We start from the raw sequence: 105,939 nt of genomic DNA on the forward strand, positions 1-105,939 counted from the left end.
AATAAATACAATTGAGTAGTAAAGGGTAATTAATCCGCTAAGGGGTAAAACAAGATAGATATAGCCCAAGGGAATTTGCAAAGCCGCTGAGTTGACCTGAAATTGAAAACGAGTAATTACCAACCAACTTCCGCCGATAATCATCACACTTAAAGCAAACAAAGCAATACAAACATTAATAAAACGAACTAAACGTTTTTGATTTGCTGGTGATGATTTTTGCAGGAGTAAATCGATTGCTAAATGCTCTTTCTGACCCGCTACATAAGCAGCTCCCAATAAGCCAACCCAGATAAGTAAAAATCCGGCCAATTCGTCGGTGAAAGAACTTGGAGCAGCCAATGCGTAACGGCTTAATACTTGCCACAGCACATCGAGTACAAGAATGCACATGAGGCTAATAAGTATCTTCTCGAGTATTCGATCTAATTGATTTTTGAATGTCATAAGTTCTACAGGATTAGTCTTCTGTTGCTTGAATACGCTGGATTAATTGGTACAGTTCAGGTTGCTTCTGATATGCGTCAAGTAAACCTTGTACGCGCTCGGCAAATTTATCTTTTTTCGGGTATGTAATAATAACACCATTTTCTTTTAACTTTCTTAAAGATTCCTTTTCCGCAGCAGCCCATAATTTACGTTCCTCAATCACCGATTTTTTGGCTGCAGCTTGTAACCATTTTTGTTGTTGATTGCTTAATTTATTCCAAACAACAGTGCTAATAATTAAAACATCGGGAACTCTAGTGTGTTCATTTAAGGAGTAATATTTACAAACTTCGTAATGATGCGAGGTATAAAGGCTAGGTGGATTATTTTCTGCACCATCTACCACACCACTTTGAAGAGCTGTATACAATTCTCCCCAAGAAATAGGTGTTGGAGAGCCTCCCAAGGCTTTTACCATATTCATAGCGGTTTGACTCTTCATGACACGCATTTTTAATCCCTTTAGGTCTTCAGGCTTTTCAATGCTTTTATTTAAAGTATAAAAGCTTCTTGCACCAGCATCGTAAAAACACAAACCTTTCAAATTGAATTTCTCAGTAGAGGCCAATAATTCCTCTCCAATAGGACCATCCAAAACATTAAAAGCGTGATGTTTAGAACGGAAAATGTAAGGTAATCCAAGTACTTGATAATTATTGGTAAAGCCTTCCATTACAGCCGCCGAAACTTTTGTAATTGCCAGACTTCCCAATTGTATCAATTCTACACATTGCTGTTCGGATCCCAATTGACCACTTGGATAAATTTCAAGGCTCATTTGCCCATCGGATATTTTTTCCAATTCTTTTGCCATATACAACATGGCTTTATGAACTGGATGTGTTGGATCTAAACCGTGTGCTAACTTTAAAGTTTTATGCTGACTTACTTCCTGACAACTAAAAAGTAGAAAGAAAGAGATGATACCTAAAAGTAGCTTGGAAAATACTTGTGTTTTTTTCATACTAGAATTTTGTAAAATATCCTCCTTATGATCTTAATTTTTCAATAATTTTAAAAGCCTTAATACAAGACTTCTCAATCGCTGGATAGTTAAAAGTTCCATCCTCGTTTTTCACCATTAATTGAGATCCCATTCCAACACAATGTACTCCTGCATCAAACCAAGATTTCAGATTCTCTTCATCTGGTTTCACACCACCTGTAGGCATAATAGAACACCATGGGAAAGGGCCTTTTACTGCTTTTACGAACTCAGGACCTCCAACTTGCGCACCAGGGAAAATTTTCACCACTTCTGCACCTAATTCTTCAGCGTAAGAAATTTCTGTTAGAGAACCGCAACCAGGCGACCAAGCCACTTTTCTACGATTACAAACTTTTGCCATTTCAGCATTTAAGATTGGAGAAACCACAAAATTTGCTCCCAGTTGAAGATATAATGAGGTTGTTCCTGCATCGATAACCGATCCAACACCTAACATCATTTCAGGACATTCCTTTGCAGACCATTTTAACAATTCTCCAAAAACTTCGTGAGCAAAATCTCCACGATTTACAAATTCGAATAAGCGTGCACCACCAGAGTAACATGCTTTTAATACATTTTTACAAACTTCAATATCCGAATGAAAAAATACAGGAATCATCCCTGTTTCTTTCATTTTTAATGCTACTTCAATTCTTGAAAATCTAGCCATTTTTATTTTAATTATGAAGTATGAGTTATGAATTAGGAGTTGCCTTATTCTATCAATATAGCTTTGGGTTTCTACCTAATTCAGAATTCTTAATTCAATATTTATAATTATATATTATCGTGCAACACGACCTGATGCGTCACCATTCATTAATTTCTCAACTTCTTCAACCGTAACTTGATTGTAGTCTCCATAAACAGTATGCTTTAAACATGATGCAGCTACTGCGAAGTTCAAGGCGTTTTGGTCATTGTCAGGGTAAGTAAGTAATCCATAAATTAGTCCACCCATAAAAGAGTCTCCACCACCAACACGATCAACAATATGTGTTATTTGGTAAGTATGGTTCGCTTTAAACAAAGTTTTCCCATCGTAAAGGACTCCAGACCATGAATTGTGATTAGCATTTATTGATCCACGCAAAGTAGTAATCACTTTTTTACAACGTGAAAATTGCTTCATGATTTGCTGTGATACAGACAAATAAGCATCAGCTTCTACATGTCCATCCGTCACATTTACGCCTTCTGGATGAATGCCTAAAACCATTGCAGCATCTTCCTCATTTCCTAAAATCACATCGGTACCCGCAACTAATTCGGGCATTACTTCGCCTGCAGTTTTACCATATTTCCAAAGATTTTTACGATAATTTAGGTCACACGAAACTGTAATTCCTCTTTCGTTTGCTGCTTTTATAGCTTCAAGACAAGCATCTGCTGCTCCTTGCGATATTGCAGGAGTAATACCCGTCCAATGAAACCAATTAGCACCTTCAAAAACTTGATCCCAGTCGATCATTCCCGATTCTATTTCTGCAATCGCAGAATGAGCTCGATCGTAAACGACTTTACTACCACGACTAACAGCTCCAACCTCAAGAAAATAAATCCCCAATCGGTCGCCACCATAAATTACATCAGCAGTACTAACACCATATTTTTTCAAATCCATTTCACATGCACGTGCAATATCATTTTTTGGCAATCGAGTTACAAAACTTGATTCAATTCCGTAATTTGCTAGCGATACTGCTACATTTGCTTCTCCTCCACCATAAGTTGCTGTAAACTCTGATGCTTGCGAGAATCGCTTATATCCAGGAGTTGCTAAACGTAACATGATTTCTCCAAAAGTAATTACCTTATTGCTCATCACTTATCAATATTTATTTTATTTGAAAAAATTATTTTATTGTAACTGTAACAGGAGAACTCAATTCCTCAGCCTGAACTTTCATCATGTTCTCAAAATTTTCTTGATCTGCCCATTTTTTATTTTCGAGTTCCCATGCTGCAAAAAAGTAATGTCGTGCACTAGTTTTATTACTAATTTTTTGACTTACAAAATGGGTTTGTCCAACTGGTTGATTGTAACGACTACCCGATATAATTTCTTCACTTAAAACAGGAGCATCACCCGTTCTTACTTTACTATTAGCAGGCAACAAAATTCCCATTCCTAAATAATCATCGTTCAAAGATTGAACACCATGAGTTGCAACAGCCTGAAAATCTTTATTTGCTAAAAATGAAAAGGCTTTCTTATCTTTCAGATGACTCGTTACAATTCCAATAGCCAATTCCGAATCCTGATCCAATCCCATAATAGTAACATCACTTTGAAACCAATATTTTCCTGGCCAAATTGTAATTCTTTCCTTTGCAGATAGATCTTTTCCATCTACTTTCCAACCACTGTATTTAAGATCGAAAACAGAACGAACCGGACCTTTTGAAACCAACTGATATTCGAATTGCTTTGTGTTACCTAAACGATATAAAGAATCGTTATGAAATAGAGCCAAACCACCTGACCCCAAAGAAGGACCTACGTGTAAAACATCCATACCCCAAGAGCTTAACTCATGGTATGATCCACTTTCGTGAGTTCCAATTTTATCCATAAGCATTTCAGGGATTAATTTTCCGAATAAATCTTTTGCATTTCTACAGTCAAAATAGTCACGAAAACCCATTACATCATTTTCCCAAGCTACACTTTCCGATTGGTAAGCCATAGGAATTCCAACAAATCCTTCTGGTGAAAATGCATGATCAGTCGCTTTAAAACCAGTTTCCTTATTCCCTAGTCCCAAATGAACATTCGTGCGTGTTTCAAATTTTGGTGCCTTATCAGCATCAACAAAATTCACATTTAATTTCTTAACTTCTTTTGCAGTAAAATCGCAAACTAAAGCCAACTCATCCCACTGTCCGTCTTGATCTAAATCATCAACTTGAGATGGAATTGCAACTCCTTGAGCGTCTAACACAACAAGTACTTTACCTGCAGGAATCTCTCCAACTAATTGCTTTACTTCTGCTCTAGTTAAAACAACTGGTGCATCTTTTCGAGCTAGCGCCAATTCGTTCTTTAACTCAAGAGTGGTTGATGAACTACATGCACTTAAAACGGTAGCCATTACAGCAACAACAAAACTATATTTTATCATACAAAGTATTTTAGATTCTGGAACACAGATTTATTTGACGTAACAAAAGGAATAAAAAGAACAAGCATTCACTCCCCAGCATTATTAATGCCTATCGCTCTTTTTATTCCTTATTCCTTCACTAACTATTCTTCATTAGAAGGTTTACCAATGGTAGCTAAAATACCACCATCAACATAAACCACTTGTCCATTTACAAAATTAGACGCTTTTGATGCCAAAAACACAGTTGTACCAGCTAAATCCTCAGGATCTCCCCAACGACCAGCAGGCGTAAGGTTGACAATAAATTCATTAAATGGATGACCATCAACACGAATAGGTTCAGTTTGCGCTGTTGCAAAATACCCTGGACCAATACCATTTGTTTGAATATTATATTTACCCCATTCGGTAGCCATATTTTTAGTCAACATTTTCAAACCACCTTTTGCTGCTGCATAAGCACTCACACTATTACGTCCAAGCTCACTCATCATAGAGCAAATATTAATGATTTTACCTTCTCGACGTTCAATCATTCTACGTCCAACATATTTGGCCATAATAAAAGGTCCAACCAAATCAACATCAATTACCTGACGATAATCGCTTACCTCCATATCTTGCATAGCAACACGCTTAATAATTCCGGCATTATTAACCAAAATATTAATAGCTCCCACTTCTTCTTCAATTTTGGCTACACCAGCAATTACTTGATCCTCATTAGTTACATCAAAAATATAACCTTTAGCATCAATTCCCTTACTAGCATATTCGGCAATTGCTCTATCCATGTTTTTCTTAGAGCTTCCGTTAACTACCAACTGTGCTCCAGCTTCAGCCAAAGCTGTAGCCATAGCCATTCCTAATCCGTGAGTAGCTCCGGTTACCAAAGCAACCTTACCATCTAATTTAAACAAATCTAATATCATGATTTTAAATATATTATATTCAAATACAACAATTCAATTTTATTAACGCATCTCATCTGGCTGACAAACATCCATGTCGCCATAATTCAAGTTTTCACCAGCCATACCCCAAATAAAAGTATAGTTACTTGTTCCTGCAGCTGAATGAATAGACCACGTTGGAGAAAAAACAGCTTCTTCGTTGTTCATCCAAATGTGACGAGTCTCTTTAGGATCGCCCATAAAATGACAAATAGCTTGTCCTTTAGGTACTTCAAAATAGAAGTAAGCTTCCATTCTTCTACTGTGTGTATGAGCTGGCATTGTATTCCAAACAGATCCTGGATGCAATTCGGTCATTCCCATTTGCAACTGATTTGTTTTAATTGTATCAGATACAATCAATTTATTCAATGTTCTGCGGTTTGAGTTTTCAGCTTCACCTAATTCAACCACAATTGCATCTTTACTACCTACTTTTACATTTGGAAATACTTCGTGCGCAGGAGCAGAGTTTAAATAAAAATGAGCAGGAGCTTTTGCATCAACACTTGAAAAAATAATTTCTTTATTTCCTTTTCCAACGTAAAGTGCTTCTTTATAGTCTATTTCATAAACTACACCATCAACACTTACAATTCCTTTACCACCAACATTTACAATACCTAATTCTCTTCTCTCCAAAAAATAATCAGCTTTTAATGGATCAATAGGTTCCAATACTAAAGCTTCTTTTGTTGGAACTACACCACCCACAATTAATCTATCATACTGAGAATAGCTTAAGTTGATCATTCCTTCTTCCATTAAGTTCTGAACCAAGAATTCATCTCTTAATCTAGTTGTATCGTAACTTTTCGCATCTGCTGGATGTGTTGCATATCTTTCGTCGTATTTTACGGCCATGATTTTTATTTTTAGATTATTATTAATTTAATTAGAATATACCAAACTTATCTTTTAGCACTATACAAAGTAATAAAATGCAATCGACTTGTGCAATCGATTGTCCGTATTTTATTTTTTATTTGAAAGAAAAATATCAAATATAAATACAATAAGCACAAAAGAAACAGCAAATTAGGGCTTTGTAAAACAAATATAGCTCAACAGAAACTCACTTTTAATGTGCAATCGATTATCCTTATTTTAATTTTTCATATACTTTTATTAAAATAATATGCATCTTTGCATCATATTAAATACCGTACAATAGTTATATGAAGAAAGAAAGTAACATTACAATTCATGATATTGCAAAAGCATTAAATGTTTCTGGATCTACCGTATCTAGAGCCTTAAATGACAATTCAAGAATTAGTGACAGAACTAAAAAAGCGGTTCGTAATATGGCCAAGAAGTTAGGCTATCAACCAAATGCCTTAGCCTCAAACTTGCGCACTAGTTGCACAAATACTATTGGTGTCATTATTCCAAGAATCAGCCGATACTTCTTCTCTTCAGCAATTACAGGTATTGAAGAACTTGCCAGAAAAAAAGGCTACAATGTAATCATCTGTCAGTCGAACGATCAGGAAGCAAGAGAGGCTGATTGCGTTCAAACACTATTTGCCAGTCGTGTAGATGGTGTTATTTCATCGATAGCAATTAATACTAAGAACTACGACCATTATAAAACATTCACCAACAGAAACATTCCCTTGGTATTTTTCGATCGGGTTTGTGAAGAATTAGAAACCAGCCAAGTTGTAGTTGATGATTTTAAAGGTGGATTTTTAGCTGCTGAGCACTTAATTTCAAAAGGATGCAAAAGAATTGCACATATTAGTGGACCACAACACTTAAACATTTACATTAATCGTTTACAAGGCTATCTGAAAGCACTCCGCAAACACGACATCAATATCGAAGAAGACCTTATCATTGAAAGTCCGTTAACCAGAGAGGACGGAATGGCGTGTGCAAAAAAACTATTAGAATCGGCCAATCCTCCCGACGCAATATTTGCAGCAAATGATACTTCTGCTCTTAGTATTATTATTTATGCCAAAGAAAATGGCATTCGAATTCCAGAAGATTTAGCAATTGTTGGTTTCAGTAACGAACCTTTCTCTGAATACCTAAACCCTTCGCTCACAACAATTGAACAATCGGGCTTTGATGTTGGTACAAAAGCAACCGAACTTCTGCTTGATATTATCACAAATAAAACCGGAAATCATCAGGAAACAATTGTTCTACCTGTTAAACTTATTGAGAGAGAATCTTCTAACAAAAAATAGGCTTATAGAAATAACTTGAGTGAACTCTCAAGTGAACACTATTTTCTATCACCCTCAGATCACCTTTAAATAGTGCTATTTTAAACATAAGTTCGAATCCCTCTCTCTCCGCTAATAAAGGGAGTTTCATTCATTTGAAACTCTCTTTTTTTATGCATAAATTTTAAAATAGTGATAAAGGGATAAGAACCGGAGCATATTGAAAAATCAACAGATCCAACTTTTGTGACTAATCTCTAGTCGCCATGATGCAAGAAAACCGATCTGAAAATAATATAACATTAAATAAAAACTCCAAAAACTGTAAGAAAACGAGCTAAGGAAACCCTATTTATTTCTTATTTAAGCCAGTATAAGGCATAAAAAAACCACCTTAAAAAGGTGGTTTTTATTATGTATCGTATAACTGAATTAGTCAACTAATCTTACGTTGATTGCATTCATACCTTTACGTCCTTTTTCCATATCGTACTCAACTTTGTCATCTTCACGAATTTCGTCAATAAGACCTGTAGAGTGTACAAAAATGTCTTCACTTGAATCAGATGGCTGAATAAAACCGAAACCTTTAGTTTCATTAAAAAATTTAACTTTTCCTTGCATTGTAATGTTTTTTAAAATAATAAATATTTGTGGAAAGCTTTCCTTCAGTATAATTTCAAGTAAAGATTCAGTTAAATTTTGTTCTCAAGAGAACGTTTACTAACGAATATTAATGAGGTTATCTTCTTGTTAATGCTTTACAACGCGACAAAAGTATGATAATAATTTAAGAATACCAAACAAATACTACTTTTAGATTAAATTATATTCGTTTTAAAAGTCGATTCTCAGCATTGGACTGGATATATTTGTCTTTCGAAATTATTTATATGACTATTTCGATAAAAAACACCAATTTTCCTTATTCCTTCCTGCAAGAGTATTTATGGGGCCATTTTTATCTATTCTATTTTCCTTAACTCTGAAAGCCGAGTACAATAAACAAGCTCACCACAAATTTTCAATCAATTCATGAAGTCTCGTATAAATCTAGTTTATCTTCAGAGAAAATAGCATCTATCTTAGAAGCAAAAAAAAACGATAAAACACCGCTTTCACCGATAAAGGGAAAGTTACATTCATTTTAAATGTTCTTTTTAGTGCGTACCGCTAGAATATAATCCAATTACTACACCAACTCTACTTCACTCACACCATTGCTCTTTTTCAGCACTTTTATTTGTGCCGGAATACGTTCTTTTAGATTCTCAACATGAGAGATAATCCCAATCATCTTGCCCTGAGCTTGCAGCGTCTCTAAACTTGAAATCACCGTTTCTAAAGTTTGGCTATCCAAAGTACCAAACCCCTCATCAATAAAAAGGGAATCGATGCTAACATTTTTACTAGCCAAATCAGATAAACCAAGAGCTAAAGCCAAACTAATCAAGAATTTTTCACCTCCACTTGAGGTATCCACATATCGAGCTTCGTCGGTCTGATAATGATCAATCAGCTTAAAGAAAAGCTCCTCACCCGACTTGTAAGTCGCATCTAAACGAAGAGAATAACGCTTGTTTAACTTGAACAAATGCACATTCGCCAACTGAATCAGATTATGAAGTGTTAAACGTTGCACATAGGTATTAAATGCATGTTTCGAGCCTCCCAACAAAGTCATTAAATCGGTCCATTTCTTAAGAACTTTCTCCTGATTTGAAATCTCAAGTGTCACCGCTTTATTTCGCTCTTTAATCTGTTTATCCAATTCAAACTTCTGCCTGATTTCACCAGTTCGTTCCGTCAATTTATTTTTCTCAGCCTCAATTTTCTTTTGATTTTCATTTGCATCTTCGGCAGAGACATCTGATTTCTTCTCTCTATCTAGCTTGACAAAATTCTCTTTTAATCGATTCTCTAAAGTTTTTAATTCCAGGTTTTTATCGTCTATTCCCTTTACGATCTTCACAAAACTAGCTCTATCCTCCAAACTCAAGAGTGCTTTCTCTATGTCTGCTCTAGATTCAAAATCACTGCTTTTAATAGATTGTTCCAAATTCGAAATTTGCTCAGTCAAACTGGTTTCTGATTTGGCTTGTTCTTTCTGCAAATTCTCAGTCTCTTTTGTTTTGCTAACCTGTTCGGTAAGTAATGTCTGCAAGAATAGCGAGACCTGATCGAAACCTTTTTTACACGTTTCCTTAGCTTTTTGTAACTGTTCTCTCTTTGCTATGATACTAATTTCCAAAGGGAGAATGGCCTTTCTTTCGGCTATCACAGCTTGTAGTTTTGCTTCCGTATCTTTTAATTCCGTCTCAAGTATGTCTTGATATTTTTGTTTTTCGATAGCTTGTTCCCGAATATTTTTAATATCATTAGTCAATTGATCAATTAAATGTCTTAATTCAAGCTGTTGCTTCGTTTTACTCTGATAACTAGTAATTTCCAACTCAATTTCCTTCACAAAAACTACACTTTCATCTACACTTGGCAAATCTAATTTATATTGTGCCAAATCCTCTCTCAACTGAGTCTCTAACTTCTTCGTTTCCTCATTAAGACTCTTTATATCCGCATTTTTCTGCTTCAATTCCAGACTTATATTTTCCAATTTCTCATTTAGAGTAGCCTGCTTGGTTTTCAGGTTATTTACAGCCTCTTTTTGTTTTTTGCAAGCCTCATCCTGCTGATTCTTTAATTTTTGCAGATTTTGGCCTTCAGCAATCTGTTTGGCAAACTCCTCGCCTGCTTTATTAAGCTCAAGCCATTTTTTACTAATCTTGTCAAGCTCATCAAGCTTACAATCTAAGCTTAATAATGAAAAACTCTTAAGCGCCTTTTTCATCTGATCGGCAAATGCCTTTAGTTGATTGATATTTGCCTCCATTTTAGTACTAACGGCAACCAACTTAAGTTCTATGGCTTTCTCTTCTTTCAAGAGAAGATCAAGATTCTTTTTACGCTTCTCGAGCTGAATTTTAGATTCAGATAAATTAACATTTTCGTATTTTGTCACATAAGGATGCTCGGTAGATCCACACAAGTGGCAAGGACTTCCCTTTTCCAATTTTTTTCGCTCATCTTCGAAACTAAGTATTTTAGTTTCCAATTCCAGAATTCGTTCTGCATCTTTCAAGGCAGATTCAGCCCCCGATTTTTTAAGCTGCAATTCTTCATTTTGCTTCAACAGAATCTGCTTTCCCTTATCATATAGACTCTGTTCTTTACTTAAAAGCTTCTCATTCTCTCCAATCTCCTTTGCCTCTTTCGAAAGTATTCCTCCTTCTTTCCATATATCCTTTTGTTTTTCAATCTGCTCTTTTTTTATCAAAAGCTGATCTAAAGAATTTGTGCGAAGAAGTTGATTTGTTCTTTCAAATGCCACATTCAGTTCTTTTAGTTTAATTTGATCGCGCTCATACAATGCATTTGTTTCTTTCAGTAAGTTTTGGCTTTCCTTCTGAATCTTTTTCTTCTGATTAATGACTTTAGTCTCAATATCCATCTGTTCGCAATTCCTTTTTCGAATCAACAAATGCGAACGCCAATCAATAATTTGCTTCTCCAATAACAAGCAATCTTTGTGCTTCAGCAAAAAAGTATCAATAGCAGCCAGTTCTTTGTTTTTTGCTTCCTTACTTTTATTTTTCAGCTCAAACACTTCTTTCAATTTACCTATCTGTACTTCACTCTCATCAAGCGCTTTCTGTGTTGCCAATTTCTTTTCCTTGCCATTTTTACTATCAGCATCATATTTTCCTACCTGATCCAATTTCGGCAACCAAGACGTAAAATTACTTTCACTTTGCTGAAGAGCCAATTTAGCCTTCTCTTCTTGTTTTTTAGCATCAGTAATTTTCAAAACTAGATTTTTCAAAGCTTCCTGTAGCAACTCAATCCTCGTTTTAGTCGTTACCTGCTCTTTTTCTAAGCGTTTTATACTTTCTAGCAATTCCTTATGAGGCTCAGCTTTTTCATGCAAGTTTAAAGCTTCAATCGTCAACTTACTTTTCTGTTTTTCGGCCTCTAAAAGTATAATTTGTCGCTCTAAATTTTCTTGTTCTTTTGTAAGCTCAGCTTTCTTTTTAAACCATGCCAAAATAAGCTCTACATCCTTCAATTCAACACCTAACTTTTCGATGTCTTTTTTTAGCAAATTTTGTTCTGCTTTTAAATTTTCTCGCAACTCATCGCTAAGCAAATCTTCTGCATTTATCTTAGCTCTAATCTCATCTAACTTTTTCTTTTCCTCACCAATCTTAACTCCAATGGTTTCCCCAATCTTTTTATAAATATTCTCACCAGTAATCTGCTCAAGCAACTTGCCTTTTTCTGCTGAGCTTGCCGATAAAAAAGCAGCAAATTCACCTTGAGCTAACATCGCCGATCGCAAAAACTGATTGTAATTCAACTGAATCACGCGCTCCACTTCCGTTTTCACCTCGGTTTTCTTCTCTGCAATAATCTTCCCTGTCGATAAATCCTTCAAACGAACTTCCTCCTTCGGATTTGTTAATAACTTGCCTCCTTTGGTCGTCAGTCTCATGCTCCAATGTGCTTCGTAACACTTCTCCTGACTTTCGAAACTCACCCTAGCCATAGCTTCGGTGGCTCCATAACTTACTACATCGAGCAAATTGGCTTTAGCCGTAGTGCCATTAAATCGGGGAACACTCTGATACAAAGCAATGGTAATAGCATCTAATATGGTTGTTTTACCAGCGCCCGTAGAGCCCGTAATTGCATACAAACCAACATCCTTAAACAAATCACTCTCAAAATCAATAACAATAGGCGTTTTCGATTTCAAGGAATTGATATTCTGTAATTCTATTTTTAAAATTCTCATGGGATAATTAGTCTAATTCTCTCTGGCTATTTGCAAAGCTTCGTTAAAGGCATCAAAAATTTCAACATTTTCATCGATATCAAAATTCTGTTCCTTGCATTTCATTTTAAAAACCTCGAGAGGCTGCAATTCTTTAATTTGTTTAGAACTTTCTAATAAAGCCTCCAAACCCTGTATATTTCGTTCATTTTTCAGACTTATTTTCAGAACTTCCAAGTTCAGATCTTCGGCAGCCTTATTAATTTCTTGATTCTCAATTTTAGCATTCATCTGATTATCAATCACCACTTCAACCCAAGGTTTTAGAGAATACGTCTCCTTGTCGATTTGCTGCAAATGTGTAATACACTCATCAACAGATCCTTTTACCCGAAGTACTTCTCGAAACTTAGGCACAATAACATTTTCTATCTTGAGTGGTTTTCCCCCATCGGTCTCAATCAGAATCACATTTTTCTCGTACCCAATTTCGCTAAAGCTTAAGATTGTGGGTGAACCCGAGTAGCGAATATGATTGGTTCCACCAGCCTTCTGCGGACGATGCAAATGGCCCAATGCGATATAATCGAAGATCTTAGGAAAATCTTCAGCACCAATATCTCCCAAATTCCCCACATAAATACTTTGCTCACTCTCCGATGTAGAACCTCCAATGGCAAACAAATGTCCCATACCAATAACAGGCACATTTTCCGTTTTTATGCTCTCGCAATAGGCACCTACTTCGGTATAATGATTCACCAAAGCCATTTTATATCGATCTCCAATATCATCGAAAGATTCCCCAGCAACGGCTCGCCTAATATCCTGATCTCTCATGTAAGGAACTGCAGCTACGATCACTTGCTCGTCACCTACCGAAAGTTGAAAAACCTCATCTTCCACATTCTCGGTCACCTTACCCACTACCTGAACTTGCAGCGCAGACAACAACTCCTTAGGCGCATTTATGGTTCCAGGTGCATCGTGATTGCCACCCGTAATTACCACATGCTTACAGGAACTATGAATCAATTTAATCAGAAAATCGTAATACATTTTCTGACTTTGAGTAGAGGGAACACCCGTATCGAAGATATCGCCAGAGACCAATAAAATAGAAATTTCTTCTCTTTTAATGTAAGTCTCTAACCAGTCTAAAAACTGAGATTGCTCTTCGTATTGCGATTGTTCGTGAAGACGATGGCCCAAATGCCAATCAGATGTATGGAGTATTTTCATTCTTAATTTTCTTTAATCGAATTCTAGGCAACAAATTACAAATATAAGATAACTGGAGGTATTCATCCATAATCCTACTCGTTTAAAAACACGAAAGTATCCGATATTAATTTTGAAACTTCACTTCCTTATTTTATATGTAAAAATGACAAATTGATCATACCCACGTTATACGATTCTTTGACATTCCACTTAAATTTTTGTTTATGATTTTCATTACCATTTTTGGTTTACGCAGTCGAGTATTCCATCTAAATTTCAATCAAATTCATTGATATTTTGAATAGAAAAAGCCCTGACAGGTTTATTTACGTCTTGTAAAAATCCTGTCAGGGCTAGATATATAATTTAAATGCTTACATCTCTAAAAAAAATAGAATTACTAAAAACAACAACTGTTGTATTTTATGCTAAGACTTTCTTCGATGTAACACGTTTCTTCTTTTTCACAGTTAATTCCTTTTCTGCCTGAATCCAATCGGAATCAGCATCAGCATGAATTCCTTTCTCTATTCTGTTTAGGTAGATTTGGTTAGCTTTTTTTCTAATATCATCTTCCGACACTTTTTTAGTGGTATTAGTTTTGCTCTTTGATTTTACTCTTTTAGTTGCCATTTTTTTAAAAATTAAAATTAATTGATACTAAAAATAGAAAGTAATGATTGTCTCAGTTTTCAACAAGAGTATTATGTGTACTTAAGTGACTAAAGGGATAACCCCATTTCTGTTAATTATTAGTACTAAGTTAAAACATTTTTAAAAACTATATAACACTTTATATCATTTATTATCTTAAACAACTTATTTATTAGGCTCATCTTTTCTTACAATTCCCCGGAGTAATCTTCCCAAAATATCAGCACCTGTAATCACATGCTTCACGTCACTCCAAAGTAAAATCACATCATCATCAATTACATCATCCTCGATATGCTTAGGCGTAAAATTTAAGAGATGAATAATATCACCTAAAGGTAAACTACTATCCGTAATAATAATTGGTTTATGAATAAAATCTACAGGATTTGGCTGTTTATCATCAAACATCGCAGCTCTTAAAAAGCCATCAGCATCCATAATATAAGAGGGATTTAAATGTTCATCAATAAATACGACCCATTTTTCTTTCGATTCGTTAATCTGGCGTAAGAACAAATCATGGTGATGTTGGGTGAATTTTGGAAATACAGGCAAACCCTTATCATGTTTTATTGGTATAATACTACTAGGATTTAACAATTCACCCTCTTTACTAACAATAATATCATCTAATGAGAGAAAATTTATCGCACCTAAACCTTCGGTTTTATCTATTTCACTTTCAGAACCTTCTATATGTTTTTTCAAGAATAGTTTGACTTTTTTTTCTTTAAAATACTCTAAGGTTTCTTTGCCTAACCATGCATCTAATAATAGTGCACTGGGTTTAGCCACTGGGAAAAGAATAATTTGATAAGCCCTTAAAACAGGTGCCAATAAAGATGCCATTTTTAGCGAATTCCGAGAGAAATAAGCTTGTGGTATTATTTCCCCAAATAGGGTAATAATCACAGTTGAAAACATAAATGAAGCCACACCTGCCAATACAGAATCTGAAAGAAGGGTAAGTAAAACATTAATACCCACATTACCCCATAGAATAGTCGTAAGTAAGAAATTAGAATCCTTACGCATTTTTAATACCTTCTGTGCACTTTTTGATATAGAACCTTCGGATTCAATTTCTAAGCGTAAACGTGAAAAACTAAAAAACGCCAAATTTAAACCAGAAAACATAGCAGATTGTGTAACACAAAACAATATGCCTAACCAAATAAATAATTCATTCATATTCTCGCAATGCTTAAAATATTGCTAAAATTTGCGTTGGTGACTCAACTGTCTTAAGTCGTATTAATTAGTTTTTTCAATCATAAACAAAACTGGCACTTCAGAAATTTCAAGCATCTCTTTACTTATACTTTTATGAAAAATTGAACTGATCAAGTTTAAATCCTCATTCACAACAGAAATTAAACTGATATGATTACTTGTGATATAAGATTGAATGGTTGCTGTTATTCCTTTTGCAGAAACGGTTTTGTAAGAATGTTTTTTATTGTGAGTCACAATTTCGTTTATATACTTATAGGTCTTATTATCAGTAGAAATTAAATTATTCTTATTGGTATTTATATGAACAAAATGAATACCTGCATTAAAGACTCTTGCATAACTAAGCATTTTATTAAGATAAAATTCATTATGGTTACGCTCTTTCAAATCTGTAGAAAACGCCATATTGTGAATTGACTTAAATTTATAACCAAGCGGTAAAACTAAGGCAGAGCTAAAATTATTATGGAAAATATCACTATCCATAATTTCAAGATGTTTTTTATTATACCTTTTATCTTTTGATAAAGGAAATACGACTAAATCAATATCCTCTTTTATAATAATCTTTTTTATTTCTTCAATTTCATTTCCATAAATGAAACGACGATCTAATTTGACTTTAATTTCATCTTTTATTTTGGCATGTTTGGATAGATAATATGCATTGAATTTGGCAACTTCATTATAAGCCATAATCCATTTATTCTTAATCATTTTATTGTAAATATCCTGAGTAATATTATTGTCTACATCTAAACTAAAAACATTAAGAAGTATGAGCTCAACATTTAACTTTCGTGCAAACTCAGCTGCAATAATAAATGCTTCTAAATAAATTTCATTATTCAACTGAAAAGGGAAAAGTATTTTTTTCATTTGTCTAAAGTTATTTTATATGTATAATCTGCAGCTCAAAAACGTCAATCATTTTCCGGTCTAACTATCCGAATGTAAATTGAAAAAATACGAATCATCATTAAGTCTATATCATCAAACAACAGCTTATACCGGATTGATTTCCACATCAGACATCATGCTTTTATTGACTCTATTCTTAATGTCTTCAGCAAAATGAGGTTGTAGCGTATATATGATGACCTCAAAAATATATTGATCGTTTACATGTTTAATAGCTTCAACTATTATGGGTTGTGATAATGCGACCCATGGTGAATTTATTATTTCAGCCTTAAGTTTGGGTATAATATAATTTGTTGGCACATGACTTGGGAAAACAAATCTTAGATTAACCTTATTCAGGTTCGGATTATTACTTTGTTTGCTAATTATGGTAGAGTTTATTTTATGGTAAGGTATGCTTTTTATGTTACCATGCCTATCCATTAAATTCAAACTAAAATTACCGAGTTTATCAATTTTCCCTTTTAGCTCATTAATTTCAATAAAACTATTCACTCTTATCTGATTTTGACTTTTAAGATAAACGCCTGACAAAAAATCTCTAAGAAGATAAAATGAAGGTATAATAGCCAATATAAAACAGATACCCACCGATATTAATCCAAAGGTATTTTGAGTTAAATAATAATGCTTAACCAACCATATGAGCATAAACAACCATAGTGTAAGCTCTATTAATTGAAGTATATAGGAATTGTGATGCTTAAAAATAGAAGTATTCTTTAACGATTTATTAGCGAGACCGAGTATTCTAAATACGACAATAATAGCCAATACGAGAACTAAAAATTTTGTAGACATATGCTTATGTTTTAGATAATTCCTTTATTTATACAAGTTTCAACCATAAAAGGCTCTATGTTTCGTCCAAGACAATAGGTATCATTATTTGTTTTAACAATAAGACCAAAATTGAACAATTTTAATAGTAATAAATCAACCACAGAATTATCAAAACCTGTTATGCGCATAAGCTTTTCATTATCAATATTTTTGTGTTGAATAAACAAGGCAATAACAGTTAATATCTCAGCATCCAACTGCATAAGCAAATCGGTGTTTGGTCTTGATGGTTTTTTGATGGTAATTACACCATGTTCCGATTCAATAATATTTGCTTTCCAGGTTGTTAAGGCCATTCCAGGTACCCCTTTAGTAAAACTAAAATAAGCATTAAAGAGTAAGGATAAATTAAGCGGAGAAATATCCTCCTCTTCTTTACCTTGGTAATTTATTTTAAGTCCACTTGATTTATGACGATTAATAATTAATTTTTGTAGTTGTCCCGTGTTAAAGTTTCCACATTCAACAACCGAAAGCAGGTGCTCTTGCAATGGTAATACTTCTTTCATAACTTGGTAAGCGTATGTATTGCAATTTAAAACAAAGAATACCTTATTACTGAATTTTTCAATAATCTCAATAATCTGTTTTAGCACTTTAGATCCTTCATGATTCCGTTCCCACCACAGCTCAATATCGTTCATTATAACCATACTATTGTGAGGTATACTATTAAAAATAGCATTAAAATTGGACATATTAACCACTTGTTGCTGCATTTTAGTTAACAGCACCTTTGGATCTACAGATCCTTTTATAGGCGGATCAATCCAAAAAACATTACTTTTCTTAACTAAGTTGCTTGCGGCATATCGAGACAAAGCTGTTTTACCTGATCCATGTACGCCGTGTATTAATACAGCACCATTAATTCCACTGGTATGACGTTGCATGGCTTGTTTAATTTTAGCATACTCAGCATCTCTACCCACCCAAAATTCATCAGATATTTTTGAACTTCCGCTTAATAAACTGCGGTAAAATACGGGTACACGCTGATAAACTTTTGGATTTGGAGTGAGTTGATCTATAATATCAAGAATATCATTTGCATCAGGACTACCTGGTTTATTATTTGTTAAATATTTTTTTGAAAGAATAATTCCACTACTTGTATGATTTAGTAATTGGATAATTACATTATTAATTTTATTTTTTAGTAGATGATATTTAACGCTTATCGTTTTACTTATTTTTTTATTATTATTCTCACGTTTTAAAGTGCTTATTTTCTTTTCAGATTCTAAAATAGCATGATAAAATAAGTTAGAAAAGGTCTCTAACATTAAGTCTCTGGCTTTTTTATCTAATACTAATAATGCTTCCTCTACTTTTTCTTTTTCTTTAACGACCTTAAATTTTAAGCTTTGATAAAACGCTTCCTGTTGATTTTGCTCTTCATTTAAAATATCGCTCTGTTGATCTCTATTGCTCAGTCTAAATTGTAACAAGCTACTGGACTCTCTACATTCTATTGTAGCCTGACTGACAATATCTCTAAGATTTAATACTTCTCTATAAAAAGGTTCATAAAACAAAGTATCAAAAGAATGAGATCCTATTTTACGAAGATTAATATCTATACTTGTTAATTCACTAAAAGGAACAGCTTTAGAGTTTTTGTAAATAGTTGTTGGTAGCTGCATACTTTCAGGTAATTCCTCAATAATTTTGGACAACTTAGTATATGATTCATTAAAGAAGCTTTGTATTTCTAAATTGTCAGGGAAAATCTGAGATTTCACTTCTACAGTATCTGTATTTGCAACAAGATCTATATTCTCAGCCAGTTTTAATATTGGATTAATTACCAATTCGTTAATATGTGCTGACATACGTTCATTACCAGCAAGAAGAAGGTTAATTCCAATTTTTTGCTGAGAAATAATCAGGATATCAAGGTATAAAGACGTATTAATTAAATTAACCGCTGTTTCCCAATTATCGGCATACGAAGCCAGATAATCGTTCTGAATAATATGATGTGATTTAAATTTTGTATTGGCGTTCTTAATAGATTTTGGATTGAACAAATCCTCTGCCAACACGATTAAAACTTGACGAACAGAACGTGTTATTGTATTACTGCATTGATCCTTGAATTCGATTAATTCATCTTCAAGCTTTTTTAATTCGAATAAGTTTTCTGATAGATCAAAAGCAAGAATCTCTTGCACGGTATCTTTTTGTAATAAGAGCTTTTCGTATTGATCATTAATCCCAAAAATAAATTTTCTAAGTGTTGTAAATAATTGAATTGATAGATCATCTAATCCCATTAACTGTTCCGATATTTTTGGAACAAGCTCCGTATTAAGATAATATTCAATAGCTTTTTTATAATTTAATTTAGAGCTAATTTCTTTTCCCTTATTTGGTTCCACAAAGGTTACCATCAACTGTTCAGGTGTTTCGTAAATTAAATTGCCTTTTTTTGCTATTAATTCACTAATACCTGCAGTTATAGCCTTTTGAGCTGCTAGTAAGGTTTGAGGATTTTTTACCTCTATAATTTTATTAATACTTCTAAGAAATGATTGATGATTACGTCTAATGGTTTTTTCATATTCATGCTTATCTAATTCCGTTAATTCACTTTCTAACTTGGATTGATTAACTATAGCAAAATCACGAATGCTTTTCAATATGGACAACTCACTATCAACGGTTTGCAGTAGTGTCTCTGTTAATACCGCATCGGTTACGGAAGTCAATTTCGTTTCCAAACTGACAATATTAGCTTTAACAAGCGTATTATCTATTTCGGGTATCGATGGTAGGTTTATATTCTTTACAATAGCTGGCTCTGTTGTTTTTGTATCTGCCAAAGGACTAATTAAATCAATAACGTCAAACTCATCCGAAGGACTTAAAAATAATAAACTTGCAGATAATTCTGTGAGCTCATTTACAGTGTTAATATATTCGGAACTATAGGCCTCACTTTTTTGCGACAAACCTAAAAGCACCAAATCGGCATCGTTCGATTCTGTATTGATAATTGATTCTTTTGTACGTGTACCAAAATCATTACCAATAATTTTAATTTCAGCGGCTATACGTCGATCAACAAGTAATTCTTTAATATCTCGTTGTAAAGTATCACCTACAAATGTATTATTGTTAATAATTAAAATACGAATTTTTGCATCTCTCCACTTGGGATCTATCAACAAAAATTTAATGATCTGAAGACCTAAATTCAGAATTCTTCCTTTCCCATTCCACCAAATATCAATATTTTGTTTTTTACCAAATCCTACTTCCTTATTGTAATTTAAAAAGATGGCATTTAACCCCTTAGATTTAAAATCTTTAAGTACATGAGTTAGGAATTCAGCATTCTTTAGGTCCTTGCTCCATCCCATTAATATTGTATTGGGTTCAAAACCAGTAAACCCGTAAGCATTGGTCACCGTTTTCATACCATCCTCTATGGTCTTACAAGAATACTGACGCGTAAAATAATCAGAAGTCAATTTCCTTTGATCAACAGACAGTTCTCTCACCGGTTTACTATCCTGCCCCACCAATAATTTAAAATCTGTTAAAGCACCTAACTTTCCTGTAAGTGAAAGCCCCATTTCAATAAGGTGCGGACGTGCATTTTCACCTCCACTAAATAAGATGATATTTGGTTGCCAGTTACGAGTATTAACTTTTTGAACACTCAGTTTAAGAAGTGCTTTTTTCGCCATATTGGTCCAAAAACTACTCCAAGCATCACCGGTTTCTAAAATCAATTCCTTCCGTTGCAAATAGAAATAAAGTAAACCCAATACAATTGTTGCACCTGCTAATGCCATAAAATCAAGAAGAATCATGACAATAAAAGCCGACAAAGCACCCAATATGCTCACAAATCTTGGAATTTTAAAGGCAGGACGAAAATCGGAACTCGACCAACTTTCTATGGCCGAAGCCAAATTTAAAAAGGCATAAGTGGTAATAAAAAACATGGATACAATACGTGCAATAACATCTAACTCGCCAATAAGTATCCCAACCTCTGCAATTACAAATGCTACTAATAATGCATTTCTAGGTTCATTGGTAGCACCGGTGCCTTTAGCAAAAACTCTATGCGCAATTTTATCCATTGCAATGGCTTGAAGAATACGTGGAGCACCTAAAATACTTCCTAAAGCTGATGACAATGTAGCTCCCCAAATACCAGCAATAACTAATTGAGGAACAAGGGAAATTTTAAAGAGAATATCAGGATCGTTAGCTAATGCATCCGAATTAACGGTAAAAGCATAAAAGAAAGCTAGCGCTATATAAACAACAAAGCCGACTCCTACAGCCATAACGGCTCCCAAAGGCAATGACTTACGCGGATTTTCCAAATCTCCAGACATGGAAACACCAGCTTCGAAACCAGTTACGGCCGGAAAAAAGATACCAAACAACAACATAAAAGGAGCTGATGTAGCTAAAGGTTTTAGATTTACTGTAGTAGGCGCAAAATCATGATTACCCAAAACAATTGAAAAAAGTGATAAAACAATGGTACCCATTATAAAATACTGCGATTTTATAGCCAAGGAGGTGCTTATAAATGTAATTGTTGTGACAGCAACAAGTACAATTGTACCCGCTATTCGGATATTAGCAATATTATTGGCAATGCCCCAGTATTGCAAAAAACTTTCGGAGAAACCAATAAGGTAAAGGCTAACACTAAAAGATAATCCCACAAATAAGGCTAAACCTAAGGTTCCACCAATAGGCAGCCCCAAGCTTCGTGAAATCATAAAATAAGTACCTCCGTTTTGCACAGGTTTATCAGTAGACAAAGAGGCTACACTAAGACTGGTTGTAATAGAAATGATGTGTGCAATAAAAATGATACCAATGGTATTTATTAATCCTGCTTGCCCAATAATTGCAGGAAAACGTAAATACATGATCACACCAAGAATAGTCAGTATCGAAGGTGTAAATACGCCTCCAAAGGTTCCGAATTTTTTTGCTTTAGCCATTCTGTTACTTATTATCTATTTTAAATTTTGTTTATTACCTTATATCTAATTAAATCCAGAATATATTATTCCTTTATGTTTCTTGATACGAGTACATTTTCATTATAATTTTTGATTTCAACAATATCAGCTGGTAAATAAATATTGTTTTGGTTAAGTTCTTCAATTAACTTAATAATTACTCGTGATTTTATTTTTAGATGAAACGCCTTAGATTTTGATTTGAATGTGTCTATCCAATAAAGGACTCTCACATTAACCGTACTTACGCCTAGATCATCTACAACAATAACTGGCTTTTTATCGCCTTGTAATACTTCGGGAATATTCAGTAATACCGAGTTAATTATTTCGATTGTATTTGTTAAATCCGATGAATAATCGAGTCCAATAACTATTTCGTAACGTAAAAAACCATCAATAGTATAATTAAACAAAGGCATCTTAATCATTTGCGAATTAGGGATATAAACATCCTTACCATCCAATGTTTTAATAACACTATCTCTCATATTTAATTCACTCACATAACCAACAGTTCCGCTTGATTCAATTAAATCGCCAATTTTAAATGGGCTTTTAAAAGCCATAAGAATTCCTGATAAAAAGTTTTCTCCAATATCTTTAAAAGCAAAACCGATAACAAATGTTGTAATACCAGCACCTGCCATTATGTGTTTTGCAATACCTCCTAAACCAATTACATTCAAAAAAAGCACAAACCCAGTGGTTGTAATAATAAATGCCACAATTTTACCAAGGAAAACAGCCAAAAGCGGATTTTTTGTTTTTGGCTTAACTCTTTTTGTGATAACACTTTTAATTAGCCATGATAACACGACAAACAAAAATAATATGAGCAAACCTAATCCTATTTGGGGTAATAATTCAATCGTTTTATCCATAATACCCTTTAGTTCCAACATCTTTCAATTGTTTTAGTTTAGCTTTTTAATTAATTGTCAAGTGAATGTGTTTTCAATTTTAAATTTCCCCCAATTTTTATCTTACTCGAGCTTTTGAGTACATTACAAGTAAATCTTTTGTGGCAACAACAAAAAAGCTTAAACGTTAAAAAATCTCCAATGCTCCACGCTATTTTATTTATAACTACCCAAACTATTTATTCCTATACAGGAGAATAATTAACTTGGAACTTATCTTTTTCATTAATATGATTTAGATCTATCTCTATTTATTAATTTTTCAATCGGTCTTTAAGCATTTCTGCTTGTACTTTAATTCCATCAACAATTTGCTCCCATTTACAGGCAAGTCTGTTTGCCAAACTTTTCTCTTTTTTGTTTATAAAATCGCTCAATATTTGTGACATTTCAGGCGTTCGTAGATACCCAAATGACTTATGCGGATTTTTATTTTTGTTATTTTCATAGTCATTCACAACCATAAAGTCGATAGGAGAAACACCAATCGAATTTGAATTAAAATCATCATTCAATTTATAATTTAGAGCAACCTTATCTTGAATATCAGAAAGATTAAACCAATTATTAACGACTCCAGGTGGTGTGGCCATATAATTATGTCCATTATTATTTTTGTATTCGGATGCTATTTTACTTATGACTACGGGTAAACCTAAAGGAGAACCAATAGTCACTAGATTATTAATCTTTATTTCAGGAAGTAAAAAGCTTAGTACGTCAAATGTAATAATTGAACCCATTGAATGTGCAATTATTGTTATCTCATAATCTTTATATTTCTGAATAACTTCAATAATTCGTTTTTGAATTAGGTATTTCGCCTTACAAGCTACATCATTCTCACTCTCACACATCTCTGTGTAATATATCTCTAAGTCTTTAAAATAATTGCGAAGAATAAAATCAGTAATAAAACCATAGTTTAAAGTTTTATCCTCGTTCAAAAATATTTTATTTACTTGATTGGATATAAAATCAATCACATCTTGTTGAAAAGAAGTATCTTCTACAACAGGATTCTTGGGAGATTTAGTATATGGCTCATCAAGATAATAGGGATTCTTGGTATCCTTTTCCCATTTATTGAGTGGTTTTTCATAAAGTATATCAGCCCAATAAACGAGTTCAAACTCAGGTAACTCATTCTTAATGCCATTTTTACTAAAACCCTCTTTTATGGCATCTTTCCACCATTTTTCAAGAAGATATTTAGGCGGCTTATTTCCAAGACCATGAACAGCTATGATTACCTTTTTCATTACTTATTCCCTACTAATTGTTTTGTTATCCATTCGGCTCGGTCTGTTGTTATCGCATCAACCCCATAACTCAATATTCTTTCTGCTTCAACTAAATCATTTACTGTCCATACATAAACACACAATTCCTCCTCCTTGAAGGCTTTTACAAATGATTGGTCAAGTATTTTACCAGCCCAAACATCCACACCATCGAGCCCACTATCTTTAATCTTTTTAATTATTTCCTGAGGCTTAATACGTAGTAACCATTGTGGTAAATAATAATCCAAATCAAGTAAGCATAAAACTTTGTATTGAGGTGCTAACTTTTTTATTAATGACAACACATCAAAGTTGAACGAAATAATCTCAATTTGATTATCTCTAAGCTTTACTCTTTTAAGTAACTTTAATAAAGAATTTACAATCTCTTTACCGCATTTTATTTCAATAATCAATTTAGCATCTAAAGGAACAGTTTCAATAACTTCATCTAAAGTTGGAATTCGTTCTCCTTTATACGCCTCCGATTTTTTTAATCCAACATCAACACCTTTTAGTTCGTGCAACTTCCTCTTTTTAACAAAAAGCTTTCGATCACCAACTCTACCTGTGTGTTTATCATGAATAACTACAATTTTATTGTCTGCAGTTAGATGAATATCTATTTCAATTGCCTTAGCACCTTTTTCCCAAGCAAGCTTAATGGCAGAGAGTGTATTCTCTGGTGCAATAAAGGATTCTCCTCTGTGAGCTACGATTTTGTCTCTTATGCTATTCATTAATTTTAATATTTATAACATATTAAAAATACTAAAAATTCGCATTCAAAAACGCTATAACATAAGATTATTAAAAAATATATTTCGTGTAAATTATGAAAAGTAAATACGGAAAAAACATGAGAAAAAGTAAATATTGGCAAAGGCTTCTACCTCATTAAAAAAGGGATGAATATGCCTTTTTATCCAGTATTAAACTTTGCACATCTTGGCTCTAGTATTAAATAAACAGATTTATAAGATCTTACGATGACTATCAGCCTTTGTTGATACAATTCAAACAGACAGATCACATCAAACGCAAAAAAAATATCGAAGATTATGCTTCACCTAATAAATAACCATCTTCTCAAATTAAAGACTCAACCATCGTCTTCGCGAGTTGCCTCATCTATCTTTAATACTACTTATTTCCCGAGATACGTAAAAACTCAATTCGTGGATTGGATTTTGGATTAATAGCTGAAGGTCCTGCGACTAACATAGCGATTGCCCCCTTAATTCCTTTGTCATGCAGCCATGTTCGAGCAAATTCACTCCAAATTTCAGGCTCTTGGCTAAGCAGAACAGGATGCACACCGTACGAAAAGGTAAGACCTTGACAAACGTTGGCATTTCTGCTTATTGCCACAATCCAAACTTCAGGAGCAAATCGCGAAATCATTCTAGCCGTTTTGCCGGTTCGAGTAGGTGTAAACAAACTTGCACAAGGCACTGTTTGCAATGCATTCTCTACCATACTCGAAAGAGCTGCGGCTCCGGTATTGGGATTTTCCGGATCAAAAATGACATTCAAATCAACGGGTTTGTGCAGAGGTCGATTTTTTTCGGTGTAGATAGCAATGTCCGCCAACATTTTAACAGATTCTTCTGGATATTTGCCCATTGCTGATTCTCCCGAGAGCATTATACAATCTGTCCCATCCAAAATAGCATTTGCAACATCGGTTGATTCAGCACGAGTTGGTAAGCGACTAATCGTCATAGATTCCAACATTTGAGTAGCAGTAATAACTGGTTTACCTGCCATTCTGCACTTATTAATCAACTGTTTTTGTATGATAGCCATTTTCTGAATGGGTACCTCCACGCCCAAATCGCCCCTAGCCACCATTATACCATCTGAGACCTTAAGTATGTCGTCAAAATTAACTAAAGCATCAGAACGTTCTATTTTTGCTATAATAAAAGGTTGTTTGCCGAGAGCTTGGGCTGCTTTTCGTACATTTTTAATATCAGCAGGTGTTTCTACGAATGATTGACTTATCGCATCCACCCCATTTTGTAAAGCAAATTTAAGACAGGCATAGTCATGATCAGTAAACGCACTTAGTCCCAAATTGATTCCTGGCAAATTAAGACCTTTTCTGGAATATAATTCACCACCAACGGACACTTTGCAGTGCACATCGATATCAGTAATACGTTCTACAATAAGTTGTACTAATCCATCGTTTAAGAAGAGCCTATCTCCTGTCTTAACGACTTGAGGTAAACGTTCGAAACTCACCGAAACACGTTGTTGATTACCAATGATATCTTCATTGGTTAATGTAAAACTATCACCAGAAATTAATTGAATAGGTTCCTGTGCAATCTCACCCAAACGCATCTTTGGACCTGGCAAATCTGCCATAATAGCCACTCGACGACCAGTTGCTTTTTGAGCTGATCGAATACGTACTATTCTATCAGCATGATCTGAAAAATCACCATGAGAAAAGTTCAGTCGGGCAACATTCATACCGGCTCGCATTAAACGCTCAAGCATTTCGGGAGAGTCGGAAGCTGGACCTATTGTTGCAACTATTTTTGTTTTATGATTGGGCAAGAATGTACTTGGCATTTTTTTCTTTTTAAATTTTATGGTGATGGATAATTCCAACTTACCATTTACGTTTATTATTCAAATTTCATTTGTTATACAATTGATGTAAGGGCTGCATTCCACATCATCCTTTTTACATCCATCGCTTTTTTCTATGGACAACTAGGCTGTAACCACAGCTATTTTGCTAACCATAGCGACGAATACACCCTTGCATGCAAAAAGAGCACATAAAAGGTAGACATTACAAACGACATAGCCCAAAATCTTTAGCCACAAAACAAGTACATCTTGTAAAAAAACAGTTAGAAAATCATTTCAGTAAAAAATTATCATCTTATACTTGCTTTTCCACACAAAATTATCATTAACCTCACCCACAACTATATTTCACTTAATATCCAATTTACAAACAATCAAAATCACTAATTATTAAAACACTATTGCATCCTTATATATTTATCTATCAAAACACTTATCTTTAGCCTTTACACTTGAATATTAAACGAACTTTAGTATCTTGAATTCTATAGTTATTTATATTATTCAAATATAAGCTGCAGTTGTAATTAGTATCACATTTTCTTCTTGGTTTTATTATATTTTCAATAAACCCAACTAGAGTAAAACCATTTATTATGTGTACATATTTAGAAATTGCTTCAATTGGTTAAGTAAAGAACAATTATGAGAATAAAATACGATTGGCGAATATGGATGGTATGTATAATAGGCTTAGCAACAACACTAGCTGCTGCATATTTTGTGAAAACAGATTTTGATAAAATTTCTGAAACTGAATTTAAATTTGAATGCAAAGAGATTTCGAACAAAATAGAACTCCGATTGCACGCTAATGCAAGATTACTACAAAGTGGTGTTGCTTTATGGGCTGCTTCCGATACTATAAATCAGAACGATTGGCAGGCTTTTGTTGAAAAATCGAAAATAAAAGAAGACTTACCAGGGATTTTAGGTACTGGTGTTTCCCTTATTATTCCAGAAAAAAATCTGGATAAACATTGTATCGAGCTTAGAAGTAAAGGCTTTCCTAATTATAAAGTTTGGCCAAATCAGAAAAGAGATATCTACACCTCCATCGTTATGTTGGAACCGTTGAACGATCTTAATTTGCGTGCTTTAGGTTACGATATGATGACAAATTCTGTACGCAGAGAGGCTATGGAACGTGCCCGCGACTTAGATGTGCCAGCTCTTTCTGGCAAAGTGCTTCTTGTGCAAGAATCAGACACAGGTGTACAGGCAGGAAACCTAATATACGTACCAATATACCACAAAAATCGTCCCACTAGAAACATTGAAGAACGCCGCTCGGCCATTTTAGGTTGGGTGTTCAGTCCCTATAGAATGGACGATTTAATTCAAGGCATACTAGACGATTGGGATTTTAAAAAAAGTGACCGCGCACTACATTTGAATATTTATGATGGATTAGAATGCTCTCCTCAAAACATTTTATTTGAATCTCATAGTAATAATCAAAAATATAATACAAACATTCGATTTGCCTCACAAACTATAGTTGATTTTAACGGGCATAATTGGACCTTGGACTTTAAACAAAAAAATGGTAATATTTTTACTGACTATCTCGGAATGTGGGTCGTTCTTTTCGGAGGAATTATCATCATTGTTCTTTTACTTTTACTATCAGTCTCATTGATAGACACAAAGAATAAAGCTCAGAAAATAGCCGAAAAAGTAACCGCTGAATTAAAAGAAAGTGAGAGACAATTGGAAAAATCCCAAAGAATATCAAATCTAGGTCGATATTCATTTGATATTATTTCGGGGAACTGGACTAGTTCAAAAACTCTAGATGAAATCTTAGGAATTCAGACAAACGACAAGCACCCTATTGAATTGTGGATCAAATTATTACACACAGACAACAGAGAACAAATTAAGAAGTATTTGAATCAAACAATAACAAAACATTTATTTTTTGACAAAGAATATAAAATTGTTAGAGATAACGATAAACAAGTACGTTGGGTACATGGATTAGGACAGCTTGAGTTCGATAAGCAGAAAAAACCATTTAGAATCATTGGGACAATAAGAGATATTACAGAAAGAAAACTTGCCGAAATAGAAATTCAAAATATAACGAACCGTTTGCAACTAGCAACAAATGCTGCCAATATTGGCGTTTGGGATAGAGATTTAAATGATAATAAAATAATTTGGGATAAGACGATGTATGAACTGTTTGGCTTTTCTAAAGAACAATCTAAAGACCCTGCATCAGCTTGGAATGAAGCTCTTCATCCCGATGATATTTTGCGAGTGAATGAAGAAATCCAAATGGCTTTACGAGGTGAAAAAGAGTATAATACCGAATTTAGAGTCATTTGGCCCGATCAATCCATCCATCAGGTTAGAGGACGAGGCTTAGTAAGCTATGACGAAAGTGGGAAGCCTATTCGTATTCTTGGCATTGATATGGATATTACCGAGCAAAAGAAGGCCAACAAGATGATAAAACGCCAGCAAGAAGATTTAGAAGTCAAAGTTGCTGAACGAACAAAAGAATTAATCATATCGGAGAAAAAATTAAAGATAAGTATCAAAGATATTTCGGACTATAAGTTTGCATTGGATGAGTCAAGTATCGTTGCCATTACCGATAATAAGGGAATTATTAATTATGTGAATGACTATTTTTGCAAGATTTCAAAATTTGACAAAAGTGAACTAATTGGGAATAGCCACAAAATAATTAATTCTGGTTATCATTCTGATGAATTTTTCATCCATTTATGGCGTACCATTTCACAAGGTAAAGTTTGGAGAGGCGAAATTAAAAACGAAGCTAAAGATGGTAGTATTTATTGGGTAGACTCAACCATTGTTCCCTTTTTAGATGAAAAAGGAAAACCTTATCAATATATTGCCATTCGCTTTGATATTACAAGTAAAAAAATTGCAGAAGAATCTATAATTAGTGCTAAAGATGCAGCCAATTCAGCCAATAAGGCAAAAAGCGAATTCTTGGCTAATATGAGCCACGAAATTCGTACACCCATGAATGCTGTTATTGGTTTTTCTGAACTTTTAGCCCAATCGATTAAAGATGGAAAACAACTTTCTCAAGTTGAATCAATTCGTAATAGTGGCAAAACACTTCTTAAGATCATCAACGATATTCTTGATCTTTCAAAAATAGAAGCTGGTAAAATTGAGATTATTCCTGAAGTAATTAACCTCAAAGAATTAATATCCGAAGTTAAAGATATGTTCATTCTAAAGGCAAAAGAGAAAGATCTCTATTTTGCAGTAGAATACAAAAGCATAGTGCCCAAAATGCTCCTTATAGATGAAGTGAGAGTGCGACAAATTCTATTTAACATAATAGGCAATGCACTTAAATTTACCGAGCAGGGGCATGTCATTGTTACTGTTGATGGACATAGAGATCCTCAAAATCATGAAAAACTAAACCTCACATTTCATGTGGAAGATACTGGAATGGGTATCTCTCACGATGAGCAAGACTTAATTTTTGAACCATTCAATCAACAAAAAGGTCAAAGCAGTAAATATGGTGGAACAGGATTAGGCTTGTCAATTACAAAAAAACTGATTGAAAAAATGGGCGGAACAATCACCCTTGACAGTGAAATTGGGAAGGGAAGTCAATTTTCGGTACGTATCCCTAACATTACGATTGCTACCGATGAGATTAAAACTTTAAAAGACACATTCGATCATTCAGAAATTGTTTTTGAAAATGCAAAGATCATGATAGTGGATGACAACGAAGAGAATCGAAAACTAATTAGAGATTTATTAGAATGCTCACAAATTCAATTTTCAGAGGCATGTAATGGTAAAACAGCAGTCGCTTTAGCCAAAGAAATTATACCAGATATTATATTAATGGATTTACGCATGCCTGTAATGGATGGCTATGAAGCCACACAACTTCTTAGACAAAACGAAAGCACCAAGTCGATACCAGTTCTTGCAATTTCAGCTTCAACACGAAAAATTATGTATGGTGATCGATCCAATGGCATTTTTAATGAATATTTAATAAAACCAATAAACGCATCTGTTTTATTTGAAAAAATAAAGAAGTATCTTCCCTTCAAAATTCGAAAAAAATTAACCAATGAGGAAACTCCCAAGGAACAAATGGTATTAACAGAGAATCAAATAAATGATCTCCCAGATTTAATCCATATTCTTGAAACAAAGTTTATACCAAAACATCAGAAAATAAGTCAATCTCAAATGATTGATCACATAGAAGAATTTGGAATGGAACTTAAAGCGCTAGCAGAAGAAAATGACATTGAATATTTGCTAAATTATGCAAATGAAATCTGTCAATTTGCTGACAATTTTGAAATTGAAAAATTAACTCAATCTTTGAAACGCTTTCCTCAGATAACAGAACAATTTAAAAACTACAACTAACATGTTTACGAACGATAAAAACACAAAAATTAAAATATTAGCTGTTGATGATAATCCCAAAAACATTCAAGTTATTGGAAGCTTTCTTCGTGATGCCGGTTATTCTGTCGGATTTGCTTATGATGGACAGCAAGCTCTAAACATTTTAAATGAAACACCAGATTTTGATTTAATTCTATTGGATATCAATATGCCGGTAATGAATGGTCTTGACACATGCAAAGCCATACGAGCAAGCGAAACACTCAAAGAAATTCCAGTAATATTTTTAACCGCCTTAAATGATACCAACGATATTCTTACTGGATTTGATGTAGGAGGTCAAGATTATGTATGTAAGCCCTTTAATTCTAAAGAAATATTATCTCGTATTAACACACATGTTGAATTAAAACGTAGTAAAGATCAACTTAAAAAAGTCAATCAATGGCTTGAAGATAAAGTAGAAGAACGAACTCACGAGCTTCGCAAATCGAATTTAGAATTGGAAAAAGCATACCAAGAATTACAAGTATTAGATAAATCAAAATCTGATTTTCTTACGTTAATCACGCATCAAATCAATACACCATTGAACGGTATTCTTGGCTTTATTGGTATTTTGAAAGATGAACTTAAAGATTCACATCTAAATGAAATGTGTTCATATCTCGAAATTTCAGCAAAGAGACTTGAGTCTTTTGCAAAAGTTGGTTTAAAAATAACAGAGTTACGTACAAAGAAACTCACTGTTGAAAAAAGAGAGGTACATCTCGACAATTTAATTGAGATGTCTAAAATTAGTCTTGCTGAAAAGATTAAGGAGAAAAACATCAGTATTCAGATAGAAGGTGATATGCTTGAGAGTACTTGTGATGGAGATGAAGGCTTACTTAAATTTTGCGTTGAAAGTATCCTCGAAAATGCGATTAAATTTTCTCCCAAAGAAGGAACTATTTTTGTGACAATTAATTCTGAAGAAGATAGAAGACACTTCTCTTTTATTGATCAAGGAAATGGATTTAATACAAAAGCACTCGATTCTTTATTTAAACTATTTGTGCCAGGAAGCGATTACTCTGATGAAAATATCGGTTTAGATTTGGCTTTGGTTAAACTTATTATGGATGCTCATAAAGGAGTCGTTACGGTCACAAATCATGAGAAAAATGGAGCTGTTGTTACCTTAACTTTCCCAATCCAAAATTAGATATAAATCATGGTTTCGATGACCAAGTTTCATAACAAATGGCATTATTCCCAACCTTTGTTAATACATGGATACTATATACAAAAGCAATACAGCTATTTCAAAATATAAATTCTGAAATAGCTGCATTATCCCTTACCTTTTATAACTACAAAATCTTTAAACATATACCAATTCGACGGTAAATAATCGCTTAATTAAGGTTGGATAGACTTATTATTTTTCTTTTAGTAAGTCTCTAATTTCAGAGAGCAACTCTATATTCTTTGGTGTAGAAATAGTAATATCCTTTTCGTCGAGAGCTTTTCTTCTCAATTTATTGAACATCTTAATTACCAAAAAAAGTGTGATTGCGATAATAGAAAAATCAAATAACACCTGTATAAAGTTACCATAGTTTATAGCTACTAACTCTTGAGTTACAACTCCAGTATTATCTACTATTTGCTCTTGAAGAACTAATTTTAAATTTTGAAAATTCACCTCACCAATTATTATACTAAAAAAAGGTAGAATAATATCATTTACTAAAGAAGATACTATTTTATTAAATGCAACCCCAATAATAATTCCGATTGCCATATCAAACATATTCCCATTAATGGCAAACTCTTTAAATTCCTTAATTATTTTCATGATACATCGTTAAACTAATTTTCTATTACCTAATCGTAATTTATTCTATAAGCCATTTCATTATGGCTATGTTTTTCTTTGAGTAAGGCGCATATTTAAGCTTACTTTCAAACCAAAATGGTTTATCTAATATGCTTTTATAATGAGAAAAGGTATCAAAACCGGCCTTCCCGTGATAACTTCCCATACCACTTAAACCAACTCCTCCAAATGGAAGCTTACTATTAGATAGATGCATTAAACTCTCATTAACAGCACCGCTTCCAAAAGAAAGTTCTCTTAGTAACTTGTTAATTTGCTTTCTGCTTTTAGCATATATGTAGCAAGACAAAGGCTTATCCCTTTCCTTTACCTTTTTTATGACCTCATCAAGATTAGTAAAAGAAATAACGGGAAGAATTGGTCCGAATATTTCATCTTTCATGACTTCGTCTTCAAACGTAATATTTTTCAATATTGTCGGGCTAATAAATCTATTCTCTCTATTTAAATAGCCTCCAACATATACTTTATCTTTATCAATCAGTTTACTAAGACGGTCAAAATTATTAGTATTTATTATTCTTAAATAGTTCTCATCAATATCCTCTTTATTATTATGATATTTTTCAATTTCATTTTTTAATGCTAAAAGGAATATTTCTTCAATTGATTTGTCTACTAAAATATAATCAGGGGCGACACAAGTTTGCCCTGCATTTAAAAATTTTGCCCAAACAATTCGTTTAGCAGTCATCTTAATATCCGTATCGGCAAGCACAAAAGTTGGACTTTTACCTCCAAGCTCAAGTGTAACGGGGATTAAGTTTTTTGCAGCTGCTTGATAAACAATCCTACCAATTGGAATACTTCCAGTAAAAAATATTTTATCAAATTTTTGTTCTATCAGCTCCGTAGTTTCTTTAACGCCACCTTCAACAACACAAAAATAATTGCTCTGAAAATTATCATTAATAATTTTAGCCATCACTTCTGATGTTTTGTCCGGAAGTTCACTTGGCTTTATAATCACTGTATTTCCTGCCGCAAGCGACGATATAGCAGGAATTAATGAAAGCTGATATGGGTAATTCCACGCTCCAATAACTAACGTAACCCCTAAAGGCTCTGGAATAATGTAACTTTTTGATGGGAAATTAACTAAACCAGATGATACCTTTTTCCGTTTACTCCATTTCTTTGTGTGTTTTATAAAACTATTAATTTCGTGATATATCAAAGACAATTCAGTTATATAAGTTTCAAATTCAGATTTACCAAAGTCTTCATAGATTGCTCTATAAAGCAAACTTTCATTTTCTTTCAGAATAGCCTTTACCTTTTTTAATTGTTCTATTCTAAAATGTACATTTTTAGTTGTATTTGAATTGAAAAAGTTTTGTTGTTGTGTAAGTATATCCCTTATTTCCATTTTGAATATTTTATTCTCTATTCTTTTTATTACATGACACTTAACTAAATGTATTTGCCACCATACAATAACTACCACGTCTCCCTCACCTTAAGTAATTCGTGACTATTTACTCCTATAGAATAATAAAAAGAGCAACCGTTTTGCTAAACTAAAAAGCAGTATTAGAGGCTTCTATATATTCTTTTAACAATAAAAAATATCATTAAACTTTTAGCCTACTAAATTTACTAAATAAAATAATAAACAAAACATAAAAAGATGGCAAAAAGCAGGATTACATCAGAATTAAAAAAAATATTTTGAATTAATTTGAATGTAAACTAAGGAGAATATTAAGTTTCAAAACAAAAATAGAGATATTAATACAGCGAGTTTATTACGACCCAAATTTGGTAGAAAATATTTTCGATACAAGCTTTATGGTAAATCAGAAAAAGAGAGGAAAAAACTATTTACTTCACTCTGACAGATTCATACAACTAAAAAAAACGTTAACGAAACGCTTACAAGAACCTTATAAGGAAGTAACTTAACATGGATTCTTTTCTACCTCCACGTCCATTTAATAATAAAATCAAAACCAGAGTTTGTACTTTGATTAGTGGCCTGTAAAAAGAGAGAGCGATAGAATTGGTACTCCATTGATATTTTTTCAGGTTCAACTATTTTATCTTTTTTATCAAGAGCAAAAGTGCGTTCGTAATTTAGATATAGGTTATTGGTAATATATTTCCCTATGGAAACACTGCTTTGCGATCCACTCCCATTTCCTGTAATTTCAATCGCATCCAAGCCTAAAGATGATTGAAGAACATCTTTCATCACATTTGATATTTGACCTATAGCTAAATCTTTAGCAATATCTACATTACTACTACTTGCCGAAGCTGTTTCTTGGGTATCCAACTGACTGGAAGTTTTATTGAATAATAAACATGAAATAGCATCTTTCTCTTCTATTACCGTGTCATCAAGATAAAATTCGACTTTGGGTTGAGAAACCCGACCAGAAACATTTAAATTTAGCTTTCGTAGAAGATTTTCAGAATCGCGAAATTTATATGCTATTTTAAAATCAACCACCGGATCAATTTTCTGCCCACCAGTTAAACTTATTGTTCCTTCTTCAACTTCAAGCCTACGACCATAAATCTTATAATAGCCTCGTTTTATATTAAGATCACCAAAAAAATCAATTTGTTCTCCCTCTTTTATGGCTCTTACTTTCCCTGCCAATTCAAAATTCATGTTTTTACCTTTTATCCATGAATTACGCGGAATCTCTATTTCGAATTCTCCTTTTAAATTCTTATAAATATCAGGCGTATTTTTAACATTGGAATCCTTTCTAATAATATGATTTAACTTAAATTCTTCGGCATCTTTTTGAGCTTTAACAAGTAATGGCTGATCAAAATCGTTAGAGATACCCTTATATTCTTTTAAAAATACGTCGGTGTTTAAAGTCGAGCTCAAAATAGAAAGTTTCCCTTTTAAAACAGGATGTTCGGCATACCCTTTTACCGATAAATTGGCATTAACTACTGCCTTAAGCATATCAGAATTAAATGCTCTAAAATTTTCTCCACTTAAGTTTAAATCAATCTTAGTCAAGTCTCCTTTTAAAAGAGAATCAAACTCCACGTAACCATTCATTTTTAAGTTGCCTTTACCCGAGAAAAGATGAAGACTATCGAGATAGAAATGGTTATTATTCAATTGGCTTCGTATTTCTATTTTATTGTAATCAATGCCTAGTTTTTTATAACTCACAGCACCTTTGGAAAGCTTAAATTTCCCATCTATTTTCGGATTGTTAAGGGTATTAGCAATATCCATTTTTAAACTCAACAAACCTTTGGTTGCTATCCCTTTTAAAGGAATAAAAGGCGTAAATTGAGAAAGTTCCAATTGATTGATATTTACATTTCCCTGTAGCAACTTGCTTGTCTTATTTATTGAAATACTGTCGGTGAAAGAAAAATGAACAGGAACTTTTAGTTCTGCAAAAATTAAGGGCGATGTATTTTTATTTAAGGATCCCACTAATTTAAGATACTCATCATCATAATTTATGGTACTTTGAAAACGACTATACCTAAGTTGGTCTATTCCCGGTTTATCGATATTAAGACTACCGCTAAGGACTGGCTTCTCTGCGGTACCTGTAATATCAAGAAGGGCATTTATATTTCCCGTAAATCGATAGGGCAAAAAACTTAAGCCTGGAATTTCGATCAGTTTTAAATTCTTCAGTTCAAGCTGCAAGTCTTCGTTGCCACGAAAAGCAAAAATGCCATTGGCTCTCATTGCACTTTCCCTTGAAGTCATTTCTAATTGGTTAATTACAATGGAATCTTTTCCAAATTGGATAAAACTATTATCGCTACCACCAATCCAATTATTATTAAAAATGTTAAGATTTATTTCAGGAAAATAAAGACTTGGGGTATTACCAAAGTGCCATTCGGATAAGATATTGCCATATAAACTATCGGAACCTTTAAATTTAAAGGAATTAGTTGCTTTTAATTTGTTCAAATCACTTTTAAAGTGGATTGTTTTCACATTTAACTTTTGGTATCGGGAATCATTTAACTGTAAATCTACCCAACCAGAATTACCCTTATTTGAAATTAACATATTCGAGTTAACTTTAAGTTGTTCCACTTGAATGGAATCAAACTTTAACTTTTCAATATTAAGATTGGATGAAAAATTGAGCGAATCAAGAGAGCCCGTAATGTCAGTCGTCAATTGACCTGCAAATTGCAAGTCTTTTTGATTTAAAACAGAGCTAAGCTTTTGTATATCTTTGGAAGTAACACTAAAATCAAGCTTATTTGACTTAATCCAGTTGCCTTGCCCCTCGCCCTGCACTAAAACAAAAGGCGTTTTAATGTTGAATCCCGTCAAAAGGTAATCGCCCTTATTTAAACTGAGTTTGGAAGAGAAATCATCCAAAGGCATTCCAAAAATAGTTGAAGAATCAGATTGCAATTCTATATCTGCGGTAAGAGATTTGAGATCAATCGCTGTACCTTTTGCTCTGATAGTGAGATTAATATCAGAAGACAAATTATCATTTCTTATAAGTCTTGCAAGATTAATGTTATTGAGAGTTCCTGAAACGCTATAATTTGGTTTTGTGAAGATTTTTTCAACATTAATTTTTGTTTTCAGATTTCCCATAATGGAATTTGTCATCAATTCACCATGAAAACTTTCTCCACTTTTTTCTATTTCTGCTTCAAGATTCTCTAGGTAATAATCACCCCAATTGGCAAAACCAATTTTCATATTAGTATTAAAACTAAGGTCTTTTAAACCAATCGGCAAAGTAGTAGCAGTTTGTTGTAGTGAATCATTCTCGGTAAAGTTTGTGTTGACTGAAAAGCGGGAATCGATAGTAACAAGCGCATTACGAAGACCTGATGAAACAGTTTTAAAATCAACAATATTAGTATTCGATTTGAACACCAGTTGATTAAATGGACCTGAAATTTCCCCTTTAGTTTCTCCTTCAAAATGGATAGGAGACAAACCGAGTGCGTCAACCGTTTTCTCAATGTTTTTAGATTGTATATTAAATGACAACTGGTTATTGCCCGAAAACATTCCTTCTCCATTAAGTTTGGCACTTAGATAGGGAGCCTCAATATGAAAATCCTCTATTTTGTATTTGTCTTTATTAATTTCAATCTTAGCATTAAGATTCGAAAGTGGCTGATCAAACAGAACTGATTTTTCGGATTTTAATATAACATTCGCTTGCATTTCACCAGGCTCAACCCCTTGTCCGTATGTTTGTAAATTAAGGTTGATATTCGATTGTAATTTTTTGTTTCCAGTTAATTTTGCCAAATTGAAATGCTTCAATTCTAATAGAGCCTTGTATTCTGGGGTTGTTAATATTTTTTCAATATGAAATCTAGAATCAAGCTTACCAAAGATAGTCTGGGCTTTCACAGTCCCAGCAAGCGTCTCTTTTTCTTTTTCGAAATCCAATAGAAAATTATCCATCTCATAATTGGCATATTTCAAATCAGAAAATTGTGCGTGGACATCCAACAAACTACTTTTCAGGTCTATCCCCTCACCCTTTAAGTCTATACGACCTTTAATGTTGGATTTTAGTTCTGGATTATGAGTCCAATACGCACCATTCAAACTGTCGACTTCCATAATAAACTCATAAGTTGGCCTGCTATTTAAATTAGCAAGCTGACCAAAAATTGTAATACGTTGCTTGTTTTGTGTCAGTTTAAAACTAATGTTGCTACTCTTTGCCTTGTTACTTACCTGTAGTTCAATTTCTGGCTTACCATGAAGCATTGGAAACCAATTGTTCAACTCATCAAAATCGAGAGGTAAAGCCTTTAATGTTAACTGTGAATTACCCAGTTGGTTTAATGGGATAGATCCTGTTGAATGAATATTGGTATTTTTCATTTGAAGATCAAAAGATTTCCAGCTAAAAACAGAATCAACAAGGTTTGCTTGGAACTTTAAATGATTGACTTCAAGAGATGGCTCTTGAGCTACGAGTTCAAATTGATCCAAATTAAACTTCATCCTATTCGGGGTCATTTCAAAAGCAAGAGAGGTATTCAATTTTAGAGAATGAGGAATCAATCTGCTTGAATCTATAGACTCTATAGTGGCTACAAAATCGCTCAATTGAACCTTTTCGAAATCAATTATCCAAGAAAAAGAGCTCGGCAAGGTATCCTTCTTTGAGGTATCCTCTAGGGGAACCAATTTTTGCAGATTCCATAAACTATCACTTCCCTGTTTTAAATTAATAGAAAGCCCTTTAATGTGAATTAAATCTGCATGGATTTCTTTTCCCATTACTGCCCAGAGATTATATTTAATTTCTAGTTTATCTAGACCAAGCAACTCCTTCTCGTTTTGATGTAAACTTAAGTTGTTTATCGTAAAATGAGAAAGAAGATTACCCTCAATATTTGCAATTTTGAGTTCACCATTAAGCTCTTGATTGGCTGTTTGGCTAACTTTATCAGCTATCAAATGGTTAAATCTTCCGCTAGAAATAGCAAGCAAAATAACTATGAAGAGAACTAAGATTCCCCCCAACACAAAGCCTACTATTTTAAGCGTTTTCTTCATATCTTAATTTCTGTCATTAAAATGCATGCCCAATTGTAATAAAAAATTGAGCACTAAATTTATCTTTGAATACAGGAGTGGCCACATCGAGACGAATAGGTCCAACTGGCGTTTTTACCCGTAAACCCAAACCTGCATCATAGTGTAGGTCTCCCAATTCTAAATTCCAAGAATCAGACCAAACATTTCCAAAATCCATAAATGAAACTCCTGTGAATATCCCGAACAGAGGAAATCTCAATTCCAAACTACTTTCGAGCATACTGTTTCCACCCAATTTGTTACCTTCTTCATCTACAGGTGAAATCTGATGACGTCCCCAGCCTCGTAGAGATGACGCCCCACCCATAAGGAACCTATCTTCTATTGGTGTCTGTAAATCGCCATGAGTTGGCTCCATAATGCCACTTTTTAACTTACTCGCAAAAACAACTTTCTTACTCAAGGAATGGTAGTATGATACTTCAGCCATTAATTTATAGTAGTGCAATTCGCTATTGAAACCAAGCCCCATATAGGTTGCCATTCCACTAAATTTGAAGCCTTTGGTGGGCGAAAACAGATTATTTATGTCCGATTTCTTGTAACCAATAGTAATCCCTGATTTCGTATTATTCAAATCATCAATGTCAATATCGTCTGCAGTAAGCTCTTCATTGGTCAAGTCTACCTTATCTTTTCCATAAGTGTAAGAAAAATAGGCCGATGTTTTCTTTGTAAATACTTTTTGTAAGGTTAAAGATGTCCCCCATCTGTCCACCTCATAACTATCCTCCTCTTCTCTTGAAAAAAAAGGATTGAGAATGAAATCCATGTTTTTAGTCCATATATTTGGTTGAATAAATTTAACTTCAAGATCCAAAGGGTTAAAATGAGAATGGCTCCCTTTTACGATTAGGGTTCGACCACCACCTAGAAAATTAAGTCGTTTCAACAACATCGAAACTCGAATTTTATCTTCTGTTCCATATCCGACACCCGTTTTTAGAGACCAACGTGGCAATTCTTTCACATGAATAAAAATTGGAATTTTGTCATTTTTCACACTGTCCTCTATCGCTCTAATGGTTACATATTTGAATAATGATAATTCGAATAACTCCTTTTGAGTTTTTTCCAGCTTAGCTTGAGAAAAAGTTTCATTTTCCTTTATCTTAATATACTTGTTTATGTAGGAAGTAGATATTAAAGAATCGCCACGAAGATTTATTTCACCGATATAACTTTTATTACCTGGTTTAATATCAAACTCAACATCTGCTGTTTGTTTGCTTTCATTTAATGTGATGTTAGAATTCACCCGAATAAAAGGATATCCCTTACGACTAAAATAATTATAGATAATTTTCTCAGCCGCGATAACATCTTCATCACGGAAACGCTTAGCCGATTTTATTGGTATATTTTTTTTAATAGAATCCAAACTCTGTTGACTATTTGTATCAATTGGCAACTTGTATTGAATTTTGCTGATAAGAACGACTGGTCCCTCCTTTATATTTAGCTTAATATCAAGTTTTTTCTTTCTACTATCGGGTATTAATTGGTAAGAAATAACGGGACTTAAAAACCCATTTTTTTGATAGTAATTTTTTAATTTGATAATATCGTCTTCGAAACTATAGCTTGAGAAATGTGTCCTTTTCTCCCAGAACTTAAGCTTTTGGGTAAGCGTGATAGGTGTGGTACTCATCTGTTTTAGAAGCGATTCTTTTGACAAGGAATCATTACCAGTAAAGCTAATATTATGAATAAATAGATCATCTTGAGCAGATAAATCTAGACAATTCGTTAGAGACAGAAAGCCAATTATTAGGAGAATTCGGATACGCATGCTTTTCTGGTGAAATAGTTATCTAATAAAGATATATAAATTAAAAGTTATTAGATGTATGAATTAGATCGAGTTATCTGTATGCTTATAATTTTTATAATAACGAACACTTATAATGGATAATAAAAATTATTTGTCTTACTCATTCTTTAACATTAATCTGATTAATCAATTTTACTCTATATTTTAGCCCCATTTTTCATGTCCTTTTTATATACAATTGTCATGTATGGAAATGGGATTTCAATACCTTCTCTATCAAACCTTTCCTTCACCGATTTTAAAAGATCACATTTAAGAAAAAACCCATTATCATTTCCTGATGTCCAAGCATATGCTTTTAAGTCAACAGAAAAATCTGATAATGCAATAACGCGGACAATAACACAGGGAATATTGTTTTCAATATCTTCTTCCGTTCGGTTATCAATTAACAAGGGATGCTTTTCTACTTCATCACGTATGATATCAATAGCCTTGTCAATATCAGAATCGTAGCTGATTGAAAATTCTATATGTTTTCTAATTTTCTCATCTTGAATATTACAATTGATGATCGTTTCTTCGCTAATAATACTATTCGGAATTATGATTCTTCTATTCTGATAATCCTGAATTAAAGTATGTCTCAAGGTTATCTCTTCAACAACACCTATCTGTCCATCTTTAAATTCAATAATATCAGATATTTTAAATGGCTTAAAAATTAAAATGAAAATACCACTTATTATATTTGAAAATGCTTTTTGTGACGCAAAACCAATCACAATAGTAATTATACCTGCTCCAGCAAAAAGTGCCGTTCCAAGAGATTTTAGATAAGGGATTTTGTAAAAAATAAAAATGATAGCTGCGGTATAAATAATAAACCCTACCGAATTCTTAAGAAATGAAAAATTGGTAGGATCAGTTCTCAACTTCAAAGAATACTTACTTATAAATACACTTAGAATCTTTCTTAAAATTATTGTTAACACAATCGCAAACACAACTGTAATTCCAACTAATAAAGTGTAATTAAATGTTTCTTTATCCATGATTACTTTATGTATTAAAATTTTATAAAACACAATAAATGAACTTCAAATAAATAGAGGCGTTTTCACAACAAACACCTCTACTCTATCTGAAAAATTATATATTTATTTTATCCCATACTTACATGAAAAATAGCATCACCTTTATACACTATTGGAGCTGTATTTAAACCATAAATACAGCAATCAAATGGTGCAAATATTTTTCTTTCAAATTCACCATATGGATCCGAAACTCTACCAATAACTTCTTTGTGTTTTACATTAGCACCATTTTTTACCAAAGGCTCGAAAATACCAGAATGAGGTGACCTTAACCATTTGTTTTTTCTTAACATGATGTACTCAGTATCATTGTTAATATCACCATCCTGCATCCCCAAATGTTTCATTATATTTAAGGCTCCATTAACTCCAGACGAAATAACTTTATTATCGAGATGTAGCGATTTGCCACCTTCAAACAACAAGCTCGTTTTTCCCATTTTATTAAAAGTATCTCTAATCGATTTTGAAATACTATTTGAATCAACAATAAATTTAGTTCCAAATATTTTGGCTAGTTCTAATGTTCTTGCATTATTAAAATCACACCTAACATTCGGAAAATTCTCTCGACTTGAGCCTCCCGTATGAAAGTCAATGACATAGTCAACCAAAGGTGCAATTTCGTGGGTAAATTTATATGCAAACTGGCTTGCCAACGAACCTGAGGCTGAACCAGGAAAGACTCTATTTAGATCTCTACCATCGGGAAATTCCCTTTCCTGATTTAAATAACCAAATACATTGAATACAGGTATGCATATAATGGTGCCAATCTTAGGCTTGTTTAATTTCTTTCTTATAACATCCCTTACAATAGCAACACCATTGGTTTCATCGCCATGTACTCCACCAATCAATAAGAGTACCGGACCCTCTTTTTTGGCACGTTCAATAATTACAGGCACACTTAAATTGTTCCTCGTATGTAACTTCGCCACATCCATTTCGATAACAGCTTTTTTGCCTTTCTTTATTTCTTGGCCTAAAATGATAAATGGCTTATCAGACATTTCGTTCTATGTATTTAACAATTTCTTTAGCAATATCCTTCTTCGTTGCCGCTTCGATACCTTCAAGACCTGGAGAAGAGTTAACCTCTAAAACCAAGGGACCATTTTCCGACTGTAACATATCAACACCAGCAACACCTAAGCCCATGGCTCTGGCTGCTTTAATAGCAGTAAGTTCTTCTTCATCGGATAATTCAATAATATTAGCACTTCCTCCTCTATGCAAATTAGAGCGAAATTCACCCTCTTTACCTTGTCTTTTCATGGCTCCTACAATAACACCATCTACAACAAATGCTCTAATATCAGACCCTCCAGCTTCCTTAATAAACTGCTGCGCAATAACCCTAGCTTTAAGTCCATTAAAAGCTTCTATAACCGAATTTGCTGCATTATGTGTTTCTGCCAACACAACACCTAAACCTTGCGTTCCCTCTAGTAATTTTAAAACTAATGGTGCTCCACCAACCGATTCTATAACGTGATCAACATCTTTTGCATAATTGGTGAAAATAGTCTTTGGCAAACCAACACCAGCTCGTGCCAATATTTGTAAACTTCTTAGTTTATCTCTCGAGTTAACTAATGCTTGCGATTTAACTGCCGAGAATATATCCATCATTTCAAATTGTCGTACTACAGCAGTTCCATAAAATGTAACCGAGGCTCCAATCCTTGGAATTATTGCATCAATGTCATCTAAATAGATTCCATTATAATATATTCTTGGCGATTTTTTTTCTAGTTCTATCACACATTTTAAATGGTCAACAACTAACATTTCATGTCCTTTTGCTTCCCCAGCTTCTACTAATCGTTTTGTAGAATATAGATTTGGATTCCTAGATAAAATTACAATTTTCATATTTATTTTTTATTTTTTATTTTTTTCTATTTTGAAAGAGAGATTTTTTAATGAAGTATCTACTATAAATCTTTTATTTAAGAACCTTCTGCCCAATAGTACCGGATATTTCATATCACTTCTTTCACTCAATGATAATTTAATTGAATATTCTGTTTCGAAAATTAAAATCGTTGTTTTAAAGATGTATCGTTGTTCAACAGCTCCAAAAGAACTCTTAACTAACTTTGTCTTATAGTTTTTTACTTTAAATACCTTATTATTATATTTAGGATGAGAAGAGTCTAAAAGTCTGAATTCGAGATGTTTCATTCCATCCAAGTCAACTTCTTTAATCTCGTGACTATGAATTGACGACGTATAAGCTCCAGTATCCACCTTAATATCAATATCATGTAAATCTAATTCTGGAAAATCTACTTTATCTATTCTTCCAATTATCTTCATATAATGTCTTTTTAATAGAATATCTCATTCTAAAATTCAATTTTAAATAAACCAGAATTCTATGATACACCACATGAAACTCTAATATCAAAGATAAACGTAATCTTATATCGTAAGCCATTTTATCACATTATTATTTCTTGTAATGTGTAATTTTTTGTCGTCATAAATCATCGTCAAAATTGTTCCTTTACAAAGTTAAATAGGTAACTTAATAAGAAACAATAGAGTCCAATTCACACAACATTAATCACCTAAAAATAACAACTTTAATAATTTTAAAATATAACAACACAAGCTTATCTTGTCCCCATTAGTTATTGATTTTAAAAATCAGCAACTAATTCTTTTTGATTCATATTTGCATCTCTATTTTCCAATATACTCTAAATTAGAGTCTCACAAGAATTAATAATCTATAAATTTCTGTAAAAACCAGTCTATATCTTTGCAATAACATGACGCGATTAAGTCGACATACAAAAATAACTAATATGTATCTGGCATATTTTTTTCCAAATATGACATTTGAAATTCAAATTACGAATATTTTCATCACTTGATTTGCACTAAAAATTCGTATTCTAATGATATATATTCCGTCTAACAATAATTTTATTATAATTAAGCTGAAAATCTCATAAATTACACCTTTATGGAAATTAACATAAGTAGATTATTTTTTGTGTTTTAAATATTAACAAATAAAAATAAAATATTGAATTCAATACATTGAGTATTAGAATCATTTCACAATTTATAAAATACAAAAAGTACAATAACTACTTAACAACACGCATACCACAATCGACATACCCCTCTTAGCATCAGAGGCTAAGAGTGATTTTTTTTATTATTTTTTTATTTCAACTAGTTATAATAACTAAAAAATTGTTTTTATTTACAAAAACAAAAACATGTAAAAACAACATTTATATTTATGATTACTTAAATGAAAAATTCTTATTTTGATTTGATCGAACAAAGCTACTACTTCCCACAGGAAGGCTTTGATCTAAGGGATGACTATTTAACCTTTCAAGGTATCTCTTTAAAATATCTAATTGAAAAATACGGTACTCCATTCCGTTTCTTTTACTTACCCAAAATTGGAGATCAGATAAAGAAAGCTCGTAACCTTTTTAATAGAGCGATAAAGAAAAATAACTATAATGGTAAATATCATTATTGTTACTGTACTAAATGCAACCATTTTGCACATGTTATAGGTGAAGCATTAAAGCATAAAGTCAATTTGGAAACATCATCATCATTTGATATCGATTTAGTATTAAATCTATACCGTGATGGGAAAATAGATTTGAATCGTGAGATCGTTCATAATGGTTACAAGACCGATGAATATCTTAGGAAAATCATAAAAATGCAAAAAATTGGGTTTAAAAATTCGATTATCATATTAGATGGTATTAATGAATTAGAAAGACTTGATGAAATTGCCAAAGAAGGTCCTATAAAAATTGGTATCCGAATGGCAATTAACGAAGAACCACAATCGGCATATTATACCTCAAGGTTAGGTATTAATGTTACTCAAATAATTGAATTATATAAAACAAAGATTAAAGACAATCCTAAATTTGAACTAAAAATGTTCCACTTTTTTGTGGATTCAGGCATTAAGGATAGCCTATACTATTGGGGAGAATTTCAAAAAGCACTAAAAGTATATACAGAACTGAAACGAGAATGTGACACCCTAGATTCATTCAATTTAGGTGGTGGTTTTCCTATCCGAAATAACTTAGGATTCGAATACCAATATGAATACATGATCAATGAAATTGTTTCGAACATTAAGAATGCATGCGTTGCTGAAAATATTCCTGAGCCAAATATCTACACAGAGTTTGGTAAATACACTGTAGGTGAAAGCGGAGCTATTATTTTTAAAGTGTTGGAACAAAAACAACAAAACGACACAGAGTCTTGGTATATTATAGATAATAGTTTAATGAACACCATACCTGATGCTTGGTCTATTCATGAAAAATTTATTCTTCTACCAATTAATAAGTGGAAAAATGAATATAAGCGTGTTAATATTGGTGGCATTAGTTGTGATCATTCCGACTATTATAATTCTGAAGATTTAAATCAAGAAGTCCTATTACCTAATTACACAAAAGAGGAAAAAGACCCCTTATATATTGGCTTTTTTCATACAGGAGCCTATCAAGATTCAATTAGTGGTTATGGAGGAATCAAGCATTGCTTAATTCCATCTCCTAAGCATGTTATAATTGACCGAGACGAAAAGGGTAATTTTTTCGACTATGTATATAGAGATGAGCAATCTGCAAATGAAATGTTTAAACTATTAGGCTACAAGAAAAAATGAGAAATTTTGCAGGAATAGATGACAAATATTGTTCCTTAGAAGGTGCAATGACTCTATTACAATCAATCCCATACGATGGAACAAGTACATGGGGCAAAGGAGCGAATTATGCTTTTCCAGCATTTTTAGAAGCGTTGGAGAACATGGAGCTTTACGACATTGAGACCGATTCGGAAGTCTATAAAACGGGTATTCACATTTTACCCGATATTACGGAATCATCTTCACCAGAAGCAATGGTAGACGCGGTCTATGCATCCGCAAAAAAGATAATATTATCAGAAAAATTTCCAACTTTTTTTGGCGGAGAACATTCTGTTAGTATTGGTGTGATTAGAGCTTTTGCCGAAAAGTACAATAAACTTACTGTACTTCAATTAGATGCTCACGCAGATTTACGTGCGAAATATAACGGGACACCTTTCAATCATGCTTGTGCACTACATGAAGCTAGTAAAACAACAAATCTAATTCAGGTAGGAATACGAAGTATGGATAGTTGTGAAATACCTTTTCTAAATAGAGAAAAGTGCTTTTTTGCCCAAGATATTCATGATAAAACTAATTGGATAGATCAATCAATTAAATTGATGACAGATGATGTTTACATCACAATAGATTTGGATGTTTTCGATCCATCTATTATGCCATCGACAGGGACACCAGAACCTGGAGGTTTAAATTGGTATACCGTAATTACATATTTGAGAAAAGTATTCCACACTAAGAATGTTGTGGGTTTTGATATTGTGGAATTGGCACCACAAAAAGGACAAAAAGCCTCGGATTTTTTAACTGCCAAATTGTTTTACAAGCTTTTAAGCTACAAATTTGAAAATCATGAAAAATAAAGGATCTGTTTCACAATTCATCGTAGAGCATTATCGTCACTTTAACTCGGCAACTTTAGTAGATGCCGCTCAAGCTTACGAAAAGCACCTTAACGATGGGAAAAAAATGATGATTACCCTTGCTGGAGCTATGAGTACAGCTGAAATTGGAAGATCATTAGCTGAAATGATTCGTAAGGACAAGGTGCAAATTATCACATGTACCGGTGCAAATCTTGAAGAAGATATTATGAATTTGGTTGCTCATTCTCATTACGAACGAGTTCCTAATTACCGCGATTTAACACCTAAAGAAGAATGGGGACTATTGGAACGTGGATTGAATCGTGTTACCGACACCTGTATTCCTGAAGAAGAAGCGTTTCGACGTTTACAGGAACATATTTTTAAAATTTGGAAAACTGCTGAAGAAAATGGAGAACGTTATTTTCCACACGAATTCATGTATAAACTTCTTAAATCAGGCGTTTTAGAGCAATACTATGAAATAGATCCTAAGAACAGTTGGATGCTTGAAGCAGCTAATAAAAACTTACCTATCGTAGTACCTGGTTGGGAAGATTCTACCATGGGAAATATATTTGCGTCTTATTGCATAAAAGGTGAGTTGAAAGCCTCAACAATGAAATCGGGAATCGAATATATGGCTTGGTTGGCTGATTGGTATACTAATAATGCAGAAGACAAAGGCATTGGATTCTTTCAGGTTGGAGGAGGAATAGCAGGTGACTTCCCAATATGTGTTGTACCAATGCTATATCAAGATCTAGAAAGAAACAACACCCCATTTTGGAGTTACTTTTGTCAAGTTTCTGATTCAACAACCAGTTATGGTTCATATTCTGGTGCTGTACCCAACGAAAAAATTACGTGGGGAAAATTAGGAATTGACACACCTAAATTCATTATAGAATCAGATGCAACAATCGTTGTACCATTAATATTTGCCTATTTATTGGGCTGGTAATTACCATAAAAAAAACTTAAATTGTAATAATTAGTAATCATGACTCAAAATTCAAAACCAAAAGTAATCCAAAGTTACGAAAAGCTATCTCAAGAGACCAGAGAGCAATTAAAATTATATTACCCTGACGGTTATGTTGATTATTTGATAGAATTTCCAAATTCAAAAGGAGAAATAGTTAGTGCTCTTCCATTCGAAACGGATGAAAAAGTTTATATGGTTAGAATGTCTATTCGAAAAGCGCAAGCGTTAATCGATGATGATTCAGATTATGATGAAGATGGTATGCTTTTACAAAGCAAAAGAGAGAAATATGAAGATAAATATTCAGATGCGGATTATTTATTCTCTGATTTTGACTAAATAACAAGAATATCAACCTATAATTACACAGGCTTATTTAATAAATAAGCCTGTTTTTATTTTCAAATATTTGTGACCAATCCTTAATATAAACGTCTAATGTGAAAATACAAATTCACATATGATGAACAAAGATAATTTTCAGGATAAAACACTTTATGATTCTTTCATATATTGGAAAACTCAACCTAGCGAAAAAGTAAAATTTGCTTTTGGAGAATTATTCCCCAAAGCCTTAAATATTAAATGGAGAGTTTTAAATACGGGCCTTTGTAAAGTGATATTTTCTTTAAATAATGAAAAACTATTCGCAATATTCACATCTGACGGAGAATTCGTCAGAATTTATTCAGAATAGAAATAATCAGTTTAGTCTATTAATTTATTTCGATAAGCATATCGAACTAAACCAGCCGTATTTTTGACATCCAGTTTCTCCATTAAATTTCTCCTATGAGTATCAATTGTTCTTGTACTAACAAAAAGTTTATTGGCAATTTCGGCATTAGAAAACTCTTGAGTTATTAATTGAAGCACTTCAATTTCTCTTTTCGTAAGAGGAATATCTGTACTTGGTTTAGATTTCTGAAGCGCATTTAACATTAAACACTTAGAGACTTCTTGACTTAAATATGTTTCTCCGTTTGCAATGCATTTTATTGCATTCAGCATTTCCTCTTTCCCCGAATTTTTTAAGATATATCCCATAGCTCCTGCTTCTAGCATTTTTATGACATATTCTTGGTCGCCATGCATCGAAATAGCTAACACATTAACGGCACTATATTGAGTCCTAATTTTCTTCGTTAACTCGATTCCATTGGTTGCTCCCATATCAATATCCATAAGCACAACATTGGGTGATTGCTCTTTTACAAGCTTCATTATATCGAGTTCATTATCCGAATCGCCACAAACATTAATTAGTTTTTCTTTGTTGAGTAATGCTTTTAAACCATCACGAAACATGGCATGATCATCTGCAATAATAATTTTAATTTTCTCGCTCATCAGTTCCTATTTATCAAGAGGTATTTCAATAGTAGCAGAAACGCCATTCGTACTAGAAGTATCTAGTATAAAATTTCCGCCCAAGGCATTTGTCCTTGACTCTATATTAATCAAACCTACTCCAGGGTTCTCTTTCATCACATTTTGTTTATTAAAACCTTTCCCATTATCTTCCACCATAAGTATGATACTATGAGAATGTTCAATAATTTGTACTTGAATTTCTTTGGCCTCAGAATGCTTCACCGCATTATGAATCAATTCTTGACATATTCTATAAATACCTAATTCAATTAATTCAGCATATCTACAAACCGTAGCTGAATGAAAGAAAATAATTTTAATTTTTTCTGTACGGTTAACTCTATTAACTAAACCTTCAATTGCTGGTATTATCCCAAAATCAAGAAGAACCTTAGGCATTAATTGATGTGAAATACTTCTTATATCACTTGTTACTAGATCTATTAATTCAAAAACTTCCACCATTTTTGAGTTAGCTTTAGATGATAAATCACATGATATTTCGGTATTTATAGCTTCTAGCATCAACCTCACGATAGATAGATTTGGACCTATTCCGTCATGTATATCCTTAGCAATTCGTCTTCTTTCTAACTCTTGGGCTTCTAACATAGAATTTAGGGCAACCATCTCCATTTCCTTATCCCTTGTGATATCTTCAATTGTAATGATATAACCTTCATCAATTTGTCTCCCTCTAATATTCAAATATTTATCATCAAAAAGAAAGGCATCCAAATTTAGAGCATAATTATCCCGTTTTAAAGCGTGTCTTATTTTGAGTTCAAGAATTGGAATATGTTTTAAACAGTCACATATAGGTTGACCAATCAATAATTGCTCTCGGTTATTCAATTTCAATAAGCATATAGCTTGTTCATTTGCAATTAAAATATCGTTAGCATTCTCAATCGCAAGAATTCCATATGGAGCACTTTGCACCAGAGAATTAAGCATTTTATCAATCTTATCTACACTCTTCATTACACATTAATTATCAGCTATATATATTATCCTTAAACGAATTATATTTGCCCAAAAAGTCTATTCAATTATAGACAATAAATTTTAATGTTTAAACAGATGTGACTTTTTTATTTTAATACGTCAAAAGAATAATTACTATACTCGAATTTAACAAATAAGATCATGTCAAAAACATTTAGGAGTATCAACCAAGAAAAGGAATCTAAATCGTCAAAAACTAAAAGATCCACGAAACTTTCATGCAAAAAAAAATTACTAAAGGACTATAACAAAGGCCTTATAGAGTGAAAATTCTTCCATGATTTATTTTAAGTAAGTAAAATTACCTATATAAATTTAAGTAAAATTCGCAACTTAAAATCGGTATTTTACTCGAATATTAATAGACCTGAATCATATAGTTTTATCTAATAAAAATAAAACCGATATGACAAGGTCATCAATAGTATACGAAACAAACAATAAAAAAGCTTTAAGTTCAAATAAGTGTGATTCAATTGATTTTGGTGTTTTGTATGAAAGGCACTTTGATAAAGTTTATTATAAGTGCCTTTCTTTTTCAAAAAATCACGACGAAGCTTATGATTTAGCTCAAGAGATATTTTTGAAAGTATTTGACAAAATACACACCTTCGAAGGTCGATCACAAATTACAACTTGGCTTTATAAGTTAACACATAATTATTGTATTGAATATTACAGAAAAAAACAAAGAATGAAGTTCGAAGCGCTAGACTATAAATCAATGCAAATACCTGTTTCTGATTACATTCCTAATAATTACGATCATATTTCAATAGATCTAATTATGGAGAATTTAACCGATTCGGACAGAATATTGCTAAGAATGAAATATTTAAAAGGGATTAGTATTAAGGAATTACAAAATACCTTCAATTTAAGTTCTAGTGCTGTAAAAATGCGTTTAAAAAGAGCAAAACAAAAAGTTGAAAAAAACCTGAAACTAATACCAAACGTATCATAAATAAAATATTTGTTTTGCGAACTCTAATAGCCGGCACAATTAGCTAACGCAAAACTAGGGTTGTCAACATTCTACATTGCAATGTTGACACCCTTCATATCAACCTCTATTAAAAAACCTTACGATATGAAAAAAATAAATTTGTTAAGTAATAACATTAAAAATATAGATGTTAAAAGTTTTGATTCGTCTCATATTTTAAATAGTATGAAACCAATGTCTTCTTCTGAAAGTCAATTAGTAGAGGCTACAGAACTATATTCTAAAATGTTAAACGACAATGATTGCAACATTATATTAAGCATATCAGATAATTCATGTACCAAAGGGTGTTTAAGGCTATTTGCAAATATGATAGAGCTAAAAATGGTGGATGCAATCATTGTAAATGGAAATAACTTAATGTATTATGATTTTTTGGAAGCACTGGGATTCAATCTATTTAAAGGCTTAGAAAAAAATACCAACAGCAAATTGGATGAATTTTACATTTGCACAAGCAATGGAACTTTTATAGACGACAATGATTTACAATACATTGATTTAACAATAAAAGAAATTGCGGACCAGTTACAAGCTCGAACCTACTCATCCAAAGAGTTTCTTTATGAGTTAGGTCGATACCTTCAAGTGTATTCAACCAATAAAAGATCTGTACTCCAATTAGCATTCGAGAACGAGATTCCTATATATAGTCCTTCTTTAGCATGTAGTAAACTTGCAGGCGGATTATTAGATCATCAATGGGAAAGACCCGATCATCATATGTTAATTGATCCGATATTAGACTTAAGTGAGCTGATAGCACTAAAATCGAAATCGAAAAATACTGGGTTAATTCTTCTTGGAAATGATACGATAAGTGATGTAGCATTTGATATTGTAAGTTACACAAAGGTGATTGGTAGACAAACACGCCGCCATAAATATGCAATTCAAATTGTAAAATCTAACGCAGAAGGTGAGTTAAGCGAAACGATTATGAGAAACACTATTAATCGAGATACAATTAAAAATGTTAACATGGAACCAAACTTGGCATTACCTCTAATAATTAGTCAATTACAGTATTCTAAACAGCTGAAGGAAAGATTGTATCATCATATTAATTAAAAATGAATTACAGAGCTAGTAGATAACACGCTACTAGCTCCTAATAAAATTACATCTATAAAAAAATGGAAGGACCACTTATCGAGCTTCGACATCTACAGTATGAGGATTATTATTCCTTAAAAAATGTTTCGATAAAAGCCTACTCAGGAATTGGTGGCCAATTTTGGAGTAAAGATAACCTTAAGAATTTATTGCAATTATTTCCCGAAGGACAAATTTGTATCACTTCAAATGGGAAAGTAGTTGCTTGTGCATTATCTATAATCGTAGATTATAATAAAATTGGAGAAAATCACACATATAAACAGGTAACAGGAGATTATACCTTTTCGACACACACAAAAACAGGTGATGTTTTATATGGTATAGAAGTGTTGGTTCATCCAGAGCACAGGAATAAACGCCTTGGAAGAAGATTATATGATGCACGTAAGGAATTATGTGAAAATCTAAATTTAAAATCAATAATTGCTGGAGGACGAATTCCAAATTATGAGAATTATTCAGATAAATTAAGTCCACGAGAATACCTAGAGAATGTTCGTAAACGAGAAATAACTGATCAAGTATTAAGCTTCCAATTAGCCAATGATTTTCATGTAAAAAAAATACTAAAAGGATACTTACCTGGTGATACGGAATCGAAAGAGTTTGCGACTCTGCTCGAATGGCACAATATTTACTATCAAGATAATCTGAGGTTAATAAATTCTGAAAAGAAAAATGTTAGACTTGGCATTATTCAATGGCAAATGCGAACCTTTCAAAATTTCGAAACATTAGTTGAACAGATTGAATATTTTGTCGATTCATTGAGCCGATATAAAGTAGATTTTATTCTATTCCCTGAATTATTCCATGCCCCATTATTAGCTAATTTTGATGAGATGGATGAATCTAAGGCAATTAGAATGTTAGCACGGTATACCGAATCTTTAAGAGAAATTTTCAGTGATTTTTCGATAAAATATAACACAAATATTATTGCTGGTTGTTTGCCTTGTTGGGAACACGATAAACTCTATAGCATTTCGTATTTATGCCGTAGAGATGGCACATTTGATTCTCAATACAAAATACACACAACGCCATCAGAATCGAAATTTTGGGGAATGAACGGAGGTCATGATATAAAGATATTCGACACCGATTGTGGAAAAATAGGTATACTCCCAAGTTATGATATTGAGTTCCCAGAGATAGCAAGAATTCAAGCAGAAGGAAATGTTCAGATTCTTTTTGTTCCTTTCGTTTCTGATAGTAAGAATAGCTATTATAGAATAAGAAGATGTGCCCAATCTAGAGCAATTGAAAATGAATGCTATGTTGCTATAGCAGGTTGTGTTGGTAATTTACCAAAAGTGACCAATATGGATATTCAGTATGCACAATCGGCCATATTTACACCCTCTGATTTTGCTTTTCCAACGGATGCTATTTTAGCCCAAGCAACACCAAATACAGAGATGACACTGATTGCGGACCTTGATTTAGACCTTCTAAAACAATTACATGAATTTGGGAACCACAAAAATCTAAAAAATAGAAGAAATGATTTATACGAAATACATTTAAAAAAGAATAAAGAATAAAAGTGACTTATCCACTTTATTGCGTCAAACTACTATAACTTAAAATTTATACGATGAAAACAATATTAATGCTATTAATTGGATTTATTCCAAGCTTACTTTTAGGTCAACAATTTGATGTACCTATTGAAGTTGTTAAAACTTTTGAAATAAAATTTCAAGATGCTGAAGATGTTGAGTGGAATATTAAAGATGGTAATTTTGAAGCGTCATTTTACATTGATGATGACTATACTGTAAGTCTATTTAATAAAAATGGCGCTTGGCTTGAAACAGCTATTTCTATTAATCAAAGCGACATTTCACAAGCTTTTATTGATAAAGTTTATGATACCTATAAGGGATCAGAAATTAATAACATTTTTAATGTTAAAACAGCAACGAAGAATCAATTCTACAGAATTGAACTAGAAGATGATAATGCAAGTTACACCATTAATATATCTACAAAAGGTGTGATAACTGAAATTAGTAAGATCCAAATTAATAATGATGAGGAGTCTTACGAAGAATAAATAAACAAGCCTTCCATGTTTATTTAGTTATGTTACAATTGTTAGCCGCCTATATAGGCGGCTTTTTTTGTAACTTGAATTCAGGTTAAAATCAATAAGTTGAATTCAGATTAATAAAAAATAATACAAACTACATTTATCATGAAGGAAGTGTAAGTTTATCTTAAACACCTACTTATACGGTTCAAAACACAATTACCAAACCTTTATAAAAAGAATTAAGGCAACAAGTTTATCTCAGGAATTCTAGTTTAACTCTTCATTCATTTTCTGAATAACTCTGTACTCGACGTAAAAACATAATTTAATTATGAATTAATATTATAGCTTTTTTTACTTATTTTAAGTGCTAATTTCCCATACAAAACTAACTTTGGCTTTCTAAAACTAAATTTCACTTGTATTACAAGTCCTAAAAGAACTAATAATGACTGATCAAGCAATAATTTCCTTTGAAAACGTAAGAGTACAACATCTAGATCAGATACTTCTTGACAACATTACATTTAAGGTAAATCCCGGCGAACAATGGGCTGTAATTGGAGCCAGTGGTTCAGGGAAAAGTGCTTTATTGAAAGCTATTACAGGAAAACTTCACATATCGAAAGGCATATTTACACATTCTTTATTAAGCGAAAAAGCAAAAAAAGAAAATTCAAGCCAAGTTCTTTTCAATTGGAAAAATTTAATTAGTTCGGTTTCAGCTAAGCACAATTTCACCAACCTATCTAATACGACCAATTTTTACTACCAACAACGTTTTAATTCTTCCGATTCGGAGGATACACAAACTGTTGAGGAATACCTCAATCTGGTAAAGCCGTTGACTGCTCATGTACCTTGGACTCTAGAAAGAGTCATCGATCGACTTAACCTTAAAACCCTAAGGAATAAACACTTGATTAAATTATCCAATGGAGAAACTAAAAGATTACTAATCGCAAAAGCATTACTAAAAAATCCGACCTTACTCCTATTGGATAATCCACTAACTGGACTCGATATCGACTCAAGAAGTGATATCAACAAACTAATTACAGAAATTTCTGATTCTGGCATTAGTATAATTATGGCTACTTCGCCTTTTGAAATTCCAGAAGCCATTACTCATATAATCAACTTAGATCAAGGAAAGATTTCGAAGATTCTTACTCAAAGCGAATTCAACCCAGAAGACCTTCATTTTTCGAACCAGACTAATATTGATACAAAAGAACTTCAAGACCTATTGGCAATAAGCAAGCAGGAAAATTTCAAAAACATCGTAAAAATGAAAGATGTCGTCATTAAATATGGCGATAATACCATTATAGATCATGTAAACTGGACGATTAAACAAGGGGAACGTTGGGCTTTACTCGGACACAATGGAGCTGGAAAATCAACATTGCTAAGCTTAATTAATGGAGATAATCCTCAAGCCTACGCAAACAATATCTCCCTTTTTGATGTAAAAAGAGGCAGCGGAGAAAGCATCTGGGAAATTAAGAAGAAAATAGGCTTTGTATCTCCCGAATTTTTTCAATATTTTCCCAATACAAATTCCTGCTTACAAGTTATAGAATCAGGTTTTTACGATACATTGGGTTTATTCAGAAAATCAAATCCTGATAAAGTTAAAATTGCAAAACGATGGATGCAACTTCTCGAAATTGAAGATTCTGCCAATAAACGATTCAAAAATTCATCTGCAAGTACACAACGTTTGTGTCTCCTTGCCCGAGCTTTGGTTAAAAATCCTCCTTTACTGATATTTGATGAACCTACTCAAGGATTAGATAGCCATCAACAGCAGAACTTCAAACATATAATTGAAAAAATTTGCGAGCATAGTCAGGTCAGTCTTATCTACGTGAGTCATTACAATCACGAAATACCAAAAAGCGTTAAGAATATTTTAAAATTAGAGAAAGGAAAACAGATCCAAAATGTTGAAGTTTGATCTTAACTGAATGATATTAATCCAATCAAAATCTGACTTCAGAAATAAACTCCTTGAGATAATAATTCAATAAAGAGGTTAATAGAACCTCTTTATATCAAAAATAATCAGCGAATCGCGTTTTGAAACTCATATAAATACTCTTCGCAGACTATGTCGCAATCACTTCATATATCAATACCTTATTTATTGTTATTTCAAGAGCAAAGAACAATTAGTATTTACTCCACAAGTTTCAACTTGATTCTTAATAAACATATTGATATCAATAACAATTTTGTAGCTTTGGAAAAATTTAGAACACAAAAAACACATTAGCACCAACACTATGATATTATTAGATAAGCCTTATGTATCTCAATTTTTAAAGGATACTATAACAAAACATAAGTTTCTAGCTATAGATACTAGTGACGTCATAAAAGATGGTGAAATTTCGTTGGCTAATCCTGAGGAAATCATACAACAATTTAAAGACGAACCCAACAGTAGAATCTATACCAATTCGGAAAACTCGATTAATTGGATAACAAAGAATCTTGCATTTACAAAGCTTCCTGAGTATATCAATTTGTTTAAAGATAAGGTTGAATTTCGAAAATTAATTAAAAGTATTTATCCCGATTTCTTTTTCAAGGAAGTATCATTTAAAGACATCGATCAGCTTGATTTGAAAGATTTACCTATGCCATTTATTATTAAACCTGCCGTTGGTTTCTTAAGTTTAGGTGTACATAAAGTCGTTAATGCACAGGAATGGTCTAAAGTAAAGGAAGAAATTATTAAGGAATTCACTGATGCAAAAGCCGTATTTCCTATTGAAGTTGTAAATACCTCATCTTTCATTATTGAAGAGGTAATTGAAGGTGATGAATTTGCTTTCGATACCTATTTCGATGATAATGGCAAGGCTGTTATACTTGGAATTACAAAACATCTATTTTCTTCTGATAAAGATGTTAGCGATCGTGTCTATTACACTTCAAAAGAACTTATTCAAACCTACTTAGCTCAGTTCACCCAATTTGTTGAAGCTTTGGGAAAACAAGCTAATATCAGAAATTTTCCTGCTCATATAGAAGTACGAGTAGATGACAAAGGTAAATTGATTCCTATTGAAGTAAATCCTATGCGATTTGGTGGTTGGTGTACAACGGCCGATCTTAACAATAAGGCTACGGGATTGAATCCTTACTATAACTTTTTGAAAAATATCAAACCTGATTGGAATAAGGTATTAGATAAAATGGATGATGAAATATACAGTTTAATTATCCTTGATAACTCAACTGGAATTCCATCTAATAAGATCACAAATTTTGATTACGATAAACTTCTTAAGGAATTTTCGAATCCTTTAGAATTGCGTAAAACGGATTATAAAATCTACGATATATTTGGCATGCTATTCACCAAATGTAGTCAGTCTAATTTTAAAGAAATTGAAGATATCTTAGTTTCTAATCTTCGCAAATATGTGACTGCTTAAGGAAACGAATTGATTCTAATTATATTTTAAAGACCTAACTAAGAGTTAGGTCTTTTTTGTTGTAGAATTGATCATTTAGTAGTTACAATTCTATTTTTCATGCCTTTCTGTCGCTTGAATTACTTTGATATTTTTTTAAAATCACTCTTTAAAAAACTGTCACTTTGCTTTCCTCGTACCATATGGTAATCGAAATAATAAAACTTTGCATCGCTAGCACCAATAAGTATCTTAAAGCATCTGGCTTTGTTTTTGGTATTTTCAGGGCCTACTTTATGCAAAAAAATCACATTATTATCTTTATTTTTAATGGCGTTCTCTATTTCTTCAGCTTCAACCAATTTTACTTTACCCGGATATATTTTTCTTATTTTGGCTAAAGAGTTAACGTCGTTTGCCAGCTCTTTTTTTAGTACATAAATAGTTTTGTCTTTGGTTCTGGCATTGTTCTTATTGTAATATCTAAGAACATTTTCTGTAATAATCTGCGGATTTTTAGTCGCCAATACAATATGGTTTTGAATAAATTGAACCAAAGCTGTGAGTTTATATATGTAATTTTCTTCGTCAGCCCTAACATACGATAAAGGAATGGAACAAAGATCGGGCATATCTCCAATTTCTTTGGCCTGTCCGCCTAAAACCACACTTAAAAAATTATACCTGGCTTTGGTTTTGTCTTTATTAAAAGTAACAATACTAGTTAGCAAAAATGAATAGCTAGAATTGAATCGTTTCTTTTCGAATTCAGCATTTGAAATAAATTCATATTCTGTTAAAGTCCAGTTTTGTTTAACGGCTTCTTTTATCTTGTCATTAAAATCAGAAAACAGCTGATCTTCCAATACCACAAGGGTTTTTGTTTTATAGAATTTAGTATAATCAGAGGAAGTTGGCAAATGTTCCTGAGAATAGAGAGTCAGACCTGAAATACATATTAGTATCGTTACAATTATCTTATTCATCGTTTTTATTTTTTCTAACAGTACGAGTCGATTTTTGAATCGATTAAAAATTTATTTAATCAATTTAATTATGTCCAACAAGATATAGAATATTTTGTAGTTTCTAATAGTACTGATCTGTTTTATGCAATTGATTTCCACATGCCGCAAGTCTGCGACTTATGGTTTCTATATTAATTAAATAATATGCCTACTGTGTAATAACACCCCCGCTGCCGCACGATTCCATCGTGTGGTTACTACATCACTACAATCACATTTTCTAAAATGCCTTTATCACCTCTATAATCCCTTGCACTGCTATATACATAGTCTGCAGGATAAGAAACCAAACCTTCCTCAACTGGATTATTATGAATGTAATTTATTTTTTCATCGAACACTTTATTACTCCACAACTCGATTGGTTTATTGTCGTGCCTCCAAAATTGATACTTCTTTACATTAGAAGACTTTGCTCCCGCTTTTAAGAATTGCTCTAACAACCACTCTTTTCTGCTTTCTCTATGATTGTCTTTTATTGCCTTCACTATTGCCTTACTAGTAAATCTTTTAAAATCACCTAAAAGCAACTCTGGCTTTTGTCCATCTACACTTCTAAAAATTAAATGAACATGATTAGTCATAATACACCAAGCAAAAACATCCATCCCCTTTTGCTTTTGACAATATCGCAAACTATCAATTATGATGTCTTTGTATTCACTTCTGGTAAATACATCTAACCATTCTACTACAGCAAAGCTTACAAAGTAGACTCCCTCTGGATTATGACATTTATAGTTACGACTCATAGTAGCCTACAATTATCTTTTAACTAATGAAACTTCTTATTTTTAATATTTACCACACGATAAAATCGTGCGGTAGCGATGCTAATTATGCTATCCTAGCTTATTGATTTAAATACTAAACCACACGAAAGATTCGTGCGGTAGCGGGAAGATGACCTGTATGACTTAGAACGCGATACAATCGCGCACTAGCGGGGTAATAAAACAGTTTCGAAATAACAGAAATACTTCTTTGTATCAATCTAATTAATCAAAACATTCCTAATCTCAGAAAATTCATTTTCATTCAAACAAATATCCTTCCAATCAACTATATAAGTGGGAATCTCGATCCCATTATCTTTATAATATTTATCAAGTGCTACAACAAGTTTAGCCACAGCAACTCTATTATCATATTTTTTACTAACATCCTCATCTGAATCATATTCATCAATATTAGTCTCTAACATAAGGTGGACTAAGCCTATCCTTATATTATTTAATATCTCACTAGAAAGATATTCAAAATACTCTTTACTCACGATTGACAGTAGATCAATATATTTAGACAATCCTATTTCTGTTCTACATCTCAATTGTTCACTAGCTACTAAAACAAATTTCTGAACACTATCAGTATTTAGCTTTAACAATTCTATAACACCTCGAATAGAATATATAACTTCATCATCTGTTTTAGAAAAAAGGTTTTCATAGATATTTGAATATATCATATCTTGTTTCTCAGGAAGTAAATTGTAGCAAGAAGCAAGTGCCTCATCATATAATATTCCATGCTTCTCAAATTCACCAATTATTCGTATCAATTCTTTCTTTTGAGAATCTCCTATCATATGATAATGCGGACCAAAAATATTTGAAAACAAAAATACAAGATTTATGAATCTATCTTTAAATTCTTTCGGAGTAGAACCAAATATTGAATGAGATTCCTTAATCAATAAATATTTTTTATCTAAATCCCACCATTCTACTGATTTATCAATTACCTTATTAAGATCTTCACTACTCCAGGTATAATCTACACTATCTCTAGATGTTCCTATTATCTCTTTGATTACCTGGAATTGAAAACCAGAACCTCCAGTCATAGAAATACCTCCATTCGTTTTATTTGCCTGAATTGGGAAATCAGTATTTAGAATATATTTCCTTAATAATTCTTTTGGGTTTATGTCTTCTGGATGTGGAAGCGTTATAAATGAGAAGTATCGATAATTTGTATTTTTAGGGAAACTATTATTATCAGTTATTCTCCATAAAGCATCTCCAAGTTTTTTTGTTTGCTTATCGTCTAGCAAATTGCATCCCCATAGTTGAGTCAAGCACATTATACTTACTTGTCTCTCTCTGCTATCCTTTTCTGCTAATATTAATAACTCATCAACTACTTCACAATCAACTTGAACGATTTCGTATTTGGCAACATTTTTTTCATTAATATTTAAAAACTGAAATGGATGTTGATAATCATCATCAATGTTAGCATTTAGTTCAGCTAATATTGGAAATTCTAATAATTGAGGAATAATAGAATACTGTTCCTCCATGGAAAAGGATTGAATTAGTCGTCTTGTTAAATTACCAATACCTTTATACTTTTCTTTTATTTCCGAATTAAATACTTCTTTTAGAAACTGAATTAATTTGATTTTAACCTCATAACTACACTTAACACATAACATTGAGATTATTTCAGGTAAAATAGTTGATAATGAAATTGCAAAGTTGATGTTTCTGTATGTATCACCATTGTTTATTTCCTCTACAGATTTATTGAGTACAGTGAGATATTCTAATATTCTTTCATCAATACTATCTCTATTCATTAAAGTAACAGTTTTTTTACTATATACATAATCTACATGCTTATCATCTCCCATTCTTATAAAACTTGCAAAAGCCCAATATGGAGAATAATTTGCAACATGATAAATTGCTTTTTCTGCAGCATCTTTCCCCATTGTTATATGAGGTAATTTATATGGTATTCCTACTTCTTCAACATATCTTAAATATGAATACGCATGAATAAGTGTTGTATTCTCTCCACTATGATGTGTCGTAGATGTTGAATCAAACTTATATTTTTTTTCTGTAGATTTGATATTTGAGTCTTTTCCTAATCTAAGTTCAAATAATTTCAACTCATTCCATACATCGCACCCATATTTAATTAATTGATCCCATCTATCAGTATATATATTCTTATTCTTATCTATACTTTGAAAATCTCTATTAATTACAAAAACAGATTCCCTAACAAAATGCAATAGTTGCATGATATATGCTTCTTGAGAAACGTCAGAATAATCAGATACTGTAGGCGATAAATTTAATCTACCTCTCACTGTCTTAAGAGAACGTTCAAGAATTTTTTCAGCAACAATAAGGTCACCAATTTCGGCTAACAAACCAGCCCTTTTTGCTTCTAAATATGGAGAAGATTCGTTTTCTTCCCATAATTCTAGTTCATCTCTAACTTGTTTTATATCTAAAGCAAATAAACTCTTAAGACACCTTTCATAATGATATCTAGCATAAAAACCGGGATCTAAATCATATTCTAATTTTTCTAATCTATCTTTAATAAGTAACCATTCCTTATGGAATCCTTCCTCTCTATAGAAACGCAACATGGATAATTGAATTTCGAGCCATTGAAAACCAATAATATCCCAATCTAGATTATCATTTGATATAGGTGTAATTGAATTTTCGATTTTTAAATTTTGAGGGTAGGGATTATATTTATTTACGATTAATGCATAATATTCGATTAAACTATTCTCAATAGGCCTTAGATATTTTTCTATTCTCCAATTGTATTCATAAAGGAAATTGATATCGAGAGGAGATTCTACCTTTGATAATTGAGTTAAATAATTAGAAGCACTATCTGTTGCTTGTTTTAAAAATCTTCTATTACTTTCTGGAACGATTATCCAATTAGGATATTTTTCTCTTGTCGGAATCCATTTGTCTAAAATGGATTTTATCTGTGGTGCTACTTCTTTATTTTTATCAAATCTATAATATTCAGATCTTTTAGCCCATTCTCTATTTTCATCACTAACTACTTTAGTCTTCATGAAATCCAAGAATAAATTAATTGCTTTTTTATGATCTCCATCAACATTTTTACATTTAGATAAATCCAAAGGAATAATATTCCGTTTTTCTAATAAAGTACGTTGAGCAACTGTTAAATTTAAAATACCAATCAAGTATATTTTAGGTGAATTTTCTTCTCCTAAATTATCTCTTATCCAACCTATCCACTTTAAGAAATTAGGATCTTCACCTGAAAAACCAATCATACAAAGCGTATTTTCTAATAATGATTGTTGAACTGTATTAACAAAAGGGGCACAATCAATAGGGTATCTTCTATAATCTTCTTCAGTTATTATAAATGGTCGTTCAGATGGGAAACTTCCATGTAGTTTTATTATTCTAGGCTGTGTTGAATGTATTAAATCTTCTTTATTAAGAACAATATCAAATCTTTGCTCAAATACATTTTCTGCAGCTCTCTCAAGCAAGGTGTCATAATTCGTAGTAAAGATATCTCTCCAAGGTAATGTTAATAGCTTCTCATGTAAATCAGATGATTGATATTCTTTATCAGGAATCTCATCTTTTAACAAATCATCTAAAATATTTCTCCCAAATACAGCTTTAACTTCATCGGCTAGTTTTAAAGGATTCAAATATCGATCTTTCTCTTTTGGAAAATCACCATTTAGCTTTTTATAGAAAGCATCTCCTAACTGATTCCAATTGGGAAATTCCTTTCCACTAGAACAAACTTTTTTAGCATTCTTACTAAAACCAGCACCAACCATTATAGTTGCATGTTTAGATTGTAATTTTTTAGCTATTTCTAAAAAATATGGTAATATTTCAGCAGGTATTTGATCTTTCATTTTCAATAGTTCATTACATTTTAAAATTTGCAGGATGGCAAATGATTTTAAGTGAATTGTTTATCAGATTGAATAAAGTTTTATTGTTGATATTCCACCATATAGGAAAAATAACAACAATACAGTTTTTCTTAAGTTCACTAAAATTACGGATAAATTGGACTAAACAATATATGAATCCCATATAAAGTTATTAACCATTTTTAAAATAGAACGACTTTTTATAATTATGAATTAAAATGTGACAGATAGAACTTAATGTTAACAGCTAATCATTTTGAATAAATCATCGCTTCGAAGTCAATCAGATAAAGTTGGTTAATCAAAAATATCTCAATAAAAAATGGGATAAAGCAATGTCCACACATACTGCAAGTCTGCGACTTGTGGTTTCCGTATTAATGAAATCATATGCCTACCGTGTAATAATACAGTTTCAAAATAATATGAATAAAGAGATTAAAAAGCAATCAAAAATTAAAGGTTTGAACAATTATATCCTTGTTTCCACAAGTCACAGACTTGCAAAATTAGGTGCGTATTTTGAATTAAATTATAAAGCTTTTTTAACTGTTAAATTGAAAAATTCAAACTAGCTTTGCATCCAAAATTTGTCTGATAGCAAGGACTGATATGTCTTTTTAAATGAAAAAAAATCTTACTTCTCACCTAACAAATGTCATTTCAGTAACATTAGGGATGCGTTTGTTTTCAATGAACATCATTATTCCTTTTTTAAGTGTTTATGCTTTGAATTTAAAAGGTGGTTCTCCTTGGCTTACTGGTTATGCATTGGGGATTTTTGGATTAACACAGGCCGTTCTTCAAATTCCTTTTGGCATATTGAGTGACCGTATCGGTTATAAAAAAATGCTTATCGCTGGATTACTAATGCTTATTGCAGGATTGCTAGCAGCAGCCTATTCTCAATCTATTTATTGGCTCATCTTTTCACGTGCTTTGCAAGGTAGTGGCGCTATTGTAACCGTGGGCTATTCTTGGATCTCAGCAGTTGCAGAAAATGAGGAAAGAGATAAAGCTTTGACTAAGCTTGGAGCTATGCTTGCTGGATTTAATATGCTCTCTTTTGTGGTGGGTCCTATGGTTCACATTTTCCTGAAGGTAAATCAAATGTTTATTTTTTCAGCGGTTTTGATTGCGATTTGCCTGGTTTGGATACTGTTCGATACAAAGCAAGCCACGCCTGATCAGCGACAAAAACATCAAATTGTACAAAAAGAGAAATCGGTTTACAATAAACGAACACTCACTAGTGGACTCATGCTTACAGTCAATAACCTATTGGTGATGTCTTTCTTTTTTATGTTACCACTCTTGTTGAGGGGTATTTTGAGCACGAACCAAATGTGGGTAGTTTTAACACCAGCTATTATTATTGCTTTATTACTTTTGAGAATTGTTTCGAAAAAAGCTTCCAAAGGCAAAGGAAAACAATGGCTTTATGTACTTTATGCTTTACAGGGTATCGGTTTTGTATTTTTGTATTTTCATAATTTAGGTACTATTATCGTGGCTACAATCTTGCTTGTGTCGGGCTCATTCTCCATCACCACTATTGTTCCTATTATACTTAATAGACATCTGAGCAACCTTCATCGAGGAAAAGGAAATGGTGTAATGGTGAGTCTTCAGTATTTTGGTTCTTTCCTTGGAGCGGCTTTAACTGGCACTTTGTGGCATATTGCACCCAATGCTACTTTCCTTTTTGCAGGACTTATAACACTGGGTGGCATATTTTTAGTTAGTATGATGGACAAAGAAGATTAATGAGAATCTGATTTTACTTCTCTACCAAACATTGTCCTGTTTATAAGTTAGTATGTGTAAAGTCTCACAAGGTTATTGATGCTTTTTATCTTCACTCTTGTCAAAATAGAGTTTGATTACTCAGAAAAAAGGGAATAATAAAAAACGTCCAAAGAATACCTGTTTACTTGATTGAGAAACACGCACCATTCCATTTTTCATTTATAGAGAAAAAGGAGCTTGAACTCAAACCCCTGCAACAAATAATGCTTGAAAAATCGGAAGAGCTTAAGACCTAAATAAGTCAATCAAACTAAATTGCTGCAAACTTCTGCTTCATATTTCTATCGTACATGATAATACTTCCCGCAACGGCGACATTAACACTTAAAGGTGTATCAAATTTCACTAAGTGATGAGATTTTTCAATGGCATTTTTAGTTAAACCATTATCTTCAGCCCCCAAAAGATAGACACATCGTCTAGGATGTTTAAACTCTTCAAGAGCAACCGCCTTATCATCCAGCTCAACACCTACCAAAACTGCCCCCTTAGGTAAATGCTGATAGAAATCATCAAAGTTGGTGTAGTGAAAATACGGCATGGCTCCCACTGCCTTGTGTGTATCACAAGCTTGCTTGGCATAACGTTTCCCAACTGTAAATATAAAACTAGCTCCCATATTTTGAGCAGAACGCCATAGTACACCAAGGTTCTCTGGTGTTTTCCCATTCTGTATGCCAATGCCAAAAAAACCTTGTTCTAGCGTATCTATCATTGTTTCACTTTTTTCATTTTCGTGGCGCAAATATAAGGATAATCGGTATTCACACAAATAATAAAGGCTACCATAAATCGGCAGCCTTTATTATTTAGAGTTAGTCACTAGTCAGATTATGTTGTTTTTGGATCGACTTATTTTTCATCATCCTTAGATCTCAATTTTTCTGAGTTATCCGATATTTTTCTATCGATTAACTTGTGATATGGATCAATAGCAACACTATATGGTTTTTCTTCCCACATGCTGCAAATCTGCGACTTGTGGTTTCCATATTAATGAAATAATATGCCTACCGTGTAATAATACAGTTTCAAAATAACATGAATTCAGGGATTAAAAGCAATCCCTTATTTTCACAAGTCACAGACTTGAGGTAGATAAAGGACTACTTAAGAGTATTCTTCTATCTCAATTATATCATAAAGACCTAGTTTATAGCTAGTTTTTTTTTATAATTAGAAATCTCTCAATGAAAAAATGGGATAAAGCAATGCTCTATCCCATTTATGAATTTATTTCATACTAAATTTATTCAGGCCTGTCGTACTTACAACATCCAGGTAATTTATTATAAACCTCATCTTTTGCCTTGTGCATCTCAGTATCATAGCCAACTTTAGCTATTGCTATATGTACTTTATCCATGTTAGTTTTCGATTCACTAAAGGTCACTTCTATCATTTTTGTTTCTTTATTCCAATCTGCTGATTTAACACCGTCCACTGATAGTGCCGCTTTTTCGATTGTTTTTTCACACATACCACAATTACCAAACACTTTAAATTTTTCTGTTTTGCTTTGAGCCAATAAATTCATTGTTCCTAGCAGAAACATAACGACTACACTTAGAATTTTTGTTTTCATCTTTTAAAATTTAAATTTTGTCCCGATAATATTCGAGATCAGTTTAACATATACAAACCAACTATCAATTATAATAATACACAGATTGAACGGTCTAATTACCCCATATTTATCTGTGAGAACAGGATGCATTACCCATATAAAGCATTCACACCTTCCTTTTTTTAAAACTTATTTAATCGTTTCTTTCACTTCTCCACAACCCAACATGGCTTCTCCAAAATAAGGATTTTGGATGTCCTTAGAGTTACTAAACCAAAAGGCACCTTTATCATTATTTGCCATTGGACAAAACTGGTAATATGTTGTCACTTTATCCAGTCCAAATGATTTGATACTCTTATATAATACCAGATTAAAGGATACAAACGCAGCACGCTGTTTCTCAATATCAGCCAGCTTAAACATAGTCTTAAGATCGGATTCCAACATTTTTGAATCTTTCATCCACTCCATATGAGCTTCACCTTTCAGAAGTTCCATATCAATTGTTCCTAAATCCTTCAACAAGTTATCAGATACACGCTTCACTTGTTTAGAATCGGATTTTACAAAAGCCTCGGTTAATACCAAATAAGACTTATAGAAAGCAGTCAATTGTTTTTTGAATTTTTTATCCACATCAAAACTTTCCTTCTTATGCTGGGATTGGTCTGTCGCCATATCTCCATGATTATGACCTGTAGGAGCTTCTCCACCATCAGGATTCATCATACTTTGCAAGCCAATAAGTTGAGCTGCAGCATCGATTTTAAACACCCCGTTTGTAGCGATCTCCTCACCTTCTTTCAAACCTTCAGCAATTACATAAGACGAACCAGCCTCTGGTCCTAAGACCACCTGACGATATAAAAATGAAGGGGATTCACGATTTGGAACTTTCACGTAAACTACCGATCGTTTACCAGTCCATAAAACGGCTGATTTTGGTACCATTATCACGCTACTATTTTCAGCAATTTCTGATTTCAAAACAGCTTGTGCGAACATTTCAGGTTTCAATATTCCAGTTTTATTTGAAACTTCTATTCGTACTTTTGCAACACGGGTTTTACCATTAATAAAAGGATCGATATAAGTCACCTTTGCAGAATACTTCTTACCAGGATCAGCTTTAAGGCTAAAATTAACCTGATCACCTAATTTAATCCATGGCAAGTCACTTTCGTAAGCATCAAACATCACCCAAACCTTTGACAGATCAACTAATTTAAACAAAGGCATACCTTCTTTCACATAATCACCAATGGCGACATGTCGCATACTTACTGTACCTGAAATGGGCGATAATATATCAAAGTAAGCTTGTGGTTCACCTTTTGCTTCAATAGCTGAAATTTGCTCATTAGATAAGTCCCAAAGCTTTAATTTACCTTTTGCAGCTAGATATAAACCCGGACGACTTTCTTTAAAAGATATCGCTTCAAGTAACTCACGTTGAGCACTAAGTAGTTTTGGTGAATAAATACTTGCTAACTTCTCGCCTTTTCTCACTTTTTGCCCTGTAAAATTGACAAAGAGCTTTTCTATACGACCGCCAAAGCGAGCTGTTAATTCTGAAATCCTACGCTCATCAACCTGTACTTTTCCTTGCAAATTAATGGTTTTAATAGGCTTTCCTTTTGTCACAATCAGAGTTTGAATCTCAGCTAACTTAGCGGCAGATTCCGACATTACAATTTCATTGGGATCCACATCATCGCCACCCGATTTCATGCTTTTTAATGGAATTAAATCCATCGCACATATGGGGCACTGTCCGGGTTTATCCTGCTTTATTTGTGGGTGCATCGAACAAGTCCATGTCTGAAGTGTTGATGAGTTGTCCCGATAGCTATCGGGATGTTGATGTGTTGATGTGCTGATTGGTTGATTTGTCGATTTGCCAATGACAAAACCTACAATACTTCCAATCACAAGGATGATTGCAATCAACTTGATATTCTGTTTCAGACTATTTATTAATTCTTTCATAATTTTAATATTATGGTTTCTTCTTTGCAGAAGAAATTATTCTATTCAATAACTTTTCAATTGAAAGCAGTTTGTCTTCTAATAAAGTTGATGGATTTAAATAACTATCACTTTGTTTCATTAAATCCATCCAATATTCAGTTTCCAAAGCTTCTTTATGTGCAATCTTTAATTTGTGAACAAAATCAGCTTTGCTTTCTGCGCTTTATGCTTCTCTTACATTTGCACCTATTGAAATTCCTACTTTCAATAATTTTTGGCTATAACATATTTACGTTTAGTTTCTAACTCTTCACTTATTTCAATAATAAGCAATGCAAATTCAAAACTAATTTCTACTATTTCATTTCTAGGAGTCATGATGGTCAAATATTTATTTAGAGATAATCAAATCATTAAGTTATTAAATAATTCACTCATCCTCATATCATCACATCACCACATCAACTCACTACCACCCTTCAACTTCGCTCTGGGGTCATAATTATTTACCCATGAGGTATGAGACAAATGAAATAGCAGCTTGCTTATCTGCTTTAGCTTTTTCTAATTCTAAATTATATTTCAAGAGTTTGCGTTCCATTCTTAATATTTCCTCGAAATTCTTATTACCAGTCGCATAATTCGTTTCCAGTAAGTGTAAGGCTTTTCTGGCCAATTCCAGTTGTGAGTGAAAGAGATGAATTCGTCTTTCACCATCACGGTAATCTTTCCAACCCTTTTCAAAAAGAGTCTCAAGAATATTGCTCTTATTAAGTTGTTCTAGTTCTTTGGCTGTTTCCAAATAAACCACCTCTTTTATCATAGCCTTATACTTATTCCGATAAAGCGGGATTGTTAATCCTATTTTTGGAAAAACAAAAACATCCGTTCCTGCCAAATTCATATCGCCCTTTCCTGTTACGATATAATCGAAGCCAATATTAATGTTAGGCTTGCCCGCCTTTTTTGCCACTTCTTTTCTAAAACTTAAAGCTTGTTGTTGAAAGCTCAAATTTAAAAGTTGGTGATTATTGCTCTGAATAGAATCAAGTATAGCCTCTTTGCTTAGAGCCAAATCAGTATGCCACAATTCTTTTGGAAGCCATATTTCTTCTTTATTTTCTGTGTTCAATAAATTATTAAACATCACCTCTAAGACAAACTGTTTATCCCTTAGTAAAGCCAACTGATTTTCCAGATCTCCCATTTCAATCTCAATGCGATAGCCATCGAGTGCTGATACCAGTCCTGCCTCTAATTTAATCTCCGACATCTTTCTAAAGGACTGAAGTATATCAATATTGTCAAGACTAATAGTAATAGCTTTTTTATTAAAATAGAGGTTGTAATAAGTCGTTCGTATCTCATGAAAGAGCTTGGCTTTAGCCTCTTCAAAGGCCTCATATTTGGCTTTGGCAGCTTGAATTGCACTATTTTCTTTCGCCTTTAAAGTTCCAAACCATGGAAACATTTGAGAGGCTGAGAATTTAAATTCCTGAGGTCCCATTCTTGTTTCAACAGGTTTTATAAAATAGGCAAATGCTACTTGTGGATCTGGCAAAGCCTTTACCTGAGGCGCACGTTCCAATGCTGCTAAATAATCATTGAACTTAGCTTTAAGTCCAGAATTATTTGCTGCAGCCTCTTCTAAATAATTCCTAAGCTCGCTTTGTCCAAATCCTGAGATAGGAATCGCGATTAATAGAAACAGATAGAAAAAAATCGATATATATATTTTTTGTATGTTCATCTTCATATTATTTACGTGTCATAAATATTAAATAATTTAAAACCACCTCCCCATCGTATCTCGGGGACTCCTCCTTATATTCCGATAGCCATCGGGAAGGAGGAGAAATATTTATTATTATACTAGATCAATGGCATCTTGCTTCTTTATTTTTCTCTCTTGCCACATGCTATAAAGTACAGGAACCATCAACATGGTTAAAATCTCAATAGTCATACCGCCAAATAAGGGAATTGCCATCGGAATCATGATATCTGAACCTTTTCCTGTAGATGTTAAAACAGGTAGCAGAGCAATAATGGTCGTTGCAGTCGTCATAATTGCTGGACGAACTCTTTTAGAACCCGCCTCAATAATCAGCTCTCTAACTTCCTTTACCGATTTAGCTGGATTTTTATCCTGCAATTGCTTGATATAAGTACTAATCAAGACTCCATCATCAGTTGCCACTCCAAAAAGCGCAATGAAACCGACCCAAACGGCGACACTCAAGTTAATGGTCTGCACTTGGAACAAATCCCTAAAGTTCATACCTGCCAATGAAAAATCTAAGAACCAAGTTTGACCGTAAAGCCAAAGCATGATAAATCCTCCAGATAGGGCGACAAGAATACCCGAAAAAATTAGCGATGTTGAGACCACCGATCGAAATTGGAAATATAGAATCAAGAAAATAATGATTAACGAGATAGGTACCACAATTATTAAACGTTTGGTTGCCCTAATCTGATTCTCGTAATTACCCGTAAAGACATATGAAACACCAGCTGGCAAAACAAACTCACCTGCATCAAGTTTTTTATTCAGATAGGCTTGAGCATTTTCTACGACATCAATCTCTGCAAATCCTTCTTTTTTATCGAAGATTACATAGCCCACTAAAAAGGTATTCTCAGATTTAATCATCTGCGGACCTCGCGTATAATGAAGGGTGACCAAATCTCCCAATGGTATTTGGACACCTGTAGGTGTTGGAATCAAGATTCTCTTTAAAGCCTCTGGGTTATCACGATATTCTCGTGCATATCTCAATCTCACAGGAAAACGTTCACGACCTTCAACCGTTGAAGTCAGCTTCATACCGCCAATGGCAGAACTAATAACAGCCTGCATATTTTTTATGGATAAACCATAGCGTGCAATCGCATCACGGTTAATTTCCATTTCCAGATAAGGTTTTCCAACCACTCTATCTGCAAAAACAGACATGCCATTTACACCTTCTACTTGCTTAAGCTGTTTCTCCAATTCAAAACCTACCTTTTCAATACTTTCCAAATCAGGTCCGAAAACCTTAATCCCCATGGGTGCACGCATACCTGTCTGCAACATCACCAATCGAGTTTCAATAGGCTGTAATTTTGGAGCCGAAGTCAAGCCTGGAATAGTCGCTTTTTTGATGATTTCATCCCAAATATCACTGGATGATTTAATCTCATCGCGCCACTGACGGAAGTATTCACCATTTTTATCAATAATTAAATTTTCCATAGCAACTGAACGGAATCCATCCTCTTTAGGATTATAAACCGATCCATCTTTTAGAATAAATGCCTCATCACGATTAACTTTGAAACGCATTTTATGTCCATCCTCATCAAGAATATATTCTGACTTATAATTAATCACATTCTCGTACATGGATGTTGGTGCTGGATCTAGTGCCGAATTTACACGTCCCCACTTACCAACAGCAGACTCTATTTCTGGAATTGCATTGACTTTTTTATCAAGAATACGAATTACTTCAAGGTTCTCTGCTATACCCGAATGTGGCATGGTTGTGGGCATCAGTAAGAAAGAACCTTCATCTAACGAAGGCATAAACTCTTTTCCAATACCAGGTAAACTCTCGTCTAAATTCTCGTATATAGCTGTTTCTTTTACAAAATTGGGAGCAAAACCAAACATCTTATCAAAACCTTGCCAGCTAGTTAAACCGAATAGAATAATGAAAATTGGCAGACTTAAAAACTTCCATTTGTTATTTAAACACCAGGTCAAAATTCGTGAGTAGAAGTAGACAAAGCTTGACATCAGTCCTAAGATGATTGCAACAATAAGAATAACGAACACAAAATTTGTGAACATGCTGTATTGTGCACCCATCGGCATCCATGCCTTTGTCAGGAAGAATACAATCACGACAATTGTAATGGCAATATTGATGATATTTATCCAGAACTTTTTAGTTGCTGACCATCTATCGGATAAAAAATTATTCAAGCCATAAGCCGTAATAACAATCGCTATATAATAGCCTGTAAAAATTGAAATAAGGAGCCCCGAAGCAATAAGTATGATACTCCATGCTTTCTTAAACTTATTTTTATCAAATCGGATAGAAAAAATTAAGTGAGCCAGTGTCGGAATAATAATTAAACCAATCAGCAAAGCTGCTAGCATGGTAAATGTCTTGGTAAAGGCAAGAGGTCTGAAGAGTTTTCCTTCGGCAGCCTCCATGGCAAATACAGGTAAAAAACTGACAATGGTAGTTGTAAGTGCTGTAATTACAGCTCCCGCGACTTCTACGGTTCCTTCATACACCACATTCAGCAATTGTTTACCTTTGGCTCCAACATTCTTTGCCATGTCGATATGCCTTATGATATTCTCAGTGAAGACAATTCCCACATCAACCATTACTCCAATAGCAATTGCAATACCTGAAAGTGCTACAATATTGGCATCGACACCAAACTGACGCATGGTAATGAAAGTGATTAAGACCCCAAGCGGTAATAAAGATGAGATCAAAAATGAAGCTCGAAGATTCATAACTAGAACGATCACAACAAGAATACTAATTAAAAGTTCCAAAGAAATGGCTTCTTCGAGTGTTCCTAATGTTTCTTTTATTAAACCAGCTCGATCGTAGAAAGGTACAATTGTCACTTTCGAAACCGTACCATCAGCTAATGTTTTAGATGGTAAACCAGGAGTAATCTCAGCAATTTTTGCTTTTAAATTATCAATCGTTTGTAAAGGATTGGCTCCATAACGAGCAACAACGACACCACCAACGGCTTCAGCTCCACCTTTATCGAGTCCGCCACGACGAGTTGCCGGACCAAAGTTTACTTTAGCCACATCTGTCAATCGAATTGGAACATTATCGTGAACAGCAACAACAGATTTTTCAAGATCCTCCAGGTTCTTAATATAGCCCAAAGCTCTTACTAAATATTCCACCCGATTAAATTCGATGGTACGCGCACCAACATCGAGATTACTATTTTTTACAGCAGCCATAATTTGTGCCACATTTACACCATGAGCTCGCATAGCATGTGGATCGATATCAATTTGATATTCCTTTACAAAACCACCAATTGATGCCACTTCGGCAACTCCTTTGGCTGAAGTTAAGGCATAACGAACCTGAAAATCTTGAAGGCTTCTTAATTCGTGCGGATCCCATCCTCCAGCCGGATTTCCATCCTTATCACGCCCTTCAAGCGTGTACCAGTATATCTGCCCCAAAGCAGTAGCATCGGGACCTAAAGCTGGTGAAACATCAGATGGTAAAGTTCCAGATTGAAGCGAATTGAGTTTTTCCAGTATTCGAGTACGACTCCAATAGAACTCAATATCCTCATCAAAAATGATATAGATACTCGATAAGCCAAAAATGGAATTACTTCGAATGGTTTTCACTCCTGGTATCCCAAGTAATGAGGTTGTTAAAGGATAAGATATTTGATCTTCAATATCTTGAGGTGAACGGCCAGGCCATTCGGTATAAACGATTTGTTGATTCTCCCCAATATCGGGAATAGCATCAACAGGTACAGGATCATTTGGCAAAATACCTGTCTCCCATCCAAAAGGTGATGTTACAATACCCCATGAAATGAAAATAGTAAGTACCAAAAATGTGATCAGTTTATTCTCAAGGAAAAAACGGATGAATTTATTCAGCATAGTTATTTTTTTATGATTTTTTAAACACAACAATTCGTGCAAAACATGAGGTTTAACTCAAAATTTTACATCAATTTATCAGGTTTAAATCATAAACGATAAACTTGCAAATCGGAAAGGACAGATTGTATTTTTAGTGGTGGTGGCTTATGGTAAGCAACCAGTTCAACTAGATCAGTATAGATTGAACCTTGAAAGAGTTGAATAAGAGCTGGTAATAAAATAAAGTCATTCGTAAAATCAATATTAAAAGTACTTATTGTATAATCATCATCAGTATCAACTTTAATAATTTTATTTTTACAATTAGGACACGAATCGCCACAACAATTATCAGATTGAGATATAAAATCAATCGATTTTAGTTCGTCACCACAATAATGTGCAGATACAGTCAGCCCCATTGTTGTAATCATGACAACAATAGCTAATAGAATATGACTGATTTTTCTGAACATTTTATTTTTTCATAAAAATACACTAAGAAAATTTCACGTTTAGTTAAATATTTGTTAAAAAGAAATGAACGAATAAAATCACCATTAGAATATTACATAAAACCTTATTCTCAATAAATATTTAACTCTCAACAGCAACACCTTAACATGAAATATCATCAGTTTTTATTAATTTAGAGAATAAGATAATCCGACCATAATTTAAATTTTAAACTTATTTAGAATTTTAAAAAAGATCTATATTTCAATATATTCTCTCTAAACTCTATAGTTGTGAAAGCTAATTTTTATGCCCGTATTGTCGATAAATACTAAATGCCAAAGGCGATATTATATTACTCGTGGAAAATTCAGAAGGAAAAATAGATTTGAATATGGAAATACTAATTTTGAAATAGAAAAATTAATATTTGAATTCAACAAAGTAAATTATCTAATTAAAAATATAAAATGAAAGGCTACCATAAATCGGCAGCCTTTATTACTTAGAATTAGTCACTAGTCAGATTATGTTGTTTTCGGATCGACTTCTTTTTCATCATCCTTAGATCTCAATTTTTCTGAGTTATCCGATATTTTTCTATCGATTAACTTGTGATATGGATCAATAGCAACACTATATGGTTTTTCATCTACAATAAAAGAGAATGTGTTCTCCTTGGCAGTAATATGAACCTTCTTAAATAAAATCTCCTGCTCTACTTTATTTTCATCTTCAACAAAAATAGCCAGGTCAATCCAATCATTCATATCAACGTACTCTTTATCTTCTTTTTTACTATCGGTATTAAAAGAGATGCTAACAGCTCCATCATCAGTCTTTAAATCAGTCGTATTGTCTTTAGCAGTATTGATAACTCTATACTTCTCTGCTTCAACAACAAAATCGACTTTAAACTTACCATCTTCGGTTTTAGAAACATAAGCACTATCTATCTTATTATCAAACAGGGTAATTGTTTCTAGCATATCAGTAATGACATAATCAAGAGAATCTGGCATATAACGATGCATTAAATCAACAAATTCAAGCGAAGTTGTGTAGGGAGGCTCTTGGTAAGCTACCTTAGAGATATATTCACTAAGCGCTTTATTAAGATTATCCTCTCCCATATAATCAGATATGGCATACATGGCAACCGCACCCTTATTGTAATGAATATATTGCTGATTCTCGTTATACATTAGAGGTTGCTCTTTCACACTTTCACCTCCTCTTCCGCGAAGGTAATTATTAAGCTCTTCTTTCATGTACTTACGAATCTTAGCCTTTGAATATTTCGTTTCCATCACTTTTATAGATGAATATTCAGCCAAACTCTCCGACATTAAAGTAGCACCTTGAACATTTGCTCCAATAACCTGATGAGCCCACCACTGATGTGCCATTTCGTGAGCAGTTACTTGATAGGCATAACTTGCTGCACCTTTTTCCGATTTATCCTCCTTAGCAATAAATCCAATGGCTTCTGAGAAAGGAATGGTATTCGGAAAGGACTGTGCAAAAGTTCCTCTAGTACGTGGAAATTCAATAATCCGTATCTGTTTGTGAGGATAAGGACTATAATTTTCACCATAATATTTAAGTGAAGCTTTTAAGGCATCATCCATATCGGCAAGGTTATACTCATGACCTTTATTGTAATAAATCTCGATATTAACTCCCTTGTATTTATCGCGATATACTTCATACTTTCCAGATACCCAGGCGTAAAAATTAAGAATTGGTTTATCCATTTTATAATGGAAATAAACACGATCACCTTCTACCCATTTTTTCTGCAAGTAACCTGGCGCAATTGCAATTTGATCAGCAGATGTACTAACTGTCGTTTCAAAATTAACCCAATCGGCACATTCCGAAATATAAGTATTACCCAAGGCTGATGTATCCGTTGGCGGAGCCATACGCTCGCGTTTAGGCAAATTATATTTCTTACGAACCGTATTATCTGTTAATTCTCCAGCACGTGAATAACCTAGAGTTGGGAAACCACCATTATTTAAAAATGTTCCGTTAGCTAAAACTGGTGAATTTTTTCTTAAAAAATGATTCTTTTGATTACTCAATGTAAAATGCAACTGCATGGAATCACCAGGCATCAACGGCTTTTCTAACTTGTAAATATTATACTGATATACAGTATCTTTACTCACCAAATCGGCTGTTCTCGAAAACTCAACTTTAGTATTTCTATAAGTATAGTTAATGTGAATTGAGTCTATTGCCTCATTTGTTTTATTCTTGATTATATATCTACCATTAACCTTTAGGTCATTTGTTTTAGGAAACAAATCCACATCCACCTTAACATCGATAATACGTGGTTGAGCAATATTGTAGTACTTAGCATATTTGGTCTCCCACTCTACCTGCCCAAGCTCTTGTTCTTTTGCTGATTTATGCTCATATTTAACATTATCTACCCAATATATATAAGATCCAATTGCAACAAAGCCAAGAGTAAAAATAGTAAGTGAAGTGTATAATGTTCGAGTTAGATTCTCTTTGGCTCTATGAAAACGAATCTTAACCGTTTCGCGAACACCACGACGCCATATCGCCAATCCGAGGGTTAATAAAATTGAAGCAAAAAGTAACCAATAAAATCGGTAAAATAAATAGGCAAGAATTCCACTGCCATAACCATTCAAATCGGAATAAGAGGTACTAGGTCCTACATTAAAGTTAAATATCCGTTGCTCAATTCCCAATTTACTAATAAAAGGACTCGCAATCATAAATATGAACAGAATAAAAAATCCGACATAAAAATTTGATAATAGCGATTGAACAAACATAGATAAAGCTGCCCATACAATATACATAGGCAGCAAGAACACAAACAACTGCAAGATATAATGTAAAGGTTCTATTACATAGTAGCCATCAATAATTTGAAGGCATATACAAGTGAACATGACAACACCTAACAATAGTATTTGGACCTGAACTAAGGCAATCAGTTTAGAAAAGTATTGAACCCAATTAGGTGTACAAGTTACATCGACCAATTCGAACATTTTCGCACGTCGCTCACGCTGAACAAGCATTCCCGAATACAAAAAGGTAATTAGTAAAAGGAACAATTGAAACATTGAACCTGGAACCATCAACATTTTCCACGTGGTAGGATAAGTAGCTGTTCCCATAATATTCATTACTGTTGTTTTTGCAAACACCATAAACAGAATACCAAAAGCGACTAATATGATAAAAGGAACTGACTTTATAATGTACTTAAAATTCATCACTGAAATCTTCCACATCAATTTCAAATTCCAGCCATAGGAATTGTCAATTGTTACTTTAGGAAGATTTATATCCCTAAGGTTATTAAAGTTGTCTTTGGTAACAACAGCACTTTTTTTAGAGAACCAACGAAAAGACAAAGCATGTTGCGAAAATTGGAACTTGAAATAAGTAGCTGCAAACACAAGAGCCGAAACTGCAATCCAGATTAATCGGTTTATTAAAACCAATCCTCCCATGGGCAACAAATTGGTGTTTCGCTCTGCTACATTCCAATACTCTGTAGCATTTTTTAAAGCTGTAGCTCCAAAAGGATCAAGTAATGCAGCTAGCGTTTTACTATCTAGGTCCTTCATAAAACTTTGTGCCATAGCTTGCACAAAAAATAAAATAATCATGGTAATAAAACCAGCTCCAAGGTTTCGTGTAAATGTAATTACACCAAAAACTATAGCACCAAAAAGAAGAATGTTAGGTAAAATAACCAAACCATAAATCTGTAAAAAGGCAAGCGGACGAAATGGCCCGAGCAATTCTTGATTAACACCTGGCAAAAAAGGAGCAATGACAAAACCTAAACCAAACACCATAAATATGGCCATTGTAACAACAATAGAACTTAGAAATTTGGCCAAAATGTATTCCGATTTTTTAAAAGGATACGAATACAAAATAGAATGCATTTCGGAGCTAAAATCGCGATTAATAGAACCGCCAACAATAGATGGAAGCAAAAAATACCCCAAGGTCAAAATTCCAAAACTACCAAACAAGGCAATTGGTGAATTTGCCAAACGTACCGATGCCATAGTAGCCGTGTTACTATCGAATACACCAATACTACCAGCCATTATCAATGTTGAAATGATTAGAAGAACACCTGCATAAATATAAGTTGCAGGATTTTTAAGCCAATATTTTAATTCGAATTTAAAAAGTGTATAAAATTTACTCATGATTAGTTTACGTTTTTAAGTGTAACAAAGTAAACGTCTTCCAAATCAGCCTCTTTCGGGATGAACATCTCATCTGGCTGAGTTTCTGAGTAAACATTGATATTCATACTATTATCATCGTTAAATTTACTGGAAAGAATTTCGAATTTATCTTTCTGTTCATTAAGCGCAGATCGTTCGATTCGCTTTGTCCACATCTTTCCCTTGATTTGCCCAACAGCCTCTCTAGGTGTTTGATGAGTCATAATTGCACCACCATTCATAATAGCCATATCTGTGCAAAGATCCTTAACATCATCAACAATATGAGTAGAAAAAATAACAATATGATCCGTTCCAATTTCTCTTAAAACATTAAGAAAACGACTACGTTCAGCTGGATCTAACCCTGCAGTAGGTTCATCAACAATAATAAGTTTAGGGTTATTAAGCAAAAGTTGAGCAATACCAAAACGTTGTTTCATTCCGCCCGAATAACCATCTACATGTTTCTTACGAGCATCGGTAAGATTAGTTTGTGCCAATACAGCTTCAACAATTTCTTTACGCTCCTGCTTGTTCGAAATTCCCTTAAGTGCAGCAAAATGATCCAATAAATCTTCTGCCGACATTTTTGGATAAACACCAAAAGTTTGAGGTAAATACCCAAGTCCGTTACGAAGCATCATTTTATCTTCCATAATATTAACACCATCGAATACAATACTGCCAGAATCGCCTTCTTGTAGAGTCGCTATGGTACGCATAAGTGTTGATTTTCCTGCGCCATTGGGCCCTAAAAGACCAAACATCCCCGTCCCTATTTTTATATTTACATTATTTAAAGCCTTAACACCATTGCTATAGGTTTTTGTAAGATTCTCGATGATTAATTCCATTAGTCTGTCTTTTTAAAATTTAGATAATAAATGTATATAATTTCATCTAATATTAATACTGTCAAGTTTGTCAACTTGAATTATTTCGATAAAAGCCTTATTATCACATACGAAAACATCTAATTACACTTTAAAATTTAAAAGTCTTTTGCATGACTTATTTAGAAATTAATGATTACTGTTTAGTAAATCATTTGTAATAGCCGTTGATTATAATGGGTAACTATTATATACCACTTCTTGGTTAAATTTGAATAAGCACACCTTAACAAGTGTAGTAGTAATCGTGTTAGTCATCATCCATAAAGAAGTGAAATAATTTGAATTAACCCATTTCATAGATTATTTACGACTCGATATTAACCACCCGCTTCGCAGGTGGTTAATCAAATTCAGCCCATTCGGGGCTATAAAAAAAGTTGCCTAAAAAAACATGTTACCCTCCTAAATCAACTTAAAACCTATATTTTATTATACTTATAAATTGCCTTCATTTTTTATTTTAACTCACAAATGAAAACAAGCTATCTCAACATAGCACATATTAAGGATATAATTAAGATATTTGCAAAAAACACATAAAATTGAAATCCAAAACACATGAAAAAATATAGATTCAAACACCAGAACGAAGAAGATATCAAAGCTTATATAAAGGCTAATAAACTAGATGCTCAAAAAACAGATTCTGGTTTATACTACTCTATTTTTAAGGAAGGTGAAGGCAAACGTCCAAGTGCTGATTCAAACATTACGATTGACTACTTTGGCTATTTTACTGATGATGAAGCCTTTGACCAAAATCAAAACTTTGAGATTAATTTGTCGGAGGTTATTGCTGGATGGACTGAAGGAATTCAACTTTTTAAAGAAGGTGGAGAAGGTATTTTACTTATTCCTGCTCATTTAGGTTATGGAATTGAAGACAATGGCTCAATACCAGGTGGATCGGTTCTTATATTCGACGTTCAACTTAAAAAAGTTAACTAGATCAAATTTGATTTATTTTTCCAAAAAAAATATCATACAAAAATAGCCCTACTTCATAATTGAAGTAGGGCTATTTTATTACGCTCAAATAATACAAATATTTTTATCGAGCTTAGTATTATTTACTTTCTAAATTAAATTCTAATGCCTTGCAATAACCCTTATTTGAATAACAGTTTTCAAACTTGCTATTCTCTACAAATTGATTTAAAATAGCTACCACCTCTTTCGGTTTTATACCATCAAGACTATCCTTAAGAGTTCTAATCTTAGCAAATGAGCTTCTATCGCTCTCTGCGTATTTAATGAAATTACCATAAGTACTAGGTTCATCATAATTCATTGGTCCGCGAGTGTTATTCATTTTCTTGTAAGGCCAAAATGTCCAATGAATTTCAGTTTTATCCAATAATTCTCTAAAGTTTTTAACCCACTTATCATCGTTTTCGCCACTTTCTCCCATCAATATTGGTACATTATATTTATCTCTAAAGTCAATATACTGCTGTATTTCCTTTTGTTCAGGAGGCATCCAATACTTGTGGAATGTGTAGACTAATTGATCATCAAACGGTTCTGTGAACACCGAAAAATCAGTTTCCCAAACAGCTCCGCCTAAAAACACAATATGCTTATCATCCACCTCTCTTATTGCGCTTGTAATTTTTTTATACAAAGGTTCCAAATTAGGTTTCAGATTATCATCATCAAAATAATGAGGAATGGCTTCGTTCAATAAATTATACCCGATTACTGTCGTATTATCAGCATACCTTTTTGCAATATCTTGCCAAATATCACAGGTCTTTTGCTTCATTCCTTCATCTACCATTAACCAAGGATAAGCATCACTATTATCTATATTATCACCAGATTGTCCACCTGGAGCAGCGTGCATATCAAGCAATACATATATATTGTATTTCTCACACCAACTAATCGCATTATCCAAATACTTGTATCCATGCATGTCTCTTCCCAGATAATCATCATGAGTCAATAAACGATAATCGAATGGTAAACGTATAATATTGACGCCTGCTTCTGATAACCATTTTATATCAGCCTCAGTGATATAATTATCTAAAAAAGAATCCCAAAAAGCTGTAGTAGCACTATTACCAATCAATTCACGAATGGCTTGATCAATTTTACGTGGCGAGTTGCAATCTTGCATTTTAAACATATATCCCTCTGGAAGCAACCAATTACCCAAATTCACACCTTTCAAATGCAATTTTTCACCTTGCGGTGAGTAAATAGCTTTACCATCCACATAAGCGTATTTTTTTTCTGACTGCTGACAAGATGTAGCCATCAGTATCAAAATGAGATATATCAAAGTTTTCAAATTCATAATTATTTATTTCTGAGTAAATTCATTATTAATCTTTAACAGTAAAACTAACTTTTTGAACATTCTGTGAATCAGTACCCACAAAAATATGGAATGTGCCAGATTCCAAAAGGAATTCACCATCGGGTGAATAATAACCCAAATCCTTTTTACTCAATTCAAACTTAACTGTTTGTTGTTCACCTACTGCAAGTTTTACTTTTTTATAAGCTTTTAGCTCTTTAACAGGACGAACATATTTTGCAGCTGGATCTTGAATATAAACTTGAATAACTTCTTCACCCTCTAAATTTCCTGCATTGGAAACGTTCACACTCAATTCAATACTTTCTGCTTTTCCAATAGATGTTTTATTCAAAATTGGAGTAGAATATTTGAATTTAGTATAGCTTAAACCATAGCCAAATGGATACAAAGGCGTATTAGGAGAGTCGGTATAATGCGACCAGAAAACGTTCCCCGAAGACAAAGATCGACCTGTACTCATATGATTGTAATAGATAGGACATTGCCCAACATTTCGAGGGAACGACATCGTTAATTTACCCGATGGATTGTAATCTCCAAAAAGAACATCAGCTATGGCATTACCAGCTTCTGATCCTGCAAACCATGTTTCCAAAATGGCAGGAGCTTTTTCCGCTAGCTCAGGAATAGCAACCGGTCTGCCATTCATTAAAACAACTACGATATTTTTATTCACCTTATAAACGGCATTAAAAAGAGCCATTTGGTCTCCCTTTAAACGAATGTCGGTTTGACTTCGACCTTCTCCTGTTTGAAAACAATCTTCACCAATTGCTAAAACAACAACTTCTGATTGTTTGGCAGCCTTTATTGCTTTAGAAAATCCAGATTGGTTATTTTTACCATAGGTCAATTCCACTCTAAAATTACGTTCACCAATGGTTAAATCGCAACCTTTAGCATAATTAATCTTCGTTTTAGGTAGCGCATTTGTGATACCTTCTAAAAGAGATACTGCCGAATTTGTAATAGCTTGGGCTCTCCAACTTCCTAAAGGAATATCCTTACTGTCGGCCAATGGTCCAATCACAGCTAGTGATTTTACATTTTTAGAAATAGGAAGTAATTGATTTTCATTTTTAAGCAAAACCATCGATCGCTTCGCGACTTCTCTTGCTGCAGCTCGATTTTCTTTATTGTAAACCAGTTCTTTCTCTCGTTCTATATTGGAATATCGATAAGGGTCATCAAAAAGTCCGAGTTTGTATTTAATTTTTAGAATTCTACGTACAGCATCATCAATAAGTGATTCAGCCACTTTTCCTTCATTCACCAATTCTTCCAAATATGGCAAATAAGCATCGTTTTCCATATCCATATCAGATCCAGCATTAATACAGAGTTCTCCAGCCTGTTTTAGATCTTTTGCACCACCATGGTAAGCAACTTCTTCGATGCTTCCCCAATCGGATACAACGAATCCATCAAAACCCCAATCACCTTTTAGCAAATCTCTTTGCAAATAGGCATTTGTCGAAGCAGGAGATCCATTAATCAGATTAAAGGAATTCATAAACGTAGCAACACCTGATTCAGCAACAGCTTTGAAAGGTGGAAGAACAATATTGTGCAATGTATATGTTCCAATGTCGACAGTATTATAATCTCTACCCGATTCGGAAAATGCATAAGCGGCAAAATGCTTAGCACATGCGGCTACCGTATAATCTTTAGAGAGATCAGCGCCCTGAAAACCACGAACGCGAGCCACGGAAAAGATACTAGCCAAATAAGGATCTTCTCCACAGCCTTCCATAACGCGTCCCCATCGGGCATCTCTACCAACATCCATCATTGGAGCAAATACCCAATGCAATCCCGATGCTGATGCTTCTTTTGCTGCCACTTGTGCCGATAGTTTTAACATGTCAGTATCCCACGAAGAAGCTTCTGCCAATGGAATAGGAAACATCGTTTTGTATCCATGAATCACATCGTAAGCAAATAACATTGGAATACCCAATCTACTATTTTCAACAGCCAACTTTTGTGCTTCATAAGTTGCTTTAGCTCCTTTTACATTAAGCATAGATCCTACTCTTCCATTCTTAATCTCCTCTTGTAAGTTTTGAGTATTTTCTTTATCGGGCGCAGGTCCTGTCATTTCCCATTGACTGGTACGTTGATTCATCTGCCCAATTTTTTCTTGCAAAGTCATTTTTGCCATTAGATCATTGACAAACTGATCTTCTTTACTTCCCGAATCGTTTTGCTTTGCACAAGATGATAGTAACAGCAGGCAAACAAAAGCTAAATATGTGTATATTCTCATTCTCAGTTTTTATATCTATTCTACTTCAATAATAATTGTTTTACTAATGTTTTTAGAAGAAGTTCCCAACATCAATTTGAATTGTCCTGGTTCCAATTTCCAATCCTTTTTCACATCATCATAAAATGCCAATTTATTTACAGGGATTTCAATATTAACAGTTTTACTTTCTCCTGAGTTTAAAGACACTTTCTTAAAAGCTTTTAATTCTTTTAATGGTCTTAATACAGATGATTTCACATCGTTTACATAAACCTGAATAACTTCTTTTCCCTTAACTTTCCCCGTATTTTTCATTTCACAAGAAACAGAAATGACATCTCCTGATTTATATTCCTTTTTATTAACAGAAGCTTTTGTCATATCAAACTCACTATAAGAAAGTCCAAATCCAAAAGCGTATAAGGGTTTAATTTTTTTTGTATCGAACCAACGGTAACCAACTAATATATCTTCTTTGTATTCCTGTTTTGTACCATCCCCTGGATAAGAAATTTCTCCAAATGAATGTGCTGCATTATCTTCCAATTTAACAGGAAAAGAAAAAGGTAGTTTCCCTGATGGATTTACATCTCCAGAAAGAACATCTGCAAGAGCATTTCCAGATTCGCTACCTAAATACCAAGTTTGAACAATTCCTTTAACTTGATTTACCCATGGCATTTTTACAGCATTACCACTCACTAATACGACTGCCGTATTTTTGTTAACTTTTAGTATCTCCGATAATAAATCATCTTGCCCGAACGGTAAGGAAAAAGACTTTCGATCATCTCCTTCACAATCTTGATGATGATTTTTATTTAATCCTCCCACAAAAAGAACTATATCAGCTTTCGCTGCGATTTTTATAGCTTCATTTTTTAAAGAATCCGCATTCAGTTTTGAGTCTATTACTTTACCATAAACCGAAGGTCCTGAAGCATATCCCATGGCATGTAAAATTGTTGCATTTTTAAATCGTTTCTGAATGCCTTCCAAAGGAGATATTTCATGAATAGTTTTTAATTCAGATGAACCACCACCTAAAGACATCATCTTCGTGGCATTTTCACCAATCACAGCTATTGTTTGTACCTTCTCTGGATCAATCGGGAAAAATTTGTTTTTATTTTTGAGTAAAACGATACCTTCTTGAGCAATTTCACGAGCCACATCAAAGTGTTGCTGACTGTTCATACTTCCAAACGGACGCGTTTTATTCATATTTGTTCGGAACATCAAACGAAGAATACGTTCCACTTTCTCATCAATAACAGACTCGTTAATTTCACCTGATTCAACCATTTTAAGCAGAGGATTAGCCATAAAATAATTATCGTAGGCGTTTTTAAGAGAACTGGTTAATCCATCAGTGCCTGTTCCCATTTCAAGATCCAAACCATACAAAGCTGCCTGTTTTGTGTCGTGAGTTGCTCCCCAATCGGTTACCAAAACACCATCGAATTCCCAATCTTTCTTTAAAATTTTATTTACCAAAAATTCATTGTGACAACAATATTGTCCTCGTACCTGATTATAGGCTCCCATTAATGACCAAACATGACCTTCTTGCACGGCAGCTTTAAATGCAGGCAAGTAAATTTCGTACAAAGCTCTATCGCTCAACTCAACATTAATATGGTCTCTCCAATGTTCCTGATTATTTAACACATAGTGTTTAACGCAAGCAGCCACACCATTTTCCTGCACACCATGAATGTAAGGCACTACCATTTTTGAAGCCAAATAGGGATCTTCACCCATGTATTCAAAATTTCTTCCATTAAGAGGTGTTCTGTAAATATTTACGCCTGGACCTAAAATGATATCCTTCTTACGATATCTAGCTTCTTCACCAAGTGCTTTTCCATATTTATAAGATAAATCGGGATTAAAAGACGCTGCAAGACAAGTTAAAGCAGGAAATGCAGTACATGAATCATTTGTCCAACCTGCATGGCTCCAAGTATCCCAATCTATTTCAGTTCTCACACCATGAGGTCCATCTGACATCCAAAGTTCGGGAATTCCCAAACGAGCAACTCCTTTGGAACTGAACTTAGATTGCGCATGGCACATGTCTAGTTTTTCTTTTAAAGTCAGTTGTTTTATAATTTTCTCAATTTTATTGTCCACTGATTCATTGTTGGTTTGAGCAAAAAGTTCATTCGAACTAATTAGTGTAATTAAAAAAATTACAATTGATAATTTCTTCATGTAATGTGAGTTATAGTTAGGAATCCTTAGTCTGATCTAATTTTATTTAATAGATAATGGTTTGTATAGCTCTTGCTGGTATCTCAACACTAACAGTTTGTTTGGCACCAACATATAACTTATAATTTATAGCCTTTTCTGAACGATTCAAAACAACAGTTGCCATTTTACCATTCTCGTTAATGAAAGAAGTGCTCTCTAAAAAGCTGACACTTGAAACAGTACTTACTCTCTTGGCTCCTGGTCGAATGTATTTTGAAAAGTGACCTAAATAATAATAAGATGGCGTATAAATTAAACTATCTGTTCTAATATCAGCATGAATAGGTGCAAAACATAGATTTCCAACATGATTTGGACCTCCTGTTTCATCCAAAAGAATATTCCAATCGGTCCAACCAACGGTTCCTCGGTTAAAGTCATTAATCATAGAACGACCATATCGCTCTGCATTTGGCCAATATTGATATTTTAATGAATCAAACGCTTCATTACACCCTTCGGTGAAGAGTAGCTTTTTATCAGGATAAGCTTCCTGTATTTTTTGTAAGTTATCAAACATGGGTTCACCACCTCGCCAAGTTTCGTACCAATGAAAACCAGTTCCCCAAGCATATTTAGCTGCTTCTGGATCATCAAAGATGGTATTGGCACGATTTGTTATTAAATCTCGATTATGATCCCAAACCACAATATTTTTATCTCCAAGACCTTCTTTTTCTAAAATTGGACCTAAATGGTTTTTAAGAAAATCTCTTTCATCTTCGGCAGTGTAGATACATGATTCCCAACGCTGCTTAGCCATTGGTTCATTTTGAATGGTTACTCCCCAAACAGGAATACCTTCTTTCTCGTAAGCTTTAATAAATTTAGCGTAGTATTTTGCCCAAGTATCATAGTATTCAGGTAATAACTTACCTCCTTGAAGCATATTTTTATTGTCTTTCATGAATGCTGGTGGACTCCATGGACTGGCATAAAACAGCATTGAACCTCCGGCTTTGGCAATCGCTTGTTTAATCATTGGCAAACGAAACTGTCTGTCGTGATCAATAGAGAAAGTTTTTAATTCTTTATCTCCTTCTTCAATATAAGTGAAACTACCACTACTAAAATCGCAACTATGAATAGAGGTACGTATTAAGGAATATGCATTTCCCTCTTTGCCATAATAGGCTGAAATAAGTTCTTCTTGTTTTTGTTTCGATAGTTTTGCAAACACTTCTGCTGAGGCATCAGTAATTGCACCGCCAATACCAATAAAGGTTTGAAATGTATTGTTTGGATTTACGAAAATGGAATTCTCAGTTTCTAAAGCTTGTTTCGTATTCTTGAAGTCGACTTGTGCTGTTTGACTTAATCTAAGATCTGTGCCCTTAGCAGTAGTGATTACTGTTGCGGTTTTTCCTTCTGCACTATATTCAGATATTGAAGAATCAACAGGCTTAACTTGGGAGCAAGCAAAAAAAGCAAGAGCGATAACAGGAATAAATTGTTTCATAATGGAGGTTTACTTGAATATACATTGTCTGTAAAAATAATCTTGTATAAAGATCATCACACGTACTACTTAATAAAATAATTTAGAAAAGACTACCCCCTAATAAAGGGGATAGTCTTTACCTTAACTAACCTAACTATCTATCTATTTTTTAATATCCAGGGTTTTGATCTGTCTCGGCAATTGCATTATTAGCAATAATCTCATTTTGAGGTATTGGAAATAATTCATGCTTCCCTGTTTGGTAACCTAAACTTCCAAGTTCTTGAGAAGCTAAACCCCAACGAACTAAATCCCAATATCTGCTTCCTTCAAATGCTAATTCTAACTGTCGTTCAGTTACAATAGCTTCAAAAACCACCTCAGTTAAATCTGATAAACCTGCACGTTCACGAACTTTATTTAATTCGATTAATGCTAGTCCAGGTTGATCTGAAAAATGGTAAGCTTCTGCTGCCATCAATAACACATCGGCATAGCGCATTAAACGCCAGTTGATTGTATAATTCAACTCTGCTGTTGCTGGTGCAGCAGCAGTTTCAGCTGCTTTAGTTGCATATTTTAATCGCATGAATCCTTCATAATCATGAGCATCACCATTATATTTCTCTGCATATTTACCACCTGTAGCAAAGAAATCATCGGCTGATATAAGCGTTGCATTTTTACGTTCTGTATCTCCAGCATCTATAAAAGCTTGAGCAATTTTTGCTGATGGAGCATTGAAACCCCATCCATTTACAATATTTAGAGAAGAACCTGAAACGTCAAAAATATCACCTCTAGGACCTTGAAGCTGAGCTTCAATATTACTTTCATTAGTTCCATCCCATGGGAAACTTCCCCAATCGTATAGTTCTTGTGAAGTATAAGACATTTCGAAAAGTGACTCTTGTCCGAATTCAGTTCCTTGTGTCCATACATCTGCAAAATTAGGTTCCAAATCATACTCAGAACTGCTAATTACCGCAGCAAGTTGAATTGCTGCTTCAGCATATTTTTTCTGATAAAGAAGAGCTTTTCCATAATAAGCTTGAGCTGTTCCTTTTGAAAAGCGATATTTATCTGCAGAACTGTACTCACTTTTTAATGGTAAATCAACAATTGCTTCAGAGAAATCTTTTTCTATTTGAGCATAAACTTCATCAGCTCCAGCTCTTGGAAGATGGTATTCTGAAGGATCTACAGGATTAACAGTCATTAATGGAACACCTCCAAAAAGAGTAACCAATTCAAGATAATTATAAGCTCTTAAAGCTTTTGCCTCAGCAATTAACGCCTTTCTTCCATCAGTACTTGGTTCAACCAAATTAATAACTGTATTAGCAGAACTAATTGCTTTATAAAAATTGGTCCATATACCTTCAAGTTTTGCGTTCGTTGTTTGAATTGCAAAATCATCAATATACTGATAATCTGCCTGATCACCTTCGGTAGAACCTGCTAAACAATCATCAGCTGGTAAGTTCTTGATAAAATATACACTTGCCCATGCACCACTTGAATAATTTTCTTGCATGGAATTGTAGACTCCTACAACAACAGTTTTTACTTCAGCTTCAGTTTCTAAATAGGTATCACTCGATAATTTCCCTTTGGGTTCAACATTAAGAAAACTATCTTCGTTACACGAAGCAGTAGAGAAAGCGACCGCTATCCCTAATATGTATTTATAGTATTTTAAATATTTCATTTGTTACGATTTTAAAATTAAAAATTAACAGATACACCAAAAACAACCTTACCGGCAATTGGATATACTCCACGATCAACACCTTGTCTGGTATTATCTGAACTACCAGCTTCGGGATCTAAACCTTCGTAATCTGTAAAAGTAAAAAAGTCATCAAGAGATACAAATACTCTAGCGCGATCGATACCTGCTTTTTGAACCAATGTTTTTGGTAAGGTATACCCAAGTTGTATTTGTTTGATTCTTATATATGAACCATCTGAAACCATTAAATCACTACGGTAGACATAATCGCTCAAGTTATTTGCTGCAGGACGGCTAGCATTTGTATTAGTAGGAGTCCAACGATCATCAAACATAAATTTAGGTTTATTTGAGAATGGTCTGTCAGAACGGAACCACCCCATAAAGACATCATTCCCTTCAGAACCTTGCACGAACAAGTTAAAATCAAATCCTTTATATTGAGCATTAAAAGTTGCTCCAAATAAAAAGTCAGCATGAGGATCACCAATATAGGTCTGATCTGCATCCGTGATTTCACCATCTTTATTTACATCAACGACATTAACCTCACCAGTAGCATTATTGATACCAGCAGTTTTATAACCTTTGAAATACCAAATTGGAAGACCTTTTTCAAACCATGTCAAATCATAACCTCTAAGATTATCACCACTTTGTGGAGAATCTACACCAAGTCTTGTTACTTCATTATCTTGAGTAGATAAATTTAAATTAACACTGTATTTAAATTCGTTATCTCTATTATTATAACCCAATTCAAAGTCAAAACCTTTGTTTGTTACATCACCAACATTTTGTATTGGAAAATCATTTCCTGCTGATAAAGGACCAGAACCATTAAATAACAGATCTTTAGTCTTTTTGTTGTAATAATCCATTGAGAAGGACAGCTTTCCTTTTAAGGCTCTAAGATCAAAACCAAGGTCTACTTGTTCTGTTGTTTCCCACTTAAGATCAGGATTAACCAATTTATCAATTTCTGCACCTGATTGATAAACATCATCAGCACCTGGGTATTTAAGTCCGAAAACATAAAATTCGGTACCTTCGTTACCTGGAACATTAGAACGACTTCCGTTCTCTCCCCAACTAGCTCTTAATTTTAAATAATCAATACCTTTAATATCAAAGAAATCTTCTTCAGAAATAGTCCAACCTGCAGAAACAGCAGAGAAAACAGCGGCTTGATTGTCCACAGGGAATACATCAGCAGCATCACGTCTTAACGAAAGCTCTAACATGTATCTATTAAGGTAATTATAAGATAAACGACCAAAGAATGAAGTCATTGTATGATTTTCATAACCACCATCTGTACGATCAAGTTTATCTGAAGTTGTATAACCTTGATATGCATATTGGTCACCTTCTTTAATAAGAGGAGCCGAATGCATTGAAAAATCTGGAGCTTGAGACTCTTCAGCAGAATAACCAGCTAAAACAGTAAAATCATGATCTCCAATTTTTTTGTTATAAGAAGCAAAATTTTCCCACATCCAAGTGTACCATTTATTGATATTATCATCTACATAAGATTGAGTATTATTACTTTCTGCAGAGAAATAGTATGTCGGAGCCCAAGAATGTTTTATTTGATAAGTTAAATCAATACCTACTCTTGATGTGAAAGATAATCCTTTAATAGGCTTAATTGTAGCATAAACATTTCCAAGAATTTTATCTTGCACAGTATTATTTTTATACGTATCAAGTAATGCTAATGGATTAGATGTTTCGCCTGTAATATACTCAGCAAGACCGTAATATTTACCATCGTTGTTTTGAAGAACTGTATATCCTTTGTCTAACAATGTTTGTACTCTATCAGGAGTTCCATCATATGTAACTGGAGTTAAAGGATCCATAAGTAGTGCAGAGTTAACAGCACTACGATAGACATCATCTTCACCAATAGATTTCTGCTTAGAGTGTGAAAAGCTAAAATTATCACCAATTTCTAGCCAATCTTTAAGTTGACTTTTAATATTAGCACGAGCTGTAAAACGTTCGTATTTTGCTTTGTCTCCGCCAACAATACCATCTTGACTATAGTATGATCCAGAGATTGCATAAGTAGTTTTATCACTTCCCCCAGAAAAACTTATATGATGTTTTTGCATTGGAGCAACTTCAAATATTTCATCTAACCAATCGGTATCAGTACCATTTAAAGTCACTTCACCAGCACCAGATTCTTGCATCCACTGCTTATATTCACTAGCATTCATTACTTCCATATCACTACGTGAAGATTGGAATCCGTATTGAAAATCATAAGAAATTTTCGACTGTCCAGATTTTCCTCCCTTAGTTGTAATAAGAATAACACCATTAGCACCTTCAGTACCATAAATAGCCGCAGAAGCAGCATCCTTAAGAACTTCCATTGATGCAATATCACCAGGATCAATATTATTAATATCACCCGTTTTCATACCATCAACAATAAACAATGGGTTTGAGTTTCCGTTTGAGTTAATACCACGAACTCTAATTTTTGCACCTGCTCCTGGCGAACCTGAGGTTGATAGGATAGAAACACCTGCCGTTTTTCCTTGTATAGCTTGGTCAGCTCTTGAAACAGGAACATTTTGCAATTCTTCAGCTTTTACACTCGAAATAGACCCTGTAACTAAACTCTTTTTCTTAACACCGTAACCAACAACAACAACTTCATCCATGCCAATTGCATCTTCCAACAAAGTCACATCAATTTGTGTTTGATTACCAACAAGAATTTCTTGAGTTGTGTGTCCTATAAAACTGAACACAATAACGTTTTCGGAACTTGCCATAATTGAATAATTACCATCAATATCTGAGACCGTTCCCGTCGTTGTTCCTTTTAAGGAAATGTTTACCCCAGGTAAAGTTTCACCTGTCGCATCTAATATTGTTCCAGATATCTGACTGCTCGTACTTTGACCGAAAATAATGGCTGCATTACAAAACACCATCATTAATAAGATCGCTGACTTTCTAAGCCATCGACTGTTGCTTCGCTTCCCTATTTTTAGGCAATGTTCAGAAGCATTTAAATTTTCTAATTTTTTCATAAAATTAAATTGATTCATTAGCGTATTATGGTTCTAATTTATTTTCCATAAGAAGAGGACCAACATATCCTTATGGGCTTTTACTTATACTGTTCTCATTAATTGTTTTTATTCATAAAAGTTATTTTTAGGTTTAAGATTTATCTTTTAAATACCAATAGATTTGTATCGTTTGCATAAATGATATAAAAAAACGTTAAGATCTTTTAACTGAAATCAATAGCGAAGTCAATTCTTCATCTCCTATTTTTTAGTATTTTTGCTTCGATTCATTAGCGTATTAATAAAATGAATTCTTTGTTGGAAAGAGAGGACCAACTACTCTTTCCGACATCTTTTGTTCTTCCTTATTGTTTTTCTCCATAAGCATCAATTCCGGAGGTTAAATATACAAGTGGTGCATTCCAATTTATAGCAATTTCGTTTGTTGAATAACTACATTGCTCATCGGCATAAGCCTTGGCTGGGAATAAAGATCTTACTTTTTCATCTCCACAATCATTAGGCACAATTAAATTAGGACCACCAACCAAAAAGCCAGAAACTGGGTCTTGAACAGAATCGGCAGCTGATGGTCGATGGTGAATATTCATAGGACTCAAAGATCCAAATCCTGTCACAAAACAATAAGCTGTTGCATTTCTACCAAGCAAGTAATCTAAACTTTCTCTTGCTGAGTTCAGGTATTTGGTATTTTTTGTTAGTTGATATGCGAATAATTTTAGCATTCCCTGATTTGCAAATTCGGAATTACTTCCCCATTCATATTTGTCAATTGAAATACGGTAAGGTGAATTATTTTCAACTTCAATTTTTTGATCAACATACTTTAGAAAGCGTTTTTGTAATTCAGAAAATTCATCTTTGTGATTAGAACTTAGAATTGATAGCACGCCTAAAGTGCCTATATTTAACCATGAAGGCGTGTTTATTTCAAGTCTAGCGTCTGCGATAAATCCAGAATAAACATTATCATTTGTAGCTAAATATAATTCTGATGCAGCCCAAAACCATTCATCTTTTAAGTTGGTATCATCATAAGGACCTGTAGAAATATCGGAATTTTGCACGTAAAAATCTTTAGGATTTTTAAGCGCCCATTTCCATGCTTTCTCTGATTGAATAAGACAAGAATCAGCTAAACCAGGTAAAGTTGAACTAAAATTAGCAAAAAGACGAGATGCATAAGCCATTGTCGCTGCAAAATCGAGTGTTGCGGCAGTACTTTTTTGAACCACATATCTCTTATTTACTGCTTCATTTGGCATTACAAAACCTTCGAAATTTTTGGTTGTTAATTTGTGATAAACACCACCATCAAACGGATCCTGCATGGTCATCATCCATCTCAAATTATATAATGCTTCATCTAAAATATCCGGAATGTCATTATTAGACTCTGGAATATTCGTATTTTCTTCATTAAAATAATCGGCAAAGGAATCATAAGCAAACAACAAAGTATAGGTTGAAATACTACTGTTTACAATATACTTGTTGTAATCGCCAGCATCGTACCATCCTTTTGGCGATGATATCATACTGTTTTCAGGATGATTCTTATCAGCCGCCGAAGAGTGAAAATAAACAATTGTGTCGGGATGACCTTCGGGGCGAGCCCAAATTCCTCCATACAAACTGTCAATTTCCATTCCTGAGCGATTAAGATAAAAAGACTTCAAAGAACTTTTAACAAGTTCAGTGTAAGGTCTATCTGTGATTCTAATTTTATGAGAGATAATACTATCATTAACTACAATATAATATTCACCCTTACTTGTTAACTCTGAAAAATCAATAGTTTGAACCGTATCGCCAGAAAAGGAGCTGTATTGTTTCGAACCAGCTGCTTTTTCAATTATGATTTCACCAATACTATTCTTAATTTGAAATAGATCGGTATTTGTTCTTACCATTGCTTTTTTAGGAGCATTACTCTCATAACCAACTTGATTGATGAGAATGAGTTGTTCATTTGTAGGAACAAGCTTTTCCATTTTCTTATTGGTACAAGTAAAAGCCGTAAACAATATTAGAAGTAAGAATGCGACTATATTATAGTTATTGATCTTCATATCGTTGTATTTATTATCCTAGAATAACAGTTACTTTATGAGTTCCTGATTTTAAAATTGGAATAAGATTATCATTCACTATAGAACCATCGATTTCCATAGATTTGACGCCTTTATTTTTTCCATCAGGATTTAATATTTTAATTTCATAGCTAACGCCACGAAATTCACGGGTTATGGTATATTCTTTCCATTCTTTAGGAATACATGGCTCAATTCTTAATCCATCATATTCTGGCTGAATACCTAGAATGTACTGTGTTATAGCATAGAAATTCCACGATGCAGTCCCCGTTAGCCAACTATTTTTACCTTCACCTGGTTTAAATGCATCTTTCCCAGCAACCATTTGGCAGTAAACATAGGGTTCAACTTTGTGCAATTCACTAATCTCTTCGAGATATGATGGACATATTTTACGGAAATATTCCCAAGCTTGATCACCTCTTCCTAAAAGAGCTTCGCCAATAATTATCCAAGGGTTATTATGACAGAAGATCCCTCCGTTTTCTTTATATCCAGCAGGATAAGTAGAGATTTCACCATATTCAATTTTGTATTCGGTAAAGGCAGGATTGTTCAAGACGATACCGTGAGGCGTATCCAAACGTTCCTTTACACTGTCAAGTGCTTTTTCCATTAAACCCTCTTCTTTGCCAATTTCGGCCATGGTACACCAGCCTTGAGATTCGATGAAGATTTTTCCTTCCTCATTTTCTTCTGAACCAACTTTTTTACCATAGTAATCATAGGCTCTAAGAAACCATTCACCATCCCATGCATGATCCTTTACAGATTTCTCCATGGCTACAACATGTATATTGGCTCTTTCAGCCTCATCTGTATTGCCAATCCGTTTACAAAGTTTTATGAATTCTTTTCCGTAGACAACGAATAATCCTGCAATCATTACAGATTCTGCAGTTCTGCCTTTTTTATTTCCAGTTGTTTGGAAAGATTCGTTGGGATTTGTTGAGAAACAATTCAGATTCAAGCAATCATTCCAATCAGCACGACCGATTAAAGGCAATTCGTGAGGTCCCAAATTATTAACAACATGATTGAATGATACTTTTAAGTGATGAAATAAAGTTTGTGCTTTTGATTCATCATTATCGAAAGGAACCATTTCATCCAGAATACTGAAATCACCTGTTTCTTTGATATAACATGTTACCGATAGGATTAACCACAATGGATCATCATTAAAGTCGCCTCCTAAAGCATGATTCCCCATTTTTGTTAGGGGTTGATATTGATGATAACATCCACCATCTTCGAATTGAGTGGCAGCTATATCTAAAATTCGTTGTTTTGCTTCGGCTGGTATTTGATGAACAAAACCAATAATATCTTGATTGGAATCACGGAAACCCATGCCACGACCAATTCCACTTTCGAAGAAACTTGCACTTCTCGACATGTTGAAAGTGACCATGCATTGGTATTGATTCCAGATGCTAACCATTCTGTTTAACTCTGTTTCTTTACTCTCCAAATTGAATTTGTCAAGTAATTTCGACCAGTAGCTCTCTAAATCAGCGAAAGCAGCATTTACTTTCTCAGTTGTATCAAACTGAGCCATCATAGCATTGGCTTTCTCTTTGTTGATAACGCCTTTAGATTCCCATTTTTCTTCTTCTTTGTTCTCTACATATCCTAAAATGAAAACAAATTCTTTTTCTTCACAAGGCTGTAATTCAACTTCAATGTAATGAGATGCGACAGGTGACCATCCGTGAGCAATACTGTTTCCAGCTTCTCCATTTTCAATTGCTTGAGGTTTGTCAAAACCATTGTGCATGCCAATAAAGCTTTCACGATCGGTATCGAAACCATTAATTTCTGAATTAACAGAGAAAAATGCATAATGATTTCTACGTTCTTTATATTCTGTTTTGTGATAAAGAGCAGAACCGTCTACTTCCACTTCACCTGTTGAAAGGTTACGTTGAAAGTTGGTCATATCATCTTCAGCATTCCATAAACACCATTCTGCAAATGAGAATAGTTTTACTTTTTTTACTTTGTCAGTTTCATTTTTTAATTTCAACAAATGAACTTCACCCATATAATCGAGTGGAATAAAGCAAAGTAGATTTGAAGCAATTCCATTTTTAGTACTTAAAAAACGAGTATAACTTAATCCATGACGACACTCATATTTATCTAACTCTGTTTGAGTTGGTTTAAATCCAGGATTCCATGTGCATTCCTCATCTTTTATATAGTAATAACGTCCGCCCATATCTACAGGAACGTTATTGTAACGATATCGTGTCAATCGACGAAATTTCGCATCTTTATAAAAAGTATATCCTCCCGCTGTATTCGATATCAATCCAAAAAAGTCTTTGTTGCCCAGGTAGTTAATCCATGGGAAAGGTGTTTTTGGTGATGTTATCACATACTCTCTATTGGTGTCGTCAAAGAAACCGTACTTCATAATACTGATATTAAATTGTTATTTAACCAGGCGTTTTTACAGCCTGTTAATAATTACTTTAAATTTTTATTCTGAAACTCTTCTTCTTGCAAGTTCCAGTGTTATCTCGTCCATTTTACCTTGATTCAATGGATATATTGTCATGAAAATGGCACCAAATATGGCAATGACTGCTGGCACCCAACTCATTAACATAGTTATACCAGGAATTGCTCCCTGAATAGCCGTATAATCTTGTCCGTTGTAATGAAAAGCTGCCAAAATAAAACCGATTATAGCTCCTGCTACACCACCACCAAATTTGGTGGCAAATGAACCTGCAGAATAGATTAAACCAGTAGCTCTTCTGCCATTCTTATATTCTGAATAATCTGCGGCATCGCCAAGCATTGCAAAAAATAAGGTTGGGAATATTGCAGCTGCAAATTCCGACACGATACCCAAAATAAAGATTGCACTGATATCATTAGGACCACAAAATATGATTGAAGCATTTACTATTCCTGAGAATAGTAACGCATAGATAAATAATTTCTTTTTTCCCAGTTTCTTACTTAAGGGTGCAGTAATCATTGCGCCAGCAATAGAAGCAATCATAAGTGCTACCATAAATGATGCTGCCAAAATCTGATTGTGCAAATAATGCGTAAAGTAGATAACTACAATCCCTTGTTTAATTGAATTATAGATACTAAACAACAAGCCAATTGTTAATAACACTAACCAAGGTTTGTTGCGAATTAGATCTTTTAAATCTCTCTTAAGATCACTTTTTTGTTCTTTAGGAGGTTGTACTCTTTCCTTTGTAGACCAGAAAGTAATAAACATGAAAAGAACTAAAAAAGCCGACATCACATAAATGGAATAACTATAGCCACTTTTTTGATCGATAATAACAATTTTATCCTTGTTCAAATTTTGTTCTCCTGAAACAATAAATGAATAAGTTTTGTTAGCTTCCATAGAGAAACTCTTACCTGTAGTAGGTATATCAGAAGCAATTGTGTTATCATTCCAAACAAAATCAGCAACGCCATCTTTTGTTTTAATATTCACATTCTCAACATCGGCTGGAGCTGATACTGTTACCTGGAATTTATCTAGTGACAACTCGTTGACACTGATTGTTGGATTGATATTTCCGAAATGTGCTACTAAAAACAACAAGGCTCCTTGAACAAGCATTCCACCTGCAAAAGCACCAACCATTCTATAAGATCCAATACTTGTTCTTTCCTTATCATCACCAGTCATTACAGCCATTAGTGCTCCGTAAGGAATATTATTGGCAGTATAAATTAATGTGAATAGAATGTAAGTTGTATACGCATATATAATTTTACCTGTAGGGCCTAAATTTGGAGCTGTAAAAAGTAAGGATAGAATAACACCTAGAGGTATAGCAGTAAATAAAATCCAAGGTCGGAATTTACCATACTTAGTATTTGTTCTATCTCCGGCAACTCCCATTAGTACATCACTAATTCCATCAGAAAAACGAGCAACTAGCATTAATAACCCAACAGCAGCTGGAGCTATACCAAAAACATCGGTATAGAATATAAATAGAAAAGTGGCTACACCTCTCCAGGCAATGTTTGCAGCACCATCGCCAAGAGCATAGCCTAATTTCTCTTTAAGAGATATTTTAAATGAATCTGACATTTTTATTTTTTAAACTGTGAAATCAAATAATTCCTTCTTCGTTTTCTCATAGACTTCTCTACTAAAAACATAAAGGCGTGCTGGTTTGTGAGGAACTCCTGTTTGTTTTTCATCTGTAGGAATTAGGTATTTCATACGAGCAATTTTCTTTCTAAAATTTCTTTTGTCCAATTCGGTTCCTAGTATAACTTCATATACGTTTTGCATTTGAGTTAAACTAAATCGTTCTGGTAACAGTTCGAAACCGATTGGTTCATGCTTAATTTTATTACGCAAGGCGATTAAAGCTTCATTAAGAATTTCGTTGTGATCGAAAGCTAATTCACCAACTTCTGAAATAGAAACCCATTTTACATTTCGACCTTTCCACTCCAATGTGATACTTTGCGTTGCAATAAGAGAGAAAAAACCAATGGATACGATTCTCTTATTAGGATCTCTACCATCGTGCAATAACCATTTACGGTCATTTTCTTTTTTTAATCTATCAGGATGAGCAAAAGTTTTAAACTGATCGAGGAAAACATTTTTCAATCCGGTAAGGTCAAACAAAACACGATAGGCTGCATCATCGATTGTTTCATCTTCATAAATATGATTCCCTGTAAGTGTTAAATCTGTGAACTCAGGTTCACCTGTTTCCTTATTAGTAAGTGTTCTATCTACAAGTAGGACCTGTAGTTCTTGCCCATTGTATCCAAAAATGACACAATCAACAGATATATAACTGTTTAAAATTCGTTTATTTATTATTCCGTTGTACATCTATTATTGTATTTACCATTAAGTGTCTCTTTGACACTAACTATCTTTGATAACAAAATTAACACATTTTAATAAAATTTAAAAATCAAAAATCAAAAAAACCGAAAACGTGTGCGCTACAAGTTGTATAAAGTACACTAAGTAGGCTTGTTTTAACCACTTTCCCGATGTTTTGATTAAATTTCTCAATACGCAATTTAGAATAGATTCAAATAGTATTACGATGCTATGAAGGCTTACTGTACGAGGATTTATGGGCGATAATCAAGATGATTTATCTTCTTAAAACCTATTAATCAAAACAATACTCCGATTTATATAAGAAGATATATGAGGAAGAGAATATGATATGAACGATTACAGAAAATAAAATGAGAATAGCTTAGTATAATACAACAAAAATAGCACGTATAGTATGAGGGAATACTACAGAGGTGCTACTTACCAACTAACAACTTATGATCTAAATTGTTTTAGAAACAAGATCTCTTGATTCTAAACTGTGTTTTAATGAATAGGCGAGCAATTTAAACACAGCAAATTACACTCTAAATATTTAAACTAATAACTAAGCTTCAGATAACCTTCTCTTATCTAAATCAGTCTTCATTACCACGCAAGTTTCATGATCGATAGTATAGAAGTATAATAAAATTGCACATGACATATATAGTATTCCAGGAATAACCGAAATCATGAGCTTAATACCTGTAATAGCTGTTTCGGTTTGTTCCACATTAGGTGTAAAATTGAATATGGCGAGCATCCATCCTGCCAAAGCACCACCAATACCCCACCCTGCTTTTTGAGCGAAAGTAGCTGCTGAAAATACCAATCCGGTTGATCTTCTTCCTGTTTTCCATTCTGAATAATCGGCTGTATCGGCAAGCATGGTCCATAGTAAAGGTACGGCTGGAGCATACGCCATTTTAGCCAGGATATTAAAGATATAAATCATGGTCAAATTATTGGCTGCAGGAAGATATAAGCAGATGAAGAAAAATCCGGAAAGTAATGAACTAGCCAAAAACACATTACGTTTGCCGAATTTTTTTGCCAATGGTTTTGAGAAAGGTATTGCAACAATTAATGCAACAGTCCCAATCACATTAAACAACTGGACATTTTCTTCCTTGCCTATATAGTATTTAAAGTAGTACGCAATGGATAAATTCTGCATCGCGAACATGATAAACGAAATAATTCCAACAAGAAACAAAATGACCCAAGGTTTGTTTTTAAACAGATTTCTAAAATCCTCCTTTAGGTTCTCTTTTTGTTCTTTAGGTGGTTGTACTCTCTCCTTAGTGGTTTTAAATGTGATCATGAACAACACAAAACTAACAATAGAGAATAGAATTAAAGTGTACTGATAGCCTTTTGCAGTATCATCGCCACCAAAATATAAAGCCAAGCTTAAAGCTGTTCCTGAAACAATGAATTGACCAATAAAAGCAAAAATAAATCGATACGAATTTAAGCCTGCTCGCTCGTAAGAATCGGAAGTCATAACGGCTCCTAAAGATGAGTATGGCAAATTAATGGCCGTAAAAACCGTCATTAATAACATATAGGTAACACCTGCATAAATAACTTTACCCGTTGGTCCCAAATCAGGAGTAGTGAAAGTCAAAACGGCAAGCACACTATAGGGAATTGCCATCCATAGAATATAGGGTCGGAATTTTCCCCAACGCGTATTGGTCCTGTCGGCAATAATTCCCATTATAGGATCACTAATCATATCCCAAAAACGCGCGATTAACATGATGGTTCCGGCTGCAGCAGCAGAAATTCCAAATGTATCAGTATAGAAAATTAAAATCCAAAAACCGACCATATCCCACACAAAATGAGAAGCTGTATCGCCTAAACTGTAACCTACTTTTTCTTTTATTGATAGTTTTGATTCAATCTTATTCATCTATATTAAATTCAAGTGTTTTAATTTATTTCAAATAAATTATAAGTTCTAGACCATTCAATTGTCTTTCCTGCTTCAACATTCACATCATAAAACAACTCTGGGCTGATTACATGCTTCCAACCCCAAAGGTTGATTTTGTTAGTTTTAAAACTTCCTGTTTCGCTAATCCCTATTTTGCTTTTTGTATTGATTAACTCCCAATGTGCATCAACCATTTTATTATTGGTTAGATTACCGAAAAAGAATTGCTCTTCAGGAGTACCATTAAAGGTGATTTGTTTCTCTTCCACTACAACTTTTTCTTCAGGGTTAACTATTGCATCGAATGATTCTGATTTAAGATCAAATGGAAATTTTAAGATATAATCACTCCCCATTAATTCTTTATTAATGCCTAAAAAATTATGTACATACTCATTAGTAGTAATGCATTTTTTTCCAGTATTTCTCAATTGATAATGAATTACAAAACTACTTTCTAACAATTCAATTTCTTTTCGCAGTACATATGCATAGCCATTTACAGTTTGAGATTCACATTCAACAATTAGTTTGTTGGCAGCTTCAATCACATTAAACTTGGCTGGTCGAATTTCATAAGCTTTACTAAAACCGTAAGTATCTCCCTCTTTCTTTAGTGATCCTACTCCTATTTTAGTAAAGTATTCTCCATCTTTAATATCATCAAAACCAATAGGCATTTTAATCCCAAATTCATTGTAAAAGCCTTTGCCAAAAACATTTTCTTTATCCTCGTAAATTTTTTCTTGACTAGAAACAGGGATGCCTTTAAATTTCACAGCAGTAATTTTACTAGTCCAATCGAATCTCGAAAATTGATAATTGGCCAATGGCATATCAATGCAAATTTCCAGATTCTTATTTTTCAGAATGTGTGTCATTTTTGTATCTTTTTTCTGCTGTGCAAAACTATTAAGTGCACAAAACATCAGTAATATTAAGCTCGTTTTTTTCATTCTTTCTATATTTTTAAAAGGCTAGTTTGACTTCTATGAATTAGTGTATATTTCCTTGACTACCCGAAAAGCCTTTTTGGGATTTCGATCAATATCAACAATTCCCCAATATTCTTCGTTTGGTGCTCCATCGTATGGTACACCACTACTGTTTGGTGCCCATCCTCCAGTATCTAACACATCATTATTGCCTGCTTTCCACAACTCATCTACAAAGCCAAAAAGAGCAACACCCGAACAAATATCCTGATTTCGAAATATAGCATTCAAAATATTCGCCGTAGCATCGGCTTGTGCCAACTGGTTTTCGCCTTTCTCATATCCATCTTTAGCTATGGTCATATAACTATCTGCTCCAGCTTCCGATAAATACATAGGCTTGTCGCTTACAACTTTCCATTGTGAAAAAATTGATTCTGGATTATCCCATCGATACACATTCATTCCCCAAACATCAACATTGGGACACTTGGCTAATGCTAAGGAATCTGGCAATTCTCCATGAGCAGTTGTTACAGGGTGTGATAAATCTTGCTCGTGAATTAGTTTTGCAGCATTGTTTAAAGCTTCGTACCAATTTTTAATACTACCATCGAACCACTCTGGGTGGTAATTATATTCATTCCCAAGTTCCCACATGAGAATTGCTTCGTGATTCTTATATGTATTTACATAATCGATAAAAGTACCTGATAGAATATCATTTTTACCACCCTGTCTGTAGCCAAAGCCAATAATCACTTTTATCCCAGCTTCTTGAATTTCATCGAGAACACTTATGTCTGTAATTGGTTCATAAACACGAATAGTATTGATTCCTGCCTCTTGCATTAAAGCCAAATCTTTCGTTAAATTGGAAAAGCTTCTTTTGTCACTTCCTTTTGGAACAGGATGATAACAAATCCCCTTAATAGTATAAACAGAATCGTTTACCAGAATATTTCTTTCGGAAACGGATACTTTATTATTAATTCTCTCTGGCTTACATCCCATTAAAATGAAGAGGACAAGAATGCTTATCTGAATTTTCATTTCTGAGTATTATTTAAATCCTGAATTCAAGTTGCAAATGCAACTTTTTGATTATTTACAACATAATTATATTTTTCATTTGGAGTCAAGTAATTTAGACGCTTTCTAGGCCTATTATTTAGTTTATCTTGAACCCATTGTACTTTTTCATTTGTTATTCCATCA

The 105,939-nt window shown here is 33.5% G+C and carries 70 protein-coding genes; 16 read left to right on the top strand and 54 right to left on the bottom strand.

Annotated features, from left to right (window positions below; genetic code table 11):
• The 7 genes from EMN46_RS13310 to kduI form a co-directional block, all read right to left on the bottom strand.
• A partial coding sequence (locus EMN46_RS13310; RefSeq protein ID WP_154201314.1) for a TRAP transporter small permease occupies nt 1-447 on the bottom strand: 447 nt, incomplete at its 3' end.
• A 13-nt stretch (nt 448-460) separates the two neighbouring features.
• On the bottom strand, nt 461-1,453 hold the full coding sequence (locus EMN46_RS13315; protein WP_154201315.1) for a TRAP transporter substrate-binding protein: 993 nt from the start codon (nt 1,451-1,453) through the stop codon (nt 461-463).
• 25 nt (nt 1,454-1,478) lie between these two features.
• A complete protein-coding gene (locus EMN46_RS13320; RefSeq protein ID WP_154201316.1) occupies nt 1,479-2,150 on the bottom strand; it encodes a bifunctional 4-hydroxy-2-oxoglutarate aldolase/2-dehydro-3-deoxy-phosphogluconate aldolase in 672 nt (223 codons plus the stop codon).
• A gap of 114 nt (nt 2,151-2,264) precedes the next feature.
• The gene (locus tag EMN46_RS13325; protein ID WP_154201317.1) at nt 2,265-3,305 is read right to left on the bottom strand and encodes a sugar kinase; all 1,041 of its coding nucleotides are present in this window, start codon (nt 3,303-3,305) and stop codon (nt 2,265-2,267) included.
• Nucleotides 3,306-3,336: 31 nt separating this feature from the next.
• Nucleotides 3,337-4,605, bottom strand: a complete 1,269-nt coding sequence (locus tag EMN46_RS13330) for a DUF4861 domain-containing protein (protein ID WP_154201318.1) — start codon at nt 4,603-4,605, stop codon at nt 3,337-3,339.
• 125 nt (nt 4,606-4,730) lie between these two features.
• Entirely contained in the window at nt 4,731-5,522 is a 792-nt protein-coding gene (locus EMN46_RS13335) for a gluconate 5-dehydrogenase (RefSeq protein WP_154201319.1), read from the bottom strand.
• Between the two features lie 42 nt (nt 5,523-5,564).
• Nucleotides 5,565-6,407: a 5-dehydro-4-deoxy-D-glucuronate isomerase gene (gene kduI / locus EMN46_RS13340; protein WP_154201320.1), complete on the bottom strand. Its 843-nt coding sequence runs from the start codon at nt 6,405-6,407 to the stop codon at nt 5,565-5,567.
• 314 nt (nt 6,408-6,721) lie between these two features.
• Here kduI and EMN46_RS13345 point away from each other — a divergent pair, with 314 nt between their 5' ends.
• Nucleotides 6,722-7,744 (top strand): LacI family DNA-binding transcriptional regulator, encoded by a 1,023-nt coding sequence (locus EMN46_RS13345; protein ID WP_154201321.1) that lies wholly within the window; start codon nt 6,722-6,724, stop codon nt 7,742-7,744.
• Nucleotides 7,745-8,155: 411 nt separating this feature from the next.
• Here EMN46_RS13345 and EMN46_RS13350 read toward each other — a convergent pair whose 3' ends face one another.
• From EMN46_RS13350 to pyk, 12 genes are all read right to left on the bottom strand, one after another.
• On the bottom strand, nt 8,156-8,347 hold the full coding sequence (locus EMN46_RS13350; RefSeq protein WP_154201322.1) for a cold-shock protein: 192 nt from the start codon (nt 8,345-8,347) through the stop codon (nt 8,156-8,158).
• 568 nt (nt 8,348-8,915) lie between these two features.
• On the bottom strand, nt 8,916-12,575 hold the full coding sequence (locus tag EMN46_RS13355) for an AAA family ATPase (protein WP_154201323.1): 3,660 nt from the start codon (nt 12,573-12,575) through the stop codon (nt 8,916-8,918).
• Nucleotides 12,576-12,587: 12 nt separating this feature from the next.
• Nucleotides 12,588-13,796: an exonuclease SbcCD subunit D C-terminal domain-containing protein gene (locus EMN46_RS13360; protein WP_154201324.1), complete on the bottom strand. Its 1,209-nt coding sequence runs from the start codon at nt 13,794-13,796 to the stop codon at nt 12,588-12,590.
• Between the two features lie 405 nt (nt 13,797-14,201).
• On the bottom strand, nt 14,202-14,411 hold the full coding sequence (locus tag EMN46_RS13365; RefSeq protein ID WP_154201325.1) for a hypothetical protein: 210 nt from the start codon (nt 14,409-14,411) through the stop codon (nt 14,202-14,204).
• A 186-nt stretch (nt 14,412-14,597) separates the two neighbouring features.
• A complete protein-coding gene (locus tag EMN46_RS13370; RefSeq protein WP_154201326.1) occupies nt 14,598-15,626 on the bottom strand; it encodes a DUF21 domain-containing protein in 1,029 nt (342 codons plus the stop codon).
• 63 nt (nt 15,627-15,689) lie between these two features.
• Nucleotides 15,690-16,550 (bottom strand): hypothetical protein, encoded by an 861-nt coding sequence (locus tag EMN46_RS13375; RefSeq protein WP_154201327.1) that lies wholly within the window; start codon nt 16,548-16,550, stop codon nt 15,690-15,692.
• A 126-nt stretch (nt 16,551-16,676) separates the two neighbouring features.
• Complete coding sequence (locus tag EMN46_RS13380) at nt 16,677-17,396, bottom strand: mechanosensitive ion channel domain-containing protein (protein ID WP_154201328.1); 720 nt, start codon at nt 17,394-17,396, stop codon at nt 16,677-16,679.
• An 11-nt stretch (nt 17,397-17,407) separates the two neighbouring features.
• Nucleotides 17,408-22,423 carry an amino acid permease gene (locus EMN46_RS13385; protein WP_154201329.1) on the bottom strand — a complete coding sequence of 1,672 codons (5,016 nt, stop codon included), beginning with the start codon at nt 22,421-22,423 and terminating at the stop codon, nt 17,408-17,410.
• A gap of 65 nt (nt 22,424-22,488) precedes the next feature.
• Nucleotides 22,489-23,349, bottom strand: coding sequence for a mechanosensitive ion channel family protein (locus EMN46_RS13390; protein WP_154201330.1), 861 nt, complete (start codon nt 23,347-23,349; stop codon nt 22,489-22,491).
• Between the two features lie 272 nt (nt 23,350-23,621).
• Nucleotides 23,622-24,629: a hypothetical protein gene (locus tag EMN46_RS13395; protein ID WP_154201331.1), complete on the bottom strand. Its 1,008-nt coding sequence runs from the start codon at nt 24,627-24,629 to the stop codon at nt 23,622-23,624.
• Nucleotides 24,629-25,393, bottom strand: coding sequence for a glycerophosphodiester phosphodiesterase family protein (locus EMN46_RS13400; protein WP_154201332.1), 765 nt, complete (start codon nt 25,391-25,393; stop codon nt 24,629-24,631). The genes EMN46_RS13395 and EMN46_RS13400 overlap by 1 nt, the downstream gene beginning before the upstream one ends.
• Nucleotides 25,394-25,796: 403 nt before the next feature.
• Nucleotides 25,797-27,239 carry a pyruvate kinase gene (pyk, locus tag EMN46_RS13405; RefSeq protein ID WP_154201333.1) on the bottom strand — a complete coding sequence of 481 codons (1,443 nt, stop codon included), beginning with the start codon at nt 27,237-27,239 and terminating at the stop codon, nt 25,797-25,799.
• Between the two features lie 669 nt (nt 27,240-27,908).
• Here pyk and EMN46_RS13410 point away from each other — a divergent pair.
• Nucleotides 27,909-31,667, top strand: coding sequence for a CHASE domain-containing protein (locus EMN46_RS13410; RefSeq protein ID WP_154201334.1), 3,759 nt, complete (start codon nt 27,909-27,911; stop codon nt 31,665-31,667).
• Between the two features lies 1 nt (nt 31,668).
• Nucleotides 31,669-32,856, top strand: a complete 1,188-nt coding sequence (locus tag EMN46_RS13415) for a hybrid sensor histidine kinase/response regulator (RefSeq protein WP_154201335.1) — start codon at nt 31,669-31,671, stop codon at nt 32,854-32,856.
• 216 nt (nt 32,857-33,072) lie between these two features.
• On the opposite strand, the gene mscL is transcribed toward EMN46_RS13415, so the two are convergent.
• From mscL to EMN46_RS13455, 8 genes are all read right to left on the bottom strand, one after another.
• Nucleotides 33,073-33,492, bottom strand: coding sequence for a large-conductance mechanosensitive channel protein MscL (gene mscL / locus EMN46_RS13420; RefSeq protein WP_154201336.1), 420 nt, complete (start codon nt 33,490-33,492; stop codon nt 33,073-33,075).
• Between the two features lie 40 nt (nt 33,493-33,532).
• Nucleotides 33,533-34,903 carry an aldehyde dehydrogenase gene (locus EMN46_RS13425; protein ID WP_154201337.1) on the bottom strand — a complete coding sequence of 457 codons (1,371 nt, stop codon included), beginning with the start codon at nt 34,901-34,903 and terminating at the stop codon, nt 33,533-33,535.
• Between the two features lie 549 nt (nt 34,904-35,452).
• On the bottom strand, nt 35,453-40,039 hold the full coding sequence (locus EMN46_RS13430) for a translocation/assembly module TamB domain-containing protein (RefSeq protein ID WP_154201338.1): 4,587 nt from the start codon (nt 40,037-40,039) through the stop codon (nt 35,453-35,455).
• Between the two features lie 16 nt (nt 40,040-40,055).
• Nucleotides 40,056-41,873 (bottom strand): outer membrane protein assembly factor BamA, encoded by a 1,818-nt coding sequence (bamA, locus tag EMN46_RS13435; protein ID WP_154201339.1) that lies wholly within the window; start codon nt 41,871-41,873, stop codon nt 40,056-40,058.
• Between the two features lie 179 nt (nt 41,874-42,052).
• Nucleotides 42,053-42,910 carry a mechanosensitive ion channel family protein gene (locus tag EMN46_RS13440; protein WP_154201340.1) on the bottom strand — a complete coding sequence of 286 codons (858 nt, stop codon included), beginning with the start codon at nt 42,908-42,910 and terminating at the stop codon, nt 42,053-42,055.
• A gap of 110 nt (nt 42,911-43,020) precedes the next feature.
• Entirely contained in the window at nt 43,021-43,968 is a 948-nt protein-coding gene (locus EMN46_RS13445; RefSeq protein WP_154201341.1) for a succinylglutamate desuccinylase/aspartoacylase family protein, read from the bottom strand.
• A complete protein-coding gene (gene rimK, locus EMN46_RS13450) occupies nt 43,961-44,833 on the bottom strand; it encodes a 30S ribosomal protein S6--L-glutamate ligase (protein WP_154201342.1) in 873 nt (290 codons plus the stop codon). Before rimK ends, EMN46_RS13445 begins: the two co-directional genes overlap by 8 nt.
• Nucleotides 44,834-44,842: 9 nt before the next feature.
• Entirely contained in the window at nt 44,843-45,280 is a 438-nt protein-coding gene (locus EMN46_RS13455; RefSeq protein WP_154201343.1) for a RimK/LysX family protein, read from the bottom strand.
• 952 nt (nt 45,281-46,232) lie between these two features.
• On the opposite strand from EMN46_RS13455, the gene EMN46_RS13460 reads away from it, so the two are divergent.
• The 5 genes from EMN46_RS13460 (at nt 46,233) to EMN46_RS13480 (ending at nt 50,181) form a co-directional block, all read left to right on the top strand.
• A complete protein-coding gene (locus tag EMN46_RS13460; protein ID WP_154201344.1) occupies nt 46,233-47,642 on the top strand; it encodes an arginine decarboxylase in 1,410 nt (469 codons plus the stop codon).
• The gene (gene speB / locus EMN46_RS13465) at nt 47,639-48,493 is read left to right on the top strand and encodes an agmatinase (protein ID WP_154201345.1); all 855 of its coding nucleotides are present in this window, start codon (nt 47,639-47,641) and stop codon (nt 48,491-48,493) included. The genes EMN46_RS13460 and speB overlap by 4 nt, the downstream gene beginning before the upstream one ends.
• Complete coding sequence (locus EMN46_RS13470) at nt 48,483-49,460, top strand: deoxyhypusine synthase family protein (RefSeq protein WP_154201346.1); 978 nt, start codon at nt 48,483-48,485, stop codon at nt 49,458-49,460. Before speB ends, EMN46_RS13470 begins: the two co-directional genes overlap by 11 nt.
• A 39-nt stretch (nt 49,461-49,499) precedes the next feature.
• Nucleotides 49,500-49,823, top strand: coding sequence for a hypothetical protein (locus EMN46_RS13475; protein ID WP_154201347.1), 324 nt, complete (start codon nt 49,500-49,502; stop codon nt 49,821-49,823).
• 124 nt (nt 49,824-49,947) lie between these two features.
• A complete protein-coding gene (locus EMN46_RS13480; RefSeq protein ID WP_154201348.1) occupies nt 49,948-50,181 on the top strand; it encodes a hypothetical protein in 234 nt (77 codons plus the stop codon).
• A gap of 11 nt (nt 50,182-50,192) precedes the next feature.
• Here the strand turns inward: EMN46_RS13480 and EMN46_RS13485 are convergent, their stop codons facing one another.
• Both EMN46_RS13485 and EMN46_RS13490 read right to left on the bottom strand, forming a co-directional pair.
• Complete coding sequence (locus EMN46_RS13485) at nt 50,193-50,834, bottom strand: response regulator transcription factor (RefSeq protein ID WP_154201349.1); 642 nt, start codon at nt 50,832-50,834, stop codon at nt 50,193-50,195.
• A gap of 6 nt (nt 50,835-50,840) precedes the next feature.
• Nucleotides 50,841-51,842, bottom strand: a complete 1,002-nt coding sequence (locus EMN46_RS13490) for an ATP-binding protein (RefSeq protein ID WP_154201350.1) — start codon at nt 51,840-51,842, stop codon at nt 50,841-50,843.
• Nucleotides 51,843-52,272: 430 nt separating this feature from the next.
• On the opposite strand from EMN46_RS13490, the gene EMN46_RS13495 reads away from it, so the two are divergent.
• From EMN46_RS13495 to EMN46_RS13520, 6 genes are all read left to right on the top strand, one after another.
• Nucleotides 52,273-52,830, top strand: coding sequence for an RNA polymerase sigma factor (locus tag EMN46_RS13495; RefSeq protein ID WP_154201351.1), 558 nt, complete (start codon nt 52,273-52,275; stop codon nt 52,828-52,830).
• A gap of 126 nt (nt 52,831-52,956) precedes the next feature.
• Complete coding sequence (locus tag EMN46_RS13500) at nt 52,957-53,943, top strand: deoxyhypusine synthase family protein (protein WP_195715274.1); 987 nt, start codon at nt 52,957-52,959, stop codon at nt 53,941-53,943.
• Nucleotides 53,944-54,008: 65 nt separating this feature from the next.
• The gene (locus EMN46_RS13505) at nt 54,009-55,538 is read left to right on the top strand and encodes a carbon-nitrogen hydrolase family protein (protein ID WP_154201353.1); all 1,530 of its coding nucleotides are present in this window, start codon (nt 54,009-54,011) and stop codon (nt 55,536-55,538) included.
• Nucleotides 55,539-55,591: 53 nt separating this feature from the next.
• Complete coding sequence (locus EMN46_RS13510) at nt 55,592-56,053, top strand: hypothetical protein (protein WP_154201354.1); 462 nt, start codon at nt 55,592-55,594, stop codon at nt 56,051-56,053.
• Nucleotides 56,054-56,480: 427 nt separating this feature from the next.
• On the top strand, nt 56,481-57,995 hold the full coding sequence (locus tag EMN46_RS13515; RefSeq protein WP_154201355.1) for an ATP-binding cassette domain-containing protein: 1,515 nt from the start codon (nt 56,481-56,483) through the stop codon (nt 57,993-57,995).
• A gap of 328 nt (nt 57,996-58,323) precedes the next feature.
• Nucleotides 58,324-59,484, top strand: a complete 1,161-nt coding sequence (locus EMN46_RS13520) for an ATP-grasp domain-containing protein (RefSeq protein ID WP_154201356.1) — start codon at nt 58,324-58,326, stop codon at nt 59,482-59,484.
• Nucleotides 59,485-59,603: 119 nt separating this feature from the next.
• Here EMN46_RS13520 and EMN46_RS13525 read toward each other — a convergent pair whose 3' ends face one another.
• From EMN46_RS13525 to EMN46_RS13535, 3 genes are all read right to left on the bottom strand, one after another.
• Entirely contained in the window at nt 59,604-60,449 is an 846-nt protein-coding gene (locus EMN46_RS13525) for a hypothetical protein (protein WP_154201357.1), read from the bottom strand.
• 239 nt (nt 60,450-60,688) lie between these two features.
• Nucleotides 60,689-61,243 (bottom strand): transposase, encoded by a 555-nt coding sequence (locus EMN46_RS13530; protein ID WP_154201358.1) that lies wholly within the window; start codon nt 61,241-61,243, stop codon nt 60,689-60,691.
• Between the two features lie 242 nt (nt 61,244-61,485).
• Nucleotides 61,486-65,175: an SIR2 family protein gene (locus EMN46_RS13535; RefSeq protein ID WP_154201359.1), complete on the bottom strand. Its 3,690-nt coding sequence runs from the start codon at nt 65,173-65,175 to the stop codon at nt 61,486-61,488.
• A 645-nt stretch (nt 65,176-65,820) separates the two neighbouring features.
• On the opposite strand from EMN46_RS13535, the gene EMN46_RS13540 reads away from it, so the two are divergent.
• Complete coding sequence (locus EMN46_RS13540) at nt 65,821-66,963, top strand: MFS transporter (protein WP_154201360.1); 1,143 nt, start codon at nt 65,821-65,823, stop codon at nt 66,961-66,963.
• Between the two features lie 292 nt (nt 66,964-67,255).
• On the opposite strand, the gene EMN46_RS13545 is transcribed toward EMN46_RS13540, so the two are convergent.
• The 9 genes from EMN46_RS13545 to EMN46_RS13585 form a co-directional block, all read right to left on the bottom strand.
• Nucleotides 67,256-67,720 carry an RNA methyltransferase gene (locus tag EMN46_RS13545; protein ID WP_154201361.1) on the bottom strand — a complete coding sequence of 155 codons (465 nt, stop codon included), beginning with the start codon at nt 67,718-67,720 and terminating at the stop codon, nt 67,256-67,258.
• Between the two features lie 534 nt (nt 67,721-68,254).
• Nucleotides 68,255-68,590 (bottom strand): heavy-metal-associated domain-containing protein, encoded by a 336-nt coding sequence (locus EMN46_RS13550; RefSeq protein ID WP_154201362.1) that lies wholly within the window; start codon nt 68,588-68,590, stop codon nt 68,255-68,257.
• Between the two features lie 171 nt (nt 68,591-68,761).
• On the bottom strand, nt 68,762-70,564 hold the full coding sequence (locus EMN46_RS13555) for an efflux RND transporter periplasmic adaptor subunit (protein WP_154201363.1): 1,803 nt from the start codon (nt 70,562-70,564) through the stop codon (nt 68,762-68,764).
• Between the two features lie 10 nt (nt 70,565-70,574).
• Nucleotides 70,575-70,712 (bottom strand): hypothetical protein, encoded by a 138-nt coding sequence (locus tag EMN46_RS20460; protein ID WP_368667541.1) that lies wholly within the window; start codon nt 70,710-70,712, stop codon nt 70,575-70,577.
• A gap of 336 nt (nt 70,713-71,048) precedes the next feature.
• Nucleotides 71,049-72,296: a TolC family protein gene (locus EMN46_RS13565; RefSeq protein WP_195715275.1), complete on the bottom strand. Its 1,248-nt coding sequence runs from the start codon at nt 72,294-72,296 to the stop codon at nt 71,049-71,051.
• A 117-nt stretch (nt 72,297-72,413) separates the two neighbouring features.
• Nucleotides 72,414-76,220 (bottom strand): efflux RND transporter permease subunit, encoded by a 3,807-nt coding sequence (locus EMN46_RS13570; protein WP_154201365.1) that lies wholly within the window; start codon nt 76,218-76,220, stop codon nt 72,414-72,416.
• 89 nt (nt 76,221-76,309) lie between these two features.
• Nucleotides 76,310-76,678: a hypothetical protein gene (locus EMN46_RS13575; RefSeq protein ID WP_154201366.1), complete on the bottom strand. Its 369-nt coding sequence runs from the start codon at nt 76,676-76,678 to the stop codon at nt 76,310-76,312.
• A 507-nt stretch (nt 76,679-77,185) separates the two neighbouring features.
• Nucleotides 77,186-80,887, bottom strand: coding sequence for a M1 family aminopeptidase (locus EMN46_RS13580; protein WP_154201367.1), 3,702 nt, complete (start codon nt 80,885-80,887; stop codon nt 77,186-77,188).
• Between the two features lie 2 nt (nt 80,888-80,889).
• Nucleotides 80,890-81,765 (bottom strand): ABC transporter ATP-binding protein, encoded by an 876-nt coding sequence (locus tag EMN46_RS13585; protein ID WP_154201368.1) that lies wholly within the window; start codon nt 81,763-81,765, stop codon nt 80,890-80,892.
• A 600-nt stretch (nt 81,766-82,365) separates the two neighbouring features.
• Here EMN46_RS13585 and EMN46_RS13590 point away from each other — a divergent pair.
• Nucleotides 82,366-82,755 carry an FKBP-type peptidyl-prolyl cis-trans isomerase gene (locus EMN46_RS13590; RefSeq protein WP_154201369.1) on the top strand — a complete coding sequence of 130 codons (390 nt, stop codon included), beginning with the start codon at nt 82,366-82,368 and terminating at the stop codon, nt 82,753-82,755.
• A gap of 118 nt (nt 82,756-82,873) precedes the next feature.
• On the opposite strand, the gene EMN46_RS13595 is transcribed toward EMN46_RS13590, so the two are convergent.
• The 13 genes from EMN46_RS13595 to EMN46_RS13655 form a co-directional block, all read right to left on the bottom strand.
• Entirely contained in the window at nt 82,874-84,112 is a 1,239-nt protein-coding gene (locus EMN46_RS13595) for a glycoside hydrolase family 5 protein (RefSeq protein ID WP_154201370.1), read from the bottom strand.
• Between the two features lie 28 nt (nt 84,113-84,140).
• The gene (gene bglX / locus EMN46_RS13600) at nt 84,141-86,411 is read right to left on the bottom strand and encodes a beta-glucosidase BglX (protein WP_154201371.1); all 2,271 of its coding nucleotides are present in this window, start codon (nt 86,409-86,411) and stop codon (nt 84,141-84,143) included.
• Between the two features lie 15 nt (nt 86,412-86,426).
• Nucleotides 86,427-88,610, bottom strand: coding sequence for a glycoside hydrolase family 3 protein (locus EMN46_RS13605; RefSeq protein ID WP_154201372.1), 2,184 nt, complete (start codon nt 88,608-88,610; stop codon nt 86,427-86,429).
• 46 nt (nt 88,611-88,656) lie between these two features.
• Nucleotides 88,657-90,111, bottom strand: a complete 1,455-nt coding sequence (locus EMN46_RS13610; RefSeq protein ID WP_154201373.1) for a glycoside hydrolase family 30 beta sandwich domain-containing protein — start codon at nt 90,109-90,111, stop codon at nt 88,657-88,659.
• A gap of 151 nt (nt 90,112-90,262) precedes the next feature.
• A complete protein-coding gene (locus tag EMN46_RS13615; protein WP_154201374.1) occupies nt 90,263-91,804 on the bottom strand; it encodes a RagB/SusD family nutrient uptake outer membrane protein in 1,542 nt (513 codons plus the stop codon).
• 17 nt (nt 91,805-91,821) lie between these two features.
• Nucleotides 91,822-94,887: a TonB-dependent receptor gene (locus EMN46_RS13620; protein WP_195715276.1), complete on the bottom strand. Its 3,066-nt coding sequence runs from the start codon at nt 94,885-94,887 to the stop codon at nt 91,822-91,824.
• A 347-nt stretch (nt 94,888-95,234) separates the two neighbouring features.
• A complete protein-coding gene (locus EMN46_RS13625; protein ID WP_154201376.1) occupies nt 95,235-96,962 on the bottom strand; it encodes a glycoside hydrolase family 9 protein in 1,728 nt (575 codons plus the stop codon).
• A gap of 13 nt (nt 96,963-96,975) precedes the next feature.
• Complete coding sequence (locus tag EMN46_RS13630; RefSeq protein ID WP_154201377.1) at nt 96,976-99,408, bottom strand: glycosyl transferase; 2,433 nt, start codon at nt 99,406-99,408, stop codon at nt 96,976-96,978.
• Nucleotides 99,409-99,474: 66 nt separating this feature from the next.
• Nucleotides 99,475-101,073 (bottom strand): MFS transporter, encoded by a 1,599-nt coding sequence (locus EMN46_RS13635; RefSeq protein WP_154201378.1) that lies wholly within the window; start codon nt 101,071-101,073, stop codon nt 99,475-99,477.
• 9 nt (nt 101,074-101,082) lie between these two features.
• Entirely contained in the window at nt 101,083-101,838 is a 756-nt protein-coding gene (locus tag EMN46_RS13640) for an NUDIX domain-containing protein (RefSeq protein ID WP_154201379.1), read from the bottom strand.
• Nucleotides 101,839-102,406: 568 nt separating this feature from the next.
• On the bottom strand, nt 102,407-103,762 hold the full coding sequence (locus EMN46_RS13645) for an MFS transporter (protein WP_154201380.1): 1,356 nt from the start codon (nt 103,760-103,762) through the stop codon (nt 102,407-102,409).
• 20 nt (nt 103,763-103,782) lie between these two features.
• On the bottom strand, nt 103,783-104,742 hold the full coding sequence (locus EMN46_RS13650; protein ID WP_229130375.1) for a hypothetical protein: 960 nt from the start codon (nt 104,740-104,742) through the stop codon (nt 103,783-103,785).
• 33 nt (nt 104,743-104,775) lie between these two features.
• Nucleotides 104,776-105,774, bottom strand: a complete 999-nt coding sequence (locus tag EMN46_RS13655; protein WP_229130376.1) for a glycoside hydrolase family 2 TIM barrel-domain containing protein — start codon at nt 105,772-105,774, stop codon at nt 104,776-104,778.
• Nucleotides 105,775-105,939 lie beyond the last annotated feature (165 nt).

This window comes from Ancylomarina sp. 16SWW S1-10-2, from assembly GCF_009669305.1.
Lineage (GTDB): Bacteria > Bacteroidota > Bacteroidia > Bacteroidales > Marinifilaceae > Ancylomarina.

Bases quoted from the DNA above. Each gene is read 5' to 3' on its own strand.
- EMN46_RS13550 (WP_154201362.1), bottom strand. From the start codon at position 68,590: ATGAAAACAAAAATTCTAAGTGTAGTCGTTATGTTTCTGCTAGGAACA.
- EMN46_RS13360 (WP_154201324.1), bottom strand. From the start codon at position 13,796: ATGAAAATACTCCATACATCTGATTGGCATTTGGGCCATCGTCTTCAC.
- EMN46_RS13650 (WP_229130375.1), bottom strand. From the start codon at position 104,742: ATGAAAAAAACGAGCTTAATATTACTGATGTTTTGTGCACTTAATAGT.
- EMN46_RS13585 (WP_154201368.1), bottom strand. From the start codon at position 81,765: ATGGAATTAATCATCGAGAATCTTACAAAAACCTATAGCAATGGTGTT.
- EMN46_RS13590 (WP_154201369.1), top strand. From the start codon at position 82,366: ATGAAAAAATATAGATTCAAACACCAGAACGAAGAAGATATCAAAGCT.
- bglX (WP_154201371.1), bottom strand. From the start codon at position 86,411: ATGAGAATATACACATATTTAGCTTTTGTTTGCCTGCTGTTACTATCA.
- EMN46_RS13380 (WP_154201328.1), bottom strand. From the start codon at position 17,396: ATGTCTACAAAATTTTTAGTTCTCGTATTGGCTATTATTGTCGTATTT.
- EMN46_RS13520 (WP_154201356.1), top strand. From the start codon at position 58,324: ATGATATTATTAGATAAGCCTTATGTATCTCAATTTTTAAAGGATACT.
- EMN46_RS13655 (WP_229130376.1), bottom strand. From the start codon at position 105,774: ATGAAAATTCAGATAAGCATTCTTGTCCTCTTCATTTTAATGGGATGT.
- EMN46_RS13645 (WP_154201380.1), bottom strand. From the start codon at position 103,762: ATGAATAAGATTGAATCAAAACTATCAATAAAAGAAAAAGTAGGTTAC.
- EMN46_RS13490 (WP_154201350.1), bottom strand. From the start codon at position 51,842: ATGAAGAGTGTAGATAAGATTGATAAAATGCTTAATTCTCTGGTGCAA.
- EMN46_RS13470 (WP_154201346.1), top strand. From the start codon at position 48,483: ATGAAAAATAAAGGATCTGTTTCACAATTCATCGTAGAGCATTATCGT.
- EMN46_RS13515 (WP_154201355.1), top strand. From the start codon at position 56,481: ATGACTGATCAAGCAATAATTTCCTTTGAAAACGTAAGAGTACAACAT.
- EMN46_RS13610 (WP_154201373.1), bottom strand. From the start codon at position 90,111: ATGAAACAATTTATTCCTGTTATCGCTCTTGCTTTTTTTGCTTGCTCC.
- EMN46_RS13385 (WP_154201329.1), bottom strand. From the start codon at position 22,423: ATGGCTAAAGCAAAAAAATTCGGAACCTTTGGAGGCGTATTTACACCT.
- EMN46_RS13485 (WP_154201349.1), bottom strand. From the start codon at position 50,834: ATGAGCGAGAAAATTAAAATTATTATTGCAGATGATCATGCCATGTTT.
- EMN46_RS13545 (WP_154201361.1), bottom strand. From the start codon at position 67,720: ATGATAGATACGCTAGAACAAGGTTTTTTTGGCATTGGCATACAGAAT.
- EMN46_RS13335 (WP_154201319.1), bottom strand. From the start codon at position 5,522: ATGATATTAGATTTGTTTAAATTAGATGGTAAGGTTGCTTTGGTAACC.
- EMN46_RS13565 (WP_195715275.1), bottom strand. From the start codon at position 72,296: ATGAACATACAAAAAATATATATATCGATTTTTTTCTATCTGTTTCTA.
- EMN46_RS13365 (WP_154201325.1), bottom strand. From the start codon at position 14,411: ATGGCAACTAAAAGAGTAAAATCAAAGAGCAAAACTAATACCACTAAA.
- EMN46_RS13370 (WP_154201326.1), bottom strand. From the start codon at position 15,626: ATGAATGAATTATTTATTTGGTTAGGCATATTGTTTTGTGTTACACAA.
- EMN46_RS13635 (WP_154201378.1), bottom strand. From the start codon at position 101,073: ATGTCAGATTCATTTAAAATATCTCTTAAAGAGAAATTAGGCTATGCT.
- kduI (WP_154201320.1), bottom strand. From the start codon at position 6,407: ATGGCCGTAAAATACGACGAAAGATATGCAACACATCCAGCAGATGCG.
- EMN46_RS13375 (WP_154201327.1), bottom strand. From the start codon at position 16,550: ATGAAAAAAATACTTTTCCCTTTTCAGTTGAATAATGAAATTTATTTA.
- EMN46_RS13500 (WP_195715274.1), top strand. From the start codon at position 52,957: ATGAAAAAAATAAATTTGTTAAGTAATAACATTAAAAATATAGATGTT.
- EMN46_RS13400 (WP_154201332.1), bottom strand. From the start codon at position 25,393: ATGAATAGCATAAGAGACAAAATCGTAGCTCACAGAGGAGAATCCTTT.
- EMN46_RS13330 (WP_154201318.1), bottom strand. From the start codon at position 4,605: ATGATAAAATATAGTTTTGTTGTTGCTGTAATGGCTACCGTTTTAAGT.
- EMN46_RS13390 (WP_154201330.1), bottom strand. From the start codon at position 23,349: ATGTTGGAACTAAAGGGTATTATGGATAAAACGATTGAATTATTACCC.
- EMN46_RS13345 (WP_154201321.1), top strand. From the start codon at position 6,722: ATGAAGAAAGAAAGTAACATTACAATTCATGATATTGCAAAAGCATTA.
- EMN46_RS13495 (WP_154201351.1), top strand. From the start codon at position 52,273: ATGACAAGGTCATCAATAGTATACGAAACAAACAATAAAAAAGCTTTA.
- EMN46_RS13445 (WP_154201341.1), bottom strand. From the start codon at position 43,968: ATGTCTGATAAGCCATTTATCATTTTAGGCCAAGAAATAAAGAAAGGC.
- EMN46_RS13350 (WP_154201322.1), bottom strand. From the start codon at position 8,347: ATGCAAGGAAAAGTTAAATTTTTTAATGAAACTAAAGGTTTCGGTTTT.
- EMN46_RS13535 (WP_154201359.1), bottom strand. From the start codon at position 65,175: ATGAAAGATCAAATACCTGCTGAAATATTACCATATTTTTTAGAAATA.
- EMN46_RS13510 (WP_154201354.1), top strand. From the start codon at position 55,592: ATGAAAACAATATTAATGCTATTAATTGGATTTATTCCAAGCTTACTT.
- pyk (WP_154201333.1), bottom strand. From the start codon at position 27,239: ATGCCAAGTACATTCTTGCCCAATCATAAAACAAAAATAGTTGCAACA.
- EMN46_RS13475 (WP_154201347.1), top strand. From the start codon at position 49,500: ATGACTCAAAATTCAAAACCAAAAGTAATCCAAAGTTACGAAAAGCTA.
- EMN46_RS13625 (WP_154201376.1), bottom strand. From the start codon at position 96,962: ATGAAGATCAATAACTATAATATAGTCGCATTCTTACTTCTAATATTG.
- speB (WP_154201345.1), top strand. From the start codon at position 47,639: ATGAGAAATTTTGCAGGAATAGATGACAAATATTGTTCCTTAGAAGGT.
- EMN46_RS13555 (WP_154201363.1), bottom strand. From the start codon at position 70,564: ATGAAAGAATTAATAAATAGTCTGAAACAGAATATCAAGTTGATTGCA.
- EMN46_RS13525 (WP_154201357.1), bottom strand. From the start codon at position 60,449: ATGAATAAGATAATTGTAACGATACTAATATGTATTTCAGGTCTGACT.
- mscL (WP_154201336.1), bottom strand. From the start codon at position 33,492: ATGAAAATAATTAAGGAATTTAAAGAGTTTGCCATTAATGGGAATATG.
- EMN46_RS13410 (WP_154201334.1), top strand. From the start codon at position 27,909: ATGAGAATAAAATACGATTGGCGAATATGGATGGTATGTATAATAGGC.
- EMN46_RS13480 (WP_154201348.1), top strand. From the start codon at position 49,948: ATGAACAAAGATAATTTTCAGGATAAAACACTTTATGATTCTTTCATA.
- EMN46_RS13460 (WP_154201344.1), top strand. From the start codon at position 46,233: ATGAAAAATTCTTATTTTGATTTGATCGAACAAAGCTACTACTTCCCA.
- EMN46_RS13595 (WP_154201370.1), bottom strand. From the start codon at position 84,112: ATGAATTTGAAAACTTTGATATATCTCATTTTGATACTGATGGCTACA.
- EMN46_RS13580 (WP_154201367.1), bottom strand. From the start codon at position 80,887: ATGAGTAAATTTTATACACTTTTTAAATTCGAATTAAAATATTGGCTT.
- EMN46_RS13315 (WP_154201315.1), bottom strand. From the start codon at position 1,453: ATGAAAAAAACACAAGTATTTTCCAAGCTACTTTTAGGTATCATCTCT.
- EMN46_RS13415 (WP_154201335.1), top strand. From the start codon at position 31,669: ATGTTTACGAACGATAAAAACACAAAAATTAAAATATTAGCTGTTGAT.
- EMN46_RS13615 (WP_154201374.1), bottom strand. From the start codon at position 91,804: ATGAAATATTTAAAATACTATAAATACATATTAGGGATAGCGGTCGCT.
- EMN46_RS13540 (WP_154201360.1), top strand. From the start codon at position 65,821: ATGAAAAAAAATCTTACTTCTCACCTAACAAATGTCATTTCAGTAACA.
- rimK (WP_154201342.1), bottom strand. From the start codon at position 44,833: ATGAAAATTGTAATTTTATCTAGGAATCCAAATCTATATTCTACAAAA.
- bamA (WP_154201339.1), bottom strand. From the start codon at position 41,873: ATGCGTATCCGAATTCTCCTAATAATTGGCTTTCTGTCTCTAACGAAT.
- EMN46_RS13440 (WP_154201340.1), bottom strand. From the start codon at position 42,910: ATGGATAAAGAAACATTTAATTACACTTTATTAGTTGGAATTACAGTT.
- EMN46_RS13430 (WP_154201338.1), bottom strand. From the start codon at position 40,039: ATGAAGAAAACGCTTAAAATAGTAGGCTTTGTGTTGGGGGGAATCTTA.
- EMN46_RS13425 (WP_154201337.1), bottom strand. From the start codon at position 34,903: ATGGAAATAAGGGATATACTTACACAACAACAAAACTTTTTCAATTCA.
- EMN46_RS13630 (WP_154201377.1), bottom strand. From the start codon at position 99,408: ATGAAGTACGGTTTCTTTGACGACACCAATAGAGAGTATGTGATAACA.
- EMN46_RS13355 (WP_154201323.1), bottom strand. From the start codon at position 12,575: ATGAGAATTTTAAAAATAGAATTACAGAATATCAATTCCTTGAAATCG.
- EMN46_RS13575 (WP_154201366.1), bottom strand. From the start codon at position 76,678: ATGTTCAGAAAAATCAGTCATATTCTATTAGCTATTGTTGTCATGATT.
- EMN46_RS13620 (WP_195715276.1), bottom strand. From the start codon at position 94,887: ATGAAAAAATTAGAAAATTTAAATGCTTCTGAACATTGCCTAAAAATA.
- EMN46_RS13455 (WP_154201343.1), bottom strand. From the start codon at position 45,280: ATGAAGATAATTGGAAGAATAGATAAAGTAGATTTTCCAGAATTAGAT.
- EMN46_RS13605 (WP_154201372.1), bottom strand. From the start codon at position 88,610: ATGAAGAAATTATCAATTGTAATTTTTTTAATTACACTAATTAGTTCG.
- EMN46_RS13325 (WP_154201317.1), bottom strand. From the start codon at position 3,305: ATGAGCAATAAGGTAATTACTTTTGGAGAAATCATGTTACGTTTAGCA.
- EMN46_RS13570 (WP_154201365.1), bottom strand. From the start codon at position 76,220: ATGCTGAATAAATTCATCCGTTTTTTCCTTGAGAATAAACTGATCACA.
- EMN46_RS13395 (WP_154201331.1), bottom strand. From the start codon at position 24,629: ATGAAAAAGGTAATCATAGCTGTTCATGGTCTTGGAAATAAGCCGCCT.
- EMN46_RS13530 (WP_154201358.1), bottom strand. From the start codon at position 61,243: ATGAGTCGTAACTATAAATGTCATAATCCAGAGGGAGTCTACTTTGTA.
- EMN46_RS13320 (WP_154201316.1), bottom strand. From the start codon at position 2,150: ATGGCTAGATTTTCAAGAATTGAAGTAGCATTAAAAATGAAAGAAACA.
- EMN46_RS13640 (WP_154201379.1), bottom strand. From the start codon at position 101,838: ATGTACAACGGAATAATAAATAAACGAATTTTAAACAGTTATATATCT.
- EMN46_RS13505 (WP_154201353.1), top strand. From the start codon at position 54,009: ATGGAAGGACCACTTATCGAGCTTCGACATCTACAGTATGAGGATTAT.